Origin of the sequence: Paraburkholderia caballeronis (genome assembly GCF_900104845.1) — a bacterium.
Lineage (GTDB): Bacteria > Pseudomonadota > Gammaproteobacteria > Burkholderiales > Burkholderiaceae > Paraburkholderia > Paraburkholderia caballeronis.
On sequence record NZ_FNSR01000001.1, the window covers coordinates 2339193 to 2454535 of the forward strand.

Genomic DNA, 115343 nt, shown 5'->3' on the forward strand with positions numbered 1-115343 from the left:
CGCGCGCGCAGATGCTCGGCCCGATCGACGCCCCGCACGAATTCGTGTTCCTGCCGGACGTCGGCCCGGTCGTCGAGACGCTGACGCGCACGCCAAATGCTTTCGGCCGCGTGCTGCACCTCGCGGGCGCGGGGACGATCACGCAACGCGAGATCGCGTCGCGCGCATTCGCGCTCGCCGGCAGGACGCCGAAGCTGATGGTCGCGGGCAAGCCGATGCTGCGCGTGCTCGGGCTGTTCAACCCGCTGATGAGGGAACTGGTGGAGATGCACTATCTGCTCGCCGAACCGCTGGTGCTCGACGATTCGAAGCTGCGCGCGCTGATCGGGCCGATCCACAAGACGTCTTACGAAGAAGGCATCCGGCAGTCGTTCGCGGCCGCGAGCGCCGCGCTCGCGCTACCGCGCGAGGCTCGCCGCGTGCCGGCCTGACGCGGTCGCCGCACGACGCGCAGGGACGCGTGGCGGCGCGCTCGGGGTACGTTCAGTTCACGACGCTACCGGGCGGAAAATGCCCGCTTTTCAGCAGCACCGGCGACCCGTTGCTGATTTCCAGATGCGCGCGCGCGACCGCTTCGATCCGCGCGCGGCCGGCGTCGAACGCGCGCAGCCACGCGTCGAGACTCGCGCCGCCCGCGCCGAAATGGTCTTCGAGCGCCTCGACCGAAATCGCGCACGGCACGCGCTCGCCGTCGACCAGCGCGGCGAACACGACGGTCAGGTTGGCGTCGCGATACAGCGGCGCGTCCGCGGGAAACTGGATTTTCATGGCAGCCCTCTTGAGGAGTGCGTCGAAAAGCCTGTGACGGCTCGCGGCGTCGGCGGGTTCCGATGCCGCTTCGATAGTAGTCGCTGGATCGCCCCGAGGACGGCAAGCTGCGCGGCCCGCGTCCGCCCGCAAACCGGCATCGCCTGTGCCGCACGATGCCGGCCGTTGACGGTCGGCCGCGCTGCATCGCGCATCCGTGCATGCCACACTGTCGGCTCGCTCCCTTTACCGGCCCACTAACGACCCATGCAACCGCAATTGAAGGGCAGATACTTCATCGACGACCGCGAGATCGCCGAGCCGCACGCGGCGAAGCAGTGGTTCCACTACGCGGACGAGCATGAGATCGATGTCGCGCGCGCAATCAGTCTGTGGGAGGACGCGGCGACGCCGGACGGCCATGCGAGCCGCGACGAAATCCTCCGCGCGGGCATCCGCATCGTGCCGCCGGAACGCTGAAACGACGCGACGCAGCGCTCAATGCGCCTGCATCTTCGAGAACAGGTTCAGCACCACCACACCGGCGACGATCAGACCGAGCCCGAGCACCGCGGGCAGATCGGGCACCTGCCGGTACAGCGCCATCGCGACGAGCGTAATCAGCACGATGCCGACGCCGGACCACACCGCATACACAATGCCGACCGGGATGCTCTTCAGTGTCAGCGACAGCCCATAGAAAGCGATCGCATACCCGACCACGACGATCGCGGACGGCACGAGACGCGTGAACCCGTTCGACGCGCGCAACGCCGATGTCGCGACGACTTCCGCGACGATCGCGACCGCGAGCCACGTCCATGCAGACATCCGCATCGCGTCAGACCTTCGCGAGCGCGAGCACGCCGTAATCGGCGCCGAGTTCGGCGCACAGCGCCTCGACGACGAGTTCGTGATCCGCGCGCTGCGGCAGCCCCGACACGGTGATCGAGCCGATCACGCCCGCGCCGGCGACAGTCAGCGGGAACGAGCCGCCGTGCGGCGCGTATTCGGACACGGGCAGCCCGTGTTTGTCCGCGAGTGTCGTGCCCGCCTGCTGCATCTTCAGCCCGACCGAATACGAACTGCGCCGGAAGTGCTCGACGACGCGCGACTTGCGGCGCACCCAGTCGGCGTTGTCGGGCGTCGTGCCGTCGAGCGCGCAGAAAAAGAGCGGATGCCCGAACGTGCGCACGTCGATCGCGACCGCGAGCGAACGGGCCAGCGCGAGTTCGTGCAGATACACGCCGAGTTGCCACGCGCGGCCGGCGTCGAAACGGGGAAACACCAGCGCGTGCTCCTGCGCGGCGATCGATTGAAGATCGTGAACGATATCCATGGGCAGATCGTGTGATGAACGGTGCAATGTCGGGGTAGCAATGTTCGTCGGGCGGTTCGCCCACCCGACGAGCGAGTCCCCGATTCTAGCCGCTCCCCTCCGGCCGGCGTACATGCTGCGATCGCCTTGCGTCCGGCCGATAAAAGTACTTCGTCATTTACTGTTGACCGCGTGTCGGAAAATGTCCTATAATCTTTTCTTCGACGGACGCGGGGTGGAGCAGTCTGGCAGCTCGTCGGGCTCATAACCCGAAGGTCGCAGGTTCAAATCCTGCCCCCGCAACCAACCGAACCGACTTAAAGGGTTACAGCGTTTTCGCGTGTAACCCTTTTTGTTTTTCGGCGGACGTGTAACCCCGGTGTAACCGCAACAGATCAACGTTGAGCGGGCAGCATCGCGGTGGCGCGCATGTCATCTGTTCCGCCGACCGGCAAGGGGCCGTCCGCAAGACGTTGCACCTTCGCCCACGCGTCGACGAACCGGTATCGCGGCACACGGGAAAGTTGCCGGTCATGTACCGCCAGCACGCCCTCCAGCGCAGCACGTTCTGCCATCTCGACCGAGCACCAACCGCCCGGATGCTCCGCGCGCGCAAGGACGCCCTCCAGCGCGCTTGCGCGCCATGTCGAATATCATCGCATCCATCCCCGCATCGGCCGCCCCGTCCCTGTACCGGGCAAGATAGAGCGCCCGCGCAAGCCGCGCCACCTGCTCCATGCCGCCGCGCCCGCTGCACGGCACCGACAGCGCCAGGTGATACTCCAGCGACAGCACCTGCACCCGGCACGGCTCAAGCGGCAGCAGCATATTGCGCGGCAGCGGCAGGTGGCCCCGTTTGCATTGCCCTTTTCCCGACATGGCTGTCCGTCCTAGAACTGCCCGGTCGCCTGGAAGCCAAGGGTGACGCTCGATGCAGGGAAACCCGATGGCTTGTAGACGGGCGTGCCCGCGAACAGGTCGTAGCTGTATGTGCCAAGACGGGTCGGCACACCGCCGCGCACCCCCGCTACCGCACCGGCCAGTTGCGTGCCACCCAGCCATGCCGCCGAGCGGCCCCACACGCGGCCATAGTCCAGGCCCGCATACAGTGCGTGTCCTGTCTGTCCAAGCGGCATCTGTAGCTCATTGCGCCAGTAGAAACCCTTCTCCGCCGCCAGCATCGTCTCGCCGCTGAATCCGCGCACCGTGTAACGGCTGCCGATCGTCAGGTCATCGATGTAGTTCAGTTCGTTGTTCGTGAACTGGCCATGAACGGTGCCGACGTAGCGGAACGGCTGTTTGCCCACCGCGAACGGCACCGACAGGTTCGCGTCGAGCAGCGACAGGTGAAAGCGGTACGTCGGGCCGCTGGCGGTATCCGGCGTCGCCCCGAGCCAGCCGATGCCCTGCCGGTACGCGAGCGTGCCGTCGAACTGCGCCGCGCCGAAGTAGTGGCGATTGGTCAGCCCCAGTTCGACGAACGTGTTGTCGCGCCGCTGCTGCGGGATCTCCGTGTCCTCGATGAAGCTCGCGCCCCAGCGTTTCGCCAGTTGCACCTGCACGCCCAGCACGTCGTCCTGGCTGCGCCGCAGCACCCGACGCAGTTTCAGCCCCGCCGTCTGCGCGTTGCCGCTCGCGACGAAGGTCTGGTTCACCCCGGCGATCCGCTGGTAGTACGTGTTCGCATTGCCGAACAGCGTCGCCGTCCAGTAGCCCCACGGCACCGAGTACGAGCCGTTCCAGCCGTGCGAGCCCAGCCGTTTGTCGCCGAACTCCAGGTCCTGGCTGAACCCGGCGTTGAAGATGTCGTTCAGCCCGAGCGGGTTGTCGATGCCGATGGCGAGGTTGCCCTGCAGCCGGCCCGTCGCGCGGCTGCCCGAGTTGTCGACCGACGCGACCACGCTCCACGGCTTCGTGCGTTTGACGGTAAGCACGATGTCGCTCTCACCGGGCAGGTCGGCGGGGACGATCTGCATGTCGGCGTCCTGGCTGCTGACGCGCTTCATCTGCTCCAGGCCCTGTTCGAGATCGCGCAGGTTCAGCACGTCGCCAGCGCGCGTGGGGAACGCGGATCGCCATGTGCCGTAGACGGACGGGTCGGTGAAGCGGATGTCGCGGATGACGCCCGGCACGAGCGCGACTTTCAGGGTGCCGGTGGACAGGTCCTGTGCGGGCAGCAGCACGCGCGTGGTGATATAGCCGTGGCCGAGAATCGTCTGCTGCAAGCCTTTGACGATTGTGTCGAGGCCCTGTTTGCCGATGCACTCGCCCGCGTAGTGATCGAGCCAGTCGTGCGCGAACGCAAAGCGGTCCTGCGGCAGCGACGATGCGCCTTTCTCACGCACGGCATCGGGCAGGGTCGCCGGAACGTCGAGCGCGAACGTGTCGATGCGAAAGCACGGCTGTTCCGCGGGTAGTGCCGGCCACCCAGCCGCCGCAGACACGGTCGAGCGTACGCTGGGCGTCTGCACGGCCGCATCGCGCTGCTGCGCGTCGCGCTGCTGCTGGAGCCGGTTCTGTTCGGCATTGGCGCGTGCCGCCGCGGCCTCGTCGGCAGGCGTAATCGCCTGCTGCGCCGAAACGCTGGTCGCTGCAAGCAACAGCGACACTGAAATAGCCGTTGCCGCCCGTTTTATTTTCGTCATGTATTTCACCTGCTGGCCTACGCCGACCGGGTAACCATCCAAACCCCGACCAGAATGATTAATGCGCCGGCCACCTGTGGCGGCTGCAAAAGATGCTCGTGCAGCGCGGTGAACGCGAGCACCACGAGTATCGATACCGCCACCATCAACGGGTAGGCGACGCTGAGATTCGCTTTGCGCAGCGCAATCGCATACAGCACAAAACCAATGCCGTAAGCGCCGATGGCGCCGAAGCGGAACGCCCACGGCCACTCCGCCGTTCCCTGCGACGCGGCGACACGCAGCAATACGCTCGCCAGTCCACCGAATGCGCCGCTCGCGACGATGAGCGCCCAGTTCAATTCGCCGCCTCCGTTACTTCCGGGACGCTCTGCACGCGCGCGACGACCGCCTGCCTCCCGCCGACATCGCCGGAACGACCGCAGAAAATCGTGTCGAACCGGCTCGCGCCATGCAGCGCGATCAGCACGATCGCAGGCAGCACGATCGAGAAGTTGCGCGCTTCGTCCTCGAAGCCGAAGAGCACAAACAGCGGCAGCACGGGGACTAATGCCGCGAAGAAATAACGGCGATACCGCGTCGGCGTACCCCGCCACGCCGCCCGGAAGAACACGGTCAGCGGCACGAGCATCAGCGGATTCTCCAGACTCGGCGTGAACACGCCTTTGCCGATCAGGTTGTAGAACGTCAGATACGACGCTGGATTCAGCCAGAACTTCAGGTTGTCCAAAGCGTGAAACTCCACGACGTCGCCCGCATTCGACGCGTAGCCGCTCATGATGAATTGCCGCGTCAGCACACAGATCGCCAGATGCAGCGCAAGCCAGCCGACGCGTTTCGTCAGCGCGACGTCCTGCTCATGCAGGAAAAGCAGCGCGAGCGGTACGAGAAAGAAGGTTTCCTTGTTCAACGAGAATACTGCGATCAGCAGCGTGCAAGCCAGCATCCGGCGCTTCAGCACGCAATGGCACGCAGCCAATACGCCAAGGATTTCGAAGAAATCGTAGTAGTAGCCACCTCGCTGGAACGTCAGCGGATAGACGAAGCTGAATGCCGCGAGAAAGCCGACCGAATGTCCGAAACTCAATCCGTGCATCCGCGCGAGCTTGTAGACGAATAACAGCGCAAACAGCGTTGCCAACACGATCGCGACATACGTCAGGTGATAGGCAATGGCAACGGTCGGTGTCCAATAGGTGTCCGGCACGCCTGCAAAATACGCGTGGTGCAGCGAATCGTAGCGCGTGATCGATCTGAAAATTCTGTCCCGCGTTGCCGGTTCCAACTGCTCTGCCAGCCACTTCGCCGCCTTCGGAAACGACGAGCGATATACGTAGGGCTTCGGCGCATCGCCGTTCATCATGCCGACCAGACTGTAGCTCTGCGCGAAATCGCCCTTCTGGTCGTCGCGGAACCCCCATTTCAGCAACATGCTGTTCGTTATGTTGCCCGCACACACGAATAACATCACGTAGACGATCGCGAAGCGGCAAAACGACAGCACCCTGTTTCGATTTTTCTCAGTCATAGGATTGCGTTACTCACAGAACCGGCAGGAAATGGGCGGCCAGCACGATCGCCACCATCAGGAAGAGCGTTCCGACACTGCCGCGATTTTCGAGCAGATGGACGATCGGATCGTCGTGCATGGCGCCGCGCACCGTGCTCACCCAAAGCCGGCCGAACAGATAGATCAGGCCGATCTGCACCAGCCAGAGCAGATGAGGCACCGCATAACGCTCGGCCGTCTCGGGCGCATTGATGAAGAGTCCGAACACGACCACCGCGGCGAGCGCCGCACCGATGCCGAACGGCCAGAGTACTTCGAGGTCGCCCACCCGATAATCGCGTCCGGCGGAAACGCGCTTGTCGTTCTGCCTCAGCAGCACCAGTTCCGAACATCGCTTGACGAGCGCGAGGCTCAGAAACGTAAGCACGGAGAAGGCCAGCAACCAGTGGCTGACGCTGATGTCGACCGCCACCGCACCGGCCACGATCCGCAGCGTGTACAGCAGGGACAGCACGATGACGTCGAGCAGCACGATCGACTTAAACCACAAGCTGTATGCGGTGGTGAACGCCAGATACAGGACTAGCATCGCAGCGAATCTCGTCGACACGGCAAACGCCAGCACGAATGCCAGCATCAACAATACCGCTGCGCAACTCGCGCCTTGCGCCAGAGACAACGCCCCGCTCGCAAACGGGCGGTTCCGCTTGCGCGGATGACGGCGGTCACTGTCGAGATCCCAGAAATCGTTGGCGATGTAGGTCGCCGACGCACCCAGCGAAAACGAGACGAACGCCAGCGCCAGCGTCGCGATCCTGTCCATGTCGAAGAACGCGAACGCGGTCAACAGCGGCACGAACAACAGCAGGTTCTTCAGGCATTGGTGCACGCGCAACGCTCTGCACCACGTCGCAAAATCGGCTTGCTCGGGCGGGAATTCGCGTTCGACGTAAACGGCTTTCCGCGCGGCAGCCGCCACGCCTGGCGACGCGCCCACCACAATCGCGCCCTGCGCCGCCGCCCAGATCGGCAGGTCGGCCTTGCTGTCGCCCGCATAGACGAAGTGCTCGCCCACGCATGCGCGGATGCTGGCCAGCTTGGCCGCACCTTTGAGGTTGATGTTCTGCTCAGTCGCGATCACTGCATCGAACACGCCGAGATGTGCGCTCACGCGCTCGGCAATCGAATGGTGCGCGGCGGTGGCGAGAATGATCGTACGGCCCTGTTTTCTTTCGGCTTCGAGATAACAGAGCAAGGTTTCCCGATAAGGAATGCTGTCCGCCTGAAAATCCGCCCGTTCAGCTATCCGGGCCTTGAACGCGGCACGTCCGGCGGCAAGCCAGAACGGCAGGCGAAGCAGATCCGCCGGGTTGCGCCTGATGATCCGGATGACGGATTCCGCGAGCGTATCGGTCGCGGTCAGCGTACCGTCCAGATCGACGACGAGGGGTAATGGGGTGAGTTCGGGCACCTGGTTTGATGGGGGTTCGGGTTGGTTCGGGTTGGTTCGGGTTGGTTCGGGTTGGTTCGGGTTGGTTCGGAGTGGGCGGCGTGCGCCACTTCCCCATAGGAATTGTTCGCTGATATAACGAGAATATTTCCCTTCCTTCGCATTCGATAGATAGGCCTTTTCGACCGCCGAAAACACGATGCAAGAGTATCTGTAGTCGTATCAATATACCGGGCAGCACCTGCCAGCATGTCCCGTCCACGCGTTGATTATTCTCGACAACAACGCCAACACGAACTGGATTTGCTTTTCAATGCACCTTTGTTTTCGTCGTTCGCCTATGCTTGCGAGCCTCATTCAGACTACTTCGATTAGCACCTCCTGCGAATGTGGGATCATCCGATTGCACCGGATCGTCTTCCCAACCGCATACAGGGCAGATTTCATACTCACCTCGCACACCAATGGTCAGGCTTTCGCAGCACGGGCCGGGTAGGCAATTTCCTTTCTCTTGCGTCATTGTTTATTCCAATAGTCCATTCCAGCCGTTGGTTTGAACATCGTTTTTGGCGCACCGCAAGCCGGTTCGTTTTTGGGCATATCACGGGTGCACTGCTCCGTAAGCCGATACCCCTTCCCGATCAAACAACGCTGAAGTTTCCTGTTTTCTCTGGCCCAAAAAGCACCAACGTCTCCGTCGGATTTCCGGTTATACGACGGGATAAAAAGCCCATTTTTTTACCTCCGCAAGCAATCCATTCCTCCCGTTTCTGTTCGTCGCTCACCCCCGCCCTTTCCCAGGAATCGGAGTGAGAGGTAGCAGGAGAAATGCGCCGTTCATACGTCTCTCCATGTGGCGCCCCATCCAGAATGATGCAACCACTCGTAATCAACCCAGCCCCGACAAGACAACCCGAAAGAAGACAATTTTTTATCATTTATTGCGCACCGCAAACTGGATAGAATTTCGACATGTTTCCGATGCACTTCCCCGTAAAGCGATAGCCCTTTCCAGTCAAGCAACCTTGAAATTTTTGATCTTCTCTAATGTAAAATACAGCGCGATCCTCGCCGGATTTCCGATTAAATGGCGGGATGAAAAGCCCGCTTTTTTTACCTCCGCAGGCAATCCAGTCGTCCCGCTTCTGTTCCTCGGTCACACCCGGTTTTTCCCAGGAATCGGAGCGAGAGGTAGGAGGGGACATGAGTCGATCATATGCTTCGCCGTGCGGCGCCCCTTCCAAAAGGATGCACCCGTAAGTACAGCATCCGGAAATTGAAATCAGGCTAATGAAACAACTCAGTAGTCGCCCATAGTTTTTTTTCATTTCAGCACCTGAAGGATGGTTGCGATCGCATTCCAGACCTGCGGCGGCAGCGCCGTTGCTGCCGCAAAGGGCGTTGCTGGCAGAATCGCTACATCCGACCAGACCTCATGCGCCGTGTGTTCAGTGGCAGACATATTCTGTTTGGTATTGCCCTGATCGTCGTATAGCCCGGCAACCTGTCCTCCAATAAAATCGTGCGTTCCCGCATACGCCTCAATAATCTGGTCCACCAGACCGCCCGGTGGATACTGGATACCCGCCAGCGTCCCCGTTGCACCCTGAATCCCGCCCGTCAGTCCCGCCACCGATTGAGCCTCTGAACTCGCCAAATAAGCGTCCACCGTGTAACCCGGCAAAAGTTGCACCTGACCGAGACTGTTCAATGCATAGCTACCATCCGAATTGGTCGCGCATAGTTCATGGCGTGTACCACAAACACTGTCCAGCGATAGCCGCGTCCCGCCGAGCTTGACCCCATCCCCGTCCACCCCTTCACTCGCCCCCGACAGGTTCGACAGCACATTGCCATTGCTATCCACCACGCCCGGCGAGAGCGACGAATTCTGGATCGACTCCTGACGCATCAGGTCCGCCGCCTCTGACAACACACCCTGCGCGGCTGCCGCCGTTACCTGACCCGACACCACGCCAATCAGCACATTGAGTATCCGCTGGTCCGTGTTCAACTGGTCGAGCTGGCTTTGAAGCTGCGCCTTCTCGTCGGGGTCCGTCGCCTCCTTGAGCTTCTTCTGCAAATCCGTACGTTGCCCTGCGACGTAGTTGGTCAGCGCGGTACTGGCCTGCTCGCTGAACTGCTGCGTTATTTTCACCTGAGCGTCGACTTCCGACTGGACCTTTGCCAGATCGAAAATCGGTGTGATGCCGGTTTGCTGGTCCCCCGTGCGCACAGACGTGTCGCCTGCGATGCCGCTGATCCCAGAACTGGTCACGCTACTCACGCTGCCATCACGCTGCGCAAAGCCAGCGCTGGACGTGCCCGCTGTGAGCCCGCCGTCAAGACTGGCGACCGGCCCGATATTGGCACTGACTCCCGTCCCCTTGTAATCAGCGTGGTTCTCGATGTCGCTCATCGTCAGCGATCCCGTCGAGAAATAATTGCTCCCGTCCTGAACCGCCGCGTCGGTGCTGGTAATTACGCCGCCCTTGAGGTCCGTGTTGCCGGAGACATTGACCTGGAACCCGCCGTCGCCAGCGTGGATGCCGGACTGCTCATTGACGCTCGCGTAGTTGCTGTCGATCTTCTCCTGGCTTATGCTCACCGACCCGCTCGACTGGCCCACGCACAGCGGCGGTACGCAAACGCTGACCGACACGCCTGCGCTCTGGTTCTTCGACTGGTAGGTACTCGTGTCCTGAAGGCTCTCGATGTTCAGGTTGCCGCCCACGTTGGCAATGACCTGATTGCCCGAAACCGCCGCGCCGATCAGGTTCGTGTCGCCGCCCGACTGGATCGCCAATGTATTGCCGGCCGCGACGTTAGTATTCGTCCAGGTCGATGAATCGCCATCGGCGTTGCCGCGGTTGCCCGAGGCGGCGGCCGTGAACGCAAGGCCCGTTTTCGAGCCAACCGTCAACGACACGCCCACACCCACGCTTCCACCGCTGCTGTCGCTCTGCTGGCTGACCGTATTCTGCGCGGCCTGGAGGTTCACCTTGCCCTCTGCCGCCAGCAGCGCGTCATTGCCCGCCGAAATCGTGCTGCCGATGACATTGACGTTGCTGTCCGCCCCGTCCCCCGCCGCAGCAATCGTCACGTTGCGGCCTGCCGATACCGTGCTTCCCACGGCGGTGCTCGACTGTGCGCCGCTGCTGCTTTGCTGGCTGCTGGCTCCCAGGGAAATGTTGATGCCAACCGTGGTCGCCGCCTTCACGGGATCGCCGCCCACGGCATCGTAGGCATTCTTCGTGGCAAGGCCTGTCGTTGCGCCGGCGAGCGCAAGCAGACGCGGATCGCCATCGACATGCTGTGCAGCAGACGTCATCTGCGTGGCCGTCTGGATCGCGGAGACAACCGGATTCGTGATGCCGATGGTGAGGCCCGCAGAATGGTATTGCTGCTGCTCCGACTGCGAAGCCGTATCGTAGACCGCATCGACCGTAACGGTCTTGCCCGCCAGCGTCACGTCCTGGCCTGCGTGAAGAACGCTGCCCGTTGCATGCAGGTCGTCGCCCGCCGTAATGTTCAGGTTACCGTTGAGCGAACCGACGATGCTGCCATTGTTCGAGACGCTCGACGCCTGATTGGTATCCGACTGCGACTGCTTGCCGATCGACACGCTAAGGCCGCTCGTGCTGATGCCCGAATGAGTCTGCTGGTAATAGCTGTCCTGTGTTACCGTATCCTGCGAGGTCGTGATGTTGACGTTGCCTTTCGCCGCCAGGTTGACATCGTTCGTGCCGACCACGCCGCTGCCCTGGACCGTCAGATCCTTGCCCGCCTGCACGTTCACCGTATCGCCCGACACCAGGCTCCCGACGCCGACATTCGCCTGCGTGTTCTGCATGGTGTCGGTTTTCGTGCTGCTCACGAAGCTGCCGCGCCGGGACTGCACCGACTGATAGCTGTCGTGCTCCTCGCGGGCCTCGTTAAGCGTCACGCTGCCTGTCGCCGCGATGTTCGCGGCACCCACGCCGGTATCGACGCCATTGACCACGCCCGCCGTCAGCGACGAGCCGGTCAGCATAACGTTACCCTTCGACGCATCGGAACTGGTCGCCTTGAGCGTGGCATTACCCCCCGCCGTGAAACTCGTGCCGACCGCCTGTTCGTCGTAGGTATGATCGACTTCCTGACGCGTCTTGCTGTCGGTCGCCACGTTGTCGAGTTTCGCCGTGTTGGTCACGGTCGTCGCCGTCAGGTTGCCACCCGCCACTGCCGCCAGGTCGCCGCCCGCCGTGACCTGCGCTCCCCTGAGCATCATGTCGTTGCCGCTCCCCATACCGAGGTTTCCACCTGCGGAAATCGCGCTTGTCTCGTTGGTGACGCTGTTTTCTTCCCAATGGTGCTTCGCGTTGTTCGTCAGCGACTGCGACGTTTCCGACTGCACCGCATCAATGGTCATGTCGTGACCGGCGGTGATGGATGCGTCACCGCCTGCCGTAATGTTGGCACCATGAACCAGCAGATCGTTACCCGCAGCCACCAGCATGTCACCGGTCGAGACAATCGTGCCCTGTGCGCCCATCAGCGTCTGGCTGACCTTGCTGTTGCCGGCCGACGCGCCGATCCCGTTTGTATCCACCAGCGTCGTGTTCGTGATGTCGTGACCCGCGATGACCGCCACCCGGTTGCCGGCGATCAGACCCGACGCATTGACGACATCGCCAGTCGCCGATACCACGGTCGTGCCGTTCGCACCGCTGCTCGCGATCGTGCCGCCCCGGTTCACGATGTTCGTGCCGGTCACGACCGTCTGCGTGCCGCCCTGGATCGTGCCGCTGCTGGTCACGCTGCCGGTTGCGTGCAGCTGCACATCGTCGGCAGCAATCAGCGCGCCGGTCGGTTGCAGGTCGTTCGCGTGCGTCTGAGCCAGATAGACCTGCGGCACCAGCACGTTCTGCGTACTGCCGTCCGGCAGCGTGACGGGCTGGTTCACGAGCCACACGATGTCGCTCGTGAGCGCGTCCATCTGCGCGGCCGTGAGCGCCATGCCGACCTCCAGACCGAACTGCTGCGCGAAGTTCACCCCGGAGGTCATCAGCGCCGTGTATTCGTCCAGCGCGCTGCTGTAGCCCTGCAGATACACGCGGCCGGTCAACTGCGTGATCTGGTTCTGCACGAGCTGCTGTTCATACAGGCCGTCGCCCAGGCGCTTTTCCACGGTCTGCGGATTCAGCCCGAGCTGACCCAGCATGTAGTCGCTGCTGATGAACTTCGTGTAGCTCGTGAAGCGCGGATCGGTTTCGACGAGGTATGCCGCATTCGGTGCCGTTTGCAGCGAATACAGGCCGCTGGTCGGCAGCGTGATGTGGAGCGACCCCGTGCTGTCCGCGACCGTCTGCGGCGCATTGACCGTTGTGGGCTGTCCGGTTGCCAGATTCACCGTCTGCCCGCGACCGCCGTCGATGGCAGTTGCCGCGCCGTTCGCCCCGAGCGTGCCGCCCGTCGCGCCGGTCGCGGAGTTCGCCGCAGCGACATTCGTGTTGTTGATGTCCGTGCCGCTGATGCTGACCGCGTTGTTCGCCATGATCGTGCCGCCCGTGCCGCCGATGGCGACCGGCGCGAGCACGACCGACGGCTGGACCACCCGGCCCACGTCACGCCCGATGTCCTCGTTCCACGCGTAGGTCGAAACGATGCCCTGCTGCTGGTACTGGTAGAGCGTCTGTCCGACGTTGTTGACGAGCGTCCCGCCGTAGCTGCCGCTGCCGGACGGATCGAGCGCTCCGTCCTGTGTCGAGCTGCCGATCTGGATCGAGCCGCCCGCTGCGATGGCGCTGTATTCGTTGTTGAGCGTGCCGACGTTCGCGAGCGTCAGGTTGCCGCCCGCCAGTAACCGGGCCTGCTGGGCCTGCGTTCCGCTTACCTGGTCCTGCTGTGTCGTCGTCGTGGTATCGCGTGCAATCTCGACGCGCTGGTAGCCATTGTGCGCATCGCTGCGCGACGCGTATTCGGTGGCCGGATCGTAGTTGACGTTCGGGTCGTACCCGTCCCAGTAGTTGACGGTGATCGTGCCGTCGCCGTTGTCGGTGACCGCGTTGTACCAGAGGGTCTGCTGCTGGCCGTTCACGTTGACGACCAGCACGTTGTCGGTGGCGTTCGGCCCCGAGGCCTGCGATATGACCTGCGACGTGGCGAACGTCGTGTTGACCGGGCTCCTGTAACCGTAGTCCCATACCTGCTGCGTGCATGACGAATGCCCGTCTGCGTTCGTCGTCGCGCATGCGATGTACTTCGTCCGCTTGGTCTGATGCAGGGTCTCGACATCGGTGGTCGCCGTTTCGACCGTGGGCGCGGGCCGGGTGTTGGTCAGCGTCTGCGCGGCGATCTCGATGTTGCCCTGCGCCTGAAGCGTGGACTGGTCGTTCGTGACGGAACTGGCACGGTTCGCCAGATACCCGCTGGCATCGCGCGTGGCGTCCGCCGCGATGTTCACATCGCCCAGGCTGAACACGTTCGCCCCGCCCGTGTTCGAGATTGCACCCGGCGAATAGAGGTTCACCTCCGATGCCCCGGCGATGATCGCCGCCGCACCGTCGTTCGCAATCGACTGCGAACCGTTGAGCGTCACCGTATTGCCGATGATGGTCGCCGTATTGGCGAGCGTCGCGCTGTTCGTCGTGACGGCATCGCCCTCGATGCGTCCTTCGTTGGTGATCGCGCCTTCTGCGTTGACTGTCGTGCTGGCGGAATTCAGGTCCGCGCCGGCCTGGTTGTCGACGTTCGCCGCGTTGACGGTCAGCGCATTGACGGCCGTGAGCGCGCCCTGACTGGTCAGGTTGCCTGCCACCGTCAGCGTCAGGTCGTGGTTGGCCTGGATCTGGTTGGCCGCGCCATGCGCGTAATCGCCGTTGACCGTCACCGCGCCATCCTCGCCAGCGATGATCGTGCCGTCGCCCGCGAGCTGGCCGGCCGTGAGCGTCAGGTTCTGGTCGCTGCCGATGGCTCCGCCCTGGTTCGCAAGCGTGCCGGTCGTGATCGCGACGCTGCCGCCGCTGCCCGCGTCGTTGCCAATCCGGCCCGAAGTGTTGTCCAGTGACGCGGCAGCAAGCGTCACCGCGCCGTTGCCGCGGATCGAGCCATTCGTGTTGGATACTGCCGCGCCCGTGCCATCGAGCGTCAGACTGTTCGCAGCCGACAGCGTGCCGCCCGAGTTGTCGACAAAGGACGATTCGTCCAGCGTCAGGTCATGGCCCGCCACGATCTGCCCGCCGTGGATGTTCGACAGCGACTGGCCGGAAACCGTCACGTCGCCATTGCCGCCGATCACGCCCGCGCCCGCCGTGCCGGCCGTGTTGCTGTTCGTGACGGTCCCGGCGTTGACTGCCGTAGCGCCCGTGCCGGTATTCGCGACCCGGCCCGACGCATTGTCGAGCGATGCGCCCGACACCTGGAGCGTGCCGTTCGCGCCGATCTGCCCGCCCGCGTTGGCGATCGCGCCCTGCGCGGACACCGAGGCGTCACCGCTGGCCTGGATCAGGCCCGCCGTATTGTCCAGCGTGCTGCCCGACTGCGTGGACAATGCACCGCCCGCCACCAGCGAACCGCCGCTATTGTCGATGCCGCCGCCCGATATCGACGCATCGCCGTTGCCGCCGATCAGGCCATTCCCCGTGTTCGTGAGCGCGCCCGACGCCGCCACGGTGGTGACGCCCGTACCGGCGTTGGCAATCGTGCCACCGTCGTTGGCGATCGTTTGCGCGGCAACGCCAAGCGTACCCTCCGCCTGCACCGTGCCGCCTGCGTTGTTGAATGCGCCCGTGTCCGAAATGGACACAGCCTGCGCGGTGATCTGCCCGCCCGCGCGGTTGTCGAGCGAACTGGCGTGGATCGTGGCCGACGACTGCGCGGCGAGCGTGCCACCCTGGTTCGACACGGCTGCGGCCTGCACGTCGAGCGCGCCGTTGGTCGCGAGCGTGCCGCCGTTGTTCGACAGCGAACCCGTGGAAACGGACAGCGTACCGGTGCCCGAGTCCGCTATCGCGCCGCTGTCGTTGACGAGCGTACCCGCGTCAAGCCTCAGGTCCGTGCCGTTTGTCTGCAACAGGCCGCCGGTGTTATCAAGTGCACCCGTTACTGCGACGCGGGTCGTCCCGGTACCGGTCTGCGTGATCGTGCCGCCGCGGTTCGCAAGCGTGCCGGCCTGAAGCGCAAGCTGTGCGGCGGCGAGCCTGCCATTGCTGTTGTCGAACGTGCCCGCCGATACCGACGCTGCCCCGTTGCCGCCGATCTGGCCGCCCGACGTATTCGTGAGCGCACCCGCCGCCGTAACGGTAGTGGCGCCCGTGCCACCGTTGGCCATCACGCCGCCGTCATTCGCGATGGACTGTGCCGATACGCCCAGCGTGCCGTTGGCCTGTACGGAGCCGCCCGCGTTGTTCAGCGTTCCGCTGTTCGCGATGGAGACGTCCTGCGCGCCGATCTGCCCGCCCGCGCTGTTATCAAGCGAACCCGTGTGGATCGTGGCCAAGGTCTGCGCGGCGAGCATGCCGGCCCGGTTCGACACCGCCCCAGCCTGCACGTCGAGCGCGCCATTGGTCGCGAGTGTGCCGTCATTGTTCGACAGCGAGCCGGTCGAAACGGACAGCGTACCGGCGCCCGAGTTCGTTATCGTGCCGCCATCGTTGACGAGGGTGGCCGGCGCCAATGTCAGGTCGGCGCTGTTCGTCCGCAACAGGCCGCCGGTGTTGTCCAGCGTGCCGGATACGGCCATACCCGTCGCCCCGGTGCCAGTCTGCGTGATCGTACCGCCACGGTTCGCGAGATTGCCGGCCCGGATCGCAAGCTGTGGCGCATTGAGGGTGCCGCCGCTGTTGTCGAGCGTGCCCGCCACGTTCGCCGCGATCGAGGAACCCGCGCCGGTGGTCGCGTTCACGAGGCTCAGGTTGCCGCCCGTCGCCGTCAGGTTCAGCGCCTTGCCGGCCCAGGTCTGCGCGTTCGTCAGATCCACCGAAACGCCGTTCAGCGTGACGCTGCCCGGCGCAATGTTCTGCCCTGTGGCGGAAAGCAGGCCAAGCGCCGATACCGCGAGGTTGCCGCCATTGCCGGGCGTGCCGTCGCCGTTGATGCCCGCGCCCAGCAGGCCGGTTGACGCAACACTGCCCGCATTGATCGTGGTGTCCTGCTGCGCCGCGAGCGTGCCGCTGTTCGCAAGCGTGCCTGAGGTGCCGACCGACGCATTCTGCTGCGCGTAGATCGTGCCGCTGTTCGCGATGCTGGCCGCGTTGATGGCGACGTTGCCGCTCGCGGTCAGCTTCCCGGACTGGACAAGCTGGCCTTGCGCGGTCAGCATCAGGTCGCCCGCCTGTGCGGCGAGCGTGCCCGCATTCGCCACGCCGACGCCGTTTTCGGTTCCGACCAGGGTAATACGGTTCGCGTACATGCCGCCCAGTTGCGACACGTCGATGGAGACACCCGGCGCAGCACCGCCGCCCTGGATCGCCTGCGCGGCCAGCGTGTCGTGATTGACCGCATTCGCGCCGGTCACCACATTGAGCGTGTTCGCGTAGATCGCGGCATTCGCCTGCACCGCGCGTGCAATGAGATCCACCTGATCGACGTTCGTCGCGTTCAGGCCCGCGCCCTGCACGGCGATGCTGCCGCCGTTCACGTTGAAGCCGCTCAGGTTGCCGCTGGCGTCGAGGACCGGGCTGCCGGTCGTGAGAATCCCGCGCGTGGTGTTGATGAAGCCGCCACCGTCGACGACGATGCCCGAGCCGTTCGCGACCACCACCTCGGCCCGCTTGCCGGCGACCTCGACATAGCCGCGCAACTGCGACGGGTTGCTGCTGTTGACCTGGTTGATGATGATCTTCGCGGCATCGTTCGCCCCGAAGTTCGGGTTGCCGTTGATCTGTCCGGCCAGTTGCGTATTCGTGATGACAGGGGAGTTGTTCAAGATGGCTCCCTGTCTTTGCACGTCGAACTGCGAATACGTATTGACGGAAACGCCAGCACCCGACGGCTTCTGCACGTTGACCTGCGGCAGGCCATTGGCGGTGCCGATGACATTGGGCGCATGCGCACCGGACGGCACGATCTGCGCATCGGCAAGCCAGGGGGCAAGCCCGAACAACGCGAGCGCGGCGAACGCCACATGACGCATCGCGAACAGCGCAATCCGGCTCGTCGCACGCGACCCGGCTGCCTTTCCCTGACTGGCCTTGCCGTTGCCCGTCGCGGTTTCCTCGACCGCGACCGGCATTCCCCGGGCGGCTGACCAGACCAGCCGGTATGTGTTCTTGTTCACTCTGCAAATCGACGCCGTAAAAGGTGGCGTAGCTTGCAGTCAGCGATAAACAGCAACCATCAGAAAAATCCGAAAGAACGTCGGCAGTTCGTCCCCGTCATCCCGATCTGTTGCGTTGGCGTGGCGGATGAATAGAGCAGGACGATCCGGATCGCGGCACGATCCTTCGTCCGGCGACCTATGGATGCCATGCACGATCGCGCACACCCGCACCCGCTCGCCCTGCCCGCCTCTGCCCCGCTCAAACCAGCAACTGCCTCGCCAGCACCTCTCTCGCCCGCGTAACCGTTTCCTGCTCGCCGGGCAGCGGCGGCGTCAACGAGAAAACCGCATCCGGCAGCTTCGGCAGCTGGCCCTTCGCGCCGAGCCGCACGAGCCCTTCCCCGATCGACGACGCGCTCAGGCATCCGACGCCCAGCCCCGCCGCCAGCATCGACTGCAACCCGGCGACGCCCGACACGCTATGCACCAGCGCATAAGGAACGCGCTGCGCTTCGAGCGCATGCACGGCGATCTGGTGCAGCAGGCAATCGCCCGGCAGCAGCACGAGCGGCAGAGGCTCGGGAAGCTGTTCGGCCAGCGCCGGCGACGTCACCCAGTGCACCGGCTCGCGCCGCAGCACCCAGCGCGCATCGAACCCGCCGCCCCTGACCGGCCCGTCGGACAGATTCATCACCACGCCGATATCGATCAGCCCCTTCGCATGCGCCGCCTCGATGTCGGTGCTCTTCATCGTGCTGACGTTCAGGCTCAGTTGCGGATAACATTCGCGCAGCCGCGCAAGCATCCCGGCGACTTCGTGGGTCCGGAAATACTCGGTGATCGCGACCCGCAGTTCTCCCTTGATCGCCTGGCCGCGCAGTTCGTCGAACGCGGCCTCGTTCAGCGCCACGATGCGCCGCGCGCGTTCGAGCAGCCGCGAGCCGGCCGCGGTCGGCTCGACGCCGCGCTTGCTGCGCACGAAGAGCGGCACGCCGGCGCGCGCTTCGAGCTTGCGCATCTGCTCGCTGACGGTGGACGGCGACAGATGCAGCGCCGGCGCGGCCGCCGACAGGCTGCCCGCATCGGCGACCACCGTGAACGTCCGCAACTGATCGAGTTCGAAACCACGCATCACGCACCTCATCCAACGGAAAATCCGATGGATGGTACCATTATTTCCCGCTTTTCCGAATGATCGACCGGCGGCAGAATAGCGCCTTCGACTAATGCTTTCCTTTCCCGCAGGCTCCCATGACTGACGACGCCGTCGCCGCCACGCCCCCGCTCGCCGACGCCCCACCCGCCGACGCGCGCAGCCATCACGGCTGGGCGCTCGTGGTGCTGCTGGTCGGCGCGATCCTGCCGCCGCTCGATTACTTCATCGTGAACCTCGCGTTGCCGGCGATCCGCGACGGGCTCGGCGCGTCGGCGGCGCAACTGCAACTCGTGGTGTCGGCGTACGCGTGCGCGAACGCGGTGGCGCAGATCACCGGCGGCCGCCTCGGCGACCTGTACGGCCGCAAGCGCCTGTTCATGCTGGGGATGGCCGGGTTCGTGCTGGCGTCGACGCTGTGCGGCCTCGCGACGAGCGGCTCGGTGCTCGTCGCCGGGCGCGTCCTGCAGGGCCTGTTCGCGGCGATCCTTGCGCCGCAGGTGCTCGCGACGATCCGCAGCGTGTTCGCGCCGCACGAACAGGTGCGCGTGATGAGCTTCTACGGTTTCGTGTTCGGCGTCGCGGCGGTCATCGGGCAGCTCGGCGGCGGCGCGCTGATCAGCCTGCATCCGTTCGGCCTCGGCTGGCGCGCGATCTTTCTCGTCAATCTGCCGATCGGCGTATTCGCGCTGCTCGGCAGCTGGCGCTTCATCCCCGAAAGCCGGCCGCCGCGCGGCGCGCGCATCGATCTGCCGGGGACGCTGCTGCTGTCGCTGTTCCTGCTGATGCTCGTTTATCCGCTCACGCGCGGCCGCGAGGAAGGCTGGCCGCTGTGGATGCTGGCCTGCCTCGCCGGCTCGGTCCCGGTGCTCGGGCTGCTGCTCAAGGTCGAATGGCAGCGGCTCGGCGCGGGCCGCGATCCGCTGCTCGATCTGCGTCTGTTCCGCAACCCGGTCGTCACGCTCGGGCTGGCGCTCGCGTTCCTGTTCTACACGCTGAGCGCGTTTTTCCTGAGCTACGGCATCTGGCTGCAAGGCGGTCTGCAATGGTCGCCGCTCGCGTCGGGGCTGGCGATCCTGCCGTTCGGGCTGGGTTTTCTCGCGAGCCCGCTGCTGATGCCGCGCCTCGTGCACCGGTTCGGCGGCTACCGCGTGCTGACGCTCGGCTTCGCGCTGCTCGCGCTCGGCCTCGGCACGGCGGCCGCGCTCGCGGGCATCGGCACGCCGCCGACCGGTTTTTATGCCGGACTCGCGGCGATGGGCATCGGCCAGGGGCTCGTGCTGCCGTCGGTGGTGCGGATCGTCCTCGCGGAAGTCGAGCCGGACCGCGCGGGCGTCGCATCCGGCATGATCTCCGCGACGCTGCAGATCGGCGCGGCCGTCGGCGCCGCGACGCTCGGCGGCCTGTTCTTTTCCGCACTCGGCGCGCATCCGGACGCGTTCGATTATCGGCATGCGTTCAGGGTGTCGATGTTCGCGCTGGTCGCGATCCTGATTCTGTGCGCGGTGCTTTCGACGGCGCTCGGGCCGCTGCATCGACGCTTGCACAGCGGGGAACGGACAGCGTGACCGTGGCGAAACACTTCTGAAAGCGCAGCGCCGCTGCGCCAACGGGACGGGGAAACGAAGGACAGACGCGCAATAACCGAGCACCCGCCACTCGACACGCGTTCGTCACGAACCCTGCTTTCCCCGCACGGTTTCGCCTGCACCGCGTCGGTCATGCGACCGGCGACGCCCCGAATACCGCGGGATTCGCGCATAACGACGACCCGTCTCCCGCTCCGGCGCCCCCTGCTTGCCCGCGCGACGCGGTGATAAACTCGCACCACCATCCACCGCACCGTTCCCATGAAATTCTGCTCGACTTGCGGCCAGGCGGTCAGCCTGCGCGTGCCGCCCGGCGATAACCGCGAGCGCTATGTCTGCGCGCATTGCGGCACCGTGCACTACCAGAACCCCCGCAACGTGGTCGGCACGATCCCCGTGTGGGAAGAAAAGGTGCTGCTGTGCCGCCGCGCGATCGAGCCGCGCTACGGTTACTGGACGCTGCCGGCCGGTTTCATGGAGATGGGCGAGACCACCGCCGAGGCCGCGGCCCGCGAAACGCTGGAGGAAGCCGGCGCGCGCGTCGAGGTGCAGAACCTGTTCTCGCTGCTGAACGTGCCGCGCGTGCATCAGGTGCATCTGTTCTATCTCGCGCGGCTGCTCGACACCGACATCCTCGCCGGCGAGGAAAGCCTCGAAGTGCGGCTCTTCGACGAACACGAGATTCCGTGGGACGACCTCGCGTTCCCGACCGTCGGCCAGACGCTGCGCTTCTTCTTCGCGGACCGCGTGTCGGGCAGCTACGGGCTGCACACCGGCGACGTGCTGCGTCCGCTGCGCGACGGCTAAGCGTATCCGATGGTCCCCTGGCTCGGGCACGACGACCCGTTTCCCGCCGTCGAGCGCGCGCTCGGCGCGGCGAGCGGCGCGCCGGGACTGCTCGCGGCCAGTTCCGACCTGCTGCCCTCGCGCCTTCTCGATGCGTACCGGCGCGGCATCTTCCCGTGGTATTCGGACGGCCAGCCGGTGCTGTGGTGGAGCCCCGATCCGCGGATGATCCTGCGGCCCGACGAGTTCAAGGTGTCGCCGTCGCTGCGCAAGACGCTGAAGCGCGTGCTGCGCGACGACGCGTGGGAAATCCGCGTCGACGACGACTTCCGCGCGGTGATGCGTGCGTGCGCACAGGCGCCGCGACACGGGCAGCGCGGCACGTGGATCACCGCCGACGTGATCGACGCGTATTCGTCGCTGCATCGCGCGGGCGAAGCGCACAGCATCGAGACGTGGTTCGACGGCGAGCGGGTCGGCGGACTGTATGGCGTGTCGCTCGGGCGGATGTTCTTCGGCGAATCGATGTTCGCCGCGCTCACCGACGCGTCGAAGATCGCGCTCGCGGCGCTCGTCGCGCACCTGCGCCGGCATGGGGTCGAACTGATCGACTGCCAGCAGAACACGTCGCATCTGGCGTCGCTCGGCGGCCGCGAGATCGCGCGCCGCGCGTTCGTCGCTCATGTGCGCGCGACGGTGAACGACGCGTCGATTCCGTGGCGCTTCGACAAAAGCGTGCTCGCCGATCTGGTCCGGCGGCAGCCGGTCGATCCGGCTGCGTAACTGTGCGAGTGGGCTGCGGTTCGCCGGCGATCCGCAGTTGCATCGATCGGGAATTCACGCCGCTTCGTCGCGGCCGTTCGCACGGTCTTCGTTCGCCGCTGCGTTAGCGGTTAGCGAGCCGGCGGCCGGCGCGCCTCGCATCGTCCATCATGCCAAGCGTCAGCGACCGGCCGCCGGGCGTTCGACGCGCACTCGCGCTGAACGGCGCTTTCAGCACCATGGCGGCGAAAGCTTGAGCCTCTGTGAATTCCATAAGAACAACCAGCCGACATGTCGGCACTCCCCCATAACGATTCGGCTCATTGCAGGGTATGGCCGCAATGGGACTGGCGACCGGGTTAAACGGTCGAATGGCGCATATGCGGTTTTTCAATGAGCCTTGCCGGGATCGAAACGATCGTTATATCCCGCCTGCCATTAGATATCGGCCATCTCAACTGGCGAAAAGATTTCGAAAATCGCCAATCTCCCCAACCCAACTACGCGTAACCGCATCAAACTCCAGCGAGCCATTCCCCATCCACCCGCCCGCCTCCAAAACCGCGATTATCGAGTTTTGCCACCGTCGCTCAAGATCAATTTTCGTGTTACCTTTCCTGCAGCCAATGCGGCGCGCTCTCCTGCAAGGAAACGCGCCAACCGTTTGATTTTTAAGGAATCTGCCAGCAGCCCCAATAAGACTGCGAGCAGAACACGTCGCCTCTGGCGTCGCCCGGCGGTCGCGAGATCGCGCGCCGCGCGGGTGGGCGCAACGGTGTGCGCCGCGCCGGTTCCGTGACGCTTCGACAGGACCGAACCGGTCGAGGATCCGGAACGCACGCCGGAACGCAAAACGGCCGCGCCAACGCCGCGACGATCCGAACCGCAACGAGAGCTGCCAACGTGACGCATCCGAACGAGCTGCCGCTTTCACCGCTTTCCGCGCTGCAATTCTATGCAACGGCGCCCTACCCTTGCAGCTATCTGGAGGGGCGCATCGCGCGCTCGCAGGTCGCGACGCCGAGCCATCTGATCAACTCCGACGTGTACACCGATCTCGTGAAAGCCGGCTTCCGGCGCTCGGGCGTGTTCACGTATCGTCCGTACTGCGACGGCTGCCGCGCGTGCGTGCCGGTGCGCGTGCCGGTCGCGCGCTTCGAGCCGAACCGCACGCAGCGGCGCGCGTGGAAGCATCACGGCGAGCTGGTCGCGACGGTCGCGCCGCTGCACTACGACGAAGAGCATTACGCGCTGTACATGCGCTATCAGTCCGCGCGCCACGCGGGCGGCGGCATGGACCGCGACAGCCGCGACCAGTACGAGCAGTTCCTGCTGCAAAGCCGGATCAATTCGCGGCTGGTCGAGTTCCGCGACCCGGTCGCGCCGAACGCCGCGCTGCCCGACGCGCGCGGCACGCTGCGGATGGTCAGCATGATCGACATCCTCGGCGACGGGCTGTCGTCGGTGTACACGTTCTTCGAGCCGGACGCGCCGCACAGCAGCTACGGCACCTACAACATCCTGTGGCAGATCGAGCAGGCGCGCAGCCTGCAACTGCCGTACGTGTACCTCGGCTACTGGATCCGCGAGAGCCCGAAGATGGCGTACAAGGCGCGCTTCCGGCCGCTCGAAGGGCTGCTCGACGGCACGTGGACGACGCTCGATCCGGCGCTCGCCGCCGAAGCGGCCGCCCCGCGCGGATAACAACCATCGCGGGCCGCGGCGGCGCGCGGCCCGATCACGCGGATCGCCGCGCGAACGTCCGGCTGCGGAGACGCACGCGCGCGCCACCACTCATCCGCCGCCAGGACACACGGACGGCACGCAGCCACCGGCGCGAACCGCCACGATGGCCGCCGCGCCGGTTGCCGGTAAAATAGCGGGTTCCCATTTTCCGGCGCCTGCGCCTTTTCCCCGTGTTCAGCTCCCTCTACCCGTTCGTCCGCGCGCAGCTCTTTCGCATGGACGCCGAAGACGCCCACCACCTGACGCTGCGCGCGATCGGCGCGGCAGGCCGCGCCGGCGTCGCCGGCCTCGTCGCGCCGCACGTACCCGACGCGCCGCGCACCGTAATGGGCCTCACGTTCCGCAACCCGGTCGGCCTCGCCGCCGGGCTGGACAAGGACGGCGCGTGCATCGACGGCCTCGCCGCGCTCGGCTTCGGCTTCATCGAGGTCGGCACGGTGACGCCGCGCCCGCAGCCGGGCAATCCGCGCCCGCGCATCTTCCGGCTGCCGCAGGCCGACGCGCTGATCAACCGGATGGGCTTCAACAACCAGGGCGTCGACCAGTTCGTGAAGAACGTGCAGGCCGCGCGTTATCGCGGCACGCTCGGCCTCAACATCGGCAAGAACGCGGACACGCCGATCGAGCGCGCGGCCGAGGACTACCTGTACTGCCTCGAACGCGTGTATCCGTTCGCGAGTTACGTAACGGTCAACATCTCGTCGCCGAACACGAAGAACCTGCGCCAGTTGCAGGGCGCGGACGAACTCGACGCGCTGCTCGCCGCGCTGAAGGACAAGCAGCAGCGCCTGTCCGACCTGCATGGCCGGCTCGTGCCGCTCGCGCTGAAGATCGCGCCCGACCTCGACGACGAACAGGTGAAGGCGATCGCGGACACGGTGCTGCGCCACCGCTTCGAAGGCGTGATCGCGACGAATACGACGCTGTCGCGCGCGGCCGTGCAGGGGCTGCCGCACGCGGACGAAACGGGCGGGCTGTCGGGCCGCCCGGTATTCGATGCGTCGAACGAAGTGATCCGCAAGCTGCGCGCGGAACTGGGCGCGGACGTGCCGATCATCGGCGTCGGCGGCATCCTGTCCGGCGACGACGCGCGCGCGAAGATCGCGGCCGGCGCATCGCTCGTGCAGCTCTATACGGGCTTCATCTACCGCGGCCCGGCGCTCGTCGGCGAATGCGTGCGGGCACTGGCTTCGGGCGGGGCGTGACGATATAGTCACAGGCACCCGGCGGCGGCCATGCCGCGCGCCGCACGACAACAACATCACGCACAAATTGCTGCAAAACCAGAGGACCACGATGAAATTCGCCTTGCTGAAGAAGCTGTTCGCCGTCGCGCTGATCGGCGCGTCGTTCACCGCCGCGAGCGCCCACGCGGACGACCTGCTCGACCAGGTCCACCAGCGCGGCACGCTACGTATCGGCCTCGAAGGCACGTTCCCGCCGTTCAACTCGAAAGGCCCGGACGGTCAACTGGTCGGCTTCGACGTGGACATCGCGAAGGCCGTCGCCGCGAAGCTCGGCGTGAAACCCGAATTCGTGACGACCGAATGGAGCGGCATCATCGCCGGCCTGCAGGCGAACAAGTTCGACGTGATCGTGAACCAGGTCGGCATCACCGAGCCGCGCAAGCAGGCGCTCGACTTCTCGCCCGCGTACACGTACTCGGCCGCGCAGCTCATCCAGCGCAAGGACGACACGCGCCAGTTCAAGTCGCTCGACGACCTGAAGGGCAAGAAGCTCGGCGTCGGCCTCGGCACCAACTACATGGACATGGCGAAGGCCGTGCCGGGCATCGACGTGCGCACCTATCCGGGCGCGCCGGAATATCTGCGCGACCTCGCGGCGGGCCGCATCGACGCGGCGCTGAACGACCGCCTGATGCTCGCGTACCTGCTGAAGAACTCGCAGTTGCCGCTGCGCACCGGCGCGATCGTCGGCAGCGGCAACCCGTCCGGCATTCCGTTCCGCAAGGGCAACCCGAAGTTCGCGAAGGCGATCGCCGACGCGATGGCGCAGCTCGAAGCGGACGGCACGTTCGCGAAGATCTCGGACAAGTGGTTCGGCATCGACGTGACGAAACCCGCCGCGCAATGACCGTGCGCGGCGCGTGACGTGTAGCGCGAGGCGGCATCCGTCGATGCCGCCTTTCGCTTTTCTGGCGCGCGCGCCGCTTCTCCGACCGCCCTTTCGATCCCCCGACCATGCCCACCACTACGCTCATCATCCAGTCGCTGCCGGTGCTCGCGCAGGGCGCGGTGCTGACGGTCAAGTTCGCGGTGCTGTCGATGATCTTCGGCCTCGCGGGCGGCATCGTGCTCGCGCTGATGGGCATCAGCACGAACCGCGTGCTGCCGCGCGTCGCGCGCGTGTACGTGAGCGTGATGCGCGGCACGCCGCTCCTCGTGCAGATCTTCGTGATCTACTACGGGCTGCCCGGCGTCGGCATCTCGCTCGACCCGACGCCGGCCGGCGTGATCGCGCTGTCCGCGAACGTCGCCGCATACCTGTCCGAGAGCATGCGCGGCGCGATCCTCGGCATCGCGCGCGGCCAGTGGCTCGCCGCATACAGCCTCGGCCTGTCGCGGCGGCAGACGCTGCGCTACGTGATCGGCCCGCAAGCGCTGCGCATCGCGGTGCCGAGCCTGTCGAACAGTCTCATCAGCCTCATCAAGGACACGTCGCTCGTATCGGTGATCACCGTGACCGAACTGCTGCGCAGCGCGCAGGAGATCATCGCGTCCACCTATCAGCCGCTGCCGCTTTATCTGACCGCCGCCGCGGTCTACTGGGTGCTGTGCCAGGTGCTCGAATGGGTGCAGCACTGGTTCGAACGCAGACTCGCGCTGCCGTCGAGGCATTGATGCAGCGGCCGCGGACTCGTGCGGTCCGCGCGCGTCGGCGGCCCTGACCGCCCGCGCGTCGCCGAAGCGGTCTACTCCCCCGCAAACCGCAGCCCCAGCGCCGCGCGCGCCGCGTCGGCCATCGCGATCATCCGGCGCGACGTGTCGTGCGTGACAACCGGGCTTTCCCGCTCGCCCGCGCGCAGCAGGTCGCAGAAGTGCGCGGTCTCGTAGTTGAGGCCGCCGCCTTCGAACGGCTCGTCGAGTTCGACCATACGGCCGTCCGCGTAGCGAATCGTCGCGCGCACCGGATTCCACCAGTTCGCGTGGATCGTCACGTGGCCGAGCGGCCCGGCGAGCAGCGCATCGCCGTAACCGTGCAGATCGAGCCCGCAGAACAGCTGCGCGATGCCGCGCTCGTGACGGCAATTCAGGCTCGCGAACGTATCGACGCCGGTCGGCCCGAGACGGCCGATCGTCTGCACGTCGAGCGGCGCGCCGAGCCAGTCGGTCGCGAGAAACATCTCGTACACGCCGATGTCGAGCAGCGCGCCGCCCGCATGCTCGAACGAGAACGACGGATGCGACGCGGGCACGTTTGCAACCGAGCAGCCTGCGCGCACGAGGCCGACGTCGCCGACCGGATCGCGCGCAAGGTGCTCGCGCAAGCGCCGGTACAGCGGATAAAACGGCGTCTTCATCGCTTCCATGAAAAGCCGCTGTGCGTCGCGCGCCGCATCGAGCACGCGTTCGAGCTGCGCGCCGTTGATCGTCGCGGGTTTTTCGCACAACACCGGCAGCCCCGCGCGCAACGCGGCGATCGCGTAGTCCGCGTGACTGTCCTGCAACGTCGCGACGTACACCGCGTCGATGCCGCTCGCGAACAGCGCCTCGACGCTTGCGCAGGCGAGCGCGCCGTGTTCGCGCGCGAGCGCGTCGGCCGGCTCCGCGCGGCGCGACCACACCGCGCCGACGCTCGCGTGCGGCACGTGGGCGAGACCCTGCGCGAAGCGATGCGCGATGCGGCCCGCGCCGATGAGTCCCCAGCGTATGGGTCGAATGTCGGTGTCGGTCATCCGTTGCCTGCCTGTCTGCCTGGATTCGAAACCACGCACGATAACCGGCCGGGCGGGCAAGTGCAAATCAACGCCGAGACGTTTGCGAAGAACGGAACGACAGCAGTATGAAAGAAGCCGCGACGCCGGACGCGCGGCGGCAGAAAAATAAGCGCGCGACGCAACGACCGTGCGCTGCGCACGACGCGGCCTGTATCAGCGTTGCTCGACCGGCTCCGGCGCGAACGCGCGCTTCAGTTCGTCGGCGGTGTACGCGATCATCGCGATCGACGCCGCTTCCGCCTCCTGCGGCTGACGCCGCTCGATCGCGTCGACGATGCGCGCATGCGCGCGCACGACGTCCTGCCAGCCCCCTTCGCGCCGGTTCAGGATCGGATTCACGAGCGTCAGCGCGCCGCGAATGATCGCGGCCATCTGCTGGAAGAACTGGTTGCCGCTCGCGGCGAGAATGCGCGCGTGCAGCAGTTCGTCGGCGGACTGGTGACCGGCCTCGCCGGGCTGCGTCTCGCGCAGCGCGTCGAACGCGTCGCGGATTCCCGCGATCTCGACCGCGCCCGCGCGCGCGGCCGCCTGCGCGCACGCGGCCGGTTCGATCAGCGCGCGAAACTCCAGCACGTCGCGCAGGAACGTCTTGTCCGGTTTCGCGCGAAACCGCCACGACACCACGTCCTCGTCGATCATCCGCCAGTCGCGCATCGGCCGGATGCGCGTGCCGATCTTCGGCCGCACGTCGAGCATGTGCCGCGCGAGCAGCATCGACAGCGCCTCGCGCATCACCGTGCGGCTCACGTCGAACTCGCGCGACAACACGTCCTGCGGCGGCAGGATCACGCCGTAGCGATTCTCCACGATGCCGGCCACCAGCCCGTCCATGACCTTGCTGACCAGCGAACGGTCTTTGTTGCCGTGTTCGTCCATCGCTCTCCTCCCCGATCCGTTTGCCTGCCCCTGTCGCCCACTTGCCGGAGAGATCTCACGTATCGGCGACCGCCAGCGCGCAGTTCAACCCGCAGTTCAGCCGTTACGTTGCTTCGCTCGCAAAGGATATGCCAAGCCAGGAAACCTCCTGACAGGGTTATCCCTCTGACAAAACGTTTCATTCATGTAACGTGCGCCCCACGATGGCGCAGCAGACCCGTGAACTTCAGTGCGGCGCGCGCCCATATTGGTCGTCGAAGCGCACGATGTCGTCCTCGCCCAGATAACAGCCGGACTGCACCTCGATGATTTCGAGCGGCGTTTTACCCGGATTTTCCAGCCGGTGCGTGACGCCGAGCGGAATGTAGGTCGACTGATTCTCGCTCAGCAGGAAGCGTTCGTCGCCGCGCGTGACGAGCGCGGTGCCGCGCACGACGACCCAGTGCTCGGCGCGGTGATGATGCATCTGCAACGAAAGGCGCGCGCCCGGCTTCACGACGATCCGCTTCACCTGGAAACGCTCGCCGCTGTCGACTGAATCATAGAAGCCCCACGGCCGCTGCACCTTGCGATGATCGTTCGCCTCAGCGCCGCGCATTTGCTTCAGCTTGCCGACGACCGCCTTCACGTCCTGCACGCGGTCCTTCGCGGCGACCAGCACCGCGTCCGCGGTCTCGACCACGACGACGCCCGACACGCCGACGCACGCGACCAGCCGGCCATCCGAGTGCGCGAACGTATCGGTCGTGCCTTCGAGCAGCACGCGGCCGCGCGCGACGTTGCCGTCCGCGTCCTTCTGCGACAGCTGCCACACCGCGTCCCACGCGCCGACGTCGGACCAGCCCGCGATCAGCGGCACGACGACGCCCGCGACCGGCAGGTCCGCGCCGATGCGCTCCATCACCGCATAGTCGATTGAGTCGGACGGACACGCGCTCAGCGCGTCGCACGCGAGATGCAATGCGCCGTCGCCGTCCGTCGATGCGTGCTCGAACGACGCCGCGCACGCGGCGGCGATCGCCGGGCAGCAGCGGCCGATCGCATCGAGCCATACGGATGCGCGCACGACGAAGATGCCGCTGTTCCACCAGTAGGCCTTCGAATTCACGTAATGCTCGGCCAGTTCGCGGTCGGGTTTCTCGACGAAACCGTCGATGCCGCGCGCGCCGTTCGCGTCGAGCGTCCCGCCGGTGCGGATGTAGCCGTAGCCGGTTTCCGCGCGCGTCGGCGGCACGCCGAGCGTGACGAGCGCGCCGCGCGCCGCGTGTTCGACCGCCGCTTCGAGCGCGGCCGCGAACGCGGCAGTGTCCGCGAACAGATGATCGGCGGGTGTCGCGATCAGCACCGGATCGACGCCTTCCTCCGCCGACGCGAGTGCGACGAGCGCGGCGACCGTCAGCGCCGGCGCGGTGTTGCGCGCGACCGGTTCGAGAATCATCCGCGTCGGCGTGGCGCAGCGGCCGAGACGCTCGATCGTCTGATGCCGCAGTTCCTCGCTGCACACGACGAGCGTCGCGGCCTTCGCGACCGGCTGCGGCGCGGCGGCCTGCGCGTTCGCGTACACGCGGTCGAGCCGGCGCAGCGTCGCTTCGAGCAGCGATTCGTCGTCGAGCAGATCGATCAGCTGCTTCGGGCAGTGCTCACGCGACAGCGGCCACAGGCGCGTGCCGGACCCGCCGGCAAGAATCACGGGCTGCACATGGAGCGCGGTCCGCGTTTCGTCCGCGGGGGCGTGCAGCGCGACGGGCAATGCGAGGTCGTTCATTCGGGTCTCCGGTGCGGGGCGACGGACGTGCTGTCGAATTCGACCGGCCGCGCGCGCGACAACCGACGCGCCGCACAGGCCGATGACGCATTGGAGCAAAGCCGTTAATCGCGTTCCGTTCGCGCGCCCACACTGATTCGTTCGGACTCGCGCATGGCGGCCGATGCGATGCTTCGGCGGGCGAGGTTCATCTTCGCCGCGCGACCGGCATCGCGGTTGGTACGCGAGGTCGCACAACGCGGCGACTACTGCGCGCGGCGCCGGAATGCCGCTCCTATAATCGCTGCGAACGCTTCCGTGCCGATCACCGACCGCCCCCGCCATGTCCACGTCCAGTCCTTCCCGGCTCCAGGGCCTGCAACAACTGCGCTTTTTCGCGGCGTTCGCGGTGCTCGTCCATCACATCCTCGAAGAAGCATCCGCGAGCCCGTTCGCGCATCTGACGCCTGCGATCGAACGCGTCGGCGCATCGGGCGTCGATGTGTTCTTCGTGATCAGCGGGTTCGTGATGTGGCACACGACGCGCGGCTTCTCGCGTTCGACGTCGCCGAAACGCTTCTTCGTGCGCCGCGTGAGCCGCATCATGCCGCCGTACTGGGCGTGTCTCGCGCTCGTCGTCGCGCTGTGGTGGACCGGCGCGCTGTTCAAAAGCATGTCGATCGACGGGCCGCGGCTCCTCCAGTCGATGCTGCTGCTGCCGCCGACCACGTCGGGCGGGATGATCTGGGGCGTGTCGTGGACGCTCGTCTACGAGTTCTACTTTTATCTGGTCTGCACCGCCGCGCTGCTGCTGCCGTGGGAGAAGCGCCGCACGCTGTTCATCGCGGCGCTGCTCGTCGCGCTGCCGTTCGCGTTGAACGCGGCGGGCGCGCGCATTCAGGGCGGTTATTACGGCAACCCGATCGTCGCGGAGTTCGTGTTCGGCATCGCGCTCGGCTGGGCCGCGCCGAAGCTGCCGAAGCGGCGCGCCGCGTGGCTGCTGCTGGCGGTCTGCGCGGTGCTGCTGTACTGGGCGTCGGCCGCGTCGCCGGACGCAGCGACCTATGGGCTGCGGCCGTCGTTGCGCTGGTGGGCGTGGGGTCTGCCCGCGACGCTCGCGGTCGCCGCGTTCACGATGACGAACGGCATCGGCGGCACGACGGGACGCGCGCTGATCGCGCTCGGCGACTCGTCGTATGTGCTGTACCTGACGCACGGGCTGTTGATGATCGCGTTCGCGCGTACGATCAAGGCCGGCGTGTTCCATGGCTCCGCGACGCTCTACGCCGCCGCGTTCGTCATCGCGTGCGGCGCGGTCGTGTTCGCCCATGGGCTCCATGTCGTCGCGGAACGGCCGCTGCTCGCATGGTTCCAGCGGAAGGAGCCGCGCGTGAGGGGTTCGGTGTTGACGTGACGGCGCCTCGTTCGCAGCGCCCTTCCCGGTCAGCCTCGCCGCAACCCGCAACCCGCAACAAAAAGCCCGCATGCAACGGCCCGGCATCGAAACCGGGGCATCGTCATGCGGGCCACACCCGACACCTCTCGAAGCCGCCTTAACCACCGCCTACGCGTCGTTCAACGCCCGGGCGTCGGGCGTCAGATCGACCACGCGCATCGGCAGCACGTCATCGGGCGCGTGGTCGGCATCGAGCGCCCACCATGTGCTGCCGTCGGCGCGCGTGCCGGCCAGCGCAAAACCAAAGTTCGCGTAGTGCTGCTCGACCATCCGGTTGCGCGCGGTCGGCCGGTATTCGCCGACGATCGTCCGCAGCCCCGCCGCCTGCGCATGCGCGCAGAGCTTTTGCAGCACGGCGGTCTCGACCTTGCGGCCGAGCACGCGGCAACTCATCAGCCACGTGTCGATCGCGAGCGCGCCGTCGCGCGGCCGCGCGATCAGCACGCAGATCATCCCGTTGTCCGCGAACACGTCTTTCAGGCGGATCTGCCACGCGACGCAGTCCGGATCGTTCTCGAACGCCTCGACGTCGGCCTCCGAATAACGCCGCGTCGTCAGGTTGAACTGGTTCGACTTGCCGATCAGCTGCGCGATGCGCGCGCGGCCCGACGCGTCGAAACGCCTGAACACGATCTCCATGTCGAGCGAGCGCAGATACGCGTCGAGATCGCCGGCCTGCTGCTGCAACGCGATCCGCCGCGCGTTCGCCTGGTAGAAGCCGGCGCGCGCGCGGTCCTCGTCCGAATACAGCGTCGCCTCGAACGCGCCCGAGGCGGACAGCGTGCGCGCGAACAGCGCCGGGTCGTCGCCGACTTCCGGCACGAACACCTGCGACGTGAATCCGCGCACGAGGCCGCGTTCAGCCGGGTTGTCGTCGAGGAACGCCATCGATTCGAGCCCGAGCGACAGCTCGCGCGCGATCGCGGTGATGTTGGTCGCCTTGTCCTGCCAGTTCGCCTGGAACACCGCGATGTGCTCCTCGCGCAGCATCATCTCCGGATGCGAGCGGAACGGACCGCGCGCGACGTCGTCGTCGTTCTTCGACGACACCGCCAGCACGACGCCGCGCTCGCGCAGCGCGAGCGCGGCCGCCTGCACGCAACGATGCGCCTCGCCGACCGCGTCGCCTTCCGCGATCCGGATGTTGTCGATGCCGTCGTCGCCGATCACGCCGCCCCACACGGTATTGTCGAGATCGAGGATCAAACAGCGCCGGCTGCGGCCGCGCCATGCCGCGATCACGCGGCACACGTGGTCCGCGTACAGCGGCAGCGCGTCGTCCGCGAACGGCAGCTTCGCGAGGTTCCAGACCGACGGGTCGTGCCACGCCGCGAGGCCGACCGTCTCCGCGAGGCCAGCGACGTCGAGCAGCAGGTTCGGCGTGTTGTCGAGACTGTCCGCGAGCCGCCGGTTGAAGCCTTCGCATAACGTGCGCCACGTGCCGGCGGTGCGGTAGTCGAGACTGCCGAACAACGTCTCCGGCGGCCGCGCGAGCGTCTGCACGAGCGCGACCGCGCCGCTGTTCTGCCGCACGCCGCGCACCACCAGATCGACGTGCTGGAACGCGGCCTCGATCATCTCCGCGCTCGCGCTGTCGTTGCCGGGCATCGGCTGCATCGGCAGCGCGCGATGGTCGAGCGCGAGCAGCACGAGATCGGGCCGCGCGAGGTTCAGCGCGGACGTCGGCGACAGCGCGTCCTGCACGACCTGGTTGTAGCCCGCGCACACGCAGTTCAGCGCGAAACCGTGGCGCGCGGCCGTCGCGACGAGCGCCGCGCGCAGCGTATCGGTCGTCGCGTTGCAGATGAGCCCGAGCGTCAGCGGCACGAGCGGCGCGAGATCGCGGCCGTTCGCGAGCGCGCCGCCGATCACGCCGGCGAGGCGGTTCAGTTGCGCGCCGTCGAGCGCGTGCCGCGCGAGCGCGGCGATCGCTTCGCCCGCCGGTTCGTCGGCCGGCTCCGTCGAATTCGCAAGTGCGCGGCAGCGCCGCGTAAAGTCGGCCGGCGCGCGCGGCAGCCAGCCCAGTTCCAGATAAAGCGACGCGCTCATCGTCGGCTCCTCACGCGTGCGCCTGCGGCAGCTTCCTGCGGATCAGCGCGACGAGTTCGCCCACGTTCTCCAGCGCGCCGATCTCGTGCGCGGCGAACTTCACGTTGAAGCGTTTCTGCACCGCCAGCATCAGCCGCACGTGGTTCAGGCTGTCCCAGCCGTCGACGTCGTCGGCGGTCGTGCCGGCGGCCAGCGCGACGTCGCCCGCGTCGAACACGTCGTCGAAAATGGGCCGGAGCTGCTCGTAGATCGCGTGATCGGTCATGCTGTACCTCCAGTGAGGATTGACAGGTTCAACAGCTTCGACAGGTCCGCCGCCGGCGCTTCGGACGACGCCGCGCGGTCCGGCCGCGCGGCCGTGTCCAGATGCAGCAGTTCGACGACGCCGACGCCGGACACGAAATGAAACGACACGTGCCGGCCGCCGAACAGGATCGCCGGCGTCGGCGGCGAAATCTCGACGATGTCGACACCGCCTTGCTGGACCGATTCGATCCACGCGGCCGCGTCGGGCGTCGCATAACAGGTGTGATAGATCGACGGCCCGCCGCGCAGGATGCGGTCGATCGGCGACGGCCCATCGCCGGGCCACACGACCTCGACGGTCGGCATCGCATCGTGCGTGCACAGCGCGAGCCGCACGCGCTGCAACGGATCGAACAGCGAGCCGCCGATCGTGTAGCCGAGCGTGTGCAGGAAGCAGAACGCGTCGTCCGGCGACTTCACCGCGAGGCCGTGATGATGGAACGTCAGCAGCGGCCCGCTCATGATGCGCGCCCCGGACGGTCCACGCGCGCGACGAAGCGGTTCAGCGGCTCGGAGATGCGCCGTATCCACAGCGGCACGACCTTCGGTTTCGGATGCACTTCGTCGGTGAACCACGTATCGTCGTTCATGTCGCGCATGTCGATGCTCGCAACGAGCGGGTCGTTCCGGTAGCTCGCGACGAACGCGTCGATCCGCGCCGCGTAGTCGGCGTCGTAGTGCATCGTCGCCGAATGCCACGCGGGGATCGGCAGGTTCGCGATCACGACCGGGCTGCCGTCCGCGCGCGCCTCGTCCACCATCGCGCGCAGTTCGTCAAACTGCCGCGCGGACAGCCGGCGGTCCGGGAACGACTGAATCCAGTAGTCCATCTCGGTCTTCATGTCGGTCGCGGTCGCGACGTAGGCATTGCGGTCGCCGTCCGTGCGATCGGTCGGATGCGCGCCGAGGAAACGCTCGCGCATCGGCCCGGTCGCCGCGCGCACCAGCTTTTCGAGCGTGATGACCGGATAGATCGCGATCCGCGCGGCCGGAATCAGCCGCTCCGGCACGACCGGCTCCGGCCCGGCCGCCGTCTTGCGATACAGCCCGTAGCGGTACATCTCGGTGTCGACCGACGTTTCCATCGGCGCGTTTGGCGCGTGCGGCCAGCGCACCGCGTCGTCCGCGAACAGGCCGTACCACAGGCCGATCACGTAGATCGTCTGCGGCCGGCTGCGCGGCTCGATCGCGTTGCGCGTCAGCTCGAACGCCTCGTGAATCTGCGTGATGTTCGAGCCGTTCAGCGCCGCGCTGTTGATCGACGCGTCCGGCAACTGCGACTGCACGAGCGGCACCGGAAACCCGGCGACCGTGTTCGACGCGCCGAGGAACACCACGCGCGCGCCCTCCGCGCGCAGCGCCTCGCGGTTCAGCACCAGGTATTTCTGCTGCGTCTCGAACACGGTGCGCGGCGCGGACGCGGTGTCGAACGCATGCTGCTTCGCGGGCAGCGGAAAGATCGCGAGCGAGATCAGGATCAGCACCGCGTACAGCACGATGCACGCGAACAGCAGCCTGACGCTGTGGACGAAAAGAGTGCGCATGATCAGAACGCCCTGTAGACGAATTCGGGAGGCTGGTTGAACAGCGTGTTCACCGCGAGCGTGAGCAGCACGCCGCACGCGAGCGCGAACGCGGCGCGCATGCCGCCGCGCCGTTCCGCGACGAACGCGCGGCCCGCCCACGCGAAACCGCTGCGCGCGAGGTCGCCGGCCAGCAGGCCGAGCGCGCCGAGCACGGTCAGCGCGGCGAACGTCGCGAGCACGCCGGCGACGCCGAGCGTTCGGCCGAGATGCGCGAGCTGGCCGATGTCGACCCACAGCGCGGTCACGCCGAGCGCGAAATACGCGAACGTGAGGCCACGGCAGAAGTACAGGTAGGCGGGCGCCTTGCAAAACTCGCGATACCCCTTGCGGCCGAGCCGCGCGGTCATGAACAGCTGCCACATCTTGTTCAGGCTCGCGCCGAGACCCATCGCGAAGCCGTACGCGACGAAGACCGGCGTCGCGCCATGCCAGACGCCCATCACCATGAACGTGACGAAGAAGCCGGCCACGCCGAACCACGGCGCGAGTTTCGCGGACGGATAACGGCTCATCAGCGCGGCGAGCAGCGGGCTGAACATGTAGTCGCGGAACCAGTTCGACAGCGTCATGTGCCAGCGGCTCCAGAAGTCGAGGAAACTCGCGGCGACGAACGGACGGTTGAAGTTTTCCGGGAAACGATGGCCGATCAGCCGGCCGAAGCCGATCACGACGTCGATGAAGCCGGAGAAGTTGTAGTACAGGAACACCGTGTAGACGGTCGCGGTCGCGGCGTAACGCGCGGCCGACGGCCACGGCGACGCGACGACGGCCGGATCGAGCAGTGAGGGGCTCAGCTTCAGGAAAATCGCGTGCGCCGATGCGGACACCGCGAGCATCTTGAAGTATCCCCAGATCACCCGTTTGAAGCCCGCCTCGACGTCGTCGGCGCTCAGCGTGCGCGCTGCATCGGCGTCCGCGCGATAGTCCTGGAAGCGCTGGATCGGGCCGGAAATGAACGTCAGGAAGTTGCACGTGTAGTTGAAGTAACGGCCCACGTCCACCGGCTCCTCGATGCCGCCGCTCGCGCTGTCGACGATCAGGTGAATGATCCGGAACAGGATGTACGACAGCCCGAGCAGCAGATACGGAAAGTGCAGTTCCGGAACGAAGCTCATGAACGAATAGCGCTTCAGGTACAGGAACGCGAACACGATCGCCGCGATGCTCGTTGCGACGACGGCCGGATGCGTCCAGCGGCGCACGATCGCAACGGCCGCATAACCGCCGGCGAGCAGCGCAACGAGCGCGAGCAGTTGCAGCGGCGCATTCAGATGGCTGCCGATGAACGCGACGTTCGCGAGCGCGAGCACGGCGGCGCGATAACGCGGATTCGCGCTGACGTTGATCGCGACGATCACGGCGGCGCCGAATGCGACGAACTGCCAGGACGTCAATTCCATGCGTGCATCCTCGATGAAAAGATGCCTGAAAAAACGAGGCGGCGTGATGTTCCCGCTACGTCGACCGCGCCCGCTCATCTCTGCCGGAGACGGCCGTCCGTCTCCCCGTCGAATTCTAGAAAAACCGTTCGCCGCGCTGGGCGACGAACGTTTCCACTATGCGAGGTTCCTCACATAATTACGCTGCGGCGCAGCGAGCGCGATAACTCACCCGCTCACGCCGGCTCGTCGCCGATGCCGAGCGCCGGCTTGCGCAGCGCGTGACGCTGGCTCACGCCGCGGCACTCCAGCCAGATCAGCGCGGTCACGACGATCTCGGTCAGCACCACCGAGATCGCGGTGCCGAGCGCGCCGAGGCTCATCACGAGCCATATCGACTGCGCCACATGAAACGCCGCGCCGATCCCGTAGATCCGCTTCAGCGAACGCAATTCGCCCTGCGCGAGCAGCCGCAACTGCATCAGCACCGATGCGATCGCGAGCACGAGCGGCAGGAAGATCAGCACCTTCAGCACCGGCAGCGCGGGCAGGAAACGCGCGCCGAAGAACAGCAGGATCAGCCGGTCGCCGAACAGGTACACGACGACGATCGCGGCCGCGTTGAAGCACACGACGACCAGCGTGATCTTGCGGAAAATCTCTTCGGCCTGGAGCGCGCGCCCCTCCGCATACAGCTTGCACACGCGCGGGTACATCGTCTGGATCAGCGGCCACAGCAGCTGGCGGATCGGGCTGATCAACTTGTCGGCGGTCACGTAATAACCGACCGCGACATTGCCGCAGACGAACTTCAGCACGACCGTGTTCGCGTACGTGTACAGGAACGTCAGCGCGGAGCCGGAGAAAATCTGGAACGCGTCCGCCGTCTGCACCCGGATGCCGGACCACGTGACGCGCTGCCACGACGCGACCATGCCGCTGCGGTGCGCAAACGCGGTCAGATAGAGGCCCGACAGCAGCAGCGGCGCGAACAGCGTCGCCGCGGCGATCAGATACTGGTCCGACGACCTCACGAACAGGAACAGCGGCACGAGGCACACGACGCGCGAGCCGAGGCTCACGACCGCCATCTTCGGCATCCGTTCGAGGCCCTGGTACAGCCACAGCGGATTGAGCACGGTGCCCGCGAGCGACAGCAAACCGATCAGGATCACTGCACGATCCTCGCGCAGCGCCGGCACGAACGCGATCAGCAGCCCGATCAGGCCCGCGCACGCGATCGCGAGCGTGCTCTTCGCGAGCGTGACGGTCCAGTAGAGGCGCGAGCGCTCGACCGGATCGTCGCGATTGATCGACACCTTGCGCGCGGCCGTCAGGTCGAAACCGAAGTCCGCGACGGTAATGAAGAACTGAATGAACGCCTGCGCGAAGCCGATCTGCCCGAGCCGGTCCGGCCCGAGCGTCCTCGTCAGATACGGCAGCGCGAGGAGCGGCACGACGTAGTTGCAGATCTGTATCACGTACAGCGCCGCTGCATCTTTCTTCGCGGACAAGGGAACCTCGCTCGAATGGCGGGAACGGGCCTCGTTCGGGAGGTCCGCTCTCTTCCGGTGAAGGACGGCGCGAACGCAATGCGCGCCCGCAGTCGCGGCTGCGGCCAGCGCGTGGAGTGCATTGCAGCAGACCCGCCCGCCGCGTTCCGTGCGCGCGGCCACACTGTCTTGCGCGCCGGCTGCGCGCCGGCTCCATCAACGGATCGCGTAAATGGGCATTCGCCCGGGGGTTGATACAAACGTGCATCGCTGCGCGGACCCCGGCGCTCTCGGCGCGCGCAGGCCGCGATCAGCGGACCGGCAACGCGCGATCGCCCGCACACCCGCATGCTGCAAAGCGGCGCGGCCGTCGAACGGCCGTTCGACCGCCTTCGGGCGGGCGGTAATAATTTCGCAAAACGTCGCTCCGTGCGGCGTCGCACATTGCCGATGAAACACAACTGAATCATTTCCGGACGATCCGGGGGACCGACTCGCATCACGCTGCCGCGTGCTCCCGACGCGCCGCAGCCCCCGCCCGAAGCCCCGATGAGGGACCCCAGAATTCCATCCGATCAATGACTTAGCCCCGCCAAAATTCCGGCGGCCGCGACCATCTCCTGGTTTTGCCGCATGTACAGTTCTGAAACACAAATTCACGTTTTGATACAAAGTCGCGCCCCGTCCGTTTCGCTGCGCCGCATCAGTATTCGCTCTGCGAGCCCTTGGCACGCTTCTCGCTGATTCCCGCTCGCAGCACCACAACGCCGTCACAACACCCAGGCCAGCACGCGACGGCACAAGGCCACACGGGGCCGGCTCTGTACGCAGTGCGACGTTTCCCGCGATCAACGCGGACACCGCACCGCATGCAGCGGCCGGAATCATTCTGATAAAGCCGTGAGAACGGCTTCGCGGGAGCACAGACCATGCTTGCCCTTCAATCCGATCTTCACGGCAACCACCTGCTCGGCGCACTGCCTTCGAGCGAATGGCAATGCCTCGCCCCTCACCTCGAACTCGTCCATCTGCGCACCGAGCAGTTGCTGTGCGACGCCGCGCAGCGCATCCACCACGTGTACTTCCCGACGACGGCGATCGTGTCGCTGCTGTCGACGATGGAAGACGGCAGTTCGGTCGAGATCGCCGCGGTCGGCCGCGAGGGCATGACCGGCGTGCCGGTGCTGACCGGCGGCGAAACGATGCCGAACCGCGTGCAGGTGCAGTGCGCGGGTTTCGCGTACCGGATGAGCGCGCAGGCGCTGCGCCAGCAGTTCGCGCGCTCGGACTTCCTGCGCCGGCTGATGCTGCTGTACATGCACGCGCTGCTCACCCAGGTCGCGCAGACCGCCGCGTGCAACCGCCATCATTCGCTGTCGCGCCAGCTGTGCCGCTGGCTGCTGATCGAAGTGGACCGCGTCGCGTCGAACGACCTGGCCGTCACGCAGCAACTGATCGCGGACATGCTCGGCGTGCGCCGCGAAGGCATCACCGAAGCGGCCGGCAAGCTGCACAACGACGGGCTGATCCATCACAGCCGCGGCCACATCAAGGTGCTCGACCGCGACGGCCTCGAAGCGCGCGCGTGCGAATGCTACGGCATCGTGAAGCGCGAATTCGAGCGGCTGCTGCCGAGCCTGCGGCAAGCCGAAGCAGTGTGCTGAACGCGGCGCGCGGGCGGGTAGCGAGGCGGGTTATGGCGGGCGCTTCGTAACGCGATGAGTTTGCGTCCAGCGTCGTGCCCGCGCGGGTTCCTCGCGCGTGCGGCAGTCCCGCTGAAACACGCGGCGCGGCCGCCATCCGCATGCCATTCCATAGGGTTGCGAACTGAACGCCGGCTCGTTCGACCCGGCCTGCCGCGTCGTCGGCCGCTCGCAGCGGATGCGTTCGCCGCTCAAGCCTTCGGCCGGCGCGCGGGACCGACGACCGGTCCGTTCGCGATACCGGTCGTCGCATGCGCGGCATCCGTTCGCGGCGTCGCGGCCGTCGTCGCGAAACCGCCGCCTTTTGTCGGACCGACAGCCAGACCTACAGCCGGACCGACCTCCGCGCCGCCCATCAGCCGCCCGATCAACCGCTCGAAGCCGGGGAACAGCAGCCGGTTCGCATACGCACTGAGATGGTCGCCATCGAAGAACAGCGGTTCGCCGCCCGCATGCGCGGAGCACACCGCGCCGGGACACAGCACCGGCAACGGGTCCCACACGCTGACCGACGGCACCTCGCGCACGAGCCGCGCATACGACGCGAGCACCGGCGCGCGGAACGCATCGAGTTCCGCGCGGCTGATGCGGTCGCCGGACGTGCAGATCGGATTGCCGCGATCGAACCAGTCCGCGCACCGGAACGGCTGGCTGCGAAACACCGGCGTCGGCGCTTCGAGCACGACGTGCGCGCCCTTCGCGGCGAGCGCGCGCAGCATCGGCAGCGCGTCGCGCTCGCCGGCGCGGCGGCTGTCGATCGCGGCGGGGCCGAACATCTGCATGCGCGCGAGCGCATCGTCGTAACGCGCGAACTCGTCCGAGAAGCGCGGCAGGCGCAGCGACGGCATGAACACCACGTCGCCGGCCCGCGCGTCCGCGATGATCGTCGCGATCGCCGCGTCGTTGTACGGCTTGCAGCGCACCGCGTCCTGCCGCTCGCGCGGCAGCAGCCCGACGAACGGACAGCCGCCGTTGTTGTACGCGACCACCCGCACGCCGGTCGTCAGCGCGAGTTCGCGCAGCATCATGTTGTACGCCATCGCATGCGAATCGCCGATCACGAACACGCGGCCCAGATGACGCGGCGGCAGCGCGCAGCCCTTGCGCGAATAGATCCACACGAGGCCGCCGTTCAGTTGCCGCGTGTCCCAGCTCTCTCGGCAGCCGCCATACGCGACCGTCAGCGGCCGGTACGCGTACCAGTCGTCCGCATGCTGCTCGACAACGCTCAGCGACAGCCTTGGCTGCTCCGCATCGATGCCGAACGCGACCAGCGCGCCGGCCGCGACCGCGCCGAAGCCGAGTCCGACGACGAACTCGCGCCGCATGCGCTTCAGCATCGCGGAACGCCGCACCGGGGTTTCGACGAAAATCCACGACGCCCACGCGAGCGCGAACGTCGTCGCGAGCGCGACGAGGCGCTCGTCCGCCGAATCGAGGCCGGTCGTCCAGCGCAGCAGCACGAACACCGGCCAGTGCCACAGGTACAGCGAATACGAGATCGCGCCGACGAACACCGCCGCGCGCGAGATCAGCAGCCGGTGTGCGAGCGCGCGCGGCGCGCGGCCGTGCAGCCAGTACAGCGCGCCGACCGTGCCCGCGACCGGCGCCAGCGCGCCCGGAAACGGAAACCATGCGGGACGCAGCACCGCGAAACCCGCGCCGAGCAGCGCGAGCGACGCGACGAGACCGAGCGTCGACACGAACGTGGCCGGTCGATCGTCGCGGCCGAGCGGACGCCCCGCGAGCGACAGCGCCTGGTACAGCAGCACGCCCGCGGCCAGTTCCCAGAAGCGCCCGAAGATCAGATAAAACGCAAACGTCGGGTTGCGCGCGCCGAGCCAGGCCGCGCACAGCAGCGATGCGGCCAAACCGGCTGCAAACAGCCCGACCGACAGCCGCCGGCGCGGCGTGCGGCCGACCCACAGGCAGAACAGCAGCGGAAACAGCAGATAGAACTGCTCCTCGACGCCGAGCGACCAGGTGTGCATGTACGGATTGAACTCGACGCGCGGCGAGAAGTAGTCGTTGCCGGTATGCGCGAGAATCAGGTTGCTCAGGCCGAAGAACGCGAACGTGCCGGTGCGCGCGTTCGTGTCGCTGAGCCACGCGGCCGGGATGAACAGCGCGCTGACGATCGCGGTGGCGACGAGGCAGACGATCAGCGCGGGCGCGATTCGCTGCACGCGCCGCGCATAGAAGTACAGCGCGAAGCGCGACAGGCGCATCGAGCCGGCATCGCCGACCGATGCGGCGACGACGAACCCTGAGATCACGAAGAACACGTCGACGCCCGCGAAGCCGCCCGGCAGCCAGCCCGGCTGCAGGTGATAGACGATCACCGCGAGCACCGCCACGGCGCGCAGGCCGTCGATGTAGCGCGCGTGAACGGGACGGTGCAGCGCCGGCGCGGTCGCGGTCGCGGCGGGATGGCGTGGATTCATGGCGTGTCGGTCCCGAGGTTCGGCGAATCGGCGCGGCGGGTTGGCATGACCCGGTCCGCGTGCTGGAGAGTCACGGCAGCGCAACACGCGTGTCCGGCGTGGATACGTCCGGCGTGGATACGCCCGGCGTGGACGCGCCCGGCGTGGATACGCCCGGCGTGGATACGCCCGGCGTGGATACGCTTATCGAACATGGTGGCGAGCGCGCTCCGTCCTCGCCCGCCAATCGGTGTTCCGCAGGGGACGCGCGGGCCTTTGCAGGCATAACCCGCGTGTGCGACCGCACAGACGTCAACTGTCGGCATGGCGAATGAAAGCCGCTTGACAAACGGTCGATCGCGCGGCGCGGCAGGCGGTCATCTTGTCGGCCAAACCCTATATGCATTCACTAAACTCCGCAGAGTCCCCTACCGGTATCGATCCCCTGTCATGGCCAAACTCAGATCGCTGAACGTGCTGCGGGCCGTCGCCGCGACGACGGTCATCGTCCACCACGTGCTGGCGACGACCCGCGGCGCGGCGTTCGGGGAATTCCGCGTCGACATCTTCTTCGTGCTGAGCGGCTTCGTGATCGCGCTGACGCTGAACTCGCGCCGGCAGACGGTGCGCGAATTCGTCGTCGGCCGCTTCACGCGGATCGTGCCGCTCTACTGGCTGATGACGCTGCTCGTGTTCGCGCTCGCGCTGCTGCGGCCCGACGTGTTCAATTCGACGACCGCGAATCTCGACTCGCTGCTGCGCTCGCTGTTCTTCATCCCGTACCGGAAGGAGAACGGGCTGATCCATCCGCTGCTGTTCGTCGGCTGGACGCTCGACTACGAAGTGCTGTTCTATCTGATCGCCGCAGCCGCGCTGCTGCTGATGCCGAAGCGCACGCTCGCGTTCATCGCGGTCGCGCTCGCGACGATCTTCCTGATCGCGGAACACGCGCCGTCGCGCAGCGCGATCGTCGAGTTCCTGTCGTATGGCCGGATGCTGGAGTTTCCGCTCGGCGCCGCCGCGTGGCTGCTGTGGAAACGCGGGCTGCGGCTGCCGCTCGCGGTCGCCGGCGTCGGCGTGGTCGCGATGTACGGCTTCATGACGTACACGGAATGGCTGTTTCCGCTCAGCCCGCCGCTGTTGAGCAACGGGCTGCCGTCGGTGATCCTGATCCTGTGCACGCTGAGCCTCGAAGCGCTGCTCACCGACAACTGGCTCTGCCGGCTGGTGGTGCTGCTGGGCGACGCGAGTTACGCAACCTATCTGAGCCATCCGTTCATCGTCGAGGCGATGCGCAAGCTGGTGCCGAAAGTCGTGCACGGCTTCGACGTCACATCGCCGCCGGGCATCGCGCTCGCGGTGGTCTGCGCGTCGGCGGTCGGTTATGCGCTGCACCGGTACGTCGATACGCCGCTGCATGGCACCGCGCGACGGATCGGCAACCGGCTGTTCGTCGTCCCGAATCGCAGCCGCGTGACGGCGGATGCCTTGCCCGAACAGATCGCCGAGAAAAGCTGACGCGCGCCTGCCGTTCACTGCACCGCATCGAATATCGCGGCTTCGCTCATAAAGACAGGATGTCGATTCATCCATCAGGATGCCGGCATATCCTCGTTATCTGCCTGACTCACGCCCCGCCTTCCCGCCGCTTCCTCTGCCGGCCATTTCTTCCGTACCCTTAACCTTTTTTCATTTACGTCCGTTAACGATGCTGGCGCGGTAAAAGCCTGATGCGCGTCGCCCTTTTCCATCACCGTCAAGGAGCAGCATGTTACGACCACAACAACTTGCCAGTTACGCCCTCTCCTCAGTTCTCCTGTGCGCGGCGTCGCTGGCTGTCGATGCGAGCGCCGCGCAAAACGCGCCGCTGCCGGTTGCCGACCACGGTTATTTCTATGTCGGCGGCCAGTACCAGAAGGATGCGAACGGCCAGCAGCGCATGTTCGGCCAGATGTTCGTGCAGTATGAAATTCCGCAGACCGTCCGGCATCCGTATCCGATCGTGATGATCCACGGCACCGATCAGACCGGCACCAACTATCTGGGCACGCCGGACGGTCGGCGCGGCTGGGCGGACTACTTCGTCGCGCAGGGCTACACGGTGTATGTGGTCGATCAGGCCGGCCGCGGCCGTTCCGGTCAGTATCCTTCGGCGTATGGCTCGTACGCGCGCGGCTCGGCGCTCGTGGACCAGCAGTTCTACACCGCGCCGGAACGCTACAACCTGTGGCCGCAGGCGCATCTGCACACGCAATGGCCAGGCGGCCCCGGCGTCGTCGGCAATCCGACGTTCGACCAGTTCATGGCGTCGCAGGTCGAATCGATGTCTAACGTTCCGGAAACCGAAGCAATCAACGCGGCCGCATCGGCGGCGCTGCTCGACCGCATCGGCCCCGCTATCCTGCTCACGCATTCGCAGTCCGGCACGATCGGCTGGAAGATCGCCGACGAACGGCCGAAGCTGGTCAAGGCGATCGTCGCCGTCGAGCCGAACGGCCCGACGTTCTACGACCCGGTCTTCACCGGCGGCAACGACTGGTATCACTACAACACGGCGAAGGCGGAGCGTCCGTGGGGGCTGACCCGCGTGCCGCTCACCTACGATCCGCCGGTGACGGACCCGGCGCAGCTCGCGCGCGTCGAGCAGAAGAAGGCGGAAGGTCCGGGGCTCGTGCGCTGCTGGCTCCAGGCGGAACCGGCGCACCAGTTGCCGAACCTGCGCAACATTCCGATTGCGATCGTCACGAGCGAGGCATCGTTCCGCGCGACGTACGACCAGTGCACGTCCGACTATCTGACCCAGGCCGGCGTGCCGAACACGCACATCCGGCTCGCGGACGTCGGCGTTCACGGCAACGCGCACATGATGATGCTGGAGCAGAACAGCGACCAGATCGCCGGCGTGATCGCTGGCTGGCTCGGCAAGAACTCCGGCGGCAGCAACGAGTAAGCGGTTTTCCCGCCGCCGTGGCGCCGCTGCGGCGGAAACCCGAAACGCGGCGTTCGCATCGAACGCCGCGTGCATAAAACAACGCGCGTGCGCACCGTCCTTCACTTCAACGAACGGCGCGCACGCGCGATTACACCGCCAACCACGCAGCCCATCGCACTACGGCACTACGGCATCAACCCTTCAGCTTGAACGCGCCCGCCGCATCCTTCAGCGCCACCGCCTGCTCCTGCATCGACAGCGCGGCGGCCGCGGCCTGCTCGACGAGGGCCGCGTTCTGCTGCGTGACCTGATCCATCTGCGCGATCGCGCGGTTCACCTGATCGATGCCGGTGGACTGCTCGACCGACGCCGCCGCGATCTCGTTCATCACGTCCGTGACGCGCTGGATCGCCTGCACGATCTGGCTCATCGTCGTGCCGGCGCGCTCGACGAGCTGCGTGCCTTCGCTCACCTTGCCGGCCGAATCCTCGATCAGCGCCTTGATTTCCTTCGCCGCCGCGCCGGAACGCTGCGCGAGCGCGCGGACCTCCGACGCGACCACCGCGAAACCGCGGCCCTGCTCGCCGGCCCGCGCCGCTTCCACCGCCGCATTCAGCGCGAGGATGTTCGTCTGGAACGCGATGCCGTCGATCACGCCGATGATGTCGACCACCTTGTCCGAGCGATCCGCGATGCTGCGCATCGTATCGATGACCTTCGACACGACTTCACCGCCCTCGCCCGCGATGCCCGACGCGTTGGTCGCGAGCTGGCTCGCCTGGCGCGCGTTGTCGGTATTGTGCTTCACCGTCTGGGTGAGCTGCTCCATGCTGGACGCGGTCTCCTGCAGCGACGCCGCCTGCTCCTCGGTGCGCTGCGACAGGTCCGAGTTGCCCGCCGCGATTTCCTGCGACGCGCCGGTGATCGACTCCGCGCCGGCGCGAATGCGCGCGATCGTGCTGGAAAGCTGCTCCTGCATCTGCTTCATCGAGTACAGCATGCTGGACTGGTCGCGCGAACGCGTCTGTACGTCCACGGTCAGGTCGCCGCCGGCGATGCGCGCGGAGATTTCCGATGCGTAGGCCGGCTCGCCGCCGAGCCCCTGGCGCACGCTGCGGATGATGAGCAGCAGCACGGCGGTCAGCGCGAAGCCGATCACCAGCACCAGCCCGACCGCGCGCAGCACGTTCCGGTGGAAGGCCGCGGTCATCGCGTCCTCGTACACGCCCGCGCAGATGAACCAGTCCCACTCGCGCAGATAGTGGATGTACGTGAGCTTGCCGGTCGGCTCCGTCGCGCCCGGCTTCGGCCAGTAATAGGTGAGGAATCCCTTGCCCGGCTCCTTCGCGACCTCGACGATGCGCCGGAAGTGCTTGACGCCGTCCGGGTCGGTCACGTCGCCCATGTACTTGCCTTCGAGCGACGGATTCGTCGCGAGCAGCACCATGTTCGGCTTCGAATCGATGATCGGGATATAACCGTCGGCGCCGAAGCGGATCGCGCGCAACTGTTCGAGCGCGGCCTTCTTCGCATCGTCGACCGGCATCGCGCCGCTATCGGCGAGCTTGCGGTAATGCTCCGCGATGCTCACCGCCGAATCGACGACGTTCGTCAGGTCGGCGCGCTGCCCTTCCATCATCGTCGCGCGGTTGGTGTACACCCACAGGATCGCGATCGCGATCAGCCCGGCCCAGACGGCCGCCACTACGACCTGCAACTTCGCGTTGAGACTATTCAGGCGCATCGGTCCCACTCCTTCTTGCGTCAGTCGATTCATCGTCGCGCGGAAGCAAACGTTTCCCCGCGCGCTTTTTTTAACTTCTTTCCGAAGCGACGCGCGCACCGCGCGAACGGCTTCGACCAGACCACGGCTGCGTCACGCGCAGCAAACCGGTTCCATCCGCTGCCGGACGTCCCCCGACGCGCAGGCATGCAGCGCGGCAGGCCGGAGTGAAGCACTTCGGCCTGCCGCGCCAGGAACCACGGAGAGTCCGCCCGCCGGCCCGAGATGGTTCAGCCAGGCGCCGTGAGCCACGCGGCCCGCAGCATGAGGCCGCCTAACCCGCGCGACCGGAAGGACGGAACGAAAGGAGTCGAAGCCCGGACTGGCGAAGACGATGCCGGCCTCGAACCGGACGACCGTTCGCCACGAATGCGCGCACCGGCGCGAAGACAACCCCGCTCTCCAGCGAGGATAACGGCCCAATTGAAAGAATCTTTAGCTGAACGTTTAAAATGGCGACGGCGCGGCAAGGCGAACTGCATTCCTTATCGTGCCGCGCACGCTCGCCGATGGGCCGGCGGACTTTGCTAAGGATCGCGAATTCCCTACTGCTGCCCTTCGCCCGCCACGTCCCGCCAGCTTCGGGGCCACGCCGGCACGCGCGACGGCTGCCGTTCGCCGGGCAGCGCAGGCGCCGCTCCGGGCTGCTGCGCAATCAGCCCGCCCGCCTGCGCGAGCGGTCCCGCCGCGTGGCGGGCCGCCGCCGCCCTGCGCCGCGCGACGATCGGCAATCCGACCGACGCGGCCGCGAACATGAAGAAGAACGGCCCCGGATCGCACGACGACGACGACACCGACGTGACGACCAGCGTCGCGAGCATCCCCTGCCGGCACGCGTAACAGATCACCCGGTCGTCGAGCGGACAGTCGCGCGGGATCGGCGCGTACAGCGACTGCCACAGGAACACGCCGAACCCGGCGATGCCGAGCACGCCGAGATTCGCGGCGAGCACGACGATGAAGCTCGACGCGCGCACCGTTCCCATCCCGACGCCGAGGCCGAACGTATCGACGAAGTTCTGCAGCGCCTGCGTGTTGAAGTTGCTGCGCTCGACGCCGGACGAACTGTTCGCCTTGTTGAGGATCGTCGCCTGGAAGAAGTCGCCTAGCGCGTCGATCACGTCCGGCCGGAACAGCACCGCGTAGATCGCGGCCATCACGCCGAACGACGCCATCACCACGCACAGCCGCAGCTTGCGCGCGCGGCTGCGCGGCGCGACCTTCTCGGTGCGGCTCAGCAGCAGCACCGCGAGATAACCGGCAAACCCCACATACGCGGTCGCCGACGTGGACAGCATTAGCATCAGCCCGCTGCCGAGCGCGAGCAGCGCGTTGATCCGCGTCTTGTAGCCGAGCAGCCACAAGCTCGCGGTGAACGCGAACAGCGGCACCGTGCACGCGGAGTAGCTGGACGACTCGGGAAAGGTGCCGGTGATCCGCATCAGGCCGCCCAGTTCGGAGCCGTCGAGCATCGCATAGTTCGCGGTCTTGACGAAATGCAGCACGTCGACATTGACCGCGTGCGACGCGATCTCCACGACCGCCGCGAGCACGTCGATCGCGGTGCCGAGCATGAACGCCTTCGCGATATGCCCGAAGCAGCCTTTGCGCGTGACGAACACGGCAGTGCAGCAATACAGCACCAGTTCGGCGGTGTAGTACATCGACTGCGTGAGGTTGCCCGACACCGGCCCGAGCGGGCGCAGTCCCGGCGCGTTCGGATCGAGCGCCGAGCGGTCCATCGCGAACACGTAGGTCGAGCCGGCGAGCGCGCGCGGCAGCAGGATCGCGCCGATGATCACCCACACGCACAAACACGCGAACCAGAAACCCGGCCGGCCGGATCGAAGCGGCTTCATCAGCGTCTCGCCGCCGCCCAGGTTGAACGCGCGCAGCGCGAAAAAGGCGAGAAACAGCGTCATCGGCGGGAAACCGACGCCGATCGCGGACAGGTTGATCGCCGCCGCGGCCGGAAACAGCGCGAACGTGATCAACGCGTAGATCGACCACTGGTATGACATGTTCAGCGTCAGCATGCCGAACAACACCACCAGCACTCCGAACACCTGGATTTCCATAGCCCGATTCCCGTTGCCTGCCTTGTCATCGGCCGCATAGGCGCGGCCGATGACGGGCGTCCGGTCCGCGACGCCAGCCGGTTGCGCGTCTGTCGAATAGTGTCGCGGGCCGCGCGCGCGCCGGCGCGGCCGCTTCTGGCGCAAGCGTAGCCAGGCTGTTCCGTCATGCCCCGCCACGCAGCCATCGTGCGCCGCCACGCGCGAAACGGATGCGGCCGGCCGCACGTAACGGCGCATCTTCGCCGTCGATGGCGGACCGCGAAGGACTCGCGGCGGAATCGGCCGGCACCGCGCCGCTAAGATGACGAAGCGTGCCGTGCCGCGGGCCTTTTGCGCGCCGCACGACACGCTGTCCGCAACGGCGCCCGGCCGGACGCGGCAGGCGAATCACGGGGCCGGCCGGTCGCGCATCGCGCAACAGGCCGGAACGCTTGCCGCGCCATTCACGAAGAGGTCCACCGATGAAGTCCGTCTCTGTGGCGATGGCCACCTGCAACGGCGAAAAGTACCTGGCCGCGCAACTGGACAGTCTCGCGCGCCAGACGCGTCCGCCGGCCGAACTGGTCGTCACCGACGACAGTTCGGCCGATGCGACGCTCGACATCCTGGCCGACTTCTCGTACCGCGCGCCGTTCCCGGTGCGCGTGTATGCGAACGCCGAGCGCCTCGGCTACCGCGCCAACTTCATGAGGGCGGTCAGCCTGTGCAAGTCCGACTTCGTGTCGTTCTGCGACCAGGACGACGTGTGGTTCGACGACAAGCTCGCACGCTGCATGGCGCGGCTCGACGCGTCCGATGCGCTGCTGCTGTCGCACAACGCGATCGTCACCGACAGCGCGCTCGCGGAGATCGACACGCTCGCGAAGGACGCGCTCGCGCAGCCCGACAATCCGCCGCTCTCGATCGACCCGCTCAAATACGGGCTCGGCTTCACGCTGCTGTTCGACCGGCGGCTCGCGCAATTCGAGCCGCTGTGGCAGCGGTCGATCGACTTCAACGACGGCAGCAGCAAGGAAGGCCACGACCAGTGGTTCTTCTTCCTCGCGAACGCGCTCGGGCCGGTGCTGTACATCGACGCGCCGCTCGCGCACTACCGGCGGCACACGAACACCGCGACGCGGACCACTTGGGCCGGCGCGTCGTCGGCCGCGCAGGCGCTGCACTACCTGTTCGAATGCCTGCCGCGCTGGGCCAACCATGCGACCGGCTGCGAACATCGCGCGGCGGTGCTCGACGCGATCGCCGCCGATCCGTCGTCGCCGTATGCGGCCGCCGCGCGCGCCGGCGCGGAACGTTATCGCGCATACGCGCGGCTGTATCGCGAGCGCATCGAGCTGTACAACGCGACGTCGGTGATCGAGCGGTCCCGGCGCTTCGCCGCGATCCTGTCGTCGGGCGGCTACCGGAACGGCGACGTGTGGGCGAAGGGCACGAAAAGCGCGTGCAAGGATCTGCTGGCCGGCGTGCTGCGGTTGAGCCACGTGATGCCGGCGACGGCACGGACGCGGCTGCGCGGATATTGAGCGGCGGGAACGGCACAACGCATCGAGGCGGCCACCCCGATGCATCACGCCCCCGCGCCGCAGTCAATCAACGCGCGTCGTTCTGCACCGGCACGCCGACCACTTCCCCGAAGAACTGCCGGTAACGCACGCGGCACGCCTGCCAGCCGAATTCGTCGAGCGCCCGCTGCCGCCCCGCCGTCTCGCGCGCGAGGTCGGGCCACCGCTTCATCACGCCGTCGATCAGCGCGGGCAGTTCGTCGACGCGCTCGAACAGCAGCACGTTGTCGAACCGGCGCGCGGCCCACGTCATGAACGGAATCGCGCGCGCGATCACCACCGGCACACGCCCGATCGCCTCGAAAAACGCGCCGCTCACCAGCATCGAATCGGCCGAATGCGGCAGGATCAGCACGTCGGCCGCGCACAGCTTCCGCTCGAACTCGTCGTCGGACAGGAACCGCGCGTCGAGCGTCACCGCGTCGTCGAGCGCGCGTTCGCGCATGATCCGCCGCAGCGTTTCGACGTAACTCGCGTTGCCGTGGCCGGCCACGTCGAGCCGGTGCGCGTGCGGCCATACTTCGAGCACGCCGGCGATTTCCTTGTACGGCTGGATCGTGCCGAGCATCGCGAAACGCGGCCGGTCGCCGGCCGTTTCAGCTTCGGCGGCGTCGGTCGGGCGGCGCGTCGCCGCCGGGCTGCCCGGCGCGTCCCAGTACAGCGGATGCGGCAGATACCGCGCGTCGTACCGCGCATCGAAGTCCGGCGCGTGCACGACGCGAAAATCCGCGAGCCGCCGCACCAGCGACATCAGCGCGACCGACACGCGTCGCACGTTGCGCCGCGCGTTGTGCACCGCGTGGTCGTGCACGAAGTACACGACCTTCGCGCGGCCGAGCGCCATCAGCGCGCAGTAGAACGCGAGCACCGCGAGCCCCTTCGGCGACAGCAGCACCGTCCTGCCGCCCTTCGTGAACGCGCGCAGCTCGATCCAGTGAAACACGAGCACCGTCGAGCGGCGGAACACGTCCACGATGCGCCCGTCGCGAAACAGGCTGCGCACCGACAGCGGCAGCACGTCGTAACCGAGGTCTTCGAGCAGTTGCTTTTGCAAGTCGATATACGGATTCGTCGTGTTCGTGAACGGCGACATCAGCACGCGCGGCGCGCGCGCCGGCTTCGCGCCGGCCGCGCGGCGCGCGACCGCCGGGCCTGCGATCTCGCTCATGCGGACTCCCTCACGGCCATTTACGCCGCCGCCTGCACGCTCGCGAGCGACAGCACCAGATCGATGATCCGGTCCTGCACGTCCGGCTCCAGTGCGGGGAAGATCGGCAGACACAACACCTGCTGCGCGATCGTCGTCGCGACCGGCAGGTTCTCGCGCGCGGCCGACGACAGTCCGCGATAGGTCGGGAACTGGCTGATCAGCGGATAAAAGTAGCGGCGCACCGCGATCTGCCGCGCGCGCATCTCCGCATACAGCGTGTCGCGGCTCACCGGGAACTCCGGCGTGACGAGCACCGGAAAATACGCATGGTTGCGCGTGTTGTTGTCCGCCACGTGATGCAGCTTCAACCCGCGCACGTCGGCGAACGCGTCTCGATACCGCCGATCGACGCGCGCGCGCGCTTCATACGCGCGGTCCACGTGCTTCAGCTGCAGCACGCCGAACGCGGCCTGCACCTCGTTCATCTTGCCGTTGATGCCCGGCGCGACGACCGTCACTTCGTCCTCGATCCCGAAGTTCTTCAGCCGGTCGATGCGGCGCTTCATCTCCGCGTCGCGGCAGATGATCGCGCCGCCCTCGAACGTATGGAAGATTTTCGTGCCGTGGAAACTCAGCACCGACATGTCGCCGAAGCTCAGCACCGAGCGGCCGTCGCGGCGCACGCCGAACGCATGCGCGGCGTCGTAGATCACGCGCAGTCCATAGGTGTCCGCGATCCGCCCGATCTTCTCGACCTCGCACGGATTGCCGTACACGTGCACCGGCATGATCGCGCGCGTCTGCGGCGTGATCGCCGCTTCGATCTTCGCCGGGTCCATGTTCATGCTGACCGGGTCGATGTCGACGAACACCGGCTTGATGCCGTTCCAGTGGATCGCATGGGTGGTCGCGACGAACGAGAACGGCGTCGTGATCACCTCGCCGGAGATGTTGAGCGCCTGTAGCGCGGTGATCAGCGCAAGCGTGCCGTTCGAGAACAGGCACAGGTGCTCGACGCCGAGATGCTCGCACAGCGCCTGTTCGAGCTGCCTGTGATACGGCCCGTCGTTGGTCACCCAACGGTTCTCCCAGATCTGCTCCAGATACGGCATGAATTCCGCGAGCGGCGGCAGATACGGCTGGGTGACCGGCACCACCCCGGGCACCACACCAGGCACCACACCGGGCGCCACGCTGGTTTTCGTTTCGTTCGTCATGACGTTCTCACTGTGCGTTGGGCGCTGCCCGATGCGCAACGCGGCGCCGCGCTGCACGACGCCATTGTTTCAGCCGGCCGGCGCGGCAATCCGCCGGACTGGCTTCACGATCGGACAAGACCGCCTCGTTCTTCCGTTGAATTCGCTTCGTCTAAACCGGGACTTCGAACCGCCGGCGCCGCGTCGCTACATCTTCAGGATGCGTCTCGGGTCGCTCGTGCCGCACGCGAAATCGACGAGCGCGAGCATGTTTCCCCACAGCCGGCCGCGATAGTCGAACACCGGGTCCGCGCGCACGCTGTGGTACAGGTTCGACAGCAGATGGCGCGTGATGAACGCATACGCGTTCCTGCGCTCCATCGTGTTCTTCTTCACAAGGAAGATCGGGTTCGCGATCTGCGAGTAGCCGAAGCGCACGCCGGACGTGCGCCCCTTCTTCGTGCCGAGATGCACGCCGCGGCACGACGGCTCGTACACGAAGCGGCCGAGCTTCAGCGCCTGCGACGTGTAATCGCGATCCTCCTGCCAGCCGTACAGCGGCAGCGCCTCGTCGAAGCGGCACACGCGCACCGCGCGATCGACGAACGCCATGTTGCAGCCGTAGCCGGACTCGATGTCGCGGCGCTCGTCGCCGGACGCCCAGTGCTCCAGCGGCGGCAGCGCGCCGCTCAGGTAGCGCTGCGCGTCGGCCTCGCCGATGCCGCGGCTCTTCACGCCGTCCGCCAGCACCTGGCCCGTCATGCCGATCACGTCCGGCTGCTCGTTCAGCACCAGCGCGCAGTTGCGCAGCCACGTTTCATGCGGACGGAAGTCGTCGTCGAAGAACGCGGCGAACCAGCGGCGCGCGGAGGTATCGTTCGGGCCGTGCTCGGTGCGCCCGATGTCGCGCAGCAGCGCCTCGATGCCGCGGTTGCGCTGCACGGTGCTGCCCGCCGTGTCCGATACGAGCAGCGTGACGGGCACCACGCGGCGCAGCGGATGCGTATCGAGCCCGTCGATGTCGGCCGGCTCCGCGCCGATCACGTACACGCCGTCCGGACGGCGCTCCTGCCGCAACAGATAGTCGAACAGCGTCGCGGTCTCCGCGGCACGGCCCTTCGTCGCGACGATCACATAACTCTGCATGTGTTTCCCCGTGGCATGAATGGATCAGCGATGCGCGAGCGCCGGCGCCGTGTCGAACGCAAGCGACTTCACCGAGCGGTGGTCGATCGTCTCCTCGACCACGCGCACGAAGTCGCGACGGAACCGCTCGACTGAAAAACGCGCGGCGTTCAGCCGGCACACTTCGGGATCGAACGGCGCATGGGCCTCGAACCGCTCGACCGCATCGACGAGCGCATCGACGCTCTGCTCGTCGAAGAACACGCCGGTGCCGAAACGCGGGTCGCTCGACTCGATCACCGTTTCGAGCGCGCCGCCTCGCCCATAGGCGATCACCGGCGTGCCGCACGCCTGCGCCTCGACCACCGAGATTCCGAAGTCCTCCTCGGCCGCGAACACGAACGCGCGCGCGCGCTGCATGTGGTCGATCAGCACGCTCGACGGCTGATAACCGAGCACCTTCACGTTCGGCCCGGCGAGCGCGCGCACGCGCTCAAAGTCGGGGCCGTCGCCGATCACGACCAGTTCGCGCTCCGGCATCCGCGCGAACGCCTCGACGATCAGCGGAATGCGCTTGTACGGCACCATCCGCGACGCGATCAGATAAAAGCGGTCGCGCCGCGCGCCCGGCTCGAAACGCTCGATATCGACCGGCGGATACACGACGCGCGCGTCGCAGCCGTAGATCTTGCGAATCCGCCGGCCGATGAACGCCGAGTTCGCGATGAATTCGTCCACGCCGTTCGCGGTCCGCTGGTCCCAGATCCGCATGTAATGCAGGACCGCGCGCGCCGCCCAGCTTTTCGGGCCGCGCACCGCGCCCGACTGCGTCAGGTACTGGTGCTGAAGGTCCCACGCGTAGCGGATCGGCGAATGCACGTAGCTGACGTGCACCTGGTTCGGGCTGGTGATGACGCCCTTCGCGACCGCGTGGCTCGACGTGATGACGAGATCGAAACCGGACAGGTCGAACTGCTCGATCGCGATCGGCATCAGCGGCAGATACGCGCGAAACGCGGTGCGCGCGCGCGGCAGACGCTGGATGAACGACGTTTTCGCGCGCTTGCCGCCGAGCACCGCGCGCTGCTCGTCCGGGAAAAAATCGACGATGCTGAACAGTTCCGCGTCCGGCCACAGCCGGATGATCTGTTCGAGCACGCGCTCGGAGCCCGCATACGTGACAAGCCAGTCGTGAACGATCGCGACGCGGCCGAAGCGGCGCGGATCGGGCAGCAGCATTTCGTTCGGCGCTAGGTCAGCCATGGCGAGATCTCTTCGAGCAGTTTCACGGCGGTTGCGCGCCACGTCAGTTGCGCGGCGCGCGCATGGCCTTTTTCGCGCAGGCGCGAACGCAGCGCGGCATCGGTCGTCACGTCGGCGAGCAGCCGCGCGAGTTCGTGCGGGTCGTCCGGCGACACGTACAGCACCGCGTCGCCGCACGCTTCCTCGATCGACGGCAGCCGCGACGCGATCACCGGGCAGCCGAGCGCGAGCGCCTCGACGGGCGGCAGCCCGAAACCCTCGTAGCGCGACGGATACACGAAACACGCGGCGTCGCGATACAGCGCGGTCAGTTCGGCGTCGGTCACGTAACCGAGGTGCCGCACGAAACCTTGCAGCGCGTCGTGCCCGTTGCCGTACACGCGCGGGTCCGCGCCGCCGACCACGACGATGTCGAACGGCGCGTCGCCGAGCAGCTTCGCGGCCTCGACGACGAGGCGGAAGTTCTTGTGATAGTTCAGGCTGCCGACCGCGAGCACGTACGGACGGCGCAGTTCGCCCCAGCGCGGCGACGCGTCGGCGGCCGGCACGCGCAGCATGTGCTCGCCGCTCTCCGACACGATGCCGATCTTCGCGGCCGGAATCCGGTAGACGTCGGTCAGTTCGCGCCGCGAGAATTCGGACACGGTCAGGATGCGCTGCGCGACGCGGCCGACGCGCGGCGCCATCACGCGATACCACGCGGCGAACGCGCGGCTGTAGCTCTGCGGCATGCGCATCGGCGCGGCGTCGTGCAGCACCGTCACCTGGCGGCGGCAAAACATCGGGCCGGAGTTGCACAGGTTCAGCAGCAGCGAGCCGGTCGCCGCGAACGGCAGGCTCACCTGCTCCCAGCGCGTTCCCGCGCCGCCGCGCGCCTCGCGCAGCGGAATCCGCGCGAACGGGCTCTTCATTGCGCGCAGCGACCCGGGCACCAGCAGTTCGGCCTGCAACCCGACCACGATCGGGTCCTGCGTCGCGAGCAGTTCGTCGATCGCGCGCACGGTCTCGAACGCGAAGCGGTCCACGCCGGTCAACTGGCGGCCGAGAAAACGGCCGTTGATCGCGAGCCGGCGGGTCGAGGTCGACACCATCGTCGGGGCTCCGTTCACGCTTGCCGTCCGCCCGCCGGCAGCGGCCGGCGCGCGAGCGGGTTCGCGATGTAGCGGATCGCGTGGTCGCTCATCCGCCGCGACGGCGCGACACACGCGAGCGTCAGCGCGATCGCCATCAGCTTTTTCTTCGCGCTCCAGAACGGATTCGAAACGATCGAGCGGAAATAGCGGCCCGACTCGAACGCGAGCCAATGGCAGCGCTGCGAGAACGGCGCGTCGTAGGCGTTCGCGCACAGCACGGCCTTCTCGTAGGCGAAATCGATCGCGTGTTCCGGCAACTGCTCGCCTAGCCGTTCGCCGACGAGTTCGCGCAGCGCGTTCCAGCGGTGCGGGAACGAGCGGATCACCTCGTCGATGTCCTGGCAGTTCGCGATCGACAGGCCGACCTTCGGCGCGTCGCCAGGCTCGCTTTCGCTCGCCACGCGGTGCACGCGATAACCGCCGAGCGGCGTGTCGATCGCATGCACCGGGCCGAGCAGCGCGACGCCGTAGATCGCGAAGAAGTCCGCCGCGATGCCGCGCCCTTTCGGCTTCGGCAGCGGCAGGATGCGGCGCAGCGCGCTCGCGCGGTACACGTTGCCGGACGCCGGCGGCGACGGATACAGCCAGCCGCGCCGCAGCAGCGCCGCGCAGTCGGCGGGCGGCGTCGAATTCGGCACGTATGCGCCGGTCGGCCGGCTGTCGCCGTCGATCACGCTCAGGCGGAACTGCACCTTCGCGTAACCGCCGCGCTCGAACGCGGCCAGCGCCTGGTCGATCGCGCCGTCGTACAGCACGTCGTCGGAGTCCAGATAGGTGATGTATTCGGTATCGACGAGTTCGAGGCCGAGGTTGTACGCGCTCGCCTGGCCGCCGTTCTCCTTCAGCACCGGCACGATGCGCTCGCCGTAACTCGCGATGATCGCGCGCGAGCCGTCGGTCGAGCCGTCGTCGATCACGATCACGCGCGTGCGCTCCGGCGCCTGCGCGAGCGCCGAGTCGATCGCCTCGCGCAGGAAACGCTCGTAGTTATAACTGCAGATCACTATCGTCAGATCCTTCACGGCGTTATCCCCTTGCCTTCGCATCGTTGTGGTGCGTGGTGTAGCCATACGTGCCGTACTCCCGGCCGTAGCGCGAAGGCCGCGACATGTCGTTGAAGATCACGCCGCGGATCGGCACGCCGATCTGCGCGAACCGCCGCGCCGCCTCGCGCATGTCCGCGAGGCTCGACACGCCGTGGCGCGCGACCATGAACACGGTGCCGGCGAGCTTCGCGACGATCCCCGAGTCCGCGACCGGCAGCACCGGCGGCGAGTCGATCAGCACGACGTCGTATTCGCTTTCGACGCGGCGCATGAACGCGAGGAAGTCGCGATGCATCAGCACTTCGCCCGGGTTCGGCCCATATGCGCCGCACGCGACGAAATCGACGCCTGGCAGAATGCTACGGTGCACCACCTCGTCGTACTGTTGGCCACCGATCACGAGTTCGGTGATACCGGGGCTTTGCGTGGTGCCGAGATAACGATGCAGGCCGCCGCGCCGCAGATCGGTGTCGACCAGCAGCACGCGCTGGCCGGACGAGCCGATCACCGCCGCAAGGTTCACCGACACGAACGACTTGCCGACGACCGGCGTCGGGCCGGCGAGCATCACGATCCGGTTCGGCGCGTCGACCAGCGCGTATTCGAGCGCGCTGCGGAAGCTGCGCAGGCTTTCGATCGCCGCGTCGTCCGCCGACGTGTGCGCGAGCACGAGACTCGTGCCGGCGTTCGACGGCAGCGCGTGTGTCAGCTGCTCCTGGGCCTTGCTGCGCGGCACCTTCGCGTACACGGTGAGGCCGGTGCCGAGTTCGATCTCCTCCGCCGCGCCGATGCGATCGACGACCGCACGCTTCACGAGCACCGTCGCGACGCTGATGAAGAGGCCGGACAGCAGCGCGCCGATCACCGCGAACATCCGCTTCGGCCGGATCGGGCTTTCCGGCACGATCGCCGAATCGACCATCCGCACGTTGCCGACCTTGCCGGCCTTCACGAGCCGCAACTGCTCCTGCGAGTTCAGCAGGTTCGTGTACAGGTCGGTCGCGACCTGCACGTCGCGCTGCAGCCGCAGCAGCCCCTGCTCCAGCGGCGGCAGTTGTTTGGTTGCAACCACGAGCGACGCGACGAGCCCGTTCGCGTCGGCGATCTGGTCGTCGATGCTGCGCACCGCCGGGTGCTCGATCGTGAAGCGTTCGAGCAGCAGCGTGCGTTGCTGCTGAAGGTCCGCGAGCTTGCTCTGCGCCTCGGCCGAACGCGCGAGCAGCGAGTTCGCCTCCGCGTTCAGGTCGACGGTGCCGTGCTCCGCGCGGAACGCGTTGAAACGGCTCTCCGCCTCTTCGAGCTGCACCTTCAGTTCCGGCAGCTGGCGGTCGAGGAACGCGATCGACTTCTCCGCTTCCTCGGCGGTGCGGCTCACGTTCTGCCGCACGTACTCGGAGCCGACCGCGTTCAGGATCTCGCCGATCTTGTTCGGGTCCGCGCCCTGCAGCGCGACGCCGATCACGTCGGAATCCTTGCCCTTCTCGGTGATCAGCAGCGCGTTCTGCAACGCGAGGATCGACGCGAGCCGGGAATCGCGCCGCAGGTCGAAGCGCGCGCCCGGCTTGCCGGTCAGCGTGCGGATCATCAGCGCGAGTTCGCCGCCGGCGACGCGCGCGCGCAGCATCTGCCCGACCCGGCCGCGCAGGTCGACGTTGTGCTTCTTCTCCGTCAACCGGTATTCGCCGTTGCCGAGCACGGTCACGACGAGCGGCGCGCCGTGCAGCCTCTCGGGCACGTCGAGGCTTTCCATGTCGATCCGCTCGGAGCCCCACGCGTAACCGCCGATGCCCGAGTAGTTCAGGTTGCCGATGTGCGTCGCGACCCACTTGCCGACCACCGGAAAATAATGCGGCGCGGCGTGCAGATAAAGCCGCGTGCTGTCCACCGCGCGCGCCAGCACCATCCGCGAGCGCAGCACTTCGATCTGCGCGGACGCGCCGGTCTTCACCGCGAACATCGACGACAGGTCGGTCAGCGCGTTCTTCGACGACCCTTCGTTCTCCTCCACCTGGATCAGGATGTCCGACTGGTAGACGGCCTCCGCGAACAGCGCGTATGCGACGCCCGCAATCAGGAACACCGTCGTGATCACGGCGATCAGCAAACGGTTCTGATACAGCACGTCGAGATAGTTGCGGACGTTGCCGCCCTGCGACGGCTCGACGTCGATGGTGGTCACGGACATATCTGGGTAGTTCATGCTGACTCTCCACATCCCCGGGCTTCAACACGCGGGCCCCGGTTCTCTCTCGGAACCGGCGCACACCCGCACTGAGCGCATTGCGAAGTTCTTCAATAACCGAGCGCGCGCGTCGTCACGGCCGCCTGCGTGCTCGGCAGGATCAGGTTGATCACGCGGCTCCAGCGCACCAGCGCGGACGCGTCGACGAACACGATGTCGTTCGGCTTCAGCTGGAAGCTGTCGGCGGTCGCCATCGAGGCCGGCGACGCCGCGTCCAGATGGAACACCGTCGGATTGCCTTCGTCGCGGCCGCGCACCACGTACACCTGCGACGCGTCGCCGGACCCCTGGCTGATGCCGCCCGCGGTGCCGAGCGCGTCGTTCAGCGAGATGCGGCCGTTGTTCAGCACGACGCTGCCCGGATGCCCGACCTCGCCCAGCACGTACACCTTGCTGTCGTTCTGCGAGTACACGCGCACGAGGTCGCCGTTCTGCAGAATGATGTTGTCGGGGTTCACGCCTTTCCGGATCATGTCGGGAATGTTCACGACCACCGTCTGCTCGTTGCGCGTGATGCTCACTTCCGAACGGTCGCCGGTCGAGGTGAAGCCGCCGGCGCGGTTGATCGCCTCGGGCAGCGTCATCGGCATGTCGTTCAGCACCTGGAGGCCCGGATTGCGCACTTCGCCATCCAGATAGATCCGCTTGCTGCGGTAGGCCTCGATGCGCAGCGTCACCTGCGGCGCGCGCAGGAAACGCGACAGCTTCGCCGTGACCAGATCGCGCGCCTGCATCTCCGTCAACCCGGCGACCTGCACCGGCCCCACGTACGCGACCTGGATCGCTCCGGTCGAATCGACCGTGTAGCCGGACACCACCGAACTCGTCGTCGCGTCCTGGCCGCCGCCCGACGACGTGGTCGGCATGTTCATCTCCGGGTGATCCCAGACGACGATGCTCAGCACGTCGCCGGGACCGAGCGTGTACGGCTCCGGCTTGCCGAACAGCTTCGTGACCGCGTCCGGCACCGTCGTCGGCAGCGACGCGCGCTGCTTCGCGACGAGGTCGCCGGTGATCTCGACCAGCTCGTTCGGCGGCGGCTGGTCGCCGGCTGCGCCCGCGCTTGCGCCGGCTACGCCGCCGTCCGGCGCCTTCGCGGCCGCCGTGCGCGCATCGGTGGCCGCGCGCGCGGTCGCGACCGCCGACGGCATCGAGCTGTACGACATGCCGGGGGCCGCCGCGCAGCCGGACATCAACGCGGCCGCGGCCGCGAACACCAGCGTCCATGGACCGCAGCCGCCGCCGCGCGGGCGAACCGCCGCCGCGTGTTGGCCGTCAGCGTCATACAGTCCGCGCGTGGCCGCGCTGCCGTGGATCGCTCGCTTTGCAAACAAAGATTCGCTGTGTAACATCGCTCTAACCCCTCAGTTTCAAATCTCGCTCGCTGCCACCCATCTGGAGGCATTCCGCCATGAGCAAGAAACTTCTCCTTGTTGTTCTGTTGTCCTGTGCCGCCGCCGCGTCTCACGCGGCCGGCGGTTCGAATCCGGCCGACACCGGCAGGAAAGACTCGAACCGCAACTACCACGCGTATCCGAAGTTCACTTATCCGTTCGCCGGCGTGCGTCCGTCGCAGCAAGGCTCGTCGTCCGCGCCGGCGGTCCGGCGCCGTGCACCGGCCGCCCAGGCCGCGCCGGGCATTCCCGGCGTATCGGATCCCTATGCGTTCGGCGGCTGGAACAACCTGTCGTACGACTCGCCCGCGCTCGATGTACCGTGGTCTCCGGCCGGCCCCGCGGACCGCGTGCAGCAGCCGGGTCAATGACTGCGCGGCGACGCGGGCTGCCGGCCCGCGTTGCCTTTCACGCCTGCCGTGTTGCCGACCGCTTCATTGCATCTGCTTCGTTGCGGATTCCGCCAGGGCGCTCCACTCACTCCGCTCCACTCACTACTCAATACGCGCCGCTGCCCTGCACGACCACCTTGAACGTCTTGAACAGGATCGCGATGTCGCGCGACAGCGACCATCCCTTCACGTAGGCGACGTCGAGCGACACGCGCGTCGCGTAGTCCGTATCGCTGCGCCCGCTCACCTGCCACAGTCCCGTCATGCCAGGTTTCGTCATCAGGTAATAATCGACGTCCGCGCCGTAGCGTTCGAGTTCCTGGTCGATCACCGGACGCGGCCCGACGAGGCTCATGTCGCCGCGCACCACGTTCCATAGCTGCGGCAGCTCGTCGAGACTCGTGCGCCGCAGGAACTGGCCGACCCGCGTGACCCGCACGTCGTTCTTCAGCTTGAAATCGCGTTCCCATTCGGCCCGCGCCTGCGGGTCCGTTTCGAGCACCTGCTTGAGCACCTGGTCCGCGTTCACGACCATCGAGCGGAACTTCAGGCAGCGGAACTTGCGGCCGTTGCGCCCGACCCGCAGATGCCCGTACAGCGCGGGGCCGCCGTCGCGCTTCACCGCGAACGCCAGCGCGCCGAGCACCGGCGACAGCGCGGCGATCAACAGCAGACCGAGCCCCAGATCGAAACCGCGCTTCATGGCCTGGCGCGCGGTGCCGGCGTGCAGCGTCCACGCGCGCTCCAGCACGGGCCACACCACGCGCAGCACGATCAGCGTCAGCGTGTGCGACAGCAGCAGCGACGCGCCGGTGGTCAACGTCCAGTAGATGAACCACGGCATCGACAGCAACTGCATCCGGTGAATCAGGTACAGCAGCGCGAGCCCGCACAACTGCACGAGAAGCCACGCGACAGCCGTGCGGCCCGCCATCCCGAACACCGACGCGGCCTGCTTCGCCCGATACGCGCCGCAGGCGGGAAAAACCGACAACGCGAGCGCGGATACGAATGCGACGAGCGACAACTGGATCTCGTGCATGCTCGCGGTGCCGGGCACGTGCAGATGCAGCGCCCCGAAGGCTCCCAGCACGATCAGTGCAACGTCGATTGCTCGATGAAATAGTCCTGGCATCTCCGTACTCCAAACCGACCCGTCCTTCTGCCGATCAAGCTTCCCCCGGGCGCATGTGCTTCGGCTACCGCTTGCGCTTCCTTCCATGCCGCCTTTCGATTTCCCCTAATTAGTTCGTATTACTATTAATTATGGCTAGAGATCGATACGTCTCTTCGCTTCATCGCCGCTACGGCTTCACCGCGTCATGCGGCCAGATCGGCAACCGCGGTTTTGGCGACTTGCGGCGACGATGCGTGGGCCGCCGCGAAGTGCCGCTCGCGCCGGTGATACAGCCGATACTCGGTCGGCGAAATCGACCAGCGCTTGCGGAACATCTTCGCGAGGTTGTCGCCGTTGCCCATGCCGCTGCGCCGCGCGATCTTGTCCACCGGCAGTTCCGTTCCGGCCAGCAGCCGCCGCGTCATGTCGAGGCGCGCCTGCAGCAGATACTCGGACGGCGTGCAGCCGATCTCCAGCTTGAAGCGCCGCAGGAAGTTGCGTTCGCTCATCGCCGCCTCCTGCGCCGCGTCCGTGACCGAGATCGGCCGGTCGCAGTGCTCGCGCAGCCACAGCGCCGAGCGTCGAATCTTGTCCGCGACCGACAACTCGCCCGCGCCCGCCGTCGCCATCCAGCGCGCCGCCGCGCCGGGCATCAGCCGCTCGGCCACTTCGCGCGCGACCGCCGCGCCGGCATCGCGCGAGATGAGCGCGAGCACGCTGCGCATCGATTCGTCGCGATCGTCCGGCTGCCCCTGCGGGACGTCGAAAACCATTGTCGTTCTACGCCCGCCGACGTTCTGCGGGATAACGCACGAAGCCGGCTGCGTCGCCGCGCGTTCGCGCAGCGCGGATGCGTCGCGCGACAGCGGCGCGTCGTGCAGCCACGAACGCAGCCGTTCGTCGCGCGCCGCTTGATCGAAGAAGGAATGAGCGCCGAACACGAACAGCGCGTCGAACGCATCGACGCGGCAATCGGCGCGCGCATCGGTGTATACGTGCAGCGACGACGACGAAGCGAGCCGGCCGCCGTCGACTGACAGCAGCTGCACCGAGTACGTGGCCCGCGCGTCGCCGCCGCGCGCGCCGGACTGGTTCGCAAGCTGGAATGCTTCGGCGATCATGCCGACGGTCATCAGCGGAAACCCTTCGCCGAGCACGATGCCGATGCGCCGCGCAGCACACTGCGCGACGGCGCTCGTTGCCGGCATGTCGACGATGTATTGGGCGGTGGCGTACGTCATCTCGCATCCCCATTCGACCGAGTTCGCTGATCCGCGCCGGCGTCGGTGCTGCTGCATCGACCCGCAGCGCGTGCGCGTTGCCGTTGCACGAACGGAAGGTCTCGTCGTCACCGGCGGTATCTTTATATCGCACCGCCGCGACGCGGCGCCATCGATATCGAGCGCGTTGTGTGCGGTCCTCAACGTTGCGCGGGACGGCGGTTCTTCAGGCGAAAGACGCGCCGCGCGAAGCCTTGTGCGAACGCGCAGGGACGGCGTAATGCCGCTGCGCGAGGCAACCGGCCGAGCGGGCGATGGGGTGAAGGGAAAGGAGCGACGAGGCGAATCGTCTTATCGTAGCGGACGGTTTTTTCTGGTTGTTTTCGCCGCCGTATGATGCGATGCAATACACACGCGCAACGAGCGGAGCCGCACCTGCCGCGCGACCAGATAGCGCGGCTCCGTCGAAAGAGAAGCGGAAATCAGCCCTTCGTGTATTCGATCCGTTCGACGCCGGCTTCGCCGCCGAGCAGGCACAGGTCCGCGCCGCGCACCGCGAACAGGCCGACCGTCACGACGCCCGGCCATGCGTTCACATGCGCTTCGAGCGTGCGCGGATCGTTGATGTGCAGCCCCTTCACGTCGAGGATCTCGTTGCCGTTGTCGGTGATGTACGGCGAGCCGTCCTTCTGCACGCGCAGCACCGGCACGCCGCCGAGCGCCGCGACCCGCCGTCCGACCGCGGTGCGCGCCATCGGCACGACCTCGATCGGCAGCGGGAACGCGCCGAGCACGCCGACGCGCTTGCTCGCGTCCGCGATGCAGACGAACCGGTCGGCCACCGACGCGACGATCTTCTCGCGCGTCAGCGCGCCGCCGCCGCCCTTGATCATCGCGCCGTGCGCGTCGATCTCGTCGGCGCCGTCCACGTACACCGGCAGCCCGTCGATCTCGTTCAGGTCGAACACCTTGATGCCGTGCGACTGCAGCCGCGCAGTGGTCGCGAGCGAACTCGACACCGCGCCGCGATAGCGGCCCTTGTGCGCGGCGAGCGCGTCGATGAAACAGTTCGCGGTCGAACCGGTGCCGACGCCGATCACCGCGCCTTCCGGCACGTTCGCGTACACGTAGTCGGCGGCGGCCTGGCCGACCCGTTGCTTGAGTTCGTCTTGAGTCATCAGAAACAGCCCGAGGAGAGAAAAAAGCGATGCGGAAAAACGGTAGTTTACCGGAGTTGGAGCGCGCTCCGGCCGGCTCCGGCGTCGCGGCGCGGATCAGCGCGACGGCTCCGCCTCGTGCGCGACGTCCGGCAGGTACTTGTCGAGCAGCGCCTGCGCGATCGCATCGGTTTGCGCGTCCGGCGCACCCGCATAGTCGCGCGGCCGGAAGTGCATCTGGAACGCGGCGAACACGCGCCGCGTGCGTTCGTCGAGCACGCCGTCGGTCGCGACGTCGTAGCCGTAACGCGCGAGCTTCTGTTGCAGGCCGCGCACGTCCGCCGGCGCATCCGGCGCGCGGCCGGCGAGTTCCTTCGTGACGGTCGCCGCATCCGGCCATGCGCCGACGCCCGCGTCGTACAGCGTCTTCCACGGAAACAGCGGACCCGGATCGGTCTTGCGCTGCGGCGCGATATCGCTGTGGCCGACGACGCGCGTCGGCGGTATCCGGTAGCGCGTGACGATGTCCTTCGCGAGCCGCACCAGCGCCTCGACCTGCGCGGGCGGATACGGCTGCCACACGCGGCCCTGCGGCGTGTCGCGCGGCCCGAGATTCACGTTCTCGATGCCGATCGACGCCGCGTTCAGTTCCGTCGTCCCCTGCCATTCGCTGACGCCCGCGTGCCACGCTCGCTGCGCCTCGGGCACGAGCTGCCACACGACCGGGCGTCCGTCGCGCAACGGCGGGTTCTCGGGCACGAGGTAATGCGCGCTGACGCTCTCGGTCGTCAGCACGTTCAGCGACTGCGCTTCGTCGATCTCGGTGTAGTGCATCACGAGGAAACGGATGCGCGAGTCCGCGCTTTGCGCGCGATGCGTGGTGTCCGCGAGATAGTCGCCGCGGTCGATCAGGTGAGTCGCGCAGCCGGCGAGCAGCAGCGCGAACGCGAGCGGAGCCGCGCGGAGCGCCGACGCGAAACGATGGGTGCGAGTGGACGGGTTCATCGAGTGAGGGCGTCGATAGCGGCAACGCGGATGAATCGGCTCGCGGTGCGCGGGCGCGCTTTCGGGCCTGTCGTTTTTCCTGCCGATAACCATGCGGGACGAAACCGGAGGTTCACGGGAACGGGAAGGAGCGCAGGCGAAACGCCCGCGCCCGATCCGCCGGCTACTTCACGCTCCGCTGCCGCACGGCTTCGAACAGGCAAACGCCCGACGCCACCGACACGTTCAGACTCTCGACCGTCCCCGCCATCGGAATCTGCATCACCTCGTCGCAGGTGTCGCGCGTGAGCCGCCGCATCCCCTCGCCTTCCGCGCCCATCACGAGCGCAACGGGGCCGTCGAGTTTCGTGTCGTAGAGGCTCGCGGTGGCGTCGCCGGCCGTGCCGACCACCCACACGCCCGCGTCCTTCAGTTCGCGCAACGCGCGCGCGAGGTTCGTCACAGTGATGTACGGCACCGTGTCCGCCGCGCCGCTCGCGACCTTCGCGGCGGTCGCGTTCAGGCCGACCGCGCGGTCGCGCGGCGCGATCACCGCGTGCGCGCCGGCTGCGTCGGCCACCCGCAGGCACGCGCCGAGGTTATGAGGATCGGTCACGCCGTCGAGCACCAGCAGCAGCGGCGAGCCGTTGATGCCGTCGAGCAGTTCCGCGAAGTTCTGCGCGAGCGGCAGGTCGTGCACGCGCGCGACGACGCCCTGATGGCGCTCGGTGTGCGCGAGCCCCCACAGCCGCGTTTCGTCGGCCGCGATCAGCCGCACGCCCGCTTCCTTCGCCACGTGCAGGAAGTCGTTCATGCGGCGGTCGCGGCGGGTCGTGTCGTAATAGACGTCCTCGACCGTGGACGCGTCGTGCCGCAACCGCGCGGTCACTGCATGAAAACCGTAGAGAACCTTGAGACGTGACATGGCTGGAACAACCTCTGGTCAAAATCCGCGGCGCGCGCGAAACGCGGGCGCCGGCAAAACGACGATGCGGGCCGCCGCGCACAGAACGCGCGTGGCATGCAGCACGTGCGGCACCAACGTGCGGACGCGCCGCGAACGGACGCGGCGGCATGAGTGGCGCGCAGCGCGCATCGCGAATAAAAACAGCGGCGCGGCCAGCAAGACCGCGCCGCGCCGTCGAACCCGACGCGGCGTTACCGCCGCGTCGCGTTCGACTTCAACGCTTCAGCTTCAACGCTTCTTGCGCGGCGACTTCTTCACCGCGGCCTTCGGCGCACCGCGTTTTTTCGCGGTATTCGAAGCGCCGCGCGCCGCGCGCGCTTCCTTCACCGCCGCGCTCGGCGCGCTGGCCGCTTTCTTGCGGAACGCCCCTTCGCCCGGCGGCATCGAACGCACGCGCGGGCCGCCTTCGACGCTACCCTTGTCGGCGGCCGACGCGCGCGGCGCGGGCGGCTTCACCGGCGTATCGCGCACGAGCCGGAAGTCGATCTTGCGCGCGTCGAGATCGACGCGGCTCACCTGCACGCGCACGCGGTCCGACAACCGGTAGCGGATGCCGGTGCGCTCGCCGCGCAGTTCGTTGCGGATCTCGTCGTACTGGAAGTAGTCCGCGCCGAGTTCGGTCACGTGCACGAGCCCCTCGATGAACAGCGTATCCAGCTGCACGAAGATGCCGAACGACGTGACGCCGCTGACCATCCCGCCGTATTCCTCGCCGAGCCGGTCGCGCATGAAGTAGCACTTGAGCCACGCCTCGACGTCGCGCGACGCCTCGTCCGCGCGCCGCTCGTTCGCCGAGCAGTGCAGGCCGAGTTCTTCCCAGATCGCGGTGTTGCCGTTGCGCGGGCGCTTGCCGTTCTTCTCCTCGTCCTCCGCCTGCAACGCGCGCGCGCGCGGCGACAGCGCGGTGTTCAGCACGACGCCCTCGGGCGCGTGCGGCTGGTACTTGCGGCCTTGCAGCACCGCGTAGATCGCGCGGTGCGTGAGCAGATCGGGATAACGGCGGATCGGGCTCGTGAAGTGCGCGTATGCCTCGTAAGCGAGGCCGAAGTGGCCGATGTTGTCCGGGCTGTAGACGGCCTGCTGCATCGAGCGCAGCAGCATCGTCTGCAGCATCTGCGCGTCGGGCCGGTCGCGGATGTGCGCCATCAGCGCCGCATAGTCGCTCGCGTGGGGCGTGTCGCCGCCGCCGAGCGTGAGGCCCATGCCGCGCAGGAACGTCCGCAGGTTTTCGAGCTTCTCGGCGGTCGGCCCCGCGTGCACGCGGTACAGGCCCGGGTGCCGGTTGCGCTTCATGAAGTCGGCCGCGCACACGTTCGCCGCGAGCATGCATTCCTCGATCAGCTTGTGCGCGTCGTTGCGCTGACGCGGCACGATCTGCTCGATCTTGCCCTGCGCATTGCAGACGATGTACGTCTCGGTCGTGTCGAAGTCGATCGCACCGCGCTTCTGGCGCGCGGCGAACAGCGACTTGTACACGCCGTACAGGTTCTGCAGCTGATCGAGCAGCGCCGCGCGGCGCATCGCCTCCGGACCCTTCGTGTTCTTCAGCACCGCCGCGACTTCGGTGTACGTGAGCCGCGCCGCCGAATGAATGACGCCCGGATAGAACTGGTACGCCTTGATCTCGCCGCGCGCGGTGATCACCATGTCGCAGACCAGCACGCAGCGGTCCACCTGCGGGTTCAGCGAGCACAGCCCGTTCGACAGCTTCTCCGGCAGCATCGGAATCACGCGGCGCGGGAAATACACCGACGTGCTGCGCTCGATCGCATCGATGTCGAGCCCGCTGCCGGGCTCCACGTAGTGCGACACGTCCGCGATCGCGACGATCAGCCGGAAGCCGTCGCCGCGGCCGACCTTCATCGGCTCGCAGTACACCGCGTCGTCGAAGTCGCGCGCGTCCTCGCCGTCGATCGTCACGAGCGGCACGTCGCGCAGGTCGACGCGATAACGCAGGTCGGCCGGACGCACCTCGTCGGGCAGCTTCGCGGCATCCGCGAGCGCCGCGTCGCTGAACTCGTGCGGCACGCCGTACTTGCGCACCGCGATCTCGATCTCCATGCCCGGATCGTCGATGTCGCCGAGCACCTCGACCACCCGGCCGACCGGCTGCGAATGACGGCTCGGGAAGTCGGTCAGTTCGATGACGACCACCTGCCCGACCTTCGCCTTCTTCGTGTTCTGCGTGACGAGGATGTCGTGGCCGATCCGCTTGTCCTCCGGCGCGACGATCAGCGCGCCGTTCTCGTTCAGCAGCCGGCCGATCACGCGGCGGTTGGCGCGGTCCGTGACCTCGACGATGTGCCCTTCCGGCCGCCCGCGCCGGTCGTAGCCGACGATGCGCGCGAGCACGCGGTCGTTGTGCATCACCTTCTGCATTTCGCCTTGCGGCAGGAACAGGTCGTCCTGGCCGTCGTCGCGAATCAGGAAGCCGAAGCCGTCGCGATGGCCCTGCACGCGGCCCGCGACGAAGCTGGACGGATGCGTGAGCTGGTAATGGCCGCGCGAGTCGAGCCGGATCTGCCCGTCGCGCTCCATTGCGGCGAGCCGTCTGAAGAACCCTTCGCGCTCCTGGCGCTTGATGGCGAGCGCTTCGGCGATGTCGTTCCCGGTGCACGGGGTCTCGCTGGTGCGCAGCACGCCGAGAATCTCTTCCCGGCTCGGAATCGGGTACGGATATTTGCTCAAGGGCTTGTCGATGGTTGTTCTCGTTGCGTGGACGCCGGACGCTGCGCCGCCCCATGCGGCGCTCCCCCAGTCTTCGATTCGAGCGATGCGGCAGAGGCCGGCCGGCGTCGCGGCGGGCGCAGGCCGCCTGCAACCTGCTTGCAGCCCGCTCGCCGCCGGGCCTGCGGCCCTGCTGCGAGGCATTCTAACACCCCCATTTGACGCGGCGAGACGCCGCAAAGGCCGTCCGCAAACGGTTTGCGGGTATAGGAAGGTCCGCGGACGACGGGTTGCGCCTGCCCGCTTGCAATGCCGACGCCAAATCCTTGACAAAGGCTCATTGCTCGCTATAATGGCGGTCTTTGCTGATTCGCGAACGAGAAATCCGCAACGAAGAAAGCAAAACGCACCTTGCCCAGGTGGCGGAATTGGTAGACGCACCAGGTTCAGGTCCTGGCGGTGGCAACACCGTGGAGGTTCGAGTCCTCTCTTGGGCACCAGATTCGAAAGCAAGGCCGCCTGCGGGCGGCCTTGCTGTTGAACGAAGCAGGACGGCGTTCGATACCGGTTCAGTCCCGGCAAACGAACGGCGAGCGGTACGACGAAGCGTTTCAAAGTTTGTGAATTTCGATTGACACGCTGAATCGGCCCGCTAAAATGGTGGTCTGACTTGAAGACGTGCCCAGGTGGCGGAATTGGTAGACGCACCAGGTTCAGGTCCTGGCGGTGGCAACACCGTGGAGGTTCGAGTCCTCTCTTGGGCACCATCAAGCAGTTCGTAAAAGAACCCGCGAAAAGCGGGTTTTTTTATTTCCGCTTCCGGTTTACTCACCCCAACCCGCTTCACCGATTCCCCGACTCCCCGCTTCCCCGATTTCCGCTTACGACGACGAAGCCGCCGCGGACTCCGACCGCCGCTTCGCATTACGCACCCTCTCCCGCTGCCCCGCGTTCACGACCCCGTCGCCGCGCGTCGAAGCCAGCACGAACCGCCGCCCGCCCATCTCCGCGCCCGACGCATTGCGCGCGTCGCGGGTCTTTTCCGCATGGGCCTGATACGCCGCCTCGATGCTCGCGGCGATCGTCGCGCACAGGATCATCACGAAACCGACGTACAGCAGGCTGAAGTTGCGCAGTTCGTCGTGATAGCAGAACGCAAGAAAAAGCGGCACGTTGACCGCGACGCCGATCAGCAGCGACTGCCGCATCATGCCGGGCAGCCTCGGCCACGCGGTACGGACGAGTACGAACAGCAGCAGCAGGTTCAGCGCGTTGAAGCCGCCCGCGACCGGGATCCCGTAGTTGTATTCGACGCGCCAGTAACTCGACGGCGTCGCGAGATACGCGAGGTTCTCCCACAGATGGAACTGCACGACGCCACCGGGGTTGTCCGCGTAGCGCGCCTTCACCAGCAGATTGACGACCGCCGCGACGCCGACCAGCAGCCCCTGCACGCCGAGCGTCGCGCGAACCGGCAGCGACGCGCGCAGGAACGGATACAGCATCAGCACGAAGAACAGGAACGACTCCTTGTTGAACGTCGCGAGCGCGGTCAGTATCGCCAGCGCCACGAAACGCCCGCGCAGCGCGCAGCGCACCGCGAGCGCCATGAACAGCAGTTCGCTCAGGTCGTAGAAATAACCGCCCTCGCACATCAGCAGCGGCAGGATCAGCGCGAACGCGAGCGGCGCGAGCGCGGCGGCCACCGGGTCCGCGCCCAGGTCCCGGCACACGCCGCGCAGCGCGAACAACGCGAGCAGCAGCGCGCCGAACGCCATCGCATAAACGAGGTAATAACGCAGCGCATAACGCGGATCGCGGGAATCCGGCGTCCCCGCATAGAACCGCGCGATCGGATGATGCGACGGGTCGTCGTCGAGCAGCAGCGTGTTGACGCGCTGCCTGACGCCGTCCGGCAGCGCGCGTTCCACGCCGTTCGCGAGCAGCGGCATCAGTTGACGGTACACGTACGGGCGATCCGCGGTGCCGTCCAGCATCTTCGGCAGCGACGCATAACCCATCCCGTCGCGCAGATGCCATTTCGTGAAATAACCGCTGAACGACGACGCCGCGGCCAGCAGATAAACGACGATCAGCAGCAGTTGCCTGACCCCGGCATGGGAAATCGGTCGGCTCAGCATGGTCCCCTCGCTAAATGGCCCGCGCTATCGCACAAGAGCCGCATCCATCGTATGCCGCGCCGGTCCGCGCGGCGCATCGAAACCATCCATTGCGCCCGGCCATGCAAGCGACGGCCGCATTGTCGAATGCAGGCCGTCGCACGCAGACAGGCGAGCGGCACCGCCGTCGCCGCGCAATGTCATCCCCGCAAGCGTAACGACCGCATCGGCGGAAACAGTTGCCTGCCCCACGCTACGCTGCGGCCGTCCGTTTCCATCGGCGGCACCACGCGCAGATGCCTGCGCCGGCGCGGCGCGCCGCCCGATTCGAAGCGTCCCGCGTCCGCGAACGTCAGTACGTGGACGAGCACGAGCAGGATCAGCGCGCCGACCATCAGCGCGGAGCCGGGAAGCCAGTGCGCGGTCAGCGCATACGACGCCGCGAGCGCCACGAACCCCGCGACGCGCGCGGCCGAAGCCCGCAGCCGCAGCAACGCGAACGCCGCGCCGATGAACACCGTCGACGCGATCCCGTAGTGGTGCTCCCACGCGATCGGCGATGCAATCGTGAACGTCAGCGCCGCGAGCAGGAAGTCGAGGAAACTCGATGCGCCGTGGCCGCGCCGCGGCACGAACAGCGCGGCCGCGATCATCGCCGCGGAACTGACCAGCGTGCCGATGTGCACGACCGGATCGACGCGCGGAAAACCGTGCGCGTCCCACGTGAACGGATCGCCGGTGCCGAGCAGCCGGTTCAGCATCCCGTTCACCGACTGGTTCGCCTGATACACCTCGCCGGTGCTCGACAGCGCGCGCAGCACCGCGACGTAATCGACGTTGTTCTGCACGCCGAACGCGCCGAGCGCCGCGAGCCACCCGGTCGCGACGACCACCAGCCATGCGATCGCGAAGCCGCGCTCGCGCCGCAGCAGCGCCCACACGAAGAACAGCGAGAACTGCGGCTTGAGCAGGCAGATCAGGCCGATCAACACGCCCGCGAGCGCCCTGCGCCCGCCGAGCCACGCGCAGGCGGCGAGCGCGAACAGCAGGTCGATGCCGGTCTGGATCTGCCCGAGTTCGAGCGCGCGCATCAACGGATAAAACAGCAGCGTCGCGAGCGCGAACGCGATCGCAAGCGGCCAGCGCGCGTCGCGCAAAGGCGTCGCCTGCGCGAGCCGCAACGTCATCCACCCGGCGACGAGCACGTCGAGCGCGACGGCGATCTGGCTCGCCGCATTGAGCCCGACCTGCCCCACCTGCACGCCGGCCGCCGACAGCAGCGCGAACGGCAGCAGGCTCGTCAGCGGATACTGGAACTTCGTGTGTTCGACGAAGAACAACTGCTCGTAGATGCGCCCGCCCGGATGCGCCTGCAGCCAGCGGTACGCGTCGATCATCACGTCCCACGAATCGCCGGCGCTGAAACCGCCGACCCACGTCGTGCCCCAGCGATACAGCAGCGTCAGCGACTGGCCGTGCGCCGGCAGCGCGTGCAGCCGGCCGAGCGCGTACAGCGCCGCGTCGAGCGCCGGCGCGAGCGCGACGAGCACGACGCAGACGACGAACAGCGGGCTGCGCACGAACGGCGCGCGACGCGGCGTGATCTCTCGCGCGGGTTCAGCGAGCGTAGCGGGTCCACGCATGGCGGGCGGCTCCTTTGCCGTATCGGGACGGCGACGAACGCGGGCTGATCGGGCCGATCCTGATGTCCCGGCGAAAAAAGTATAGTGGCCGCGCCCCGCGCGTTATGTGGCCGCGCTCACGGTCCGCGCACGCTTTTCGCCGCCGGACCGGCCGTCGCGGCAACGTCTCCTGCCGCACATACCGCGTGCTGCACCGCATTTAATCTGCCTCTCGTCCGAAGGAGGCTCGAATGCAAAGGAATCTCGCCGAAATCGATTCGACGACCCCGTATTATCTTTGGGGCACCGAAGACAGCTTCCCCGCCCGCCGTCCGTCCGGGCTCGCGGGCGACGCCGACGTCCCGCTCTGCGTCGATCTCGACCACACGTTCACGCACACCGACCTGCTGCTCGAATCGGTGCTCGTGCTGCTGAAGCAGAATCCGCTCTATGTCTTCGCGTGCCTCTTCTGGCTGCTGAAGGGCAAGGCGTGGCTGAAGGCGCAGGTCGCGAGCCGCGTGTCGATCGACGTCGCCGTGCTGCCGTACGACCGCGCGCTGCTCGACTATCTTCAGCAGGAAAAACAGAACGGCCGCAGCGTGTATCTGTGCACCGCCGCGCACTGGACCCACGCGCGCCGGATCGCGGACCACTTCGGCCTCTTCAGCGGCGTGCTCGCGAGCAGCGAATCGACGAACCTGTCCGGCCGCAACAAGGCCGCCGCGCTCGTGAACAAGTTCGGCGAGCACGGCTTCGACTACTGCGGCGACGCGCTGACCGACGTGCCGGTGTGGAAAGAGGCGCGCCGCGCGATCGTCGTCGGCAGCCGGCGCATCGCGTCGGCCGCGTCGCGCGTGAACGACCGCATCCTGTTCTTCGAGCGCAAGCGCGCGATGCTGCGCCTCGTCGTGAAGGAAATGCGCGTCTACCAGTGGGTAAAGAACACGCTGATCTTCGTGCCGCTGCTCGCGTCGCACCGCTTCACCGACTTCGACGCGCTCGCGGCGGCCGGCATCGCGTTCGTCAGCTTCTGCCTGTGCGCGTCGTCGGTGTATCTGCTGAACGACCTGCTCGACCTCGACGCCGACCGCCGCCACGCGCGCAAGTGCCGCCGCCCGCTCGCATCAGGCGAGTTGCCGATCTCGTTCGGCATCGGCCTGTCCGGCGGGCTGCTCGTCGCGTCCGTCGCGCTCGCGGCGCTGCTGCCGTGGAAGTTCGCGCTGGTGCTGGCCGGCTACTTCGCGGCGACGCTCGCGTATTCGTTCGTGCTGAAGCGGCAGATGCTGATCGACGTGTTCACGCTCGCGGGGCTGTACACGGTGCGGATCGTCGCGGGCGGCAAGGCCGACGACATCGCGCTGTCGTACTGGCTCGTGCTGTTCTCGGGCCTGATGTTCGTGAGCCTCGCGATGGTGAAGCGCTACGCCGAACTCGACGCGGTGCGCCGCAGCGGCAAGACCGAGGCGGCCGGGCGCGGTTATTTCGCGGAGGACACGGCGATCCTCTGCGCGCTCGGCACGGCGGCGGCCTACGCGGCGGTGCTGGTGCTCGCGCTGTACATGAACTCGCCGGACATCACCGGGCTGTATCGTCACCAGCAGCCGCTGTGGGTGATGTTCGGGCTGCTGCTGTACTGGATCAGCCGCATGTGGATGCTCGCGTTCCGCGGCAGGATGACCGACGATCCGATCATCTTCGCGGCGCGCGATCACGTGAGCCAGATCGTGATCGGGCTGTGCGTCGTCTGCGTGATGGTCGCGATCTGAGCCGGGGCGCGGACATGATATCGATCCTGTTCCTGTTGTTGAGCGGCACGTGCAGCGCGATCGCGAGCATCCTGCTGAAGAACGCGAGCAGCGGCGAAGGCGCGGCCGCGCTCGCGTCGTCGTTCGCGATCGACCGGCCGATGCTGCTGCGGATCAGCGCGCTCGGCGCGTACGGCATCGGCTTTCTGATGTACGCGCTCGCGCTGCGGCGCGTCGAGCTGCACATCGCGTATCCGCTGATGGTCGCGATCACCGTGATCGAACTGTTCGTGTTCAACGCGTGGGGCGGCGGGCTGCCGCCGCTGAAGGCGGCGTCCGGGGCCGCGCTGCTCGTGCTCGGCGTGTGCCTGCTTTATTCGTCGCAGACGACGCACGCGTAGGCGGCATTATTCCGTCCGAACGATCGTGATACAGGCATGCCGATTTTTAAAAAAAAAGACGCCCGGCTGCCACACGAATGCCCGCGCAAACGTATGCGGGAAATTACCTGAGTTCCCGGAATAAAATTTTGTTGCCGCGCATTTAACATTTCGCTAGCATCCCGCCTGTCCATTTCCCGCCAGTTGATCGTTTGCTTCGCCTTTCTGATCGGTATAAACCCGGATAGGCGCGGCAAACATTCATAGGGATGCCAAATTGACGCCGCGGCCTGCGCAGGCCGCGGCGACTGCCGGCCGGCTCGATTCGACGGATCGGCGGGGCTTGGCGAACTGTCCGGACGGAGATGAGCGTCGTTTACGCCACGATGCGCGGCGATCCGGCGATATCGGTCACGGTCATGTAAAGCATGCCGTCCTTTATTCAGTGCCCGCATTTTTCGCTTCAGAAAAAATGCACCGATGACGTAAACATGGCGAGAACCGCGCGATAGCGGGAACGCAAGTCCAGATTTTAAGCAGAACTGACACGGGGCTCGATCCCGTGTAGAAAAAATTCGACAGACAGACATTCGGGCCGGGTGAAGGGGAAAACTACCCGGCTCCACGCAAGATCACCAAATGATCGCCCGTCGAGGCAACGAATTCGCGGACGGGCGGGCGTACGGACCAACGCCTGGGGAAATGACGTGCCAGTTCTACCCGCTCACGACCGGCTAATGGAATGGCCCGGCCGGACATCGCCGCTCGCTGCAACGCGCACCCGTTCCGCTTCGCCCCCCTCCGTCAACATCGCTTCCGCGATCATGCAAGCCGGCTGCTGATCGCCGACCCAGCGTCAATCACAGCGCGGGCAGCCGACGTTGCCCGGGAACGCGAGCGCGGCATCGGGCCGAACGCCGCCTGGAGAGTATCGAGATGAAGATCGTCAAGCAGTGGTTCGCACGCCAGAAAGATACCCGCCGAGCGGCCGCCGACCGCCCGCGCCCGCGCGTCGCGGCCGCCCCGCTGCTGCTCGCGCTGGAACCGCGCGTCGTCTACGACGCGTCGGTGGCCGCGGTCGCCGCGCAACCGCACCCGCACGAACACGCTCCCGCGGACCTCCATCGCGCGACGGAAACCCATACCGATACCGCCACGGCCAGCGCCTCGCCGGCCTCGTCCGCCGGCCGCGCATCGCAGACAGCGAGCGAGACCGCGGGGTCCGGCCGCCACGCGAAAGCCGACGACGGCCGCGCCCCGACGAACCCGCAGGATACGCAACACCCGACGTCGAGCGCCCAGACCCAGGTCGTGTTCATCGACCCGAGCGTCGCGAACTACCGGACCCTGATCGCGGGCCTGCCAGCCGGCACGCAGTACGTGGTGCTCGACGCGAACACCGACGGCCTCGCGCAGATCGCGCAATACCTGCAGGCCCACCACGGCGTCGAATCGATCAGCCTGGTCTCGCACGGCAGCGACGGCGCGATCCAGGTCGGTTCGACCTGGCTCACCAACGGCGACCTGTCCGGCTACAGCACGCAGCTCGCGCAGATCGGCGCGGCGATGAACGCCGGCGGCGACTTCCTGATCTACGGCTGCGACGTGGCCCAGCAGGCCGACGGCCAGGCGCTGGTGCAGAAGATCGCCGGCATCACGCACCTGAACGTGGCCGCCTCGACGGACGCGACCGGCGCGGCCGCGCTCGGCGGCAACTGGACGCTCGAATACCAGGTCGGCAACGTCCACACCGCGCTGAACGAATCGGCCAGCGCCGAGGCGCAGTTCAACGAACTGCTCGACGTGACGACGGAAACCTACGACGCCGCGGCCAACGACAACTTCCAGGCCGTCGGCCAGTCGCAGTTTGCGCTCGACGGCCTCGTCTACACGTTCGACCAGCTCGGGAACTCCTTCGCGTACAACGATTGGAATTCGCCGAACGGGCCGACCGGCATCACGGATTCGTCCACCGACGGCGTGCTGGAGATCAACGCCGACGGCGCATCGCCGATGCACAACGTCACGATCTCGCTCGCCAACGGCCACCTGTTCAGCCTGCAGAGCTTCGATCTCAGCTCGTTCAACGGCAACCTGTACATCCAGGCCAGCTACGCCGACGGCTCGGAAAGCGCGCTGATCCAGATCGCCACGGCGGGCAGCTTCACCGGCAACGTATCGAACCAGAACCAGCTTGGCACCGCGTTCAACAACATCGTCTCGTTCTCGCTGATCGACCAGAACGACACCGGCAGTTTCAAGCCCTCGCTCGACAATCTGACGTATACCGACAACGGCCCGGCCGTCGCCACCAGCAGCGGCAGTACGTCCTGGGTGTCGAGCAACAACGGCACGGGCGGCACCGCGATGGCGGTCGATCCGGGCATCACGCTCACCGATCCCGGCTCGCCCTCGGCGAGCTCCGCCACGGTGCGCATCACCAACGTGCAGAGCGGCGACCAGCTGTCGTTCGTGCCGCAGAGCGGCATCTCCGGCAGCTACGACTCCACCACCGGCATCCTGCTGCTGACCGGCAGCGGCTCGCCGAGCATCGCCGACTGGCAGGCCGCGCTGCGGTCGATCACGTTCTTCAGCACGCAGACCTCGCCGAGCCTGTCGACCGCCACGCGCACGGTGTCGTTCTCGTTCAACGACGGCGTCGAGTCGAGCAACGTGGCCACCCGCGCCATCACCGTCACCGCCACCGACCAGACGCCGATCGTGACCGACGGCGGCGCGGCCAGCACCGGCTACGTCGCCGGCACGGCCGCGGTCAGGATCGACACCAGCCTGCACGTCAGCGACGCGGACACGCCGAAGCTGGTCTCGGGCACCGTCACGATCGGTAGCGGCTACACGGCCGGCGACACGCTCGCGTTCAACAATTCGAACTCGACGCTGTACGGCGACATCATCGGCTTCTACGACCCGACCTCGCACAAGCTCACGCTGACGTCGGTAACCAACAACGCCACCGTCGCGCAATGGCAGAACGCGTTCGAGGCCGTCACGTTCTCGAGCGCTTCGGGCACGTCGAGCGGCACGCGCGACATCGCGTTCGCGGTCAGCGACGGCACCGATACCAGCGCGCCGCTGCACCACAGCGTGGTGGTCACGCTCGGCCCGACGATCAGCACCGACACCGGCTCGGCGCAGTTCGCGAGCGGCAACAACGCCACCTCGACGCCGGTCGCGGTCGATCCGGGCATCCTGCTCACCGACGGCAACAGCTCGACGCTGGTCAGCGCGACCATCTCGATCGTCGGCAACTTCCAGGTCAATCATGACGAACTGGTGTTCATCGGCAATCCGTCGACGATGGGCAACATCAGCGGCGTCTACGACAGCGGCACGGGCATCCTGACGCTGACCGCGGCCGGCGGCGCGTCGCTGCTGCAGTGGCGGACCGCGCTCGCCTCGATCCAGTTCACGAACGACCTGGTGGTGCCGTCCGCCCTGACCCGCACCGTCAGCTACCAGATCAACGACGGCACGCTGACCAGCCCGGTGGCCACGCGCACCGTGACCGTGACGGCCACCGACCAGACCCCGGTGCTCGGCGCCGGCGGCAATACCGTCGCGTTCTTCGCCGGCGACAACGTCGCCTCGACGCCGGTCACGGTCAACAACGCCATCACCGTCACCGACCGCGACGGCGGCCCGCTGCAGCAGGCCGTGATCACCATCACGAGCCATTACGAGGCGACCGACGTCCTCGGCTTCAACAACAACAGCACCGCGCTGTACGGCAACATCTCGGCCGTCTACACGAACGGCGTGCTGACGCTGACCTCGTCGGGCAGCCAGGCCACGCTCGTGCAGTGGCAGAACGCGCTGCGGGCCGTCAGCTACACGTCCACTGCGATCACGCCGGGCAACAGCGCGCGCACCGTGAGCTTCGTGGTCAGCGACGGCATCGAATCCAGCACGGGGGTCACTTCGACCCTGACGGTGACCGACACCGACCAGACGCCGGTGATCGGCGGCACGGCCGGCAGCGCCGCCTTCACGCAGGGCGACAACGCCCCCTCCACGCCGATCGCGGTCGATTCCGGCATCGTGCTGGCGGACCGCGACGGCAACACCTTCACGTCGGCCATCATCACGATCGGCAACTACGACAGCAACGGCGACGTCCTGCTGTTCGCCAACAACGGCTCGACAATGGGCGACATCGTCGGTTCCTACACGAACGGCGTGCTGACGCTGATCTCGCAAAGCGGCACGGCCACCCTCCCGCAGTGGCAGGCGGCGCTGCGCTCGATCCGCTTCACCGACACCGCGGCCACGCCGAGCACCACGCAGCGTGCCGTCGGCTTCACCATCAGCGACGGCGCCAAGACCAGCGCCGCCTGGCAGCGCATCATCAACGTGACGCTGACCGACCAGTCGCCGATCGTCACCGACACCGGCGGCACCGTCAACTTCAGGTCGGCCGACAATGCCCCCTCCACGCCGATCGTGGTCGATGCCGGCGTGACGCTGACCGACTCCGACACGCTGACCATGACATCGGCCACCGTGGCGATCACCGGCAACTACCAGAACGGCGAAGACGTGCTCGCGCTCGGCAGCGGCTCGTTCGGCGACATCCAGGCGAATTTCGACGCCGGCACCCTTACGCTGACCTCGGCCGGCGCGTCGACCAACGCTCAGTGGCAGGCCGCGCTGCGCTCGGTCACCTACACCGACACGGCCGCCGTCCCGCAGACCGCGAACCGCACCATCAGCTTCAGCGCCAACGACGGCACCAGGTCCAGCACCGGCTCAAGCAAGGTCATCGTGGTAGAAGCGACCCACCAGACCCCGGTGCTCGGCAGCTCGGCCAGCAGCGTCAGCCATCTGTCCGGCCAGGCCGCCACCTCGATCGACAGCGGCATCACGCTGACGGATCTGAACGCGAGCGGCTCGACGCTGGTCTCGATGTCGATCACGGTGCAGATCACCTCGGGGCTGCAGAGCGGCGACGCGCTCGGCCTCAGCCTGCCGACGTCGACGCTGACCAACGGCATGAACGTCACCTACGACGGCACCAGCGGCACGCTGACGATCAACTCGACCGGCGGCACCCTCGCGCAATGGCAGACGGTGCTCGACAACATCCAGTTCTCGACCGCCCCCAACGCCCCGCTCGGCGCGCGCACGCTCAGCGTGTCCATCAGCGACGGCGTGAAAACCAGCGCGCCGCTCGGCTATACCGTCGACGTGATCAGTTCCGCGCCGGCCCTCGCCACCTCAAGCAGCGGCAGCGCGAGCTTCGTGGCCGGCGACAATGCGGTTTCGACGCCGGTGGCGGTCGACCCCGGCCTGACGGTCGCGGATCCGCTCGGTAACGTGGTGGACAGCGCGGTGGTCGCGATCACGGACAACCCGCACATCGGCGAGGACCTGCTCCAGTTCGTCAACGACGGCCAGTCGATGGGCAACATCGCCGGCAACTACAATCCGTTGACCGGCGTGCTCACGCTCACGTCGATCGACGGCTCGGCCACGCTCGCGCAATGGCAGGCCGCGCTGCGCTCGGTCACCTATACCGACACCGCCGTCACGCCCGACACGGCCACCCGCACGCTCAGCTTCACGGTCAACGACGGCACGAAGGACAGCACCGCGCTCACGCGCACCGTCACCGTGACCGACGCCGACCAGACGCCGGTCATTTCAACCGGCAGCACCGGCAGCGCCTCATTCGCCGCCGGCGACAATGCGGTTTCGACGCCGGTTGCCGTCGATAACGGCATCATCTTGTCGGACCGCGACAACACCACGCTGGCCTCGGCCACCGTGCAGATCGGCAGCGGTTTCCACGCAGGCGAGGATGTGCTCGGCTTCATCAACGACGGCACGATGGGCAACATCACGGCCAGCTACGACGCCGCCGACGGCACGCTGACGCTGACGTCGGCGAGCGGCACCGCCACGCTTGCGCAGTGGCAGGCCGCGCTGCGCTCGGTCACCTACACCGACACGGCGATCACGCCGGACACGGCTACCCGCTCGATCAGCTTCGCCGTCAGCGACGGCACGCAGACGAGCGCCGCGCTCACGCGCGACGTCACCGTGGCCGACACCGACCAGACGCCGATCGTGGGCTCCACGAGCAGCGGCGCGACCTCGTTCGTGTCGGCGGACAACGGGCCGTCGAGCCCCGTCACGGTCGATACCGGCATCGTCGTCAGCGATCTCGACAACACCACGCTCGCCTCGGCCACCGTGCAGATCGGCGCGGGTTTCCACGCGGGCGAGGACGCGCTCGGCTTCGCCAACGATGGCCTGTCGATGGGCAACATCACGGCCAGCTACGATGCCGCGACGGGTACGCTCACGCTCTCCTCGCTCGACGCGAGCGCCACGCTCGCGCAATGGCAGGCCGCGTTGCGCTCGGTCACCTATACCGACACGGCTGTCACGCCCGATACGGCCACCCGCGCCATCGGATTCAGCGTCAACGACGGCGTGAAGACAAGCGCCCCGCTCTCGCGCGCCGTGACCGTCACGGCCACCGACCAGACGCCGGTGATCTCCGGCGGCAGCACCGGTTCGGCCGCGTTTGTGGCCGGCGACGATGTCGCCTCCACGCCGGTGGCGGTCGATGCCGGCCTCACGCTGTCGGACGCCGACAACACGACGCTCGCGTCGGCCACCGTGCAGATCGGCAGCGGCTTCCACGCCGGCGAGGACCTGCTCGCGTTCACGAACGACGGCGCGACGATGGGCAACATCGCCGCCAGCTACGACGCATCGACCGGCACGCTGACGCTGACCTCGGCCGGCGCGAGCGCCACGCTCGCGCAATGGCAGACGGCGCTGCGTTCGGTGACCTACACCGACACGGCGATTACGCCGGATACGGCTGCCCGCACGCTCAGCTTCACGGTCAACGACGGCACGAAGTCGAGCGCCGCGCTCACGCGCACCGTCACCGTGGCCGACACCGACCAGACGCCGATCGCAGGTTCGTCCAGCAGCGGGTCGGCTTCGTTCGTGTCAGGCGACAACGCACCGTCGACGCCGGTTACCATCGATAACGGCCTCACGTTGTCCGACCTCGACAACCCGACGCTCGCATCGGCCACCGTGCAGATCGGCGCGGGTTTTCATGCCGGCGAGGACGTGCTGTCGTTCACCAACGACGGCGCGACGATGGGCAACATCACCGCCAGCTACGACGCATCGACCGGCACGATGACGCTGACCTCGGCCGGCGCGAGCGCCACGCTCGCGCAATGGCAGGCCGCGCTGCGCTCCGTGACCTATACCGACACGGCAATCTCGCCGGATACGGCTACGCGCACGATCGGCTTCACCGTCAACGACGGAATCAAGAGCAGCACGACGCTCGCACGCACCGTGACGGTGACCGATACCGACCAGACGCCGGTGATCTCGACCAGCAACAGCGGTTCGGCCCCGTTCGTCGCTGGCGACAACAGCCCCTCGACGCCGGTCGCCGTCGATAACGGCATCACGCTGTCGGACCTCGACAACACGACGCTCGCGTCGGCCACCGTGCAGATCGGCGCGGGTTTTCATGCTGGCGAGGACGTGCTGTCGTTCACCAACGACGGCGCGACGATGGGCAACATCACCGCCACTTACGACCCATCGACCGGCAGACTGACGCTGACCTCGGCCGGCGCAAGCGCCACGCTTGCCCAGTGGCAGGCCGCGCTGCGCTCCGTGACCTATACCGACACGGCAATCTCGCCGGATACGGCTACGCGCACGATCGGCTTCTCCGTCAACGACGGAGTCAGGAACAGCACGACACTCACCCGCGCCGTGACGGTGACCGATACCGACCAGACGCCGGTCATCTCGACCGGCAGCATCGGTTCGGCCTCGTTCGTATCAGGCGACAACGCACCGTCGACGCCGGTCGCCATCGATAACGGCCTCACGTTGTCCGACCTCGACAACCCGACGCTCGCGTCGGCCACTGTGCAGATCGGCAGCGGCTTCCATGCCGGCGAGGACGTGCTCGCGTTCACCAACGACGGCGCGACGATGGGCAACATCACCGCCAGCTACGACGCATCGACCGGCACGATGACGCTGACCTCGGCCGGCGCGAGCGCCACGCTCGCGCAATGGCAGGCCGCGCTGCGTTCGGTGACCTACACCGACACGGCGATTACGCCGGATACGGCCGCCCGCACGCTCAGCTTCACGGTCAACGACGGCACGCAGACGAGCGCGGCGCTCACGCGCACCGTCACCGTGGCCGACACCGACCAGACGCCGATCGCAGGTTCGTCCAGCAGCGGGTCGGCTTCGTTCGTGTCCGGCGACAACGCACCATCGATTCCCGTCGCCGTCGATAACGGCCTCACGCTGTCGGACATCGACAACACCACGCTGGCCTCGGCCACCGTGCAGATCGGCGAGGGTTTTCATGCCGGCGAGGACGTGCTCGCGTTCACCAACGACGGCGCGACGATGGGCAACATCACCGCCAGCTACGACCCATCGACCGGCAGACTGACGCTGACCTCGGCCGGCGCGAGCGCCACGCTCGCGCAATGGCAGGCCGCGCTGCGCTCCGTGACCTATACCGACACGGCAATCTCGCCGGATACGGCTACGCGCACGATCGGCTTCACTGTCAACGACGGAGTCAGGAACAGCACGACGCTCACCCGCGCCGTGACGGTGACCGATACCGACCAGACTCCGGTCATCTCGACCGGCAGCATCGGTTCGGCCTCGTTCGTGTCAGGCGACAACGCGCCGTCGACGCCGGTCGCCATCGATAACGGCCTCACGTTGTCCGACCTCGACAACCCGACGCTCGCGTCGGCCACCGTGCAGATCGGCAGCGGCTTCCATGCCGGCGAGGACGTGCTCGCGTTCACCAACGACGGCGCGACGATGGGCAACATCGCCGCCCGCTACGACGCATCGACCGGCACGCTGACGCTGACCTCGGCCGGCGCGAGCGCCACGCTCGCGCAGTGGCAAGCCGCGCTGCGCTCGGTCACCTACGTCGACACGGCGGTCATCCCCGCCACGGCCACGCGCACGATCGGCTTTTCCGTCAACGACGGCACGAAGTCGGCCGCCCCGCTGTCGCGCAACGTCACGGTCACCGCGACCCACCAGACGCTCTCGATCGACACCGGCGACACCACCGTGCCGTACACCGCCAGCGGCGACGCGTCCGCGACGGTCGCGGTGGGCGCCGGCATCACGCTGACCGACCTCAACGCAACTGCGCCGACCTCCGCGACCGTGTCGTTCGGCGGCACGTTCGATCCGCAGCACGACGTGCTCGCGTTCGCGCCCGGCGGCGCGACCGGCAACATCACCGCGAGCTACGACGCCGCGCGTGGCGTGCTCACGCTCACGTCGAACGGCGCGACCGCGACGCTCGCGCAATGGCAGGCCGCGCTGGCGGCGGTCAGCTATCGCGACACGCAGGTCGAACATGCGGACAGCACCCGCACGCTCGTCTTCGCGTTCGGCGACGGCACCGCATCGAGCGCACCGGCCACGCGAACGCTGGAGATCACCGGCGTGCCGCAGCCGGTCGGCACGCCGATCCTGCCGCCGTCGCAGCCCGACCGTCTGCGCGAGCCCGCCGTCGTCGCACCGCCGCCCGTACTGCCCCTGGGCCGCGGCAATCCGCTGATCGTGACCAGCGCCAACGGCAGCAGCGACAACGTCTCGAACCCGCTGATCGTGCTGAACGCATTCGATATGCCGCAGCAGATCAGCCCGATTGCGCCCCGGACGACCTTCACGTTCGCGGCGCAGGGCGCGCGCGCGGATACCCTGGGCGGCACGCATGTCGCCCAGCTCGACTCGATCGTGCCACGCGGCGTCGACGTCGCGGTCCCCGCCGCACGCACGCTGCCGGCGGCCGACGTTCATCCGCTGCCCCAGGCCGGCAGCGGATTCGCGCTGAACGTCGTCCCGCTGCTGCAGGCGCCGGCGGCGCACGACGCCGCGCAAGGCGGAGCGGACATCGCCGTCACGCTGTCCGACGGCGCGCCGCTGCCGTCGTGGCTCCACTACGACCCGGTGCGCGGCGTGCTGACCGGCACGCCGCCGAACGGCCTGCACTCGGTGCGCATCACGCTGCTGGTGCGCGATGCGGCCGGCAACGTGACGCGCCGCGACGTCGTCGTCCGCTTCGATGCACCGGGCGCCCCCGCGACGGCCGCGCCCGCGCGCGACGCGGCAAAACCGGCCGCCCGGCCGCATGCCGCGCTGCCGCCCGCCAAGGCTTCGCTCGCCGCGCAGTTCGCGAACGCGCACGCCGCACTGCACGTCGCCCGCCAGGAGGCGGCGGCGCCCGACGGGCAGCACGCCGCCGTGGAGCACCATTCGTGACCCTCGCTTTCCTTACCCAGCCTGCCATTTTTCATAAGAGACCAGTCGAAGTGAAAACCTTGTCGCTCGGGGGACGCGCACCGCGCCCCGCACTGCTTGCGGTCGCGGTCGCGGTCGTGTGGCTGTCCGGCTGCGCCGTCAAGCCCGCCCCGTTCTCCGACGCGGAGCGCGCCGAAACGGCCCGCGCCGATCGCACGGCCATGTTCGCGGACCAGCAGCCGGTATCCGGACCGATCACGCTCGACGAAGCCATGGCGCGCGCGATCCGCTACAACCTCGACCATCGCCTGAAGATGATGGAAGAAGCGCTCGCGCAGCGTCAGCTCGATCTGTCGAATTTCGATCTGCTGCCGAAGCTGACCGCGGAGGCCGGCTACACGAACCGCAATCACCCGCTCGCATCGGCGTCGGAAGGTCTGTTCACCCGCGAGGAATCGCTGATCCCGTCGTACTCGACCGACCAGAACAGCCGCACCGCGGACCTGAACCTGTCGTGGAACCTGCTCGACTTCGGCGTCAGCTACTACGAGGCGAAGGAACAGGCGGACCACGTGCTGGTGCTCGAACAGCGTCGCCGCAAGGTCGTGCAGTTGATGATGCAGCAGGTGCGCGAGGCGTACTGGGAAGCGATCGGCGCGCAACGCCTGCGCGACCGGATCGGGCCGCTGCTCGACGACGCGCGCAGCGCGCTCGACGATTCGCGCAACGCGCAGCAGCAAGGGCTGCGCTCGCCGGTCGACACGCTGACCTATCAGCGCACGCTGCTCGACCTGATGCGTCAGCTCGAAGCCGTGCGCGACCAGCTCGAAGAAGCGAAACCGCGCCTCGCGTCGCTGATGAATCTCGAACCCGGCACGAACTTCACGCTCGCGGCGGCCGACGCGTTCCCGGTGCCGGCCTTCGACATGCCGATGCCGCAGATGGAAGACATGGCGCTGCAACGCCGTCCCGAACTGGTCGAGGCAAGCTACAACGAGCGGATCAGCGTCAACGAAACGCACAAGGCCATGGCGAAGCTGCTGCCGGGCATCGAGTTCAGCCTCGGCGCGCATTACGACAGCAACAGCTTCCTCGTCTACAACGCGTGGCGCTCCGCCGGCATCAGCGTGAGCTGGAACCTGCTCAATCTGCTGAACGCCCGCAACATCCGCGGCACCGCCCAGGCGCAGCTCGACGTCGCGAAGGTGCAGCGGATGGCGCTCAGCATGGCGGTGCTCACGCAGGTTCACGTCGCGCGCAGCGAACTCAGCGCGAAGACGCGCCAGTTCGATCTGCTCCGGCAACTGAACGACGTCGATCAGCAGATCCTCGAACACACGCACAATGCGACGGTCGCGAATGCACAGGGCAAACTCGACGAGATCCGCGTCGCGACCGCCGCGATGATGTCGGAACTGCGCCTTTATCAAAGCTACGGCGAACTCGAAAGCGCGTACGGCCAGATGCTCGCGACGCTCGGCCTCGATCCGGTGCCGGACCAGTTGAACGGGCGCGATATCGCGTCGCTGATGCAGTCGATCGGCGACGAGCAGAAACGCTGGGACGAGCTGGCGCGGCATGGCGCGACGGCCGCCGTCGCGCAGCCGGGTCCGACGATCGCGGCGGCCGCGGCGCTCCCGGCGGGAGCCACGCAGAAATGAGGCGGTTCGCGAAATACCGCGCGGCGGCCGCGATCGCGCTGCTCGTCGCGGCGCGGTCCGCCGTCGCGGCACAACCCGCGGCACAACCCGCACCGCCGCCCGCCCCGTCCGCACCCGCCGCATCGCCGGCTCCGGCCATCCCGGACAGCGGCGATCCGCGGATCCGGATCCAGCTCGTCTCGCGCGACCAGGTCGACGTGTCGAGCGAGATTTCCGCGAAGATCGCGTCGCTGCCGTTCCGCGACGGCGACGCGTTCCGCGCGGGACAAACGCTCGTCACGCTCGACTGCTCGCTGTTCAACGCGCAGTTGCACAAGGCCCAGGCCGACGCCGACGGCGCGCGCGACCTGCTCGACGTGAACCGCAAGCTGCAGGCGCTGCACTCGATCGGCGAACTGGAGGTGCAGCAGGCGCAGGCGAAGCAGAAGGCCAGCGCCGCCGACGTCGCGTACATGCAGGCCACCGTGCGCAAATGCGCGATCGCCGCGCCGTTCGACGGCCGGGTGTCGAAACGCAGCGCGTCGCCGCAGCAGTTCGCCGAGCCCGGCAAGCCGCTGCTGACCATCATCGACACGAGCCATCTCGAACTGAAGATGATCGTCCCGTCGAAGTGGCTCGCATGGCTGAAGCCCGGTCACGCGCTGAACGTGCAGGTGGACGAGGTCGGCAGGACCTATCCGGCGAAGGTGGCGCGGATCGGCGCGCGCGTCGATCCGGTGACGCAGACCGTCGACGTGACGGCGTCGCTGACCGGCAGCGCGCCGGAACTGCTGCCGGGCATGAGCGGCTGGGCGACCTTCGCGCGGTGACGCCATGACGGAAACGCGCACGCCGGAAGGGACGGCGCAGCAGGCTCGCATCGACGGCCAGCAGCTTGCGCTGTTGTGGCAACTGTCGGCCCGCGCACGCGCGGCGGCCAGCGAGGCGACGCTCGGCTTCACGATCGTCAACGAGACGCTGGCGCTCGTTCCGTACCGGCAGGCGGCGTGGTGGCGCGGCGACGCGCCCGGTCACGTCGCCGCCGTGTCCGGCCTGCCGCAAAGCGACCCGAATGCGCCGTACGTGCAGTGGCTCGGCGCGCTGTGCAGGACGCTCGCGCGCGGCCTGCGGCCCGCGCCGCCCGCGCCGGCCGCCGCGCACGTCGAGGGACAGGGCGCGCCGGTGCTGCCGGCGCGGCCGCAGGTGCGAACCTTCACGGCCGCCGATCTGCAGGCCGACGCGCCGCACGTCGCCGCCGAGTGGAGCGCGTGGTGGCCCGCGCACGGCGCGTGGCTGCCGCTCACCGACCGCGGCGGCCATCCGGCCGGCGGCGTGGTGTTCGCGCGCGACGACGCGTGGTCCGCAACCGACACGGCATTGCTGACCGAACTGGGTCAGGTGTGGGCGCATGCGTTCGAGGCGTTCTCGCCGCGCGCGTCGTGGCTCGAACGCGCGCGCGCCGCGCTGCGCCCCGGCCGCCAGCAGCGCCGCGTGCTGATCGGGCTCGCGATCCTGTGCGTGATCCCGATGCGACTGACGGTGCTGGCGCCGGCGGAAGTCACGCCGAAAGACCCGTTCGTGGTCCGCTCGCCGCTCGACGGCGTGATCGATCGCCTGTACGTGAAGCCGAACCAGCCCGTGCAGCGCGGCACGCCGCTGCTCGGCCTCGACGCGACGACGCTGCAGTCGCGTTACGCGGTCGCCCGCAAGGACTTCGACACCGCGCAGGAGGAATACCGGCAGACCGAACAGCTCGCCGTCACCGACGACCGCACGCGGCTCGACATGGCCGAGCGCCGCGGCAAGCTCGACCAGAGCCGGGTGGAACTCGACTACACCGCGCGGCAGCTTGCGCGCGTGAACGTGAACGCCACGCGTTCCGGCGTCGCAGTGTTCAGCGATCCCAACGAATGGACCGGCAAGGCGGTGGCGGTCGGAGAAAAGATCCTCGTGCTCGCCGATCCGGCCCGCGTCGAGGTGACCGCGTGGCTGCCGGTGGCCGACAACATCGACGTGAAGCCCGGCACGTCGCTCACGCTGTATCCGAAAAGCTCGCCGCTGTCGAGCTACGACGCGCGGATCGATTCGATCGCGTGGCGCGCGGAGCCGACGCCGGACGGCGTGCTCGCGTACCGGGTCCGCGCGACCTTCGCCGCCGGCGACACGCACGCGCCGCTCGGCGCGATGGGCACCGCGCGCATCCGCGGCCCCTGGGTGCCGGCGATCTATTACGTGCTGCGCCGCCCGCTGACGCTCGCGCGTCAATGGCTGGGCTGGTAACGCGCCGCGTCGCCCCATGGCCCGACTTCCGCAACTTCGCCAGGAACTGACGCTCACGCCCGGCGCGGCGACGCCCGACGGCGCGCCGACCTGGATGCTGCACGATCCCGCCGCGAACCGGTTCTTCCAGCTCGGCTGGCCCGCGTTCGAACTGCTGTCGCGCTGGCCACTCGACGATCCGCTCGCGATCGTCGAGGCCGTCAATCGCGAAACGACGCTGACCGTCACGCCCGACGACCTCGACGCGCTGGTGCGCATGCTGCGCCAGCAGAGCCTGCTGGTCGCCGCGACCGCGGCCGACACCGCGCGGCTCGAACATCACAAGGCCGCGCAGCGGACGAGCCGCGCGATGTGGCTGCTCAAGCACTACCTGATGATCCGGGTCCCGCTGTGGCATCCGATGCCGTTCCTGCGGGCCGCCGCGCGCCACGTCGCGTTCGCGTACCGGCCCGCGTCATGGCTGATCGTCGCGGCCGTCGCGATGACCGGCCTCGTCCTCGTGTCGCGCCGCTGGGACGAATTCGTGCATACCTTCCACGGTTATGCCGACTGGCGCGGCCTGATCGGCGTCGGCATCGCGCTCGGTTTCGCGAAGGTGCTGCACGAGTTCGGGCATGCGTTCACGGCGCAGCGGCACGGCTGCCGCGTGCCGACGATGGGCGTCGCGCTGCTGGTGATGCTGCCGGTGCTCTACACGGACACGACGGAAGCGTGGAAGGTGGCGGCGCGCAAGGACCGCCTGTGGATCGGCGCGGCCGGCATGCTGAGCGAGATCGCGCTCGCCGCGTTCGCGACGCTCGCATGGAGCCTGCTGCCCGACGGCCCGCTGCGCGGGGGCGCGTTCCTGCTCGCGACGACCACCTGGATCGCCACCCTCGCGATCAATGCGAGCCCGTTCATGCGCTTCGACGGCTATTTCCTGCTGTCCGACTGGCTCGACATGCCGAACCTGCACGACCGCGCCTTCGCGCTGGGCCGCTGGTGGCTGCGCGAATGGCTGTTCGGCTTCGGCGATCCGCAGCCCGAACCGTGCAGCGCGTCGCGGCGCCGCTTCCTGATCGCGTTCTCGTTCGCGACGTGGCTGTACCGGCTTGTCGTGTTCCTGTCGATCGCGCTGGTCGTCTACCATGCATTTTTCAAGCTGCTCGGCATGCTGCTGTTCTGCGTCGAGTTCGGCTGGTTCATCGTGCGTCCGATCTGGCGCGAGACGCAGGCGACCTGGCAGCGCCGCGACGAACTGCGCTGGTGTCGCGAGACGCGGCGCAGCGCGCTGCTCGGCGCGGCGGCTGTCGCGTTCTTCGTCGTGCCGTGGCACGCGGGCGTCAGCGCGCCGGCGGTCCTCGCGCCGCAGCGCGCGCAGGGTCTCTATACGGTCGCGGCCGGTTATCTCGCCGACCAGCCGCCGCCCGCGCGCGACGGCCAGCGGGTTCGCGCAGGCGACACGCTCGCGGTGCTGGCGTCGCCGGACCTCGAAGCCCGGCTCGCCGCCGCGACCGCCAGCGAGGCGCTGCTGCACTGGGAAGTCGACCAGCAATCGTTCGACGAGCGCCTGCAACAGCAAGGCACCGCGCTCGCGCGGCGCTGGGACGCGACGCGACAGACCGTGGCCGGCATCCAGGCCGAAATCGCGCAACTGACGATCCGCGCGCCGTTCGACGGCACCGTGCAGACCGGCGACGACCCGCCGGCGCCCGGCACGTGGCTGCCGCGCGGCGAACGCGTGTACGACCTGATCGCACCCGGCGGCGTGAAGGGCGACGCGTACGTGGGCGAGGACGACGTCGCGCGCCTGAAGGCCGGGCAATCCGCCGTCTTCGTCGCGAGCCTGCCGGAACTCGCGGCGCGCGACTGCCGCATCGATGCGATCGACAAGGTCAACGTCGCGACGCTCGACGCGCCGTCCGTCGCCAGCACGTATGGCGGCCCGATTCCCGCGGAACCGAACGCGAAGACCCGTCAGCTGGTGCCGCTACAGGCGACGTGGCAGGTGCGGTTCGGCGGTTGTGACGGCGAGGCCGGCATCGGGCGCGAAGTCAACGGCACCGTGCAGCTGGGCGCGGGCCGGCAGAGTTTCGTCGGGGAAGGCCTCCGCTTCGTCGCGGCGGTACTGCAACGGGAGGTCGGGTTCTGACCGGCGCGATACCGCCGGCAGCGGGAAAACGCAGACCGCAATCGACCGGCCTCAGTCGTCCGCCGACGAAGCCACCAGCCCCGCCCCCGTCTGCCCGCGCCGATACTTCAGCGACACCATCCGCCAAACCGGCCCGAACGCATACGACACTTTCGCGATGATCTCCTTCTTGCGCCTCAGCACCGGCTTCTCGATGCAGTGCCACGAGAACGCCGCATACGCGAGCCCGAGACAAAGCGAGAACGCGATCGACATCCACCCTACGCGATGCTGCGCGAACAGCTGCGCATACGTCTGCTGGATCGGGAACGCGAACAGATAAAGCCCGTACGAATAGTCGCCGCGCATCAGGAACGTGTACTTGCGCGGATTCAGCAGCCCGAGATACACGGTCACGTAGGCCGTCGGGATCACCGCGAGATACGCGGTCGCGGCGTCGCGCGTGAACACCAGTTGCAGCACCAGCGCGACGGCGAACAGGCCGAAGCGCCACGGAATCCGGTCGCGATACAGGAACGCGAGCACGCCGGCCACGAAACTCGCGACCAGCAGCCGCCCCTGCGGCGCCGCCGACTGCCACACGTCTGGCAGCCGCGCGAGCACCCAGGTCTTGTACGCGACGAGCGCAATCAGTCCGGCCAGCAGCAGCGCGCGCCGCGAATGCAGCCCGAACAGCACGACCACCGTCAGCAGGATGTAGCACTCCAGTTCGAACGGGATCGTCCACAGCGACACGTTCGTCACGTTCGGCACCGGGTTCGTCGTGAAGAGCCCCGGCAGCGGATAGGTGATGTAGCCGACGATGTTGTGGAAATACGCCCAGAACTGCGCGCTCGAAAAGTAGTCGGACAGCGGCGCCTTCGTCAGCAGCGGCCCAAGTATCAGCGCGGACAGCAGCACTTCGACCGCGAGCGCCGGATAAAGCCGCAGCGCGCGCAACGACAGGAACTTGCCGATGCTGCCCGCGCGCACGAGACTGCCGGCGACGAGAAAGCCGCTCAGGATGAAGAACATCGGCAGCAGGCCGCCGAGCACCGCGCGCCATTCGGCCCAGTAGGTGCGCTCGGCCGCTTCGCCGTGCAGCGTGTAGATCGTGTGCCAGCACAGGATGGCGATCGCGAGGCCGATCCGCATGTAGTCGAAGCCGCTCGACGCGCCGCCGACCTCCTCGATGCGTTCGGCCAGCGTGACTTTTCGACCTGGAAGCGCCATGAGGACCTCGATAAACGTGGGCGGGACGACTGCGGCCGGCGACGTCGCAAGGCGCGCTCCGCTGCCGGAACGCGCCGCATCGCCATCGTGGCCGTAGTATCGGAAGCGCGCCCCCACCCGTCTGTTCGATAGCGAACGGTACGGGCGGCGGGTCATCCCGCGTTACCTCGCGCGCCCTCGCGCTACCACGCCCCCACGCCGCCGTCCCACGCCGATGCGCGTTCGTCGCCCGCGCAAGCCAGCCGCGCGTCGGTCGCGTCGGTCGCGTCGATCGCATCGACGATCCGCACCGCGATCGCATCGACCGGCGAGCCCGGCCCGAACACGTCGCACACGCCCTCGTCCTTCAACAGCCGCGCATGCGCGTCCGGCACGATGCCGCCGACGATCACCGCCGGCCTGTCGCCTGACGCAGCGAGCCGCGCGAGCACCGCGCGCACCAGTTCGAGATGCGCGCCGGCCAGCGACGACACGCCGAGCACGTCCGCCCGCCACTCGCGCGCGAGCCGCACCGCGTCGTCCGGCGTCGAGAACAGCGGCCCGAGCGCGACGTCGAACCCCGCATCCGCGAGCGCGGCCGCGACGGTCTTCGCGCCGCGGTCGTGGCCGTCCTGCCCGAGTTTCGCGAGCAGCACGCGCGGCTTGCGGCCGAGCCGCGCGCCGAGCGCCGCGACGCGTTCACATGCAGTACGCCACGCGCCATCCTGCGAACGCTCGCGTCCGTACACGCCGTCGCTGAATCGCGCGACGCTGCGCGCGTGCGCGTCGTCGCGCGGCCACGCCGCTTCGAGCGCCTGCGTGCATTCGCCGAGCGTCGCGCGCGCCCGCACGCAGTCGATCGTCAGCGCGAGCAGGTTCGCGTCGCCGCGCGCGCCTTCGGTCAGCGCGGCCAGCGCGCGCCGCACGCGGGTCTCGTCGCGCGTGGCCTTCAGTTCCTCGATGCGCCGCAGTTGCAGCGCGCGCACGCGGCGTCCGTCGATCTCGCGGCACGCGACGCGTTCGTCGTCGTCCGCCGCCTGAAAGCGGTTCACGCCGACGATCACGTGCGAGCCGTCGTCGATGCGCGCCTGCGCGGCGACCGCCGATTCGTGGATCCAGCGATGCACGTCGCCGCTGCGCAGCGCGGCGAGCACGCCGCCGGCCGCGTCGATCTTCGCGAGCGTCGCCCGCACGCGCGCGGCGACGTCGGCGGTCAGCGACTCCATCATGTACGAGCCGGCCCACGGATCGACCGTGTCGCACACGCCCGTTTCGTGTTGAAGGATCAGTTGCGTGTCGCGCGCGAGCCGCGCCGCGTCGCGGCCGGGCAGCGCGAGCGCCTCGTCGTACGCGTTCGTATGCAGCGACTGCGTGCCGCCGAACACCGCGGCCATCGCCTCGATCGTCGTGCGCACGATGTTGTTCTCCGGCTGCTGCGCGGCGAGCGTGAGGCCCGACGTCTGGCAGTGCATCCGCAACGCCAGCGCCTTGCGCGAACGCGCGCCGAGCCGGTGCGCGATCTCCGACCACAGCAGCCGCGCCGCGCGCAGCTTCGCGATCTCGCCGAAGAAGTCGCGCCCGACGCCGAAGAAGAAGCTCAGTCGCGAGCAGCAGTCGTCCGCGCTCATCCCGCGCGCGAGCAGCGTCTCGACATAGGTGCGCGCGTTCGCGAGCGTCAGCGCGAGTTCGAGCACCGCGTCCGCGCCCGCTTCCTGAAGGTGGTAGCCGGAGATCGACATCGCGTTGAAGCGCGGCACGTGCGCCGCGAGATGCTCGACTACGTCCGCCGCGATCCGCAGCGACGGTTCCGGCGCGAAGATCCACGTATTGCGGACCATGTACTCCTTCAGGATGTCGTTCTGGATCGTGCCGCTCAACTGCGCGGCCGGCACGCCGCGCTCCCCGGCCGCGACGATGAACGCGGCGAGCACCGGCAGCACCGCGCCGCTCATCGTCATCGACACCGATACGCGGTCGAGCGCGATCCCGTCGAACAGGCGCGCCATGTCGTCGACGCTGTCGATCGCGACGCCGGCCATCCCGACGTCCGCGCGCGCAGCCGGATGATCGGAGTCGTAGCCGCGATGCGTCGGCAGATCGAACGCGACCGACAGCCCCTGCGCGCCGCCGTCGAGCGCGGTGCGAAACGCGAGGTTCGAGTCGGCCGCGTCCGCATAACCCGCGTACTGGCGGATCGTCCACGGCCGCCCGGTGTACATCGACGGATACGGGCCGCGCACGAACGGCGCGGCGCCGGGCGCGCCGCCCAGATGCGCGATACCGTCCAGATCGTCCGACGTGTAAAGCGCTTTCAGCGGCACCGCGCGATCGAGCGGCCGATGCGCATCGTCGTGAACATCGTGTCTCTTCATGGGCGCTCCCACCGTTTCACCGTGACGACGTCCGCGATCTTCTCGCGGTCGCTGCCGCGCAGGATCTCGCACCAGTGCGCGAGTTCGCCGCCGTCCGCCCGCTGCGCGACCGTGCGCACCGCGAGCGTGTCGCCGACGTTCAGGTTGCCGTGATAAAACAGGTCGCGCCGCGCAAGAGCCGGCGCTTCGGCCACGCGCCGCGCCGCCCATTCCGCGCGATCGACGAACGCCTGGAAACTCGCGAAATAAAGGAAGTCCGCGCCGTTGAAGTCGCTGTTCGGACACGGCTCGAAGCGAACCGCCGCGTCGTCGCCGCCATCGAGCGGCAGCGGCCGCGCGACGCCGAGTTCGTCGCTCCACTGCCCTGCGCGCAACAGCTTGCCGAACCGCGCCAGCGCGAGCGCGTCGTCCGGCGTCGCCGCGACCGGCGCGTCGAGCGCCGCGAACCGCGCGCGCACGACCGACTGGTTGTTGCCCGCCTCGCGCCGCCGCACGAACGCGGAGCACATCGACACGCGCGCATGCAGCGCGCCGCCGGCGAGCAGCCAGTGCTCGCTGAAATGCCGCGCGGCGCCGCTGCGCACGAGCGACGTGTCGATCTCGAACAGGTCGTTCTCGCCGATCCGGTCGAGCCGCGCGTCGCGCACGCTGACCGCCGTGAACGCCGCATACGCGCGCTCGCCGTCGTCGTCGACGAAGTCCGGCACCGCGCGCCCGGTCGCGGCCGCGAGCGCGTTCCAGTGCCGGTCGCCGCATTCCTTCAGCAGCCAGTTCTCGGACAGCCCGTTGCGCGCGAGTTGCGGCATCCCGGCCCGATAGCGGTCGCGCGAGTGCTGTGCCATCCGCTCAGACGCCCGCGGTTTCGGTCGCGGCGACGCGCGCCTGCAACGCGTTGCGAATCCGCGCGACCACGTAGTCCGCGTCGCGCGCGATGCCCGAGAAGCGGCCCGAGCCCCACGTATGCAGCCACGGCAGGCCGATGAAGTACAGCCCTTCGACCGGCGTCACGCCGCGCGCGTGCTCCGGGTAACCGCGGCCGTTGAACACCGGCGCGTCGATCCAGCTGAAGTCCGGCCGGAAGCCGATGCACCAGATCACCGAGCCGATGCCGCTCGCCGCGACGTCGAGCGTCGTGCGTTCGCCGGCCGGCTGCCACACCGGCTCGTAACGCGACGGCGGCGGCGCGGAGAGGCCGTTTTTCTCGATGTACGCGTCGATGCCCGCGTTGATCCGGTTGTACGTGTCGTCGGCGGCCTTCAGGTTGTCGATCAGGTTCGGCGCGAATTGCAGCGCGCCGTCGCGCAGGTCGTCGAGCCGGCCGTACAGTTCCATGCCCTCGGCCGCGAAGCGGCGCAGGTCGATGTCGCGGCCGCCGTCGCGGCCCGTTACGTAATGGTTGGTGTTGTCGCGCACGCCTTCGCGCAGCGGATGCTGCTCGACCGGCATGTCGTAGTAGCCCATGTCCGCGAGCCAGTCCACCACGTCGCGGCCGCGATAGAAACGCGCGCAGCGCGGCGCCTCGCCGACCGCGAGCACGACCTTGCGGCCCGCGAGATGCAGGTCCTCCGCGATCTGCGCGCCGGACTGGCCGGAGCCGACCACCAGCACCGCGCCTTCGGGCAGCGTGTCGGCGCTGCGGTATTCGGACGACTGCATCTGCACGATCGACGCGGGCAGCCGTTCGGCCAGACGCGGCACGATCGGCGTGTGATAACCGCCGGACGCGACCACCACGTGATCGGCGGTGAACTGGCCGGCCGTCGTCGCGACCGTGTAGACGCCGTCCGCGCCGCGCTTCACGCGCGTGACCGCCGTGTGTTCGAGCACCGGCGCGTCGACCATCGCGATGAAGCCGTCGAGGTAGTCGATGATCTCGTCCTTCTTCATGAAGCCGTGCGGATCGTCGCCGCGATACGGCCAGCCCGGCAGCGCGCACTGCCAGTTCGGCGTGACGAGGCAGAACGCGTCCCAGCGCTGCTCGCGCCACGTGTGCGTGACGGTGTTCTTCTCGACCACCAGATGATCGATGCCGGCCTGCTTCAGGTAATAGCTGACCGACAGCCCGGCCTGTCCGCCGCCCGCGACGATCACGCTGTAGTGGCGGCCGGCGGCGCTGTCCGCGGTCGTGGGGTTCGGATGGTTCGACATGATTGTTCCTTGCAGGGAGACGGCGCGGACAGCCGGAACACGGCTCGCGCGGGGTTCAGTTGAATTCGATGACGGTCACGTGCGCGTCCGGCTGGCCGCGAAAACGCGCGGCGTCGTGCTCGATCTGCGCGAGCTGGTCGAGCGCGGACGAACACGCGTAGCCGTAGCGTTCGCGCACGCGTTCGGACGCCGCGCCGAGCGCGGTGCGCGCGAGCGCGACGAACTCGTCGAGCGGATAACGGCGGCCCGGCGTGAAGTGCTCGCGCACGACGGTCGAAGGCGAATAACAGTTGGCTTCGCTGCCGTCGGGCCAGGCGATGCGAAAGTAAAGGACGGGCATCGTCGTTCCTCGTTGTTAGCTTGCGCCGGCGTGCGCGCGGGGTGTGTGGGGCGCGCTCGCCGGCGTATCGACAGGCGGCGCGACGATGAACGCCGCGTCGCGAAAATTCCATAACGGCGCGGATGCGCCGCGTGCTTCGATCCGAACCTCGCGCGACGCATCGACCACGCCGATCGACGCGCACGCAAGCGAACGTGCGTGGAAGCGTTCGATCACCGCGTCCGCGTGTTCGTTACGCACCGACAGCAGAAAACCGAAGCTCGGAAACGCGGTGAGCCAGCGTTCGAAGTCGGCCTCGGACTCGACGCCGTCGGGACGCGGGATCGCATCGAGATCGATCGTCGCGCCCGCTTCCGAGCATTCGAGCAGCATCAGCGCGGTGCCGAGCGCGCCGGCCATGCTGATGTCCTTCGCCGCGTCGCACAGCCCGCTTTCCGCGAGTTCGGGCAGCAGTTCGAGGTCGCCGCGCAACCGCTCCGCGGGCGAGCCAACCGACGCGTTCCAGAACGGAAACGGCTCCTCGTAACGGCCGCGCAGATCGACGGCCATCAGCAGACGGTCGCCGGGCCGCGCGTTGAAGCTCGACAGCAGGCGGCGCGCGCGGCCGAGAATCGCGACCGCCAGTTGCGGCTGCGCGCTGCGCGCGTTGCTATGCCCGCCGACCACCGGCACGCCGTATGCAACCGACGCGGCCGCGATGCCGGCCAGCACGTCGCGGCCCGCATCGACGCCGTCGCTCCACAGCGCATCGACGACCGCGAGCGGCCGGCCGCCCATCGCATAGATGTCGCTGACGTTCACCATCACGCCGCTGTAGCCCGCGAACCACGGCATCGCGGCGACGAAATCCGCGACCAGCCCTTCGATCGCGAACAGCAGATAACCGTCGCCGCCCGGCTCGCGAATAGCCGCGCAGTCGTCGCCGACCGCGACCGCCTGCGCGAGATCCGCCGCGCCATGCGGCAGCCCGCGCGCGAGCGACGCGACCACCTCCGCGATGTCGGTCTTGTGCGCGAAACCGCGGCTCGCGCGCAGCCGCCCCGCCAGCGCCGCGACGTTCAAGACGCCGTTCACGACGCGCTCCTCGGCTGCGCGACGAAGCCGCTCGTCGGCGTCGCGCACGGCGGATAACGGTCGAGCCGCGCCTGCATCAGATGATGCGAGCGGCCATGCAGCGTTTCCTCCGCCAGCACGTCCCAGTGCAGCCGGCGAAACAGCGGCACGTTCTGGCTCTGCACGTGCGCGAGGAAGGTCTCGCAGCCGAGCGCGTGCGCGCTGCTGACCGCGAGCCGGATCAGCGTCGCGCCGATGCGCCCGTGGTTGCGGAACGCCGCGTGCACCGCGAGGCGCGAGCCGTACCAGACGCCCGGCGCTTCCTCGTGGATGCGCACGGTGCCGACCACCTGGTCCGGCATCCCGGCGATGCACGACAGCGCGACCAGCTGCTGCGCGCGATCGTCGATCTCGTCGCGGTCGTCGCCGACGAAGATCCCCTGCTCGATGCAGAACACCGCGCGGCGCAGCCGGTGCGCCTCGTTCGCTTCCCACGGCAGCGTGGTCCACTTCACGCGGTACTCGGCGGGCGCGAACGCGAGCGGCAGCACGTCGTCTTCGATGATCGCCTCGGCCAGCATGGTCACTCCTCGTACGAAGACAGCGACGAACACGCGCCGCACTTGCCGCAGCCCGCCTTGATGTCGGCCGAACGCAGCCCCGCTTCGGACAGCATCGCGCCGAGCGGCGCGAGCACCGACTTCATGAATTCGGGCGTCGGCGCCGGATGGTCTTCGAGCGGCGTGCCGCTGATCGGCACGAACGGCACGACGAACGGATACACGCCGAGGTCGATCAGTTCGCGCGACATCGCGAGGATCGCGTCGGCGGTGTCGCCGAGGCCCGCGAGGATGTACGTGCTGACCTGGCCGCGCCCGAACACCGCGACGGCGGCGCGGAACGCTTCCATGTAGCGCGCGAGCGGCACGCTCGCCTTGCCCGGCATGATCCGCTCGCGCACCTCGGGCGTGACCACTTCGAGGTGCATGCCGAGCGTGTCGATGCCGCTCGCCTTCATCCGCTCGAACCAGCGGTCGTCGTCGGGCGGCTCGCATTGCGCCTGGATCGGCAGGTCCACCGCCGCGCGGATCGCGAACGCGCTTTCGCACAGGATCTGCGCGCCGCGGTCCGGCGTCGGCGGCGTGCCGGTCGTCAGCACCATGTGCTTCACGCCGTCGAGCAGCACCGCCGCGCGCGCGACCTCGGCCAGTTGCTCCGGGGTCTTGCGGGCGATCGTGCGGCCCGCCGCGAGCGACTGGCCGATCGCGCAGAACTTGCACGCCTTGCGGCGGCTCTCGTAGCGGATGCAGGTTTGCAGCACCGTCGTCGCGAGCACGTCCGCGCTGTGCAGCGTCGCGATGTGCGAGTACGGCACGCCGTCGAGCGTCTGCATGCCGTAAAAACGCGGCGCTTTCGGAAAGCTGATGTTCGCGATCGGGATCGTGCCGCGCAACAGCGCGCTCGCCCCCGACGCGTCAGGCTGCGCGGCGACGAACGGCGAGTTCCACGCGGTGCTCGTGTGCACCGGCACCATGATCGTCACGCCGTCGACCGTGACCGCCTTGTGGTCGGACGGCCCCGCGCCGCCGCGCCGGCTCGCCGCGCCCGCATGCGGATCGACGAGACGCAGCCCGGCGGACTGCAGTTCAGTCATCAATTGCCGGCTCGCGGCCGACAGGTTCCCGTTCGCGTTCATCGACGTTTCCTCCAGTTGAATAAACCGCGGCTGCCGCATCGCAACCGGCCATCGGCGCGACGGTGACGGCCGGCCGGTCGTTGATCGCGAGACTCAGCAACTCGGGCCGCGCGTAGTGGCCGACCGAGTCCATCATCCGCTTGCGCTTGGTGATGAGCGACATGTCGAGATCGGCGATCACGATCCCCTCGCCTTCGCGCAGCGGCTCCGCGAGAAGCTGCCCTTCCGGCGACACGATCGCGGTGAAGCAGCCGCCGCGCAGCGCCTTCTGCAGCTTCGGATCGGTGGTCACCGAGTCGATCTGCGGGTCGGTCAGCCAGCCCGTCGAGTTCACGACGAAACAGCCGGACTCCAGCGCGTGATGACGGATCGTCACCTCGATCTGTTCCGCGAAAATCGGCCCGACGAGCGAGCCCGGAAACTGGCTGCAATGGATCTCTTCGTGCTGCGTCATCAACGCGTAGCGCGCGAGCGGGTTGTAGTGCTCCCAGCACGCGAGCGCGCCGACGCGCCCGATGCCGGTATGCGCGACCTTCAGCCCCGCCGCGTCGCCCTGCCCCCAGATCATCCGTTCATGGAAGGTCGGCGTGATCTTGCGGCGCTTCAGCACGAGCCGGCCGTCCACGTCGAACACGAGCTGCGTGTTGTACAGGCTGCCGTGGTCGCGCTCGTTCACGCCGAGCACGACCACCGTGCGATGCCGCCGCGCGCGTTCGGCGACCGCCTCGGTCACCGGGCCGGGCACGACGACCGCCTGTTCGTAGAGCCGCATGTGCTCCGGGCCGGACGCGACCGGCGGCCGGACGAACGAAAAGTACGGGTAGTACGGCACGAACGTCTCGGGGAACACGACCAGCTGCGCGCCCTTGGCCGCGGCCTCGTCGATCGCGTCGCAGACGCGTGCGAGCGTGCCGCCCGGCTGCTCGAAGTCCGGCGCGATCTGAACTGCGGCCGCGCGGACGATACGCTTTTCTGACATGATGATTTCCGCCGCGCCGCTCAGACGGTCCAGGTGTGGATGACCAGCGCGTTCTCCTTGCGGTGCAGCAGCTGGATGTCGAGCACGTCGAGCGGATTGATCGGGCGGATGCCTTCGATCAGCGACGCTTCGCCGTGGCCGTACAGCGCCTGCAACGCGAAACGGCATGCGTACACCTTGCCGCCTTCCTCCATGAACTTCGTCAGTTGCTTGTTGAAGTTCAGGTGGCCGGGGAACGCCTCGTCGCCGAGGGTCGGGAACCCGCGTTGCAGGCCGAGCGTGACGCCGGGGCCGTACAGCAGCACCGATGTTTCGAATCCCTTACGTTGCAGACGGGTCGCCTGCAGCATGTTCACGAAGCCGATCGAGCCTTCGAACGCAACCGTGTGGAACGTGACGAGCGCCTTCTCGCCGGGCTCGGCCTTTACGTCCTCGAACACCTTCTCTTCGTAATCGACGAGGTAGTCGCCCTTCTTGTGCAGCGGGATATCGACGGCAGGCATTTCACTCTCCATTCAGATAATCAATTGATCGGTTTTTCGCGGATTAACCGGCACCGCGTGGCCGATATAACGCAACGGCCATGCCAAATTCCGGCCCGGAAAATGCAATCACTTGCCGATCAGGCAGGCGATCAGTGCGAAGCGGACGCGAAAAAAATTTTGCGGAGCCGCGCCGGGCGGGCCTGAGCGGCCGGCCGCACCGTTCACGCCACGCGTGCGACGTTCGCGCACAGGGCATCGCTTGCGCGATGGTGGTGCGCCGCACGCCGAAACCGTGCACTGATCCGATCAATGCGATCAATAGCGATTTGATTAGCGATCTTTATTTATTTCCTGATCGGATCGCGTGTTATCGTGAATTGCAGGACCGATCACGAGGCGAGTTTCATGGACATGTTGTTGCAGCACTGGATCAAGCGGCTGGCGGAAAACCGCAAGCCCGCGTATCTGACGATTCCCGACCTGATCGAGGAAGACCTCGCGAGCGGACGGCTGCGGCCGCGCGACAAGCTGCCGGGACTACGCGACCTCGCGCTCGCGCTCGACCTCAACTACACGACGGTCGCGCGCGGTTACGCGGAGGCGCGCAAGCGCGGGCTGCTCGACGCGCGCGCGGGCAGCGGCACGTTCGTGCGCGGCAAGACGCCGACGCTGCCGCTCGCGGGCGGCAGCGTCGTCGAGATGTCGATGAACATGCCGCCCGAACCGCCGGAATTCGCCCAGCGGCTGCGCGACGCGTCCGCGCGCCTGTTCGAAGCCGCGGACCCGTTCCGGCTGCTGCGCTATCAGGACTTCGGCGGCACGCCGGAGGACCGCGCGGCCGGACGCGCCTGGCTCTCGCAGCGCCTGCCCGACTGCGAGAGCGACACGGTGCTGGTATGCCCCGGCATCCACAGCGCGCTCGTCGCGCTGGTGTCGCAACTCGCGCGCGCCGGCGAAACGATCTGCCTCGACACGCTCGCGTATCCGGGCATCAAGGCGATCGCCGCGCAACTCGGCGTGCGTTTGCAGGCGCTGCCGCGCGACGACGAAGGGCCGCTGCCGCACGCGTTCGAGGCGCTGTGCAGGACCGACAAGCCGAGCGCGTTCTACTGCAACCCGACCTTGCAGAACCCGAGCACGCTGACGCTGTCGAGCCGCCGCCGCGAAGCGCTCGCGGACGTCGCGCTGCGCTACAGCGTGCCGATCATCGAGGACGACGCGTATGCGATGCTGCCGCGCGACGCGCCCGCGCCGCTCGCGTCGCTCGCGCCGGAACTCACGTGGTACGTGACCGGGCTGTCGAAGAGCTTCGGCGCGGGGCTGCGCGTCGCGTATCTGCGCGCGCCGACCGCGCGGCAGACGCAGCGCGTCGCCGGCGCGCTGCGCGCGACCACGGTGATGGCGAGCCCGTTCACCGTGCTGCTCGCGACGCAATGGATCAACGACGGCACCGCGCACGACATGCTCGACGCGATCCGCGCGGAATCGAACGCGCGCCAGGCGATCGCCGCGCAGGAACTCGACCACTGCCGCTACGACGCGCATCCGGACGGCTTCCACATCTGGCTCGACGTGCCGAAGAACGGCTGGAGCGCATCGGAACTCGCGCTGCAACTGCGCAACCAGGGCATCGCGGCGGTCGCGGGCGCGGCGTTCTCGACCGACGGCAGCCCGCCGAACGCGATCCGCGTGTGCCTCGGCGGCCCGCAGGACCGGCACGACTGCCGCGACATGCTGCGGATGCTCGCGGAGACGCTCGAACATCCGCATCATCTGCACCTGCCGGTGATGTGAACGCGCCCGCGCAACGAAAAAAACCCGGCGGCCGAATGAACGGCCGCCGGGTTTTTCAAGGGTGAACCGAGGCGTGAACGAACGCGCCGCTCAGTCGTGCGCCATCGCCCGATCGACCGACATCTGCGTCGGCATCATGTTCACGTTCGCGTTGTGCATCACCCACAGCGACAGCCCGACGATCACCGCGATCAGGAAGCCGGTGCAGATGAAGATGCCGACGTTCGAACGCTGGTCGCGCGCGGTGCCCAGGTGCAGGAAGTACACCAGTTGCACCAGGAGCTGCGCGACGCACAGCACGACGATCGCGGCGAGGCCGTAACCGCGCGGCACCGCGTCGGTCATCACCGCGGCGAACGACGCGAGCGTCAGCACGAGCGACAGCACCATGCCGGTCACGTAGCCCTTCAGGCTGCCATGCGACGCCGCGTGCAGCGTGTCATGGGAAGCGTCATGGGACGAGGATTGAGGCATCTTTTTCATACGAACTCGCGCAGATAAACGAACGTAAACACGCAGATCCAGACCAGATCCAGGAAGTGCCAGAAGAGGCTCAGGCACGACAACCGGCGGCGCGTGACGCCGGTCAGCCCGAAGCGGCTCACCTGGTGCGTCATCACCGCGATCCACAACAGGCCGCATGTGACGTGCAGCCCGTGCGTGCCGACCAGCGTGAAGTACGCGGACAGGAACGCGCTGGTGCCGGGACCCGCGCCGTCGCGGATCAGCTTCGCGAACTCGAACACCTCCATCGCGATGAAACCCGCGCCGAACAGGAACGTGACGACGAGCCAGCCGATCACCCGCTCGCGCCGGTGCGCGTGCAGGCTCAGCATCGCCATCCCGAACGTGAAGCTGCTCGCGAGCAGCAGCAGCGTTTCGCCGAGCACGTACGGCAGCTCGAACAGGCCGTGGCCGGTCGGGCCGCCGGCCGTCGCGTTCGCGAGCACGCCGAACGTCGCGAACAGCGTCGCGAAGATCAGGCAGTCGCTCATCAGGTAGATCCAGAACCCGATGGTCGTCTTCGAGCCATCGTCGTGGTCGTGGTGGCCAGGCGCATGGCCGTGCGCTTGATGCGTGGACAGGGTAGTCATGATGTCAGGCGGCCTCGCCCAGTTGCGCGAAGCGCGCGTTCTCGATCCGGGCGACTTCCGCCGCCGGCACGTAATAGTCGACGTCCTGGTCGTAGCTGCGCACGATGAACGTGACGATCGCGCCGACGATCCCGACCGCCGCGAACAGCCACATGTGCCACACGAGCGAGAAGCTCAGCAGCATGCAGAACGCCGCGATCACGAAACCCGCGCCGGTGTTGCGCGGCATGTGGATGTCCTCGTACTGCGCGGGCTGCACGTACGCGCGGCCGGCTTCCTTGTTGTCCCAGTGCTGCTCCATCGACGTGATGGCCGGCACCTGCGCGAAGTTGTAGAACGGCGCGGGCGACGCGGTCGACCATTCGAGGCTGCGGCCGTTCCACGGGTCGCCGGTCAGGTCGCGGTTCGCGTCGCGCTCGCGGATGCTCACCGCGAACTGGATCAGCAGCGACAGAATGCCCGCGCCGACGAACAGCGCGCCGATCAGCGCGACGACCAGCCACGGATGCCATGCCGGCACCGAATAGTGGTTCATCCGGCGCGTCATCCCGTCGAAGCCGAGGATGTAGAGCGGCGTGAACGCGAGCCAGTAGCCGATCAGCCAGCACCAGAACGCGACCTTGCCCCAGAACTCGTTCAGCGTGAAGCCGAACACCTTCGGGAACCAGAAGCTGATGCCGGCCAGCATGCCGAACACCACGCCGCCGATGATGACGTTGTGGAAGTGCGCGACGAGGAACAGCGAGTTGTGCAGCACGAAGTCCGCGCCCGGCACCGCGAGCAGCACGCCGGTCATCCCGCCGACCGCGAACGTGACCATGAAGCCGATCGTCCACAGCGTCGCCGAGTGGTAGCGGATGCGGCCGCGGTACATCGTGAACAGCCAGTTGAACAGCTTCACGCCGGTCGGGATCGAGATGATCGTCGTCATGATCCCGAAGAACGCGTTCACGTTCGCGCCGGAGCCCATCGTGAAGAAGTGGTGCAGCCACACGAAGAACGACAGGATGCCGATCGACGACGTCGCGTACACCATCGACTTGTAGCCGAACAGCGGCTTGCCGGAGAACGTCGCGATGATCTCGGAGAACGCGCCGAACGCGGGCAGGATCAGGATGTACACCTCGGGGTGGCCCCACACCCAGATCAGGTTGATGTACATCATCGCGTTGCCGCCCAGCTCGTTCGTGAAGAAGTGCATGCCGAGATAACGGTCCATCGTCAGCAGCGCGAGCGTGCCGGTCAGCACCGGGAACACCGCGACGATCAGGATGTTCGTGATCAGCGCGGTCCACACGAACACCGGCATCTTCATCAGGTTCATGCCCGGCGCGCGCATGCGCAGGATCGTCACGACGAAGTTGATGCCGGTGAGCGTGGTGCCGAGGCCCGACACCTGCAACGACCATATGTAGTAGTCGACGCCCGTGGTTGGACTGTAGCCCAGCTCGGACAGCGGCGGATACGCGACCCAGCCGACCGCCGCGAAGTCGCCGACGAACATCGACATCATCACGAGCACCGCGCCGACCACGGCCAGCCAGAACGACAGCGAGTTCACGAACGGATACGCGACGTCGCGCGCGCCGATCTGCAGCGGCACGATCACGTTCATCAGGCCGAGGATCAGCGGCGTCGCGACGAAGAAGATCATGATCACGCCGTGCGCGGTGAAGATCTGGTCGTAGTGATGCGGCGGCAGGTAGCCGGCCGCGCCGTCGCTGGCGATCGCCTGCTGCACGCGCATCATGATGGCGTCCGCGAAACCGCGCAGCAGCATCACGAGCGCGAGCACGATGTACATCACGCCGATCCGCTTGTGATCGACCGACGTGATCCATTCGCGCCACAGGTAGCCCCATTTGCCCGCGCGCGTGATCGCGCCGAGCAGCAGCAGGCCGAGGAGCGCCACGACCGCGCCGGTGCCCATGATGATGGGCTCGTGCCACGGTACGGCGTCGAGAGTGAGTTTTCCGAACATGATCAGGACTCCGCGGCGGCGCGCACGGGTTGCGGCGCGCGCGCATGGTCAGGGGTAAGCGCGGGAGACGGCGCGGCGGGCAGCGCCGCGGCGGCGGTGCCGCACATCGGGTCGCGCGGCATGCCGCGCATGTACTGGTTCACGACGCCGTCGAACAGGCGCGGCATCACCGAGCCGTACAGCGCGACCGGCGCTTTCGCGGACGGCTGTTCGAGCGCGTTGTACGCGGCCTTGTCGAGCGCGAGCGGCGACGCCTTCGCGCGCGCGATCCACGCGTCGAAGTCCGCGCGGCTGGTCGCGAGCGTGTCGAAGTGCATGTCCGAGAAACCCGGGCCGCTGAACGCGGCCGAGCGGCCGGCATAAACGCCCGGCTGGTTCGCGATCAGGTGCAGTTGCGTCTGCATGCCGGACATCGCGTACACCTGGCTGCCCAGTTGCGGCACGAAGAACGAGTTCATCAGCGACTCGGCGGTGATGCGGAAGTCGATCGGCGTATCGACCGGAATCGCGAGCTGGTTCACCGACGCGACGCCGTAGTCCGGATAGATGAACAGCCACTTCCAGTTCAGCGCGACGACCTCGACGCGCACCGGCTTCGTCTGCGATTCGATCGGCCGGTACGGATCGAGGCTGTGCGTGGTGCGCCAGATCAGCACCGCGAGCGTGACCACGATCACGCACGGAATCGACCAGACGACCACTTCGATCGCGGTCGAATGCGACCACTTCGGCGCATACGTCGCGCGCGTGTTCGACGCCCGGTAGCGCCATGCGAAGATCAGCGTCAGCGCGATCACCGGGATCACGACGAGCAGCATCAGCCCGAGCGCGATCAGGATGAGGTTTTTCTCCTGCACGCCGATGTCGCCCTGCGGACTCATCAGCGCCATGTTGCAGCCGCCTAGCAGCGCGGCCGCGCCGACGGCCGCCGCGCGGCCGGCGGAACCGGCCAGGCGTAACGCCCGGGTGGGAGGGAAATGCCGCCACGGCGACGGCCGACCTGGAGTGGGATCCGGCCCGGTGGCCGGCTGTTTTCGAATAGCGGGGTTCCGCATGTGTGTGGTCCTGGTTGGCGATCGCATCCCCCATGCATGCATCCGCCACGCGGGTTGCCGGTGTCCGCCGGGCGGGCCGGCCCTTGAGGACCGGCCCGCCGCGGCGGCACCGCCAGCCGCGACGCGCGTTTGATGTATGGATCAACGTGCGACCGGGCCGCATGTTAGAGTAAGACATCACCCATACAAGTGCGACAAAATGACACCAAAATCACCCATACATAGCGGGAGCGGACGTCCTGCGTGGGTCGGCGTGTTCGTCGCCGACGGCGGTCCGCGTTACCTGCAGATCGTCGCTTTCATCGAGCGCGCGATCGCGGACGGCGCGCTGCGGCCCGGAGACCGGCTGCCGCCGCAGCGGCAACTCGCAGCGCAACTGGGCGTGGATCTGACGACGGTGACGCGCAGCTTCACCGAGGCGCGCCGCCGCCAGTTGATCGACGCGCGCGGGCCGCTCGGCACGTTCGTCGCCGCGCCGAAGGTCGAACTCGCGCAGCGCGTGGACCTCGGCATGAACATTCCGCCGCCGCCCGCCGGTGTCGATCTGGAGGCGCTGCTGCGCGAAGGCGTCACGCAGGTGCTGATCCGCAGCGACATCGACCTGCTGATGACCTACCACCTCGGCGGCGGCAGCGACGCCGACCGCGACGCGGGCGCGCGCTGGCTGAAGCCGATGCTCGGCCGCACCGACGCGGCGCGCGTCATCGTGTCCCCGGGCGCGCAGGCGGCGCTCGCCGCGCTGATCCTCGCGGCCACGCAGCCGGGCGACGTCGTGCTGACCGGGCCGCTCGTGTATCCGGGGTTTCCGCTCGCCGCGCGGCAACTCGGGCGGCGCGTCGAGACGGTCGAAGTCGACGCGGACGGCATGCGGCCGGACGCGCTCGAAGCCGCGTGCGGCGCGCACGGCGCGAAGCTCGTTTATCTGAACCCGACGCTGCAGAATCCGACCGCGCACACGATGCCGGAAGCGCGCCGGCTCGACATCGTGAAGACCGCCGCGCGCTGCAACGCGACGATCGTCGAGGACGACCCGTACTGGCTGTTCGCGCCGGACGCGCCGCCGCCGCTCGCGCGGCTCGCGCCGCAGCGGGTCTGTTATCTGTCCACGCTGTCGAAGTGCCTGTCGCCGGGGCTGCGCACCGCGTTCGTCGTGCTGCCGGAGTCGTTCGACGAAGCGGCGTTCGCGGCCGCGCTGCGTTCGTTCTCGCTGATGTCCGCGCCGCTGACGGCCGCGCTCGCGACGCAGTGGATCCACGACGGCTCGGCGGCGCAACTGCTGGCCGGCGTGCGCGACGAAGCGGCCGCGCGCCAGCGCCTCGCCGCGCAGACGCTCGCCGGCAGCGCGCACGCGACGGACGGCATCCACGTGTGGCACGCGCTGCCCGGCTACTGGGCCGCCGAGAACCTCGCGGCCGCCGCGCGCGCCGAAGGGCTCGTCGTCGCGCCGTCGACCGCGTTCCATTCCGGCGAGCGCGCGCCGAACGCGATCCGCATCTCGCTCGGCGGATGCAGCGACCGGGCGCAGCTTCGCGCGGCGCTGAACCGGCTGTCGACGCTGCTCGCGCAGCGGCCGGCCGACCGTCATCGCGTGGTGATCTGACGGGGGCGGCGGACGCCGCTCAAGTGGCTCGGACCGAGCCTGCATCGGCAGGCGCGGCGGCGCATCGAACGCGCGCGCCAAACGCGGCGCGGCGGCTCCGCGTCACGAGCCGCCGCCACCGCAAGACCATCGCGGGGCGAACCACCGCCCGCCCCGCGCCAACCGCCAATCGCCAACCGCCTACGAGTGATACGCGGTCTCGCCGTGCGACGTCACGTCGAGCCCTTCGCGCTCCGCATCGTTGTCGACGCGCAGCCCGATCACCAGATCGACCAGCTTGAACGCGATCACGGACACCACGGCGGACCACACCAGCGAGGTGCCGACGCCCCAGCACTGCGCGATCAGTTGCGCACCCATGTCGTAGTCGCCGACCTTGTTCGCGACATAGTCGTAGACGCCGGTGCCGCCGAGCTTCGGCGACGCGAACACGCCGGTCAGCAGCGCGCCCGCGATCCCGCCGATGCAGTGCACGCCGAACACGTCGAGCGAATCGTCGACGCCGGTCATCCGCTTCAGGCCATTCACCCCCCAGTAGCACAGCGCGCCCGCGACGAAGCCCATCACGATCGCGCCCATCGGTCCGACGAACCCGCACGCCGGGGTGATCACGACCAGCCCCGCGATCGCGCCGGACACCGCGCCGAGCATCGACGGCTTGCCCTTCAGCGTCCATTCGACGAACGTCCACGCGACCGTCGCCGCGCACGTCGCGAGCAGCGTCGTCACGAACGCGAGCGCCGCCGCGCCGTTCGCTTCAAGATTGGAGCCGACGTTGAAGCCGAACCAGCCGACCCACAGCAGCGAGCCGCCGATCATCGTCATCGTCAGGCTGTGCGGCGCCATCGTCTCCCGGCCGAAGCCGACGCGCTTGCCGATCATGATCGCGCCGACGAGGCCCGCGATCCCCGCGTTGATGTGCACGACGGTGCCGCCCGCGAAGTCGATCGCGCCCTTCTGGAACAGGAAACCCGCAGTCGCATTCGCCTTGTCGGCGGCCGCCGCGCTCGTGTACGCGTCCGGCCCCGGCCAGTACCAGACCATGTGCGCGATCGGCAGATACGAGAACGTGAACCACAGCACCATGAACGCGAGCACAGCAGAGAACTTCGCGCGCTCCGCGATGCCGCCGACGATCAGCGCGGGCGTGATCGCCGCGAACGTCAACTGGAACGCGACGTAGATGTACTCGGGGATCGTCACGCCCTTGCTGAACGTCGACGCCGTCGTATCCGGCGTGACGCCCGCGAGGAACGCCTTCGAGAGCCCGCCGAAAAACGCGTTGCCCTCGGTGAACGCGACGCTGTAACCGTAGATCGCCCACAGCACGCCGAGCAGGCAGAAGATCACCAGCGTCTGCATCAGCACCGACAGCATGTTCTTCGCGCGGACCATCCCGCCGTAAAAGAGGCCGAGGCCGGGCGCGGCCATCATCACGACGAGCAGCGTCGCGACGATCATCCATGCCGTGTCGCCCTTGTTCGGCACCGGCGGTGCGGCGTCGGCGAACGCCGGCGCCGCGAGCGTCGCCACGACGAGCAGCGCGAGGAGTTTGACGTAGCTTTTCATTGCGCATTCCCTTGTCAAAAAAATGCCCCGACGCGCGCGCGATGAGCGGGCGCGACCGTGACGAAACAGTGTGGTTCAACGATCGTGGCCTTGCTGCGAACTGCCCGCGCGGCCGGCTCTTGCCGGCCGGCTCGCGCGGCGCTTCAGGTGCTGCGTTGCTGCTTTTGCTTCAGTCCCGCGCCGTGGCGCAGGCTGCCGCGTGTCTCCCGCCCTCATCCCGTCCGGACAGACGCGTGCCGATGCGCCGCCGCGCCCGGATCGGCGTATGCCCCGGAATCCAAAACATGCCCGCGAGCGGAACGCGCGCTGCGTACGCGTTCCGTTAGCCGAAGCGCGTTGGCGCATGCGCCGCGCCCCGCCGCTTCCGTCGCGCACCGGCGGATTTCCCGCCGTGCACTTATGATTCCCGCTGTGAAACCTTCGGCGCGCACTGCCGCGCCACTCTCTGCTACGCTGCCTCTTTGCTCAGGACCCGCCATGCAACTCGCCGACGACGACAAGACCCCGCTCGAACGCTACCTCGGCTCGACCATCCGCGAACTGCGCCAGCGCCATGGCCTGACGATCGCCCAGGTCTCCGCGCAGGCCGGCATCAGCCGGGGCATGCTGTCGAAGATCGAGAACGCGCAGACCTCGACCGGCCTCGACGTGCTGAACCGGATCGCGCAGGCGCTCGGCGTGTCGCTGTCCGCGCTGTTCCGCAACTTCGACGTGCCGCAGGGCGACGCGCAGCTCGTCAAGAAAGGCGCGGGCATGGAAGTCGTCCGCAAAGGCACCCGTCGCGGCCACACATACCACCTGCTCGCGTACGACCAGGGGCCGCGCAAGCTGTTCGAGCCGTTCCTGATCACGATGGACGACGCGTCCGAACGCTTCCCGGTGTTCGAGCATCCCGGCACCGAGTTCATCCACATGCTCAAGGGCGTGATCGAATACCGGCACGGCCAGCAGACCTACATCCTTCACCCCGGCGACACGCTGACGTTCCAGGGCGACATCCCGCACGGCCCCGAACGCCTGATCAAGACACCGATCCAGTTCCTGTCGATCTTCGTCTACCCGCAGACGACGCCCGACTAACGCCGCACCCGCCGTTCTTCAATGCAACGTCCGTGCCATGTTTATCATCGTGAATCAAAAATTCCCATCAATAAACATGCTGGGCGCACCGCGCCGCGGTTCATGCGGCGGGTTCAGGCCACAGGACCAGCCGTTGCCTGCCCGCGGTGCGATGCGCTCGTGCATCGTGTGCGAAACCGCACCGAAACGGCACCGCAGCTTAACGCGCAGCATCAGCGCCGCTTATGCAAATCCGGCGCGGCTCAAAGGCTCGTGACGACGTCGAGCGCGCGGCCGACCATCCGTTCGAGCACCGGCTGCACGCGCGCGGCGAGCCGCGGCTCATACGCGAACGGATAGTCCTCGCTCATGTACGTGGACTGGCACATCTCAAGCTGGATCGCGTGGATGCCGCGCTCCGGCGCGCCGAAGTGCCGGGTGATGTAGCCGCCCTTGAAGCGCCCGTTCGCGACCCACGTGTAGCTGCTTTCGTTCATCGCGGACTCGGCCGCCGCCTGCACCGCCGGATGCACGGTGCGGCCATCCTGGGTGCCGAGGTTCAGGTCCGGCAGTTTGCCGTCGAACAGCCGCGGCAGCAGGCTCGCGATCGAATGCGCTTCCCACAGCAGCACGTGCGGATGCCGCTCGCGCAACCGCGCGAGTTCTCCCGCGAGCGCGTCGTGATACGGCTGCCAGTAGGTCGCGACACGGCGCGCCTTGTCGGCGGCGTCCGGCGCGCGGCCGGCGCGATAGACCGGCTCGCCGCGAAACGTCTCGGTCGGGCACAGCCCGGTCGTCGTCTGCCCCGGATACAGGCTCTGGTCGTCGGGCGGCCGGTTCAGGTCGATCACGTAGCGCGACACCCGCGCGCCGAGCACCGTCGCGCCGAGCGCCGCCGCGAAGTCGTACAGGCGGTCCAGATGCCAGTCGGTGTCGGCGACCGTCAGCGCGACGTCCGAATACGCCGGCCGCAGCGGCTCGGGAATCGTGCTGCCGAGATGCGGGATCGAGATCAGCAACGGCGCTTCGCCGCGCTGCAACGCGTACAGGTCTTCCATCGGGACTCTCCATTGGATCAACGGAAACGGGCGCGCGGCGCTTAGCGCAGCGCGTCCTCGGGCAGTTGCGGCAGCGCGCGGGCGAGCGCGGGCTGGATCGTGCGATCGAGCACCGCGCGCGTCAGCGTGACGATCTCGTGCGCGAACTCGTCCCACTCGCCCTGCCGGTGCAGCAGGAAAAAATCGCGGCGGCCGAGCCGGCTCGACGGCAGCGGCAGCACCGCGATCTCGTCCAGATAATGACGCGCCTGCCACAGGCACAGCGGCGTCGAGATCGCGAAACCGAGCCGCGCGGACACGAGGCTCAACAGCGGATCGGTTGCGTCGAATTCGTAGCGGCGCGGGCTGTCGATGCCGAGATGCCGCGCGAAACGCTCGATCTGCTGGCCGATCACCGAGCGCGCGGTGTAGCGGATCAGCGGCATTTCGGCCGCGAGCGCGCGCCAGTCGAGATTGCGCCGCTCGGCTAACTGGCTGCGCGCGACGACCGCGACGAATGCTTCGGAAAACAGCGGAATTTCGACGATGCGCGGATCGTTCAGCGTCGTCTGCGTGCAGACCGCGACGTCCAGTTCGCGGTCGTGCAGTTGTTTCGCGAGGCCCGGCGTGAGGCCGGACCACAACGCGATCTGCCGCGCGGAGCCGGACACCGCGCGGATCAGTTCCGGGCCGACCGTCGCCGCAAACGAATCGACGCAGCCGAACCGCACCGGCAGCCGGCCGGTATGCGACGCGTCGCCGATCCGGCGGCTCACCATCTGCGCGTGCTCGATCAGCGGCCCCGCGAGTTCGAGCAGCGCGCGCCCGGCGATGTTCGGGCGCGGCGGGCGGCTGTCGCGGTCGAACAGCGTCAGTCCCTGGTCGCGCTCCAGCGCGGCGATCGACTGGCTGACCGCGCTCTGGCTCACGCCGAGCTGCTTCGCGGCGCCGGTCATCGAGCCGGTCTCGCAGACGGCGATGAAGGCCTGCAATGCGCGCAGGTCGATAGGCGGATCGGTTCGTCTCATCGTGGGGGCTCCGTGCTCCGTCTTTTGTGAACGCAACGGCGCGACGCCGACGGATGATGCCCGGCTTTACGCGGCGCGCGCCCAGCATCGAGATTTGCGGGGACTCAGCATAAGTTTGCCTCATACAAAAAACGCGCACGCACGACGTTCATGGACTCCGGTCCTCCCACCGAAGGACTTTCATGAGCCACGATGACTTCGTCGTGATCGGAGCGTCGGTCGCGTATCGTCTCGCGACGCCTGGCGCGGGCGCCACGTCGCAATCGTCGGGGAGACGATGCGTCGTGCGGGCAGGTGAAGGCG

General features: G+C 67.5%; 84 protein-coding genes and 3 tRNA genes (2 of these 87 cut by a window edge). 29 read left to right on the forward strand and 58 right to left on the reverse strand.

Annotated features, from left to right (window positions below):
* Positions 1-431 carry the 3' portion of an NAD-dependent epimerase/dehydratase family protein gene (locus BLV92_RS10500; RefSeq protein ID WP_090544630.1) on the forward strand. Its footprint begins 559 nt before the window's first position, so only the last 431 of its 990 coding nucleotides appear in the window; the start codon falls outside the window, past its left edge; it ends in the stop codon at positions 429-431.
* Positions 432-483: 52 nt separating this feature from the next.
* Here the strand turns inward: BLV92_RS10500 and BLV92_RS10505 are convergent, their stop codons facing one another.
* On the reverse strand, positions 484-768 hold the full coding sequence (locus tag BLV92_RS10505) for a DUF1488 family protein (protein ID WP_090544631.1): 285 nt from the start codon (positions 766-768) through the stop codon (positions 484-486).
* 258 nt (positions 769-1026) lie between these two features.
* On the opposite strand from BLV92_RS10505, the gene BLV92_RS10510 reads away from it, so the two are divergent.
* Positions 1027-1227: a hypothetical protein gene (locus BLV92_RS10510; protein ID WP_243842496.1), complete on the forward strand. Its 201-nt coding sequence runs from the start codon at positions 1027-1029 to the stop codon at positions 1225-1227.
* Between the two features lie 18 nt (positions 1228-1245).
* Here BLV92_RS10510 and BLV92_RS10515 read toward each other — a convergent pair whose 3' ends face one another.
* Positions 1246-1578, reverse strand: coding sequence for a DMT family transporter (locus tag BLV92_RS10515; protein WP_177197923.1), 333 nt, complete (start codon positions 1576-1578; stop codon positions 1246-1248).
* Between the two features lie 10 nt (positions 1579-1588).
* On the reverse strand, positions 1589-2086 hold the full coding sequence (locus BLV92_RS10520; protein WP_090544634.1) for a heme-degrading domain-containing protein: 498 nt from the start codon (positions 2084-2086) through the stop codon (positions 1589-1591).
* Positions 2087-2294: 208 nt separating this feature from the next.
* Here BLV92_RS10520 and BLV92_RS10525 point away from each other — a divergent pair.
* Positions 2295-2371, forward strand: a tRNA-Met gene (locus BLV92_RS10525).
* Positions 2372-2460: 89 nt separating this feature from the next.
* Here BLV92_RS10525 and BLV92_RS31480 read toward each other — a convergent pair.
* From BLV92_RS31480 to BLV92_RS10565, 10 genes are all read right to left on the reverse strand, one after another.
* Positions 2461-2640 carry a hypothetical protein gene (locus BLV92_RS31480; RefSeq protein ID WP_143040668.1) on the reverse strand — a complete coding sequence of 60 codons (180 nt, stop codon included), beginning with the start codon at positions 2638-2640 and terminating at the stop codon, positions 2461-2463.
* A gap of 315 nt (positions 2641-2955) precedes the next feature.
* On the reverse strand, positions 2956-4710 hold the full coding sequence (locus tag BLV92_RS10535) for a ShlB/FhaC/HecB family hemolysin secretion/activation protein (RefSeq protein WP_090546987.1): 1755 nt from the start codon (positions 4708-4710) through the stop codon (positions 2956-2958).
* A gap of 17 nt (positions 4711-4727) precedes the next feature.
* Positions 4728-5051, reverse strand: coding sequence for an EamA family transporter (locus BLV92_RS10540; protein WP_090544636.1), 324 nt, complete (start codon positions 5049-5051; stop codon positions 4728-4730).
* A complete protein-coding gene (locus BLV92_RS10545; protein WP_244283775.1) occupies positions 5048-6238 on the reverse strand; it encodes a hypothetical protein in 1191 nt (396 codons plus the stop codon). The genes BLV92_RS10540 and BLV92_RS10545 overlap by 4 nt, the downstream gene beginning before the upstream one ends.
* A gap of 13 nt (positions 6239-6251) precedes the next feature.
* The gene (locus BLV92_RS10550; RefSeq protein WP_090544637.1) at positions 6252-7691 is read right to left on the reverse strand and encodes a UbiA family prenyltransferase; all 1440 of its coding nucleotides are present in this window, start codon (positions 7689-7691) and stop codon (positions 6252-6254) included.
* Between the two features lie 289 nt (positions 7692-7980).
* Positions 7981-8190: a CPCC family cysteine-rich protein gene (locus BLV92_RS10555; RefSeq protein ID WP_090544638.1), complete on the reverse strand. Its 210-nt coding sequence runs from the start codon at positions 8188-8190 to the stop codon at positions 7981-7983.
* A gap of 121 nt (positions 8191-8311) precedes the next feature.
* A complete protein-coding gene (locus BLV92_RS32015; RefSeq protein ID WP_167627011.1) occupies positions 8312-8455 on the reverse strand; it encodes a hypothetical protein in 144 nt (47 codons plus the stop codon).
* A 153-nt stretch (positions 8456-8608) separates the two neighbouring features.
* Positions 8609-8875 carry a hypothetical protein gene (locus BLV92_RS31485; protein WP_143040669.1) on the reverse strand — a complete coding sequence of 89 codons (267 nt, stop codon included), beginning with the start codon at positions 8873-8875 and terminating at the stop codon, positions 8609-8611.
* A gap of 119 nt (positions 8876-8994) precedes the next feature.
* A complete protein-coding gene (locus BLV92_RS10560) occupies positions 8995-17928 on the reverse strand; it encodes a hemagglutinin repeat-containing protein (protein ID WP_090544639.1) in 8934 nt (2977 codons plus the stop codon).
* Between the two features lie 241 nt (positions 17929-18169).
* A complete protein-coding gene (locus tag BLV92_RS10565) occupies positions 18170-19042 on the reverse strand; it encodes a LysR family transcriptional regulator (RefSeq protein WP_090544640.1) in 873 nt (290 codons plus the stop codon).
* Between the two features lie 119 nt (positions 19043-19161).
* Here BLV92_RS10565 and BLV92_RS10570 point away from each other — a divergent pair, with 119 nt between their 5' ends.
* From BLV92_RS10570 to BLV92_RS10600, 7 genes are all read left to right on the forward strand, one after another.
* Positions 19162-20631 (forward strand): MFS transporter, encoded by a 1470-nt coding sequence (locus BLV92_RS10570; protein WP_090544641.1) that lies wholly within the window; start codon positions 19162-19164, stop codon positions 20629-20631.
* Positions 20632-20913: 282 nt separating this feature from the next.
* Positions 20914-21459: an NUDIX hydrolase gene (locus BLV92_RS10575; RefSeq protein ID WP_090544643.1), complete on the forward strand. Its 546-nt coding sequence runs from the start codon at positions 20914-20916 to the stop codon at positions 21457-21459.
* Between the two features lie 9 nt (positions 21460-21468).
* The gene (aat, locus tag BLV92_RS10580; protein ID WP_090544645.1) at positions 21469-22221 is read left to right on the forward strand and encodes a leucyl/phenylalanyl-tRNA--protein transferase; all 753 of its coding nucleotides are present in this window, start codon (positions 21469-21471) and stop codon (positions 22219-22221) included.
* Between the two features lie 882 nt (positions 22222-23103).
* Positions 23104-23904, forward strand: a complete 801-nt coding sequence (locus BLV92_RS10585) for an arginyltransferase (RefSeq protein ID WP_090544647.1) — start codon at positions 23104-23106, stop codon at positions 23902-23904.
* Between the two features lie 212 nt (positions 23905-24116).
* Positions 24117-25151: a quinone-dependent dihydroorotate dehydrogenase gene (locus BLV92_RS10590; protein ID WP_090544649.1), complete on the forward strand. Its 1035-nt coding sequence runs from the start codon at positions 24117-24119 to the stop codon at positions 25149-25151.
* 91 nt (positions 25152-25242) lie between these two features.
* Positions 25243-26040, forward strand: a complete 798-nt coding sequence (locus BLV92_RS10595; protein ID WP_090544651.1) for a cystine ABC transporter substrate-binding protein — start codon at positions 25243-25245, stop codon at positions 26038-26040.
* 107 nt (positions 26041-26147) lie between these two features.
* Complete coding sequence (locus tag BLV92_RS10600) at positions 26148-26807, forward strand: amino acid ABC transporter permease (protein ID WP_090544653.1); 660 nt, start codon at positions 26148-26150, stop codon at positions 26805-26807.
* Positions 26808-26878: 71 nt separating this feature from the next.
* On the opposite strand, the gene BLV92_RS10605 is transcribed toward BLV92_RS10600, so the two are convergent.
* From BLV92_RS10605 to BLV92_RS10615, 3 genes are all read right to left on the reverse strand, one after another.
* Entirely contained in the window at positions 26879-27862 is a 984-nt protein-coding gene (locus BLV92_RS10605) for a Gfo/Idh/MocA family protein (RefSeq protein WP_090544655.1), read from the reverse strand.
* Positions 27863-28057: 195 nt separating this feature from the next.
* Complete coding sequence (locus BLV92_RS10610; protein WP_090544657.1) at positions 28058-28780, reverse strand: FadR/GntR family transcriptional regulator; 723 nt, start codon at positions 28778-28780, stop codon at positions 28058-28060.
* A gap of 226 nt (positions 28781-29006) precedes the next feature.
* Positions 29007-30545, reverse strand: a complete 1539-nt coding sequence (locus tag BLV92_RS10615; RefSeq protein WP_090544659.1) for a mannose-1-phosphate guanylyltransferase/mannose-6-phosphate isomerase — start codon at positions 30543-30545, stop codon at positions 29007-29009.
* A gap of 322 nt (positions 30546-30867) precedes the next feature.
* On the opposite strand from BLV92_RS10615, the gene BLV92_RS10620 reads away from it, so the two are divergent.
* A complete protein-coding gene (locus BLV92_RS10620; RefSeq protein ID WP_090544661.1) occupies positions 30868-31938 on the forward strand; it encodes an acyltransferase family protein in 1071 nt (356 codons plus the stop codon).
* A 150-nt stretch (positions 31939-32088) separates the two neighbouring features.
* Here the strand turns inward: BLV92_RS10620 and BLV92_RS10625 are convergent, their stop codons facing one another.
* The 6 genes from BLV92_RS10625 to BLV92_RS10650 all read right to left on the reverse strand — a co-directional run bounded on the left by BLV92_RS10625 (position 32089) and on the right by BLV92_RS10650 (position 38814).
* Entirely contained in the window at positions 32089-34029 is a 1941-nt protein-coding gene (locus BLV92_RS10625; RefSeq protein ID WP_090544663.1) for an HAD-IIIC family phosphatase, read from the reverse strand.
* A gap of 10 nt (positions 34030-34039) precedes the next feature.
* Positions 34040-34294 (reverse strand): acyl carrier protein, encoded by a 255-nt coding sequence (locus tag BLV92_RS10630; RefSeq protein ID WP_090544665.1) that lies wholly within the window; start codon positions 34292-34294, stop codon positions 34040-34042.
* Positions 34291-34797, reverse strand: coding sequence for a VOC family protein (locus BLV92_RS10635; protein WP_090544667.1), 507 nt, complete (start codon positions 34795-34797; stop codon positions 34291-34293). Before BLV92_RS10635 ends, BLV92_RS10630 begins: the two co-directional genes overlap by 4 nt.
* Complete coding sequence (locus tag BLV92_RS10640) at positions 34794-35879, reverse strand: SGNH/GDSL hydrolase family protein (protein ID WP_090544669.1); 1086 nt, start codon at positions 35877-35879, stop codon at positions 34794-34796. Before BLV92_RS10640 ends, BLV92_RS10635 begins: the two co-directional genes overlap by 4 nt.
* A gap of 2 nt (positions 35880-35881) precedes the next feature.
* Positions 35882-37321, reverse strand: a complete 1440-nt coding sequence (locus BLV92_RS10645) for an MBOAT family O-acyltransferase (RefSeq protein WP_167627013.1) — start codon at positions 37319-37321, stop codon at positions 35882-35884.
* Between the two features lie 215 nt (positions 37322-37536).
* A complete protein-coding gene (locus BLV92_RS10650) occupies positions 37537-38814 on the reverse strand; it encodes a flippase (RefSeq protein ID WP_166676588.1) in 1278 nt (425 codons plus the stop codon).
* A 908-nt stretch (positions 38815-39722) separates the two neighbouring features.
* Here BLV92_RS10650 and BLV92_RS10655 point away from each other — a divergent pair.
* Positions 39723-40457, forward strand: a complete 735-nt coding sequence (locus tag BLV92_RS10655) for a Crp/Fnr family transcriptional regulator (RefSeq protein ID WP_090544675.1) — start codon at positions 39723-39725, stop codon at positions 40455-40457.
* A 230-nt stretch (positions 40458-40687) separates the two neighbouring features.
* On the opposite strand, the gene BLV92_RS10660 is transcribed toward BLV92_RS10655, so the two are convergent.
* Positions 40688-42940, reverse strand: coding sequence for an acyltransferase family protein (locus BLV92_RS10660; RefSeq protein ID WP_090544677.1), 2253 nt, complete (start codon positions 42938-42940; stop codon positions 40688-40690).
* Between the two features lie 429 nt (positions 42941-43369).
* Here BLV92_RS10660 and BLV92_RS10665 point away from each other — a divergent pair, with 429 nt between their 5' ends.
* A complete protein-coding gene (locus tag BLV92_RS10665; RefSeq protein WP_090544679.1) occupies positions 43370-44437 on the forward strand; it encodes an acyltransferase family protein in 1068 nt (355 codons plus the stop codon).
* Positions 44438-44687: 250 nt separating this feature from the next.
* Complete coding sequence (locus BLV92_RS10670) at positions 44688-45869, forward strand: alpha/beta hydrolase (protein WP_090544681.1); 1182 nt, start codon at positions 44688-44690, stop codon at positions 45867-45869.
* Between the two features lie 175 nt (positions 45870-46044).
* Here BLV92_RS10670 and BLV92_RS10675 read toward each other — a convergent pair whose 3' ends face one another.
* Together BLV92_RS10675 and BLV92_RS10680 are read right to left on the reverse strand one after the other, a co-directional pair.
* The gene (locus BLV92_RS10675) at positions 46045-47595 is read right to left on the reverse strand and encodes a methyl-accepting chemotaxis protein (protein WP_090544682.1); all 1551 of its coding nucleotides are present in this window, start codon (positions 47593-47595) and stop codon (positions 46045-46047) included.
* Between the two features lie 584 nt (positions 47596-48179).
* Positions 48180-49712 (reverse strand): O-antigen ligase family protein, encoded by a 1533-nt coding sequence (locus tag BLV92_RS10680; protein ID WP_090544684.1) that lies wholly within the window; start codon positions 49710-49712, stop codon positions 48180-48182.
* Positions 49713-50173: 461 nt separating this feature from the next.
* On the opposite strand from BLV92_RS10680, the gene BLV92_RS10685 reads away from it, so the two are divergent.
* The gene (locus tag BLV92_RS10685) at positions 50174-51235 is read left to right on the forward strand and encodes a glycosyltransferase (protein ID WP_090544686.1); all 1062 of its coding nucleotides are present in this window, start codon (positions 50174-50176) and stop codon (positions 51233-51235) included.
* Between the two features lie 67 nt (positions 51236-51302).
* Here BLV92_RS10685 and BLV92_RS10690 read toward each other — a convergent pair whose 3' ends face one another.
* From BLV92_RS10690 to BLV92_RS10725, 8 genes are all read right to left on the reverse strand, one after another.
* Positions 51303-52442: a glycosyltransferase family protein gene (locus tag BLV92_RS10690; RefSeq protein ID WP_090544688.1), complete on the reverse strand. Its 1140-nt coding sequence runs from the start codon at positions 52440-52442 to the stop codon at positions 51303-51305.
* A 20-nt stretch (positions 52443-52462) separates the two neighbouring features.
* The gene (locus BLV92_RS10695; protein ID WP_280141448.1) at positions 52463-53536 is read right to left on the reverse strand and encodes a DegT/DnrJ/EryC1/StrS family aminotransferase; all 1074 of its coding nucleotides are present in this window, start codon (positions 53534-53536) and stop codon (positions 52463-52465) included.
* Between the two features lie 291 nt (positions 53537-53827).
* On the reverse strand, positions 53828-54766 hold the full coding sequence (locus BLV92_RS10700) for a glycosyltransferase family 2 protein (RefSeq protein WP_090544692.1): 939 nt from the start codon (positions 54764-54766) through the stop codon (positions 53828-53830).
* A gap of 24 nt (positions 54767-54790) precedes the next feature.
* A complete protein-coding gene (locus BLV92_RS10705) occupies positions 54791-56008 on the reverse strand; it encodes a glycosyltransferase family 4 protein (RefSeq protein ID WP_090544694.1) in 1218 nt (405 codons plus the stop codon).
* Positions 55996-57117 carry a glycosyltransferase family 4 protein gene (locus tag BLV92_RS10710; protein WP_243842493.1) on the reverse strand — a complete coding sequence of 374 codons (1122 nt, stop codon included), beginning with the start codon at positions 57115-57117 and terminating at the stop codon, positions 55996-55998. The genes BLV92_RS10705 and BLV92_RS10710 overlap by 13 nt, the downstream gene beginning before the upstream one ends.
* Entirely contained in the window at positions 57114-58163 is a 1050-nt protein-coding gene (locus BLV92_RS10715; RefSeq protein ID WP_090544698.1) for a glycosyltransferase family 2 protein, read from the reverse strand. The genes BLV92_RS10710 and BLV92_RS10715 overlap by 4 nt, the downstream gene beginning before the upstream one ends.
* A 4-nt stretch (positions 58164-58167) precedes the next feature.
* A complete protein-coding gene (locus BLV92_RS10720; RefSeq protein WP_090544701.1) occupies positions 58168-60387 on the reverse strand; it encodes a GNVR domain-containing protein in 2220 nt (739 codons plus the stop codon).
* 92 nt (positions 60388-60479) lie between these two features.
* Positions 60480-61622 carry a polysaccharide biosynthesis/export family protein gene (locus tag BLV92_RS10725; protein ID WP_134043827.1) on the reverse strand — a complete coding sequence of 381 codons (1143 nt, stop codon included), beginning with the start codon at positions 61620-61622 and terminating at the stop codon, positions 60480-60482.
* Positions 61623-61840: 218 nt separating this feature from the next.
* Between BLV92_RS10725 and BLV92_RS10730 the strand changes: the two genes are divergently transcribed.
* Positions 61841-62194 (forward strand): hypothetical protein, encoded by a 354-nt coding sequence (locus BLV92_RS10730; protein ID WP_143040670.1) that lies wholly within the window; start codon positions 61841-61843, stop codon positions 62192-62194.
* A gap of 127 nt (positions 62195-62321) precedes the next feature.
* On the opposite strand, the gene BLV92_RS10735 is transcribed toward BLV92_RS10730, so the two are convergent.
* The 6 genes from BLV92_RS10735 to rnr all read right to left on the reverse strand — a co-directional run bounded on the left by BLV92_RS10735 (position 62322) and on the right by rnr (position 70348).
* Positions 62322-63350, reverse strand: coding sequence for a sugar transferase (locus BLV92_RS10735; RefSeq protein WP_090544707.1), 1029 nt, complete (start codon positions 63348-63350; stop codon positions 62322-62324).
* Positions 63351-63535: 185 nt separating this feature from the next.
* On the reverse strand, positions 63536-64573 hold the full coding sequence (locus BLV92_RS10740) for a helix-turn-helix domain-containing protein (protein WP_244283776.1): 1038 nt from the start codon (positions 64571-64573) through the stop codon (positions 63536-63538).
* A 461-nt stretch (positions 64574-65034) separates the two neighbouring features.
* A complete protein-coding gene (rpiA, locus tag BLV92_RS10745) occupies positions 65035-65730 on the reverse strand; it encodes a ribose-5-phosphate isomerase RpiA (RefSeq protein ID WP_090544709.1) in 696 nt (231 codons plus the stop codon).
* 96 nt (positions 65731-65826) lie between these two features.
* Entirely contained in the window at positions 65827-66714 is an 888-nt protein-coding gene (locus BLV92_RS10750) for an N-acetylmuramoyl-L-alanine amidase (RefSeq protein WP_090544711.1), read from the reverse strand.
* 163 nt (positions 66715-66877) lie between these two features.
* Positions 66878-67618, reverse strand: coding sequence for a 23S rRNA (guanosine(2251)-2'-O)-methyltransferase RlmB (rlmB, locus tag BLV92_RS10755; protein ID WP_090544712.1), 741 nt, complete (start codon positions 67616-67618; stop codon positions 66878-66880).
* 270 nt (positions 67619-67888) lie between these two features.
* A complete protein-coding gene (gene rnr, locus BLV92_RS10765; protein WP_090544715.1) occupies positions 67889-70348 on the reverse strand; it encodes a ribonuclease R in 2460 nt (819 codons plus the stop codon).
* A 392-nt stretch (positions 70349-70740) separates the two neighbouring features.
* On the opposite strand from rnr, the gene BLV92_RS10770 reads away from it, so the two are divergent.
* A tRNA-Leu gene (locus BLV92_RS10770) sits at positions 70741-70827 on the forward strand.
* Between the two features lie 180 nt (positions 70828-71007).
* Positions 71008-71094 (forward strand) — tRNA-Leu (locus tag BLV92_RS10775).
* A gap of 114 nt (positions 71095-71208) precedes the next feature.
* On the opposite strand, the gene BLV92_RS10780 is transcribed toward BLV92_RS10775, so the two are convergent.
* Both BLV92_RS10780 and BLV92_RS10785 read right to left on the reverse strand, forming a co-directional pair.
* A complete protein-coding gene (locus tag BLV92_RS10780; RefSeq protein WP_090544717.1) occupies positions 71209-72468 on the reverse strand; it encodes a hypothetical protein in 1260 nt (419 codons plus the stop codon).
* A 179-nt stretch (positions 72469-72647) separates the two neighbouring features.
* Entirely contained in the window at positions 72648-74090 is a 1443-nt protein-coding gene (locus BLV92_RS10785; RefSeq protein WP_090544719.1) for a glycosyltransferase family 87 protein, read from the reverse strand.
* Between the two features lie 230 nt (positions 74091-74320).
* Here BLV92_RS10785 and BLV92_RS10790 point away from each other — a divergent pair, with 230 nt between their 5' ends.
* The 7 genes from BLV92_RS10790 (at position 74321) to BLV92_RS10820 (ending at position 92559) form a co-directional block, all read left to right on the forward strand.
* Positions 74321-75835: a UbiA family prenyltransferase gene (locus tag BLV92_RS10790; protein ID WP_090544721.1), complete on the forward strand. Its 1515-nt coding sequence runs from the start codon at positions 74321-74323 to the stop codon at positions 75833-75835.
* Positions 75836-75849: 14 nt separating this feature from the next.
* Positions 75850-76215 carry a hypothetical protein gene (locus BLV92_RS10795; RefSeq protein ID WP_090544723.1) on the forward strand — a complete coding sequence of 122 codons (366 nt, stop codon included), beginning with the start codon at positions 75850-75852 and terminating at the stop codon, positions 76213-76215.
* A 915-nt stretch (positions 76216-77130) separates the two neighbouring features.
* Entirely contained in the window at positions 77131-86529 is a 9399-nt protein-coding gene (locus BLV92_RS10800) for a DUF4347 domain-containing protein (RefSeq protein WP_090544724.1), read from the forward strand.
* 200 nt (positions 86530-86729) lie between these two features.
* Positions 86730-88169: a TolC family protein gene (locus tag BLV92_RS10805; protein WP_309147435.1), complete on the forward strand. Its 1440-nt coding sequence runs from the start codon at positions 86730-86732 to the stop codon at positions 88167-88169.
* Entirely contained in the window at positions 88166-88978 is an 813-nt protein-coding gene (locus tag BLV92_RS10810) for an efflux RND transporter periplasmic adaptor subunit (RefSeq protein WP_090544728.1), read from the forward strand. Before BLV92_RS10805 ends, BLV92_RS10810 begins: the two co-directional genes overlap by 4 nt.
* Positions 88979-88982: 4 nt before the next feature.
* Complete coding sequence (locus BLV92_RS10815; RefSeq protein WP_090544730.1) at positions 88983-90428, forward strand: efflux RND transporter periplasmic adaptor subunit; 1446 nt, start codon at positions 88983-88985, stop codon at positions 90426-90428.
* 16 nt (positions 90429-90444) lie between these two features.
* Positions 90445-92559: a site-2 protease family protein gene (locus tag BLV92_RS10820; protein WP_090544732.1), complete on the forward strand. Its 2115-nt coding sequence runs from the start codon at positions 90445-90447 to the stop codon at positions 92557-92559.
* Positions 92560-92610: 51 nt separating this feature from the next.
* Here BLV92_RS10820 and BLV92_RS10825 read toward each other — a convergent pair whose 3' ends face one another.
* From BLV92_RS10825 to BLV92_RS10870, 10 genes are all read right to left on the reverse strand, one after another.
* Complete coding sequence (locus BLV92_RS10825) at positions 92611-93771, reverse strand: acyltransferase family protein (protein WP_167627015.1); 1161 nt, start codon at positions 93769-93771, stop codon at positions 92611-92613.
* 182 nt (positions 93772-93953) lie between these two features.
* Positions 93954-96122 (reverse strand): methylmalonyl-CoA mutase, encoded by a 2169-nt coding sequence (scpA, locus tag BLV92_RS10830; protein WP_090544736.1) that lies wholly within the window; start codon positions 96120-96122, stop codon positions 93954-93956.
* The gene (locus tag BLV92_RS10835; RefSeq protein ID WP_090544738.1) at positions 96119-96964 is read right to left on the reverse strand and encodes a Pnap_2097 family protein; all 846 of its coding nucleotides are present in this window, start codon (positions 96962-96964) and stop codon (positions 96119-96121) included. The genes scpA and BLV92_RS10835 overlap by 4 nt, the downstream gene beginning before the upstream one ends.
* Positions 96965-96968: 4 nt before the next feature.
* Positions 96969-98270, reverse strand: a complete 1302-nt coding sequence (locus BLV92_RS10840; RefSeq protein WP_090544740.1) for an MSMEG_0569 family flavin-dependent oxidoreductase — start codon at positions 98268-98270, stop codon at positions 96969-96971.
* A gap of 55 nt (positions 98271-98325) precedes the next feature.
* Complete coding sequence (locus tag BLV92_RS10845; protein WP_090544742.1) at positions 98326-98610, reverse strand: MSMEG_0570 family nitrogen starvation response protein; 285 nt, start codon at positions 98608-98610, stop codon at positions 98326-98328.
* Between the two features lie 15 nt (positions 98611-98625).
* A complete protein-coding gene (locus BLV92_RS10850) occupies positions 98626-99684 on the reverse strand; it encodes a sll0787 family AIR synthase-like protein (RefSeq protein ID WP_373681819.1) in 1059 nt (352 codons plus the stop codon).
* The gene (locus tag BLV92_RS10855) at positions 99681-100244 is read right to left on the reverse strand and encodes an MSMEG_0567/Sll0786 family nitrogen starvation N-acetyltransferase (RefSeq protein ID WP_090544744.1); all 564 of its coding nucleotides are present in this window, start codon (positions 100242-100244) and stop codon (positions 99681-99683) included. The genes BLV92_RS10850 and BLV92_RS10855 overlap by 4 nt, the downstream gene beginning before the upstream one ends.
* Positions 100245-100246: 2 nt before the next feature.
* Positions 100247-101359, reverse strand: a complete 1113-nt coding sequence (locus BLV92_RS10860; protein WP_177197924.1) for an MSMEG_0568 family radical SAM protein — start codon at positions 101357-101359, stop codon at positions 100247-100249.
* Positions 101310-102338 carry a Nit6803 family nitrilase gene (locus BLV92_RS10865; protein ID WP_090544747.1) on the reverse strand — a complete coding sequence of 343 codons (1029 nt, stop codon included), beginning with the start codon at positions 102336-102338 and terminating at the stop codon, positions 101310-101312. The genes BLV92_RS10860 and BLV92_RS10865 overlap by 50 nt, the downstream gene beginning before the upstream one ends.
* A gap of 20 nt (positions 102339-102358) precedes the next feature.
* Positions 102359-102841, reverse strand: coding sequence for an MSMEG_0572/Sll0783 family nitrogen starvation response protein (locus tag BLV92_RS10870; RefSeq protein WP_090544749.1), 483 nt, complete (start codon positions 102839-102841; stop codon positions 102359-102361).
* 387 nt (positions 102842-103228) lie between these two features.
* Between BLV92_RS10870 and BLV92_RS10880 the strand changes: the two genes are divergently transcribed.
* Positions 103229-104617, forward strand: coding sequence for an aminotransferase-like domain-containing protein (locus BLV92_RS10880; RefSeq protein WP_090544753.1), 1389 nt, complete (start codon positions 103229-103231; stop codon positions 104615-104617).
* A 90-nt stretch (positions 104618-104707) separates the two neighbouring features.
* On the opposite strand, the gene cyoD is transcribed toward BLV92_RS10880, so the two are convergent.
* The 4 genes from cyoD to cyoA are packed head-to-tail and all read right to left on the reverse strand — an operon-like array spanning position 104708 to position 108582.
* Positions 104708-105100, reverse strand: a complete 393-nt coding sequence (cyoD, locus tag BLV92_RS10885; RefSeq protein ID WP_373681818.1) for a cytochrome o ubiquinol oxidase subunit IV — start codon at positions 105098-105100, stop codon at positions 104708-104710.
* On the reverse strand, positions 105097-105711 hold the full coding sequence (cyoC, locus tag BLV92_RS10890) for a cytochrome o ubiquinol oxidase subunit III (protein WP_090544755.1): 615 nt from the start codon (positions 105709-105711) through the stop codon (positions 105097-105099). Before cyoC ends, cyoD begins: the two co-directional genes overlap by 4 nt.
* A 4-nt stretch (positions 105712-105715) precedes the next feature.
* On the reverse strand, positions 105716-107692 hold the full coding sequence (gene cyoB, locus BLV92_RS10895) for a cytochrome o ubiquinol oxidase subunit I (RefSeq protein WP_090544757.1): 1977 nt from the start codon (positions 107690-107692) through the stop codon (positions 105716-105718).
* Positions 107693-107694: 2 nt separating this feature from the next.
* A complete protein-coding gene (gene cyoA / locus BLV92_RS10900; protein ID WP_243842681.1) occupies positions 107695-108582 on the reverse strand; it encodes a ubiquinol oxidase subunit II in 888 nt (295 codons plus the stop codon).
* A 364-nt stretch (positions 108583-108946) separates the two neighbouring features.
* Between cyoA and BLV92_RS10905 the strand changes: the two genes are divergently transcribed.
* On the forward strand, positions 108947-110347 hold the full coding sequence (locus BLV92_RS10905) for an aminotransferase-like domain-containing protein (RefSeq protein ID WP_090544761.1): 1401 nt from the start codon (positions 108947-108949) through the stop codon (positions 110345-110347).
* 180 nt (positions 110348-110527) lie between these two features.
* Here the strand turns inward: BLV92_RS10905 and BLV92_RS10910 are convergent, their stop codons facing one another.
* On the reverse strand, positions 110528-111916 hold the full coding sequence (locus BLV92_RS10910) for an ammonium transporter (protein ID WP_090544763.1): 1389 nt from the start codon (positions 111914-111916) through the stop codon (positions 110528-110530).
* Between the two features lie 477 nt (positions 111917-112393).
* Between BLV92_RS10910 and BLV92_RS10915 the strand changes: the two genes are divergently transcribed.
* Complete coding sequence (locus BLV92_RS10915) at positions 112394-112996, forward strand: helix-turn-helix domain-containing protein (RefSeq protein ID WP_090544764.1); 603 nt, start codon at positions 112394-112396, stop codon at positions 112994-112996.
* 242 nt (positions 112997-113238) lie between these two features.
* Here the strand turns inward: BLV92_RS10915 and hutG are convergent, their stop codons facing one another.
* Together hutG and BLV92_RS10925 are read right to left on the reverse strand one after the other, a co-directional pair.
* Complete coding sequence (gene hutG / locus BLV92_RS10920; protein ID WP_090544766.1) at positions 113239-114033, reverse strand: N-formylglutamate deformylase; 795 nt, start codon at positions 114031-114033, stop codon at positions 113239-113241.
* A 41-nt stretch (positions 114034-114074) separates the two neighbouring features.
* Entirely contained in the window at positions 114075-115040 is a 966-nt protein-coding gene (locus BLV92_RS10925) for a LysR family transcriptional regulator (RefSeq protein ID WP_090544768.1), read from the reverse strand.
* Positions 115041-115222: 182 nt separating this feature from the next.
* Here BLV92_RS10925 and BLV92_RS10930 point away from each other — a divergent pair, with 182 nt between their 5' ends.
* A protein-coding gene (locus BLV92_RS10930; RefSeq protein ID WP_090544770.1) for a hypothetical protein crosses the window boundary here: on the forward strand, positions 115223-115343 show its 5' portion. It continues 101 nt past the right edge of the window; the window shows 121 of its 222 coding nt (coding positions 1-121); its start codon is at positions 115223-115225; its stop codon lies off the right edge, out of view.

What these genes read in the sequence shown, in the direction of transcription:
- BLV92_RS10505 (WP_090544631.1), bottom strand. Translation starts at nt 768, where the DNA reads ATGAAAATCCAGTTTCCCGCGGACGCGCCGCTGTATCGCGACGCCAAC.
- BLV92_RS10515 (WP_177197923.1), bottom strand. Translation starts at nt 1,578, where the DNA reads ATGTCTGCATGGACGTGGCTCGCGGTCGCGATCGTCGCGGAAGTCGTC.
- BLV92_RS10520 (WP_090544634.1), bottom strand. Translation starts at nt 2,086, where the DNA reads ATGGATATCGTTCACGATCTTCAATCGATCGCCGCGCAGGAGCACGCG.
- BLV92_RS31480 (WP_143040668.1), bottom strand. Translation starts at nt 2,640, where the DNA reads ATGGCAGAACGTGCTGCGCTGGAGGGCGTGCTGGCGGTACATGACCGG.
- BLV92_RS10535 (WP_090546987.1), bottom strand. Translation starts at nt 4,710, where the DNA reads ATGACGAAAATAAAACGGGCGGCAACGGCTATTTCAGTGTCGCTGTTG.
- BLV92_RS10545 (WP_244283775.1), bottom strand. Translation starts at nt 6,238, where the DNA reads ATGACTGAGAAAAATCGAAACAGGGTGCTGTCGTTTTGCCGCTTCGCG.
- BLV92_RS10555 (WP_090544638.1), bottom strand. Translation starts at nt 8,190, where the DNA reads ATGACGCAAGAGAAAGGAAATTGCCTACCCGGCCCGTGCTGCGAAAGC.
- BLV92_RS31485 (WP_143040669.1), bottom strand. Translation starts at nt 8,875, where the DNA reads ATGTCCCCTCCTACCTCTCGCTCCGATTCCTGGGAAAAACCGGGTGTG.
- BLV92_RS10565 (WP_090544640.1), bottom strand. Translation starts at nt 19,042, where the DNA reads ATGCGTGGTTTCGAACTCGATCAGTTGCGGACGTTCACGGTGGTCGCC.
- BLV92_RS10570 (WP_090544641.1), top strand. Translation starts at nt 19,162, where the DNA reads ATGACTGACGACGCCGTCGCCGCCACGCCCCCGCTCGCCGACGCCCCA.
- BLV92_RS10575 (WP_090544643.1), top strand. Translation starts at nt 20,914, where the DNA reads ATGAAATTCTGCTCGACTTGCGGCCAGGCGGTCAGCCTGCGCGTGCCG.
- aat (WP_090544645.1), top strand. Translation starts at nt 21,469, where the DNA reads ATGGTCCCCTGGCTCGGGCACGACGACCCGTTTCCCGCCGTCGAGCGC.
- BLV92_RS10595 (WP_090544651.1), top strand. Translation starts at nt 25,243, where the DNA reads ATGAAATTCGCCTTGCTGAAGAAGCTGTTCGCCGTCGCGCTGATCGGC.
- BLV92_RS10600 (WP_090544653.1), top strand. Translation starts at nt 26,148, where the DNA reads ATGCCCACCACTACGCTCATCATCCAGTCGCTGCCGGTGCTCGCGCAG.
- BLV92_RS10605 (WP_090544655.1), bottom strand. Translation starts at nt 27,862, where the DNA reads ATGACCGACACCGACATTCGACCCATACGCTGGGGACTCATCGGCGCG.
- BLV92_RS10610 (WP_090544657.1), bottom strand. Translation starts at nt 28,780, where the DNA reads ATGGACGAACACGGCAACAAAGACCGTTCGCTGGTCAGCAAGGTCATG.
- BLV92_RS10615 (WP_090544659.1), bottom strand. Translation starts at nt 30,545, where the DNA reads ATGAACGACCTCGCATTGCCCGTCGCGCTGCACGCCCCCGCGGACGAA.
- BLV92_RS10620 (WP_090544661.1), top strand. Translation starts at nt 30,868, where the DNA reads ATGTCCACGTCCAGTCCTTCCCGGCTCCAGGGCCTGCAACAACTGCGC.
- BLV92_RS10625 (WP_090544663.1), bottom strand. Translation starts at nt 34,029, where the DNA reads ATGAGCGCGTCGCTTTATCTGGAACTGGGCTGGCTGCCGCGCGCGCCG.
- BLV92_RS10630 (WP_090544665.1), bottom strand. Translation starts at nt 34,294, where the DNA reads ATGACCGATCACGCGATCTACGAGCAGCTCCGGCCCATTTTCGACGAC.
- BLV92_RS10635 (WP_090544667.1), bottom strand. Translation starts at nt 34,797, where the DNA reads ATGAGCGGGCCGCTGCTGACGTTCCATCATCACGGCCTCGCGGTGAAG.
- BLV92_RS10640 (WP_090544669.1), bottom strand. Translation starts at nt 35,879, where the DNA reads ATGCGCACTCTTTTCGTCCACAGCGTCAGGCTGCTGTTCGCGTGCATC.
- BLV92_RS10645 (WP_167627013.1), bottom strand. Translation starts at nt 37,321, where the DNA reads ATGGAATTGACGTCCTGGCAGTTCGTCGCATTCGGCGCCGCCGTGATC.
- BLV92_RS10655 (WP_090544675.1), top strand. Translation starts at nt 39,723, where the DNA reads ATGCTTGCCCTTCAATCCGATCTTCACGGCAACCACCTGCTCGGCGCA.
- BLV92_RS10660 (WP_090544677.1), bottom strand. Translation starts at nt 42,940, where the DNA reads ATGAATCCACGCCATCCCGCCGCGACCGCGACCGCGCCGGCGCTGCAC.
- BLV92_RS10665 (WP_090544679.1), top strand. Translation starts at nt 43,370, where the DNA reads ATGGCCAAACTCAGATCGCTGAACGTGCTGCGGGCCGTCGCCGCGACG.
- BLV92_RS10670 (WP_090544681.1), top strand. Translation starts at nt 44,688, where the DNA reads ATGTTACGACCACAACAACTTGCCAGTTACGCCCTCTCCTCAGTTCTC.
- BLV92_RS10675 (WP_090544682.1), bottom strand. Translation starts at nt 47,595, where the DNA reads ATGCGCCTGAATAGTCTCAACGCGAAGTTGCAGGTCGTAGTGGCGGCC.
- BLV92_RS10680 (WP_090544684.1), bottom strand. Translation starts at nt 49,712, where the DNA reads ATGGAAATCCAGGTGTTCGGAGTGCTGGTGGTGTTGTTCGGCATGCTG.
- BLV92_RS10685 (WP_090544686.1), top strand. Translation starts at nt 50,174, where the DNA reads ATGAAGTCCGTCTCTGTGGCGATGGCCACCTGCAACGGCGAAAAGTAC.
- BLV92_RS10690 (WP_090544688.1), bottom strand. Translation starts at nt 52,442, where the DNA reads ATGAGCGAGATCGCAGGCCCGGCGGTCGCGCGCCGCGCGGCCGGCGCG.
- BLV92_RS10695 (WP_280141448.1), bottom strand. Translation starts at nt 53,536, where the DNA reads ATGCCGTATCTGGAGCAGATCTGGGAGAACCGTTGGGTGACCAACGAC.
- BLV92_RS10700 (WP_090544692.1), bottom strand. Translation starts at nt 54,766, where the DNA reads ATGCAGAGTTATGTGATCGTCGCGACGAAGGGCCGTGCCGCGGAGACC.
- BLV92_RS10705 (WP_090544694.1), bottom strand. Translation starts at nt 56,008, where the DNA reads ATGGCTGACCTAGCGCCGAACGAAATGCTGCTGCCCGATCCGCGCCGC.
- BLV92_RS10720 (WP_090544701.1), bottom strand. Translation starts at nt 60,387, where the DNA reads ATGAACTACCCAGATATGTCCGTGACCACCATCGACGTCGAGCCGTCG.
- BLV92_RS10725 (WP_134043827.1), bottom strand. Translation starts at nt 61,622, where the DNA reads ATGTCCGGCTGCGCGGCGGCCCCCGGCATGTCGTACAGCTCGATGCCG.
- BLV92_RS10730 (WP_143040670.1), top strand. Translation starts at nt 61,841, where the DNA reads ATGAGCAAGAAACTTCTCCTTGTTGTTCTGTTGTCCTGTGCCGCCGCC.
- BLV92_RS10735 (WP_090544707.1), bottom strand. Translation starts at nt 63,350, where the DNA reads ATGCCAGGACTATTTCATCGAGCAATCGACGTTGCACTGATCGTGCTG.
- BLV92_RS10740 (WP_244283776.1), bottom strand. Translation starts at nt 64,573, where the DNA reads ATGACGTACGCCACCGCCCAATACATCGTCGACATGCCGGCAACGAGC.
- rpiA (WP_090544709.1), bottom strand. Translation starts at nt 65,730, where the DNA reads ATGACTCAAGACGAACTCAAGCAACGGGTCGGCCAGGCCGCCGCCGAC.
- BLV92_RS10750 (WP_090544711.1), bottom strand. Translation starts at nt 66,714, where the DNA reads ATGAACCCGTCCACTCGCACCCATCGTTTCGCGTCGGCGCTCCGCGCG.
- rlmB (WP_090544712.1), bottom strand. Translation starts at nt 67,618, where the DNA reads ATGTCACGTCTCAAGGTTCTCTACGGTTTTCATGCAGTGACCGCGCGG.
- BLV92_RS10780 (WP_090544717.1), bottom strand. Translation starts at nt 72,468, where the DNA reads ATGCTGAGCCGACCGATTTCCCATGCCGGGGTCAGGCAACTGCTGCTG.
- BLV92_RS10785 (WP_090544719.1), bottom strand. Translation starts at nt 74,090, where the DNA reads ATGCGTGGACCCGCTACGCTCGCTGAACCCGCGCGAGAGATCACGCCG.
- BLV92_RS10790 (WP_090544721.1), top strand. Translation starts at nt 74,321, where the DNA reads ATGCAAAGGAATCTCGCCGAAATCGATTCGACGACCCCGTATTATCTT.
- BLV92_RS10795 (WP_090544723.1), top strand. Translation starts at nt 75,850, where the DNA reads ATGATATCGATCCTGTTCCTGTTGTTGAGCGGCACGTGCAGCGCGATC.
- BLV92_RS10800 (WP_090544724.1), top strand. Translation starts at nt 77,131, where the DNA reads ATGAAGATCGTCAAGCAGTGGTTCGCACGCCAGAAAGATACCCGCCGA.
- BLV92_RS10805 (WP_309147435.1), top strand. Translation starts at nt 86,730, where the DNA reads ATGTTCGCGGACCAGCAGCCGGTATCCGGACCGATCACGCTCGACGAA.
- BLV92_RS10810 (WP_090544728.1), top strand. Translation starts at nt 88,166, where the DNA reads ATGAGGCGGTTCGCGAAATACCGCGCGGCGGCCGCGATCGCGCTGCTC.
- BLV92_RS10815 (WP_090544730.1), top strand. Translation starts at nt 88,983, where the DNA reads ATGACGGAAACGCGCACGCCGGAAGGGACGGCGCAGCAGGCTCGCATC.
- BLV92_RS10820 (WP_090544732.1), top strand. Translation starts at nt 90,445, where the DNA reads ATGGCCCGACTTCCGCAACTTCGCCAGGAACTGACGCTCACGCCCGGC.
- BLV92_RS10825 (WP_167627015.1), bottom strand. Translation starts at nt 93,771, where the DNA reads ATGGCGCTTCCAGGTCGAAAAGTCACGCTGGCCGAACGCATCGAGGAG.
- scpA (WP_090544736.1), bottom strand. Translation starts at nt 96,122, where the DNA reads ATGAAGAGACACGATGTTCACGACGATGCGCATCGGCCGCTCGATCGC.
- BLV92_RS10835 (WP_090544738.1), bottom strand. Translation starts at nt 96,964, where the DNA reads ATGGCACAGCACTCGCGCGACCGCTATCGGGCCGGGATGCCGCAACTC.
- BLV92_RS10840 (WP_090544740.1), bottom strand. Translation starts at nt 98,270, where the DNA reads ATGTCGAACCATCCGAACCCCACGACCGCGGACAGCGCCGCCGGCCGC.
- BLV92_RS10845 (WP_090544742.1), bottom strand. Translation starts at nt 98,610, where the DNA reads ATGCCCGTCCTTTACTTTCGCATCGCCTGGCCCGACGGCAGCGAAGCC.
- BLV92_RS10855 (WP_090544744.1), bottom strand. Translation starts at nt 100,244, where the DNA reads ATGCTGGCCGAGGCGATCATCGAAGACGACGTGCTGCCGCTCGCGTTC.
- BLV92_RS10860 (WP_177197924.1), bottom strand. Translation starts at nt 101,359, where the DNA reads ATGAACGCGAACGGGAACCTGTCGGCCGCGAGCCGGCAATTGATGACT.
- BLV92_RS10865 (WP_090544747.1), bottom strand. Translation starts at nt 102,338, where the DNA reads ATGTCAGAAAAGCGTATCGTCCGCGCGGCCGCAGTTCAGATCGCGCCG.
- BLV92_RS10870 (WP_090544749.1), bottom strand. Translation starts at nt 102,841, where the DNA reads ATGCCTGCCGTCGATATCCCGCTGCACAAGAAGGGCGACTACCTCGTC.
- BLV92_RS10880 (WP_090544753.1), top strand. Translation starts at nt 103,229, where the DNA reads ATGGACATGTTGTTGCAGCACTGGATCAAGCGGCTGGCGGAAAACCGC.
- cyoD (WP_373681818.1), bottom strand. Translation starts at nt 105,100, where the DNA reads ATGAAAAAGATGCCTCAATCCTCGTCCCATGACGCTTCCCATGACACG.
- cyoC (WP_090544755.1), bottom strand. Translation starts at nt 105,711, where the DNA reads ATGACTACCCTGTCCACGCATCAAGCGCACGGCCATGCGCCTGGCCAC.
- cyoB (WP_090544757.1), bottom strand. Translation starts at nt 107,692, where the DNA reads ATGTTCGGAAAACTCACTCTCGACGCCGTACCGTGGCACGAGCCCATC.
- cyoA (WP_243842681.1), bottom strand. Translation starts at nt 108,582, where the DNA reads ATGGCGCTGATGAGTCCGCAGGGCGACATCGGCGTGCAGGAGAAAAAC.
- BLV92_RS10905 (WP_090544761.1), top strand. Translation starts at nt 108,947, where the DNA reads ATGACACCAAAATCACCCATACATAGCGGGAGCGGACGTCCTGCGTGG.
- BLV92_RS10910 (WP_090544763.1), bottom strand. Translation starts at nt 111,916, where the DNA reads ATGAAAAGCTACGTCAAACTCCTCGCGCTGCTCGTCGTGGCGACGCTC.
- BLV92_RS10915 (WP_090544764.1), top strand. Translation starts at nt 112,394, where the DNA reads ATGCAACTCGCCGACGACGACAAGACCCCGCTCGAACGCTACCTCGGC.
- hutG (WP_090544766.1), bottom strand. Translation starts at nt 114,033, where the DNA reads ATGGAAGACCTGTACGCGTTGCAGCGCGGCGAAGCGCCGTTGCTGATC.
- BLV92_RS10925 (WP_090544768.1), bottom strand. Translation starts at nt 115,040, where the DNA reads ATGAGACGAACCGATCCGCCTATCGACCTGCGCGCATTGCAGGCCTTC.